This is a genomic window from uncultured Limosilactobacillus sp., assembly GCF_934202705.1.
Taxonomy (GTDB): domain Bacteria; phylum Bacillota; class Bacilli; order Lactobacillales; family Lactobacillaceae; genus Limosilactobacillus.
Genome location: NZ_CAKPYE010000001.1, coordinates 173,014 through 261,596 on the forward strand (window position 1 = coordinate 173,014; position 88,583 = coordinate 261,596).

General features: G+C 40.2%; 94 protein-coding genes, 2 tRNA genes, 1 riboswitch and 2 other annotated features (1 of these 99 running past the window's edge). Of the genes, 12 read left to right on the forward strand and 84 right to left on the reverse strand.

Annotation, left to right across the window (positions count from 1 at the left end; translation table 11 throughout):
• From rplT to Q0C76_RS00890, 13 genes are all read right to left on the reverse strand, one after another.
• Window positions 1-231: the 5' portion of a 50S ribosomal protein L20 gene (rplT, locus tag Q0C76_RS00830; protein WP_295728439.1), read on the reverse strand. It extends 123 nt beyond the left edge of the window; 231 of the gene's 354 nt are visible here — the first part of the coding sequence; it begins with the start codon at window positions 229-231; its stop codon lies beyond the left edge, outside the window.
• A gap of 53 nt (window positions 232-284) precedes the next feature.
• The gene (gene rpmI / locus Q0C76_RS00835) at window positions 285-482 is read right to left on the reverse strand and encodes a 50S ribosomal protein L35 (protein WP_006916343.1); all 198 of its coding nucleotides are present in this window, start codon (window positions 480-482) and stop codon (window positions 285-287) included.
• A gap of 20 nt (window positions 483-502) precedes the next feature.
• Window positions 503-1,015 (reverse strand): translation initiation factor IF-3, encoded by a 513-nt coding sequence (gene infC / locus Q0C76_RS00840; RefSeq protein ID WP_295728442.1) that lies wholly within the window; start codon window positions 1,013-1,015, stop codon window positions 503-505.
• Window positions 1,016-1,058: 43 nt separating this feature from the next.
• Window positions 1,059-1,193, reverse strand: a sequence feature (ribosomal protein L20 leader region).
• A gap of 56 nt (window positions 1,194-1,249) precedes the next feature.
• Window positions 1,250-2,164 carry a primosomal protein DnaI gene (gene dnaI / locus Q0C76_RS00845; RefSeq protein WP_295728445.1) on the reverse strand — a complete coding sequence of 305 codons (915 nt, stop codon included), beginning with the start codon at window positions 2,162-2,164 and terminating at the stop codon, window positions 1,250-1,252.
• On the reverse strand, window positions 2,164-3,546 hold the full coding sequence (locus Q0C76_RS00850; protein WP_295728448.1) for a DnaD domain protein: 1,383 nt from the start codon (window positions 3,544-3,546) through the stop codon (window positions 2,164-2,166). Before Q0C76_RS00850 ends, dnaI begins: the two co-directional genes overlap by 1 nt.
• On the reverse strand, window positions 3,543-4,016 hold the full coding sequence (gene nrdR, locus Q0C76_RS00855) for a transcriptional regulator NrdR (RefSeq protein WP_295728451.1): 474 nt from the start codon (window positions 4,014-4,016) through the stop codon (window positions 3,543-3,545). Before nrdR ends, Q0C76_RS00850 begins: the two co-directional genes overlap by 4 nt.
• A 54-nt stretch (window positions 4,017-4,070) precedes the next feature.
• Entirely contained in the window at window positions 4,071-4,667 is a 597-nt protein-coding gene (coaE, locus tag Q0C76_RS00860; protein WP_295728454.1) for a dephospho-CoA kinase, read from the reverse strand.
• Window positions 4,664-5,497 (reverse strand): bifunctional DNA-formamidopyrimidine glycosylase/DNA-(apurinic or apyrimidinic site) lyase, encoded by an 834-nt coding sequence (gene mutM / locus Q0C76_RS00865; RefSeq protein WP_295728458.1) that lies wholly within the window; start codon window positions 5,495-5,497, stop codon window positions 4,664-4,666. Before mutM ends, coaE begins: the two co-directional genes overlap by 4 nt.
• Window positions 5,498-5,603: 106 nt before the next feature.
• Complete coding sequence (gene polA, locus Q0C76_RS00870; protein WP_295728461.1) at window positions 5,604-8,267, reverse strand: DNA polymerase I; 2,664 nt, start codon at window positions 8,265-8,267, stop codon at window positions 5,604-5,606.
• A gap of 94 nt (window positions 8,268-8,361) precedes the next feature.
• Window positions 8,362-9,069: a Bax inhibitor-1/YccA family protein gene (locus Q0C76_RS00875; protein ID WP_295728464.1), complete on the reverse strand. Its 708-nt coding sequence runs from the start codon at window positions 9,067-9,069 to the stop codon at window positions 8,362-8,364.
• Window positions 9,070-9,160: 91 nt separating this feature from the next.
• Window positions 9,161-10,471 (reverse strand): UDP-N-acetylmuramate--L-alanine ligase, encoded by a 1,311-nt coding sequence (gene murC / locus Q0C76_RS00880; protein WP_295728467.1) that lies wholly within the window; start codon window positions 10,469-10,471, stop codon window positions 9,161-9,163.
• A 17-nt stretch (window positions 10,472-10,488) separates the two neighbouring features.
• The gene (gene ytpR / locus Q0C76_RS00885) at window positions 10,489-11,127 is read right to left on the reverse strand and encodes a YtpR family tRNA-binding protein (protein ID WP_295728469.1); all 639 of its coding nucleotides are present in this window, start codon (window positions 11,125-11,127) and stop codon (window positions 10,489-10,491) included.
• 130 nt (window positions 11,128-11,257) lie between these two features.
• Window positions 11,258-11,578 (reverse strand): thioredoxin family protein, encoded by a 321-nt coding sequence (locus tag Q0C76_RS00890; protein WP_295728682.1) that lies wholly within the window; start codon window positions 11,576-11,578, stop codon window positions 11,258-11,260.
• Between the two features lie 163 nt (window positions 11,579-11,741).
• On the opposite strand from Q0C76_RS00890, the gene Q0C76_RS00895 reads away from it, so the two are divergent.
• Entirely contained in the window at window positions 11,742-12,074 is a 333-nt protein-coding gene (locus Q0C76_RS00895) for a hypothetical protein (RefSeq protein ID WP_295728472.1), read from the forward strand.
• Between the two features lie 81 nt (window positions 12,075-12,155).
• Here the strand turns inward: Q0C76_RS00895 and Q0C76_RS00900 are convergent, their stop codons facing one another.
• The 4 genes from Q0C76_RS00900 to Q0C76_RS00915 all read right to left on the reverse strand — a co-directional run bounded on the left by Q0C76_RS00900 (window position 12,156) and on the right by Q0C76_RS00915 (window position 15,829).
• On the reverse strand, window positions 12,156-12,890 hold the full coding sequence (locus Q0C76_RS00900) for a transaldolase family protein (RefSeq protein ID WP_295728475.1): 735 nt from the start codon (window positions 12,888-12,890) through the stop codon (window positions 12,156-12,158).
• Window positions 12,891-13,244: 354 nt separating this feature from the next.
• Entirely contained in the window at window positions 13,245-13,889 is a 645-nt protein-coding gene (gene trmB / locus Q0C76_RS00905) for a tRNA (guanosine(46)-N7)-methyltransferase TrmB (protein ID WP_295728478.1), read from the reverse strand.
• A 10-nt stretch (window positions 13,890-13,899) separates the two neighbouring features.
• The gene (locus Q0C76_RS00910; RefSeq protein ID WP_295728481.1) at window positions 13,900-15,099 is read right to left on the reverse strand and encodes an ABC transporter permease; all 1,200 of its coding nucleotides are present in this window, start codon (window positions 15,097-15,099) and stop codon (window positions 13,900-13,902) included.
• Entirely contained in the window at window positions 15,092-15,829 is a 738-nt protein-coding gene (locus Q0C76_RS00915; protein ID WP_295728484.1) for an ABC transporter ATP-binding protein, read from the reverse strand. Before Q0C76_RS00915 ends, Q0C76_RS00910 begins: the two co-directional genes overlap by 8 nt.
• 123 nt (window positions 15,830-15,952) lie before the next feature.
• On the opposite strand from Q0C76_RS00915, the gene Q0C76_RS00920 reads away from it, so the two are divergent.
• Both Q0C76_RS00920 and Q0C76_RS00925 read left to right on the forward strand, forming a co-directional pair.
• Window positions 15,953-16,381 (forward strand): HIT family protein, encoded by a 429-nt coding sequence (locus tag Q0C76_RS00920; RefSeq protein ID WP_295728486.1) that lies wholly within the window; start codon window positions 15,953-15,955, stop codon window positions 16,379-16,381.
• A gap of 1 nt (window position 16,382) precedes the next feature.
• Window positions 16,383-16,589 carry a hypothetical protein gene (locus Q0C76_RS00925; protein WP_295728488.1) on the forward strand — a complete coding sequence of 69 codons (207 nt, stop codon included), beginning with the start codon at window positions 16,383-16,385 and terminating at the stop codon, window positions 16,587-16,589.
• Window positions 16,590-16,650: 61 nt separating this feature from the next.
• On the opposite strand, the gene Q0C76_RS00930 is transcribed toward Q0C76_RS00925, so the two are convergent.
• The 7 genes from Q0C76_RS00930 to Q0C76_RS00960 all read right to left on the reverse strand — a co-directional run bounded on the left by Q0C76_RS00930 (window position 16,651) and on the right by Q0C76_RS00960 (window position 23,805).
• Window positions 16,651-17,622, reverse strand: coding sequence for a peptidylprolyl isomerase (locus Q0C76_RS00930; protein WP_295728490.1), 972 nt, complete (start codon window positions 17,620-17,622; stop codon window positions 16,651-16,653).
• A gap of 97 nt (window positions 17,623-17,719) precedes the next feature.
• Window positions 17,720-18,676: a 3'-5' exoribonuclease YhaM family protein gene (locus Q0C76_RS00935; RefSeq protein WP_295728492.1), complete on the reverse strand. Its 957-nt coding sequence runs from the start codon at window positions 18,674-18,676 to the stop codon at window positions 17,720-17,722.
• Window positions 18,677-18,737: 61 nt separating this feature from the next.
• A complete protein-coding gene (locus Q0C76_RS00940; RefSeq protein WP_295728685.1) occupies window positions 18,738-19,091 on the reverse strand; it encodes a YlbF family regulator in 354 nt (117 codons plus the stop codon).
• Between the two features lie 52 nt (window positions 19,092-19,143).
• Window positions 19,144-21,195 (reverse strand): PBP1A family penicillin-binding protein, encoded by a 2,052-nt coding sequence (locus Q0C76_RS00945; RefSeq protein ID WP_295728687.1) that lies wholly within the window; start codon window positions 21,193-21,195, stop codon window positions 19,144-19,146.
• 194 nt (window positions 21,196-21,389) lie between these two features.
• Window positions 21,390-23,081, reverse strand: a complete 1,692-nt coding sequence (gene argS / locus Q0C76_RS00950; RefSeq protein WP_295728495.1) for an arginine--tRNA ligase — start codon at window positions 23,079-23,081, stop codon at window positions 21,390-21,392.
• Window positions 23,082-23,347: 266 nt separating this feature from the next.
• Window positions 23,348-23,418, reverse strand: a tRNA-Gly gene (locus tag Q0C76_RS00955).
• A 48-nt stretch (window positions 23,419-23,466) separates the two neighbouring features.
• The gene (locus Q0C76_RS00960) at window positions 23,467-23,805 is read right to left on the reverse strand and encodes a hypothetical protein (RefSeq protein WP_295728497.1); all 339 of its coding nucleotides are present in this window, start codon (window positions 23,803-23,805) and stop codon (window positions 23,467-23,469) included.
• A 132-nt stretch (window positions 23,806-23,937) separates the two neighbouring features.
• Between Q0C76_RS00960 and Q0C76_RS00965 the strand changes: the two genes are divergently transcribed.
• Both Q0C76_RS00965 and Q0C76_RS00970 read left to right on the forward strand, forming a co-directional pair.
• Window positions 23,938-24,270, forward strand: a complete 333-nt coding sequence (locus Q0C76_RS00965; RefSeq protein WP_295728500.1) for a hypothetical protein — start codon at window positions 23,938-23,940, stop codon at window positions 24,268-24,270.
• Window positions 24,271-24,297: 27 nt separating this feature from the next.
• A tRNA-Arg gene (locus tag Q0C76_RS00970) sits at window positions 24,298-24,370 on the forward strand.
• A 445-nt stretch (window positions 24,371-24,815) separates the two neighbouring features.
• On the opposite strand, the gene Q0C76_RS00975 is transcribed toward Q0C76_RS00970, so the two are convergent.
• The 3 genes from Q0C76_RS00975 to Q0C76_RS00985 form a co-directional block, all read right to left on the reverse strand.
• Window positions 24,816-25,502 (reverse strand): CPBP family intramembrane glutamic endopeptidase, encoded by a 687-nt coding sequence (locus tag Q0C76_RS00975; protein ID WP_295728502.1) that lies wholly within the window; start codon window positions 25,500-25,502, stop codon window positions 24,816-24,818.
• Window positions 25,503-25,567: 65 nt separating this feature from the next.
• Window positions 25,568-26,584, reverse strand: coding sequence for a ribose utilization transcriptional repressor RbsR (locus tag Q0C76_RS00980; protein ID WP_295728505.1), 1,017 nt, complete (start codon window positions 26,582-26,584; stop codon window positions 25,568-25,570).
• A 67-nt stretch (window positions 26,585-26,651) separates the two neighbouring features.
• Window positions 26,652-27,260, reverse strand: a complete 609-nt coding sequence (locus tag Q0C76_RS00985; protein WP_295728508.1) for a hypothetical protein — start codon at window positions 27,258-27,260, stop codon at window positions 26,652-26,654.
• Between the two features lie 182 nt (window positions 27,261-27,442).
• Between Q0C76_RS00985 and Q0C76_RS00990 the strand changes: the two genes are divergently transcribed.
• A complete protein-coding gene (locus Q0C76_RS00990; protein ID WP_295728511.1) occupies window positions 27,443-28,075 on the forward strand; it encodes a deoxynucleoside kinase in 633 nt (210 codons plus the stop codon).
• 39 nt (window positions 28,076-28,114) lie between these two features.
• Here Q0C76_RS00990 and Q0C76_RS00995 read toward each other — a convergent pair whose 3' ends face one another.
• The 4 genes from Q0C76_RS00995 to pepV all read right to left on the reverse strand — a co-directional run bounded on the left by Q0C76_RS00995 (window position 28,115) and on the right by pepV (window position 32,642).
• Window positions 28,115-29,098, reverse strand: a complete 984-nt coding sequence (locus Q0C76_RS00995; RefSeq protein WP_295728513.1) for a glycoside hydrolase family 73 protein — start codon at window positions 29,096-29,098, stop codon at window positions 28,115-28,117.
• A gap of 82 nt (window positions 29,099-29,180) precedes the next feature.
• On the reverse strand, window positions 29,181-30,563 hold the full coding sequence (locus Q0C76_RS01000; RefSeq protein ID WP_295728514.1) for a L,D-transpeptidase family protein: 1,383 nt from the start codon (window positions 30,561-30,563) through the stop codon (window positions 29,181-29,183).
• A gap of 168 nt (window positions 30,564-30,731) precedes the next feature.
• The gene (locus Q0C76_RS01005) at window positions 30,732-31,226 is read right to left on the reverse strand and encodes a universal stress protein (protein WP_295728516.1); all 495 of its coding nucleotides are present in this window, start codon (window positions 31,224-31,226) and stop codon (window positions 30,732-30,734) included.
• A 15-nt stretch (window positions 31,227-31,241) separates the two neighbouring features.
• Window positions 31,242-32,642, reverse strand: coding sequence for a dipeptidase PepV (gene pepV / locus Q0C76_RS01010; RefSeq protein ID WP_295728519.1), 1,401 nt, complete (start codon window positions 32,640-32,642; stop codon window positions 31,242-31,244).
• Between the two features lie 101 nt (window positions 32,643-32,743).
• Here pepV and Q0C76_RS01015 point away from each other — a divergent pair, with 101 nt between their 5' ends.
• On the forward strand, window positions 32,744-33,604 hold the full coding sequence (locus Q0C76_RS01015; RefSeq protein ID WP_295728522.1) for an NAD(P)H-hydrate dehydratase: 861 nt from the start codon (window positions 32,744-32,746) through the stop codon (window positions 33,602-33,604).
• A gap of 10 nt (window positions 33,605-33,614) precedes the next feature.
• Window positions 33,615-34,424 carry a Cof-type HAD-IIB family hydrolase gene (locus tag Q0C76_RS01020; protein ID WP_295728525.1) on the forward strand — a complete coding sequence of 270 codons (810 nt, stop codon included), beginning with the start codon at window positions 33,615-33,617 and terminating at the stop codon, window positions 34,422-34,424.
• Window positions 34,425-34,498: 74 nt separating this feature from the next.
• Here Q0C76_RS01020 and Q0C76_RS01025 read toward each other — a convergent pair whose 3' ends face one another.
• The 3 genes from Q0C76_RS01025 to leuS form a co-directional block, all read right to left on the reverse strand.
• Window positions 34,499-36,151 (reverse strand): polysaccharide biosynthesis protein, encoded by a 1,653-nt coding sequence (locus Q0C76_RS01025; protein ID WP_295728528.1) that lies wholly within the window; start codon window positions 36,149-36,151, stop codon window positions 34,499-34,501.
• 83 nt (window positions 36,152-36,234) lie between these two features.
• The gene (locus tag Q0C76_RS01030) at window positions 36,235-36,510 is read right to left on the reverse strand and encodes a type II toxin-antitoxin system HicB family antitoxin (protein WP_295728531.1); all 276 of its coding nucleotides are present in this window, start codon (window positions 36,508-36,510) and stop codon (window positions 36,235-36,237) included.
• A gap of 66 nt (window positions 36,511-36,576) precedes the next feature.
• Complete coding sequence (gene leuS, locus Q0C76_RS01035) at window positions 36,577-38,997, reverse strand: leucine--tRNA ligase (protein WP_295728533.1); 2,421 nt, start codon at window positions 38,995-38,997, stop codon at window positions 36,577-36,579.
• Between the two features lie 67 nt (window positions 38,998-39,064).
• Window positions 39,065-39,268, reverse strand: a binding site (T-box leader).
• A gap of 93 nt (window positions 39,269-39,361) precedes the next feature.
• On the opposite strand from leuS, the gene Q0C76_RS01040 reads away from it, so the two are divergent.
• Window positions 39,362-39,982, forward strand: a complete 621-nt coding sequence (locus tag Q0C76_RS01040; RefSeq protein WP_295728535.1) for a phosphatase PAP2 family protein — start codon at window positions 39,362-39,364, stop codon at window positions 39,980-39,982.
• 37 nt (window positions 39,983-40,019) lie between these two features.
• Here Q0C76_RS01040 and metK read toward each other — a convergent pair whose 3' ends face one another.
• Window positions 40,020-41,207 carry a methionine adenosyltransferase gene (metK, locus tag Q0C76_RS01045; protein ID WP_295728538.1) on the reverse strand — a complete coding sequence of 396 codons (1,188 nt, stop codon included), beginning with the start codon at window positions 41,205-41,207 and terminating at the stop codon, window positions 40,020-40,022.
• A riboswitch (SMK box riboswitch) is annotated at window positions 41,205-41,304 on the reverse strand. It overlaps the preceding gene by 3 nt.
• 95 nt (window positions 41,305-41,399) lie before the next feature.
• Here metK and Q0C76_RS01050 point away from each other — a divergent pair.
• The gene (locus Q0C76_RS01050; RefSeq protein ID WP_295728540.1) at window positions 41,400-42,125 is read left to right on the forward strand and encodes a hypothetical protein; all 726 of its coding nucleotides are present in this window, start codon (window positions 41,400-41,402) and stop codon (window positions 42,123-42,125) included.
• A 67-nt stretch (window positions 42,126-42,192) separates the two neighbouring features.
• Here Q0C76_RS01050 and Q0C76_RS01055 read toward each other — a convergent pair whose 3' ends face one another.
• Both Q0C76_RS01055 and Q0C76_RS01060 read right to left on the reverse strand, forming a co-directional pair.
• Window positions 42,193-42,726 carry a DNA-3-methyladenine glycosylase I gene (locus Q0C76_RS01055; RefSeq protein ID WP_295728689.1) on the reverse strand — a complete coding sequence of 178 codons (534 nt, stop codon included), beginning with the start codon at window positions 42,724-42,726 and terminating at the stop codon, window positions 42,193-42,195.
• A gap of 55 nt (window positions 42,727-42,781) precedes the next feature.
• Window positions 42,782-44,347, reverse strand: coding sequence for an MDR family MFS transporter (locus Q0C76_RS01060; RefSeq protein WP_367268458.1), 1,566 nt, complete (start codon window positions 44,345-44,347; stop codon window positions 42,782-42,784).
• Between Q0C76_RS01060 and Q0C76_RS01065 the strand changes: the two genes are divergently transcribed.
• On the forward strand, window positions 44,327-44,803 hold the full coding sequence (locus tag Q0C76_RS01065) for a Fur family transcriptional regulator (RefSeq protein ID WP_295728543.1): 477 nt from the start codon (window positions 44,327-44,329) through the stop codon (window positions 44,801-44,803). The genes Q0C76_RS01060 and Q0C76_RS01065 overlap by 21 nt on opposite strands.
• Window positions 44,800-44,970 carry a hypothetical protein gene (locus Q0C76_RS01070; RefSeq protein WP_295728546.1) on the forward strand — a complete coding sequence of 57 codons (171 nt, stop codon included), beginning with the start codon at window positions 44,800-44,802 and terminating at the stop codon, window positions 44,968-44,970. The genes Q0C76_RS01065 and Q0C76_RS01070 overlap by 4 nt, the downstream gene beginning before the upstream one ends.
• A gap of 68 nt (window positions 44,971-45,038) precedes the next feature.
• Here Q0C76_RS01070 and Q0C76_RS01075 read toward each other — a convergent pair whose 3' ends face one another.
• The 47 genes from Q0C76_RS01075 to Q0C76_RS01305 form a co-directional block, all read right to left on the reverse strand.
• Window positions 45,039-45,464, reverse strand: a complete 426-nt coding sequence (locus tag Q0C76_RS01075; protein WP_295728549.1) for an Hsp20/alpha crystallin family protein — start codon at window positions 45,462-45,464, stop codon at window positions 45,039-45,041.
• Between the two features lie 275 nt (window positions 45,465-45,739).
• Entirely contained in the window at window positions 45,740-46,378 is a 639-nt protein-coding gene (locus Q0C76_RS01080) for a LysM peptidoglycan-binding domain-containing protein (RefSeq protein ID WP_295728552.1), read from the reverse strand.
• A gap of 409 nt (window positions 46,379-46,787) precedes the next feature.
• On the reverse strand, window positions 46,788-48,113 hold the full coding sequence (locus tag Q0C76_RS01085) for a uracil-xanthine permease family protein (RefSeq protein ID WP_295728555.1): 1,326 nt from the start codon (window positions 48,111-48,113) through the stop codon (window positions 46,788-46,790).
• A gap of 127 nt (window positions 48,114-48,240) precedes the next feature.
• Complete coding sequence (gene sufB, locus Q0C76_RS01090; protein ID WP_295728558.1) at window positions 48,241-49,662, reverse strand: Fe-S cluster assembly protein SufB; 1,422 nt, start codon at window positions 49,660-49,662, stop codon at window positions 48,241-48,243.
• Window positions 49,659-50,813, reverse strand: a complete 1,155-nt coding sequence (locus Q0C76_RS01095; protein WP_295728561.1) for a SufD family Fe-S cluster assembly protein — start codon at window positions 50,811-50,813, stop codon at window positions 49,659-49,661. Before Q0C76_RS01095 ends, sufB begins: the two co-directional genes overlap by 4 nt.
• A complete protein-coding gene (sufC, locus tag Q0C76_RS01100; RefSeq protein ID WP_295728563.1) occupies window positions 50,810-51,577 on the reverse strand; it encodes a Fe-S cluster assembly ATPase SufC in 768 nt (255 codons plus the stop codon). The genes Q0C76_RS01095 and sufC overlap by 4 nt, the downstream gene beginning before the upstream one ends.
• Window positions 51,578-51,591: 14 nt before the next feature.
• Window positions 51,592-52,179: an anaerobic ribonucleoside-triphosphate reductase activating protein gene (gene nrdG, locus Q0C76_RS01105; RefSeq protein ID WP_295728565.1), complete on the reverse strand. Its 588-nt coding sequence runs from the start codon at window positions 52,177-52,179 to the stop codon at window positions 51,592-51,594.
• A 13-nt stretch (window positions 52,180-52,192) separates the two neighbouring features.
• The gene (gene nrdD, locus Q0C76_RS01110) at window positions 52,193-54,430 is read right to left on the reverse strand and encodes an anaerobic ribonucleoside-triphosphate reductase (RefSeq protein ID WP_295728567.1); all 2,238 of its coding nucleotides are present in this window, start codon (window positions 54,428-54,430) and stop codon (window positions 52,193-52,195) included.
• A gap of 376 nt (window positions 54,431-54,806) precedes the next feature.
• On the reverse strand, window positions 54,807-55,499 hold the full coding sequence (locus Q0C76_RS01115; RefSeq protein ID WP_295728570.1) for an amino acid ABC transporter permease: 693 nt from the start codon (window positions 55,497-55,499) through the stop codon (window positions 54,807-54,809).
• Window positions 55,500-55,534: 35 nt separating this feature from the next.
• Entirely contained in the window at window positions 55,535-56,359 is an 825-nt protein-coding gene (locus Q0C76_RS01120; RefSeq protein WP_295728572.1) for a transporter substrate-binding domain-containing protein, read from the reverse strand.
• A 374-nt stretch (window positions 56,360-56,733) separates the two neighbouring features.
• Window positions 56,734-59,547 carry a mucin-binding protein gene (locus Q0C76_RS01125; protein ID WP_295728575.1) on the reverse strand — a complete coding sequence of 938 codons (2,814 nt, stop codon included), beginning with the start codon at window positions 59,545-59,547 and terminating at the stop codon, window positions 56,734-56,736.
• 52 nt (window positions 59,548-59,599) lie between these two features.
• Window positions 59,600-61,258, reverse strand: coding sequence for a hypothetical protein (locus Q0C76_RS01130; RefSeq protein ID WP_295728578.1), 1,659 nt, complete (start codon window positions 61,256-61,258; stop codon window positions 59,600-59,602).
• Window positions 61,197-61,451, reverse strand: a complete 255-nt coding sequence (locus Q0C76_RS01135; protein ID WP_295728580.1) for a YSIRK-type signal peptide-containing protein — start codon at window positions 61,449-61,451, stop codon at window positions 61,197-61,199. Before Q0C76_RS01135 ends, Q0C76_RS01130 begins: the two co-directional genes overlap by 62 nt.
• Window positions 61,452-62,346: 895 nt before the next feature.
• Window positions 62,347-62,634: a HigA family addiction module antitoxin gene (locus Q0C76_RS01140; protein ID WP_295728583.1), complete on the reverse strand. Its 288-nt coding sequence runs from the start codon at window positions 62,632-62,634 to the stop codon at window positions 62,347-62,349.
• Window positions 62,635-62,650: 16 nt separating this feature from the next.
• Entirely contained in the window at window positions 62,651-62,935 is a 285-nt protein-coding gene (locus Q0C76_RS01145) for a type II toxin-antitoxin system RelE/ParE family toxin (protein WP_295728586.1), read from the reverse strand.
• Window positions 62,936-63,043: 108 nt separating this feature from the next.
• Window positions 63,044-64,294: a GH25 family lysozyme gene (locus Q0C76_RS01150; RefSeq protein ID WP_295728588.1), complete on the reverse strand. Its 1,251-nt coding sequence runs from the start codon at window positions 64,292-64,294 to the stop codon at window positions 63,044-63,046.
• A complete protein-coding gene (locus Q0C76_RS01155) occupies window positions 64,275-64,520 on the reverse strand; it encodes a hypothetical protein (RefSeq protein ID WP_295728590.1) in 246 nt (81 codons plus the stop codon). The genes Q0C76_RS01150 and Q0C76_RS01155 overlap by 20 nt, the downstream gene beginning before the upstream one ends.
• Window positions 64,521-64,564: 44 nt before the next feature.
• Window positions 64,565-64,864: a hypothetical protein gene (locus Q0C76_RS01160; RefSeq protein WP_295728592.1), complete on the reverse strand. Its 300-nt coding sequence runs from the start codon at window positions 64,862-64,864 to the stop codon at window positions 64,565-64,567.
• Window positions 64,865-65,312: 448 nt separating this feature from the next.
• On the reverse strand, window positions 65,313-65,975 hold the full coding sequence (locus Q0C76_RS01165) for a hypothetical protein (RefSeq protein WP_295728594.1): 663 nt from the start codon (window positions 65,973-65,975) through the stop codon (window positions 65,313-65,315).
• 261 nt (window positions 65,976-66,236) lie between these two features.
• On the reverse strand, window positions 66,237-66,380 hold the full coding sequence (locus tag Q0C76_RS01170; protein ID WP_295728597.1) for a hypothetical protein: 144 nt from the start codon (window positions 66,378-66,380) through the stop codon (window positions 66,237-66,239).
• Between the two features lie 2 nt (window positions 66,381-66,382).
• The gene (locus tag Q0C76_RS01175) at window positions 66,383-66,781 is read right to left on the reverse strand and encodes a hypothetical protein (RefSeq protein ID WP_295728599.1); all 399 of its coding nucleotides are present in this window, start codon (window positions 66,779-66,781) and stop codon (window positions 66,383-66,385) included.
• 18 nt (window positions 66,782-66,799) lie between these two features.
• Window positions 66,800-67,240, reverse strand: a complete 441-nt coding sequence (locus tag Q0C76_RS01180; RefSeq protein ID WP_295728602.1) for a hypothetical protein — start codon at window positions 67,238-67,240, stop codon at window positions 66,800-66,802.
• 47 nt (window positions 67,241-67,287) lie between these two features.
• Window positions 67,288-67,647 carry a hypothetical protein gene (locus Q0C76_RS01185; protein WP_295728605.1) on the reverse strand — a complete coding sequence of 120 codons (360 nt, stop codon included), beginning with the start codon at window positions 67,645-67,647 and terminating at the stop codon, window positions 67,288-67,290.
• A 170-nt stretch (window positions 67,648-67,817) separates the two neighbouring features.
• Window positions 67,818-68,168: a hypothetical protein gene (locus Q0C76_RS01190; protein WP_295728607.1), complete on the reverse strand. Its 351-nt coding sequence runs from the start codon at window positions 68,166-68,168 to the stop codon at window positions 67,818-67,820.
• A 96-nt stretch (window positions 68,169-68,264) separates the two neighbouring features.
• The gene (locus tag Q0C76_RS01195) at window positions 68,265-69,614 is read right to left on the reverse strand and encodes a hypothetical protein (protein ID WP_295728609.1); all 1,350 of its coding nucleotides are present in this window, start codon (window positions 69,612-69,614) and stop codon (window positions 68,265-68,267) included.
• Between the two features lie 14 nt (window positions 69,615-69,628).
• Window positions 69,629-70,060: a hypothetical protein gene (locus Q0C76_RS01200; protein ID WP_295728612.1), complete on the reverse strand. Its 432-nt coding sequence runs from the start codon at window positions 70,058-70,060 to the stop codon at window positions 69,629-69,631.
• Window positions 70,061-70,075: 15 nt separating this feature from the next.
• Window positions 70,076-70,966 (reverse strand): hypothetical protein, encoded by an 891-nt coding sequence (locus tag Q0C76_RS01205; RefSeq protein ID WP_295728615.1) that lies wholly within the window; start codon window positions 70,964-70,966, stop codon window positions 70,076-70,078.
• A complete protein-coding gene (locus Q0C76_RS01210; protein ID WP_295728618.1) occupies window positions 70,944-72,533 on the reverse strand; it encodes a phage tail protein in 1,590 nt (529 codons plus the stop codon). Before Q0C76_RS01210 ends, Q0C76_RS01205 begins: the two co-directional genes overlap by 23 nt.
• Before the next feature lie 11 nt (window positions 72,534-72,544).
• Entirely contained in the window at window positions 72,545-73,360 is an 816-nt protein-coding gene (locus Q0C76_RS01215; RefSeq protein WP_295728621.1) for a phage tail domain-containing protein, read from the reverse strand.
• Window positions 73,360-77,739, reverse strand: a complete 4,380-nt coding sequence (locus Q0C76_RS01220; protein WP_295728623.1) for a tape measure protein — start codon at window positions 77,737-77,739, stop codon at window positions 73,360-73,362. The genes Q0C76_RS01215 and Q0C76_RS01220 overlap by 1 nt, the downstream gene beginning before the upstream one ends.
• Window positions 77,740-77,760: 21 nt before the next feature.
• The gene (locus Q0C76_RS01225) at window positions 77,761-78,372 is read right to left on the reverse strand and encodes a Gp15 family bacteriophage protein (RefSeq protein WP_295728625.1); all 612 of its coding nucleotides are present in this window, start codon (window positions 78,370-78,372) and stop codon (window positions 77,761-77,763) included.
• Window positions 78,373-78,374: 2 nt separating this feature from the next.
• Window positions 78,375-78,836: a hypothetical protein gene (locus Q0C76_RS01230; protein ID WP_295728628.1), complete on the reverse strand. Its 462-nt coding sequence runs from the start codon at window positions 78,834-78,836 to the stop codon at window positions 78,375-78,377.
• A gap of 50 nt (window positions 78,837-78,886) precedes the next feature.
• On the reverse strand, window positions 78,887-79,411 hold the full coding sequence (locus tag Q0C76_RS01235) for a phage tail tube protein (protein WP_295728630.1): 525 nt from the start codon (window positions 79,409-79,411) through the stop codon (window positions 78,887-78,889).
• A gap of 5 nt (window positions 79,412-79,416) precedes the next feature.
• Window positions 79,417-79,821 carry a hypothetical protein gene (locus tag Q0C76_RS01240; protein ID WP_295728632.1) on the reverse strand — a complete coding sequence of 135 codons (405 nt, stop codon included), beginning with the start codon at window positions 79,819-79,821 and terminating at the stop codon, window positions 79,417-79,419.
• Window positions 79,821-80,180 (reverse strand): minor capsid protein, encoded by a 360-nt coding sequence (locus Q0C76_RS01245; protein WP_295728634.1) that lies wholly within the window; start codon window positions 80,178-80,180, stop codon window positions 79,821-79,823. Before Q0C76_RS01245 ends, Q0C76_RS01240 begins: the two co-directional genes overlap by 1 nt.
• Window positions 80,180-80,527: a putative minor capsid protein gene (locus tag Q0C76_RS01250; protein ID WP_295728637.1), complete on the reverse strand. Its 348-nt coding sequence runs from the start codon at window positions 80,525-80,527 to the stop codon at window positions 80,180-80,182. The genes Q0C76_RS01245 and Q0C76_RS01250 overlap by 1 nt, the downstream gene beginning before the upstream one ends.
• Window positions 80,496-80,924, reverse strand: a complete 429-nt coding sequence (locus tag Q0C76_RS01255) for a hypothetical protein (protein WP_295728639.1) — start codon at window positions 80,922-80,924, stop codon at window positions 80,496-80,498. The genes Q0C76_RS01250 and Q0C76_RS01255 overlap by 32 nt, the downstream gene beginning before the upstream one ends.
• A 169-nt stretch (window positions 80,925-81,093) precedes the next feature.
• Complete coding sequence (locus Q0C76_RS01260) at window positions 81,094-81,972, reverse strand: capsid protein (RefSeq protein ID WP_295728640.1); 879 nt, start codon at window positions 81,970-81,972, stop codon at window positions 81,094-81,096.
• Window positions 81,973-81,990: 18 nt separating this feature from the next.
• On the reverse strand, window positions 81,991-82,563 hold the full coding sequence (locus Q0C76_RS01265; protein ID WP_295728642.1) for a phage scaffolding protein: 573 nt from the start codon (window positions 82,561-82,563) through the stop codon (window positions 81,991-81,993).
• Window positions 82,564-82,700: 137 nt separating this feature from the next.
• Window positions 82,701-82,958, reverse strand: coding sequence for a hypothetical protein (locus Q0C76_RS01270; protein ID WP_295728645.1), 258 nt, complete (start codon window positions 82,956-82,958; stop codon window positions 82,701-82,703).
• A gap of 1 nt (window position 82,959) precedes the next feature.
• Window positions 82,960-83,244, reverse strand: a complete 285-nt coding sequence (locus Q0C76_RS01275) for a hypothetical protein (RefSeq protein ID WP_295728648.1) — start codon at window positions 83,242-83,244, stop codon at window positions 82,960-82,962.
• Window positions 83,245-83,246: 2 nt separating this feature from the next.
• Window positions 83,247-84,899: a phage minor capsid protein gene (locus Q0C76_RS01280; protein WP_295728651.1), complete on the reverse strand. Its 1,653-nt coding sequence runs from the start codon at window positions 84,897-84,899 to the stop codon at window positions 83,247-83,249.
• 2 nt (window positions 84,900-84,901) lie between these two features.
• Window positions 84,902-86,398: a phage portal protein gene (locus Q0C76_RS01285; protein ID WP_295728654.1), complete on the reverse strand. Its 1,497-nt coding sequence runs from the start codon at window positions 86,396-86,398 to the stop codon at window positions 84,902-84,904.
• 68 nt (window positions 86,399-86,466) lie between these two features.
• Window positions 86,467-87,771: a PBSX family phage terminase large subunit gene (locus Q0C76_RS01290; protein ID WP_295728657.1), complete on the reverse strand. Its 1,305-nt coding sequence runs from the start codon at window positions 87,769-87,771 to the stop codon at window positions 86,467-86,469.
• Window positions 87,758-88,264: a terminase small subunit gene (locus tag Q0C76_RS01295; protein WP_295728660.1), complete on the reverse strand. Its 507-nt coding sequence runs from the start codon at window positions 88,262-88,264 to the stop codon at window positions 87,758-87,760. The genes Q0C76_RS01290 and Q0C76_RS01295 overlap by 14 nt, the downstream gene beginning before the upstream one ends.
• Window positions 88,261-88,434 carry a hypothetical protein gene (locus Q0C76_RS01300; RefSeq protein WP_295728663.1) on the reverse strand — a complete coding sequence of 58 codons (174 nt, stop codon included), beginning with the start codon at window positions 88,432-88,434 and terminating at the stop codon, window positions 88,261-88,263. Before Q0C76_RS01300 ends, Q0C76_RS01295 begins: the two co-directional genes overlap by 4 nt.
• A complete protein-coding gene (locus Q0C76_RS01305) occupies window positions 88,434-88,556 on the reverse strand; it encodes a hypothetical protein (RefSeq protein ID WP_295728665.1) in 123 nt (40 codons plus the stop codon). The genes Q0C76_RS01300 and Q0C76_RS01305 overlap by 1 nt, the downstream gene beginning before the upstream one ends.
• Window positions 88,557-88,583 lie beyond the last annotated feature (27 nt).

An 88,583-nucleotide genomic window follows, 5' to 3' on the forward strand; every position in this document is an offset into this window, starting at 1 on the left:
CTTGCTGTAGCTAATATCGTTCATTCGTGCACCAGCATTGATCCGTGCAATCCATAATTCACGGAACTTACGCTTGTTAACCTTCCGGTCACGGAAAGCGTAAGTGTAACCCTTCATTACTTGATCCTTAGCAGTCTTGAAAAGACGATGTTTTGATCCAGTATAACCCTTAGCTAACTTCATAATGCGCTTACGACGAGCGCGTGTAACTGTTCCACCTTTAACTCGCATAGTGGTAACCTCCTAGTTTGATTTGTATTGTTAAATTTATTTAGCAGTATGCATTACTTCGAAGGAAGCATTTTCTTGAAACGCTTTACGTTAGTCTTGTCTAACATACTAAGGCCACGTAATTGGCGACGTTGCTTCTTGGTCTTACCGTGGAAACGGTGACTAGTAAATGAGTTACCACTCTTAAAACCGCCTTTAGCAGTCCGCTTAAAACGCTTTGCAGCAGCGCGATTAGTCTTCATCTTTGGCATAACTATTTCCTACCTTCTCTTTATTTTTTTGCCTTATCTGTAATTGGGGCAAGTGTTAAAAACATGCTCCGTCCTTCCATCTTTGGTCGTTGAACAACGGTGGCAATGTCTTTAGTCTCATCTGCCATCTTTTCAATCATGTCACGACCGATATCCTTATGCGTGATCGCCCGACCACGGAAACGTAACGAAACTCGAACCTTATCACCTTTAGCGATAAATTTGCGAACACGATTTAACTTTACATTAAAATCATTCGTATCAATCGTTGGGCTCAAACGAATTTCCTTAACTGCTTGAGTTTTTTGATTCTTACGAGCTTCACGTTCCTTCTTTTGCATCTCAAAACGATACTTTCCGTAATCCATAATTCGGGCAACCGCCGGACGTGCCTTTGGTGCAACAAGTACTAAGTCTAAATCAGCATCTTCAGCTAACTGTAAGGCTTCCCGCTTGGACTTAATCCCTAATTGATTACCATTTTGGTCAATCAAGCGAACTTCTCTGGCACGGATACCGTTATTGACATTCATTCCTTGAGCTATGGCAATACACCTCCAATTTTGATAACGAAAGAACAAGCAAAAAAAGCGGAATGCAATGCACCCCGCTTGAAAATACTAAACTACGCAATTAGTCTAGCTTCATTCAACTCGTCAGCCCGGCAACTCTGGTCACCAAGGCGAGAAGCGGGTGCTTCTGCTTTTCTTTCAACAAATAATAGGTTAATCAATTTCTGTAATTTTGTCAAGCATAAAAATCAAACTTTAGCCCTTTTGACGAAGGTTTGGCCCAATCATTTTTACTTCACGAGATAAGAAACGAATTCGTTCCATTATGCGCTGCGCTTTCAACGGTTCATTATTACCGTTACTATCTTGTGCTAAATGATCAGTCAATTCATCTAATGAAAAGTTAGAACTAAAAAAGGTCGGTAGCTCTTCCTGCATTCGATATTCTAAAATCACCCCTAAAACTTCGTCACGCAACCAGGGAGACAAAGCATCCGCTCCAATATCATCCAACATTAAAATTGGTGCTTGCTTTACTTCATCCCGATCTTGTTCAGTTGTATGGCGAGCAATTGAGCCTTTCATATTGACCGCAAAGGTTGGAAAATGAACTAACATGCTGTTAATTCCTTGATCAGCAAGTTCATTGGCAATTGCGCCTAATAAATATGTCTTGCCAACCCCAAAGCTACCAGAAAGGTACAATCCTGGTGTAAAGTCATGATTTTGAGTGTAATGATTAATAAATCTAACTGCCGCATTGAGCGCTGCTGTTCGACCCTCGTTACTAGTATAGTAATCATCCAGTGTTGCCCGTTCAATAAACTTTGGCATATATCGCTTACTAACGCGCCGCCGTTTTGCTTGAACTGCTTGTTGCTCTAATAATTCAGTAGTTGGGACATAGGTAACATCAATTTGTCCCGCGGATATCAATAATCGCGGAGTGTAACCCGGAGCAACGCTAGGGGTACCATTTTGAGCCAGATGTTTTTCATGAACGTATTCATACAACTTAGATCGTCCTCGTTGAATATCTTCACTCGTTAAACGATCTTGGTTATTGTGAAGAAACTGTTTAACATCTTCATCAGCAAACACTTCCGCAAAAATTTGATCTGTAGCATTCTGCTTGCCTTGGCTTTTTAAAAACTTCCTTAATGGTTCCACTAGTGTTCACCCCCATTTCCTTGATCTTGCTTATTACGATTCTTTCGTAATTCGGCCAATAGTCGCTTTGATTCAGCAAGCTGTTCTGGCGAAGCCGATTTAGCCTTGGGCTGATAATCCTTTTTCGCCCAATCAGGTAATTTTTCCTGAACATTTTTCTTACGCCCATTTCGAAAAAATGGGCGACCATTTTTTTGTCGTTGTAAACGTGCAGCCTTATGCTGCTTAATCTCGTTAAAGGCTTCCAATGAGTTTGTAACCCCAGACCGGCTCCAATTATTAGCAATCGCATCCGCCAAATTAGCTTTAACGGTTGCGAGTCCTTGCTCACCAATAATATACCATAGCAGGATATTAATCGCTCCATTTGATAAACCGCTCTGTTGAACTAACCTTTCCACAGTATAACGTTCTGATGAACTAACATAACCATTAGTTTGCTGCTTTAGCTGAGTGAGAAACTCCATTGGTGCTTGTGATTCACATAGCTGAATCAATGACTGAACCTGCTCAGACAGGCCCGCCATCGCGATTTTATCAACCTTTTGATTATTTATTGGTTGCTTTTGAACATGTCCCGCATTCCGTGCGCGCTTTTTAAATTCTTCCTCATTAAATTGATCATCAACTACATCAACGGAACGCTCAATTAATCTTGCGATAGCTAATTCATCGTAACCATATGTCAAATGTTCTACTAAGATTAATCTCCGATACTGGTTTACAATTTCTGGATCAATTCCCGCTCCAGATAATTGTTGCGCCACAAAGTGCAAATCAAAAGCATCTTGCGGAATTGAATTCGTCGGTACCCGTTGATTGGTTGCTTGCTTAATCTGGTTTTGCGTCTCTTGTAGAACTTCATCCGTTGACGATTGATCTCGATTCGGGTGAAAGACTTCAAAAAAAGAATGACTAACGTTTTCTAAATGATCAATATTTAAATATCTGGCCACAGCAGCCTTTCCCAAACGTTTAAATTGATCTGAGCCAACCATTTCCAACAACTGAACACTCAGCAAATCATCCTTCATAAATGCAGCGGGTGTTAAGGTTGGATGTAGCTCAAAAACAGCAACCACGCCTAATTCATCACTTCGTGAAAATGTTTTTATTAATCCAACCGCCTCTAACTGGGTCAACGCTTCATTGACAGAGCGAATGCCCGTATTTAACTGTGTTAATAAATGACTCACTGGCTGTCGTTCAGAAAGTAGCGGTTGCCCCTTTAATTGATACTTTAAAGCTGAAAAAAGCCCCAGCGCATTGGGACTCATCAATGGTAAATAATAATCCACAAAAGTTTGATCATTATTATTAATAAAATCAACAGCCGCACTTACTACATACCCAGTTTTGGGAGTTAACTGAAACTTTGTCATTTTTGATCACTTCGTTTGTCATTACCAATCATCGTTTTTAGTTCACTCATAAAAGCATCCACATCTTTAAATTGACGATAAACGCTCGCAAAACGAATGTAAGAAATTTCGTCCACGACTTTTAACTCACTCATCACGTATTTTCCAATCAACTGACTAGACACTTCAGTTTCTCCCAAACGACGCACTTGGCTTTCCACTTTATCTGCAATTTTGGTCAATTGTTCCATACTAACCGGGCGCTTTTCAGCAGAACGCACTAATCCGTTGAGAATTTTTTGACGATTAAACTCTTGCCGTGTCCCGTCTTTTTTAACAACTAACAGTGGCGTTTCTTCATACCGTTCAAAGGTTGTAAAACGAAAACCACAATTAGCGCACTCACGACGGCGACGAATGCAAGTACCATCTTCACTCGGTCGACTGTCAATCACCCGAGAGCCGTTTTTATGGCAGTGTGGACATATCACGCTGGTGCCCTCCTTAATCCAAGCTTACTAAACAGACTTTATTATACCACATTCCTAATTTTGAACGCTTTCTAGCCATTGCTGTACTTGACGTTTAGTTGTTTGGAGGGTTGAATTATTGTCGATGATTACATCCGCTCGCTTAATCTTCACAGCCATTGGTAATTGACTATTAATTCGTGACTTTGCCTCTGTGACTGTTAATTGATCCCTGTTCATCAACCGTTTTAACTGAACTTGATGAGAAACAGTCACTACTAATACTAGATCGCATAATGGATCATAGTGTTGCTCAAATAATAACGGTGCATCTAAGAACACTAAGGCCGCCCCTGCTGTTCTGTGTTTCGTCAGCTGTTTAATGATCTTCTGACGAATTAGTGGTTGTAGCAAGTCATTTAAAGTCTGCATCTGTTGATGATCATTAAAAACCAACTGGCCTAATTTATGTCGATCTAGTTTACCATCTAACGTTACAAATCCAGTACCAAACGTCGCGATAACCCTCTTGAGACCAATCGACCCCGGTTCGACTACCTGTCGAGCAATTTGGTCAGCATCCACAACAGGATACCCGAGTCGCCTTAAATAATTACTAACGGTCGACTTACCTGAAGCAATTCCCCCGGTTAATCCAATGATTTTTGTCATTTTTCAATCAGTTCTTGACAATGCGGGCAATAGGTAGTTCCCCGTTGAGCCACTTTAATCTTAATCATCTTGGTACCACATCGTGGGCAGGGTTCACCGCCATGATCATATGCTTTAAGGTAGTCTTGAAAACCACCGGCATCTCCAAAGGCGTTTTTGTACGTATGAACCGTAGTCCCCTTATGTTCGGTTGCCGTAGCAACTTCCTTAATAATATTTTCACGCAACACCTTCGCTTGCTGGTGAGTCAGCGTATTGGTAGCCTGTTCTGGATTAATCTTACTCATCCATAATACTTCGTCACAATAAATGTTGCCTAATCCTGCAACGTGGCTTTGATTAAGGAGAAACGGCTTGATTTTTCCACGACTTTTATGGAGAATCTTTTCAAAATAATCAAGTTTAAAGTCTTGTTCAGTTGGTTCTGGTCCAATGGTCCGCAATCCGCCATAATTCATTTCTTGGCCTGTCGGTACTAACCTCATTCTCCCAAATTTTCGCGTATCACGATAGCAAAGATCTGTCCCATTCTCGAAATGAAAAATTACATGAGTGTGCTTATCAACGGGTAGTCCAGTTTTTTGTTTAAAATAACTACCCTCCATTCGTAAATGGGAAATCATCGTCAGGTGATTGGAAAATCTAAATAGCAAATATTTGCCACGCCGATCTACCCGCTCAATCGTTTGACCAACTAGTGCTTCGCGAAATTCTTCAACATCGTTTTCAATCGTTTTACCATAGTTAATATCAATTCCAATAATTTGATGACCATCCGCCAGCTGATTGAGACCACGACGGACAGTTTCAACTTCAGGCATTTCTGGCATTCTTCGGCCTCCACATCTTTTTTAGAACCATTATAATCTATCAAATAAAATTTGCAAATTAAAACACCGGTCACCTTTTCCATCCAGCTAACCAGTGTTAACATCGTTATTTTAGATCATACCAAGTATCGCCAACTTTACTCTCAACTTTCAGTGGCACATCAAGTTTCACTGCTGAATCCATTACTTTAGGAACTAATTCTTTAAGTCGTGCAATTTCATTTTCAGGAGCTTCGAAAATCAATTCGTCATGGATTTGTAAAAGCATTCGGGCCTTCAAACCAGCTTTTTCTAACTGGTCATTCATATTAATCATGGCAATCTTAATGATATCAGCTGCGCTTCCCTGAATTGGTGTGTTCATCGCTGTCCGTTCTGCAAATGAGCGACGGCTAAAATTCTTCGAATTAATTTCCGGTAAATAACGTCGACGGTGAGTCAAAGTTTCAACGTATCCCTGTTTTTTCGCAAGTTTAACGATGTTTTCAATATAGTCCTTAACACCAGGAAATTCATTAAAGTAACTCTGAATAAACTCATGAGCTTGTTTACGGGTAACATGAATATTTTGCGATAAGCCGTAGTCACTAATCCCATAAACAATGCCAAAGTTAACTGCTTTAGCCTGCCGTCGCATATTTGGCGTGACTTTTTCGCCCGGTAACAAGTGGAAAATCCGCCGAGCTGTACTTTCGTGAATATCTTTACCATCAATAAAGTCTTGTTGAAGATTGTGATCACCCGTCACGTGTGCTAGGACCCGTAATTCAACTTGAGAATAGTCACTAGAGAAGATCTTCCATCCGGATTGACTGGGCTTAAATGCACGGCGAATTTTTCGCCCCTCAGCAAGACGGACCGGAATATTCTGTAGATTTGGATCCACTGAAGATAATCGTCCAGTTTGAGTTAACGTTTGCAGATAGCGCGTATGAATCTTTTGGTCAGACGAATGTATGACCTTTAGCAACCCAGTAATATAGGTTGACTGAATCTTCGCGATTTGCCGATAAATTAAGATATTATCAATAATTGGTGCGCGTCCCTGTAATTTCTCCAAAACTTCGACAGAAGTAGAATAGCCCGTTTTAGTTTTCTTGATCACCGGAAGTTTCATCTTTTCAAACAAAATCGTCCCTAACTGCTTGGTAGAATTAATATTAAACTCTTCACCAGCTTCTTCGTAAATCGCTTGTTCTAATTCCGCCAACCGCTCCTTAAGTTTGCTCCCCATTTCTTTTAAAGTAGTGGCATCAACATGAACACCAGCCATTTCCATTTTGGCTAAAACATGCGAAAGTGGTCGCTCAATGTCCGTGTATAGCGGCCATTGTTCATTTTCATGAAGTTGATCAGTTAACGGTTGCTTTAATTTTTCAATTGCTTGACCCTTTTGAGCTAAATGATTGAAGAAAACATTCGCATTATCCGGAAGGTGACGACTCTTCCCCTTCCCGTATACTTCTTCATCAGATTGAACATCATAGTAGTCGTGTTCATGAGCAAGTTGTCCAAGGTCGTTGCTATTATCATTAGTATTTAATAAGTATGATACAAGCAAAAAGTCGAACCCAACTGTTTGTAAATGGATCCCCAAACGATGGAGAGCAACATCATGGGCTTTTGCATTGAAAGTATCCTTCGTAATGCATGGGTCTTCTAGTAGCTTTTTAATTGCTGACGCCTGCAACAATTCAGCATTACGACTAACCCACCAGTGACCTGCTGTGCCAATCACGAACCCAGCAACTGGTGAAACATGATAATTTGAATCTGGTAATTCAAGTAAAAATACACAGTGCTTTTTAATCGACTTTAGTTCTGCCAGGTTATCAAGTGTCAATTCAGTGTAGTGAACTTTAGACGCCGCAGTTGTTAGCTGCGGATCAGGAGTAACCTTCATCTTAGCAAGAAAAGACTTAAAATTTAATTTTTCAAAGAGGGTAACCAGTGCTTCTTGCTGTGGTCCTTTATACTTTAAGTCATTTAAACTAATCGTTACGGGAGCATCGCGCCGAATTCTTGCTAAGTCTTGGCACTGACGAGCAATTGCTTCTTCATTAATCAAATTTTCCTTCCGTTTGCTCTTCTTCATCTGATCAATATTTTCGTAAATACCATCTAAAGAACCATACTGACGAATTAAATTAATGGCAGTTTTTTCGCCAATTTTAGTGACTCCTGGGTAATTATCGGAACTATCGCCCATTAATGCTTTCACATCAATAAATTGTGTCGGCGTCACTCCTAATTTTTCCTCCATATATTCTGGAGTAAAATGCTCAGTTTGAGTCACGCCCTTTTTGGTGACTGCCACCGTTGTTTGTTCCGTCGCCAATTGAGTTAAGTCCCGATCTCCAGAAACAATTAAAGTTCGATATCCAGCGTCGTCAGCTTGTTTCGCTAGTGTGCCAATGATGTCATCGGCCTCATAATTTTTTAGTTCATAACTATGTAAGCCAGATGCTTCTACGAGTTGTCGGACATACGGAAACTGTTCCGTCAATTCTTCTGGGGTCTTAGCGCGTCCTGCTTTATAATCGTGATATTTTTCAGTCCGAAAGGTTGTCTTACCAGCATCAAAGGCCACTAAGGCTGCATCGGGTTTAAACCTATCTAACACATGATCCAGCATCAGCTTAAATCCATAAATTGCTGCTGTATGAAGACCGTCCTGGTTCGTGAACCTGTCCATCTGAGTGTGCATCGCGTAAAAAGCCCGAAAAATGATACTGTTACCATCAATCAATAAAAGTTGCTTGTCTGCCATAATGAAACCTCGCTCTCTTTCTCATATCATTGTACCAATCTTTACGACAAAAGAAAAAGAGACCGAAATACTAGATTCCGGTCTCTAACCATTATTAGTCACGATCACTCATGCCAAAAATCTGTAATAGCGATAAGAATAGGTTAATAAAGTCAAGGTAAAGTTGCAAAGCTCCCAAGACTGCTAGTCCGCCAACAGATACTTGCGATCCATACTGCATATAAATATTCTTCATTTTTTGAGCATCCCATCCGGTTAAAACCACAAAAATAATTACCGCGATGTACGAAAAAATATAAGTAATGGCTGCACTCCGCAAGAACATGTTAATCAAACTAGCAATAATCAACGCTACTAACGCTGCTAGTGCATGACTTCCCGCACGACTTAAATCACGCTTGGTAACCGTTCCATAAATCGTCATTGTGATAAAAACAGCTGATGATGATAAGAAAGCAGCGGCAATATTAGCAGTTGTATAGGCCATTGAAATCAAAGCAAACTCAAAACCATAGATGACCGCAATCACCATTAACATTAAAAGACTACCAGCTGGATTCCGCGTGGCGCTAAAACTAATCCCCATTGACAGAGCAATCGGCAATAATAGAATCAGCCAAATCATTCCACTATGCTGAGCAACGAAGGCCATTGATGCTGCACGAAACGGAACGATTGTTAAATAAGCAACTAACGCGGATACTAAAACTGCACCAGACATTAGTCCGTACATTCGCGTTAAAAAACTATTTAATCCCGCGACGTTCACTTCACGACGCGGTTCTTGTGAAAAATTGTCCACGATAACTCCTCCTTATTTTTAAATAGTAGGTTAATAAAGAAATGGTAGCAAAGGCCACCATTCCAATCAAGAATCTTTAACATTTTCTAAGCTATTTCTTTAGCAAACGGGCATATTGATCTTCATACTTTTCAATATCGCCAGCCCCCATAAAGACCACCACATCGTTATGGTATGCTAACAACTTATCCATCGAATCTAAATCAATATCTTCGCTGCCTGGAACCAGTTGTTCCAGATCAGCACTAGAAACGTGGCCAGCATTTTCACGAATTGAGCCAAAAATTGGGGTCACATATGTCTTATCAGCTTTACCTAAAGCTTGACCAAATTGCTTCAAGTACGCTTGTAACCGCGAATAAGTATGAGGCTGGAAGACAACTACAAGTTCTTTATCTGGATATTTTTGTCGGGCAGCATCAATTGTCGCATTAATTTCTGATGGGTGGTGAGCGTAATCATCGATGACGGTCATATCACCAAACTTACTTTCACTAAAGCGGCGCTTCACACCGGTGAAATTAGATAGTTCATGTTGAATTGCTTCTAAATCTACATGTTCCATATAGGCAACCGCAATCACCGCTAAACTATTTAACACGCTGTGTTCACCATATAGGTGAATCGTAAACGTGCCCAACTTTTGATCATGATAATACGCATCATAAGTTGACCCTGCAGGAGTTCGTTGAATATTCTCCGCCCGAAAGTCATCTTGTGAGTTAGTTCCATAATAGTACACCGGCACATCTACTGACAGCTTCCGTAAATTAGGATCATCCCCCCAAGCAAAAATGGCTTTTTTGACTTGTTGGCCATACTGTTCAAACGAAGACCGCACATCGTCAATATCTTTAAAATAATCCGGATGATCAAAATCAATGTTTGTCATAATCGCATAGTCTGGATGATAAGCCAAAAAATGGTCACGATATTCATCCGCCTCAAAGACAAAGAAACGGGAATCAGGATCACCATGACCAACCCCATCGCCAATTAGAAAACTAGTTGGTTCAACATTGGAAAGAACATGTGATAGTAAACCAGTAGTACTAGTTTTGCCATGCGCTCCCGCAATGCCAATCGACGTATTACTTTCAATGACTTGTTCCACAGTTTCAGGATAAGTTTGAATCGTTAGCCCTAATTCTTTAGCATGAACAATTTCAGGATGGTCATCGCCAAATGCGTTTCCCTGCACAACGATCATACCAGGCCTCAAATTAGCTGGATCAAATTCATGAATTTTAATTCCCGCCTTTTCTAAGGGAGCTTGAGTAAAGGTTTCTTTTGCAATATCCGAACCTTCAACATGGTTTCCTAACTCATTCAAAACCCTGGCCAAGGCAGCCATCCCGGTTCCTTTGATTCCTACAAAATAATAGTTTTTCTGATTATTCATTTGACTGATCCTTCCTGTTAGGCAAATAATCGATTTCCACGATCAAAGTCAAAAGCCGCACCATTTTCAGCAAAATCATCATCTAAAATGAGACAGCCAGGCTTATTCGGAGCGTTTTTTAGGCCAAGTTCTCGTGGCGTGCAGATCATTCCATCACTTTCAACACCTAACAGCTTCCCTGGCCAGATCAACTTACCGTTTGGCATCATCGTTCCAACGGTCGCAGCAACTACCTTGATCCCTTCACGTAAATTGACGGAACCACAAACAATTTGCCGCTTTTCAGTCCCAAAATCCACCGTCGCAATGTGCAAATGATCAGACTTAGGATGGGCGACCATCTTTTCAACATAACCGACTTGGAAATGTGGTTGTTTAGGTAATTCAATTGGCGTTTCGAACCCCGCCGTTACTAATTGTGCATTAATCTTTGCAACTTGGTCAGCGTTTAAATCAAAATTGCCATTAACTGATTGCAATTCCGGTAATAAGTTGCTAGCGTCAAAAAGATTGTAGCCCAGCAAGTTTCCTGTATTTGAATCGGTAATTTCGACAATTCCGTTGTGTGACCGTTCTACTTGTTTACCACTGCCTGGTGCTACCATCAATACTAAAACATCGCCCATTTCATGGGGATTATAACTTGCAATTAGCATTTCTCTTAATCATCCCTCTAAGTTCTATCTTCTTGAAATAATTCACAGATTAGATTGTACCATAACCACTATGATCAGTAAGCATAAATTAGACAAAAACAGGGACTGGATCATCCTCAGTCCCTGTCCATTAATTAAGTCCCTTCAAAAAGTTTTCAACCTGTTCTTTAGTCTTACGATCTTTATTAACAAATCTGCCGACTTCTGTCCCATCTTGATAAACCACAAAACTTGGGATCCCCATGATTCCTAAGTCAGCTGCCAAATCAATATTTTCATCCCGATCAACCAACAAAAACGTATAATCAGTAAAGTCTTGCTCAATTACCGGCATCGCTGGTTTTATAAAGTTACAATCAGGGCACCAGTCAGCAGTAAAGAATAAGACATAGTTTCCACTAGCAATCCGTTGGTTCAATTCATCTTGGGTCATTTTTGGTAAACGTTCCATCATAATTATCTCCATTCTTCTTATTTTATGTAAGTAAATTTTAACATATTTAATCCTCTTAAAGCAACCTCATTCAGTGGTCATCACTTGATGCATCTCTTGCTGATTTTAGCTAAAATTGTTAAAATTATTGCAATTTATTATGAGTAAGAAAGTGAAGAACATGAATAATAGTAATAGCATCTATCGTCCCTTAGTTTTATCTGCAACATTGGGGATTTCTGGAGTGGCCGGTTTTATCTTTGGTAAATTATTGGGTAGAACCAAGGTTTCTCCGGAAGCCATTTTGCGAAATACCATTAACGATTTTAAAAGAGAAGGGACTGTTGAAGGCAGCTGGATTGACCATCAAATCCATCCCTACCAATGCTTCGCTTCTAAATCCTTTGTTTACTACGGTGGAATTCAGCGTTGCGAAGACGAACAGTTAATCGACTACCGTTTTATTGCGGATGCAAAGACTGGATCGATTTTAAAAATCAAACGAGCTAATTAATTTAAAACTATTAACGGGGCCTCATGATTATGAGGCCCCGTTTACGTTACTTTTTTTAAATTAAGGAATGTTAATTTCTACTTAGGCTAAAACAGCATCGTCAAGAATGCTAAACCCAAGGGTCTTAATATCTTTATCAAACCCATGCACAGTATCTAGAGCCACATCATCCGGAGTGAAGGAACGCCGCTCATTATACTTCTGCAAAATAACTGGCGGAACAGTAATAATATCAACCCCTAATTGTTCTGCCTGCGTAATATTATAGACCTCGCGCGTTGATGCCCACAGTGTTTCAACATTGTCAAAATCACTTACCATTTCTACTGAATTTTTAACAAACGGAATCGGATCAGCACCCGTGTCGGCCACCCGACCTACAAATAGTGAAACAAACGCTGGCGTCTTTGAACACAGAGCTGCAAGAGCAGCCTGAACTTGTAATTCAGTTGTAATCGCAGTGACATTAACTTTGATACCATTTGCTGACAAAGTATGAATTAAATCGGTATTGTAGTTACCTTTCAAGTTAATGATCGGAATCTTAACATATACCTGGTCACTTAAACTTGAAAGAATTTCCGCTTCACGTTTCATTGTATCGGCAGTTTGACCAAACACTTCAAATGAAACGCAGTAATCCGGGAGCTCAGAAACCACTTGTTTAGCAAATGACAGGTAGTTAGTTACCCCAGCCCGTTTCATCAATGATGGGTTAGTTGTAAATCCTGATAAATAATCATTTTTTGCCATTTGACGCATCGCATTAATTTCTGCACCATCAGAATAAATTTTAATTGAATCTTGATTTTGCATTTTAGTTTCCTTTCACAAATAAAAACTATACCAATTAATATTTTTTCAATCCACGGTGCTAATATTGCCATCTGTAGTAGCGAACGTCAAGAGATAAAATGTTCAAAAACACAATAATTAATTGCAATCCTTTAGCAAAGTTGATTTTGTGCAACCGGCTGTATATCAGCTATTGCTTATTAATGATTACTTGCTAAGCGGTTGACAACTTTGCGTAAAATTCTTTAAAAAACTTTTTAAAGATTTTTTAAATATAACTATACCAATTTTTATCAATCCATTTTTTTCACAAACAAAAAAAAGGATTTCACGATTCAATTTATGAATACGAAATCCTTTCGTTTGGTTACTTAATTAATCGTTAAAATGTGCTGTGACTTTATAAATTGGCTGGCCGAGCTCGCTAAACTTATGCTCATACTCCGTTTCGACATTATTAGCATTCTCATCGCTATGGTGTAAGTCAAGCCATACACCGTCAAATTTCAATCCATAATTATTTAAACTTTCGAGAGAAAACTCGAAAAAGCTCATATTGTCTGTTTTTAATTCCAAACCGCCACCCTTTTTAACAACCTGCTCATAGCTAGACAAAAATGTGTGGTAAGTTAGCCGACGTTTAGCATGACGTTTTTTGGGCCACGGATCAGAAAAGTTTAAAAACAGTTTATCAATTTGATGATCTGCAAAGAAATCCGTCAGTTCGGCCCCATCTGCGCAGATAAATTGTAAATTAGGCAGCGCTTCTGGTAATGCTTTTTTAAGCGCAATAGCAGCAATAGTTTTTTCGATTTCCAAACCAATGAAATTAATTTCTGGATGCTTCTTTGCCATGCCAATGATAAACTGACCTTTCCCCATCCCTACCTCTAATTGAATTGGTTGATTTTGTGGAAAACGATCTACCCAATGTCCCTTGACTTCACTAGGATTTAAAACCATCTTTTCTGGATGAGCTGCCAAGAGTGGCTCCGCCCACTTTTTATGTTTAACTCGCATTCTCAATTCCTCACTTTTTAATTTTTTTGAGCTGTGATTGAAGATACCTCGTCGATAGCAATGGTATTTCAACAGCCGCAATGATTGCATTAATGATTACCTGCAAGATGTTTCCTTGAACTCCAATGGAGGCAATTACCATCACGACTGCCACAAGAATCATAATTTTACGAATAATGTCCCTAAAATCACGGTCCTGTTCAACTTGTGAGATTGGATAAACGTAGATAAAAGCGTTATTCGCAAATTGATCATACAGCGGAATTAGTTGAACTGCCACTAAATAGAGCCCTAGTGCCATAATAATGCTATTTAACCAGAGAACGGGCACAAACAATAGAATCGCTGCCAACACTAATGTTAACCTGAGCGCTAAATTACCAATCTCAGTGTTCCGAACTAATCCACGACCATATAAAAAATGCCATACAGAATCTTCACGCAACCACCTCAAAAGCGGCCTCAAATAAGTTCGTTTCTTTATCTGTCCTTGAAGGGTTGGAACATCAGTGAACAGGTTGAAAAATCGATAAACAGTTGCCATCCGGTCTTGTTCAACTTTGACCACAACTCGCCAATTGGTCTCGTGGTACCTGAATACCAGCCAAGCTGTAATTGCCACATCAGCGATTCCGAGAACTAATCCCAGCATTGGATTAATTAACCACGTCCCTGACCAAATTAATAGGGGGATCAGCCACTGAAGATAACTCAATATTTTTAAACTACTAAATCGGGTAGTGACTTGTAAACGGGCAATGTTTAACCAACTTACCTTAATTAACATTGCAGTGATTAGTAATACTACAATCATTTTAGTTGTGATTCGCATTGTTACCATGGCAAGGGGTAATGCAATCAAAACCCCACAAAACGTAATTAATACGCCAAAAATACAGCTGTACCAAAATGCCTGCCAAAAATAGCTGGTCATTCGGGACGATTGCGGTAATAAGAAAACCGGATCTGCCCTTTTGACTAACGTCGCGAACCGCCCCAATTGAGTAATAATAACTAATCCAATTATTAATAGTATTTTAATCCAAAGATTATTTGCCGGAATGCTGGGTAATACTTGCGCATACCCATATGATAAGGCACCAAAAAGAAAGAATAATGCAATGACGAAATGATCATTAAACACTAACCGCCAGTATTTCAAAAGCATTAAAAAATGCTGTTGTCGACGTTCACGAAAGAGATTATCCATGCTGCTCACCCTTTGCAATATTTAAATAAATATCATTCAGTGATGCCTGCGGATCGTTAGTTGCTTGGCGCATTTCGTCCAAAGTTCCCCGAAATTTAACTTGTCCATTATTAAGCAAAACAAATCGATCACAATACCGCTCAGCAGTATCCAAAACATGGGTTGACATTAAAACTGCCACACCAGCCTGCTTACGTTCCTCAATTAGATCCAATAAATCTTTTACTGCTAATGGGTCTAAACCATAAAAAGGTTCATCAACAATTAATAACTGTGCATCTGTAATGAAGGCACAAACAATCATCACTTTTTGTTTCATACCCTTAGAAAAGTCGGCTGGGAACCAATCAAGCTTGTTATTGAGGCGAAAGGTCTTCAACAATTTAGTTGCTCGTTGCCATGCTTGATCATAATTTAGTTGATAAGCTTTGATCGTTAAATCGATATGTTCCCGTAATGTTAATTCATCATACAAAATCGGTGTTTCTGGAACATAAGCAATCAGTTGCTTATAGCCAACCGGATCATTAATAATGTTATGATTATCTAAAACAATTGATCCAGAAAACGGCCGCAGCAAACCAATCAAGTGATTAATCGTGGTTGATTTACCAGCCCCATTTAAGCCAATTAATCCTACTAATTCACCAGGGCGAACCGTAAAACTCACTTGATGGAGAACCGGGATTTGTGAATAACCCCCCACTAAATCAGTGACCTTTAATGTCATACACGTTTCCTTCTTTATCCTTTATTTATTGTTGATTATAGCATACCACCTTCAATGCTTTGACCGTTCAAGTCAGAAATGCGGTATACTAAAACTATTAAACAATGAAATGAGGGAATAGACATGACCGACTGTATTTTTTGTAAAATTATCAATGGTGAAATTCCAAGCTATACCGTTTATGAAGATGATGTTGTCAAAGCCTTCTTGGATATTTCGCAAGGCACTCCAGGTCATACCCTAGTGGTGCCAAAAGAACATATCCAGGACATTTTTGCATATGATGATGAAACGGCTAGTGCCGTCTTTAGCCGCCTGCCCAAAATTGCTCGAGCAATTAAAGCTTCTAATCCCAAAATTGTCGGAATGAATATTTTAAATAACAACGGCTCTGTAGCTTACCAATCTGTATTTCATTCTCACATCCATTTAATTCCACGTTATTCAGCTAATGATACCTTCAGCATTAACTTCACTGATAACTCGAATCAATATAATGACGCTAAATACGAAGCCATTCAAAAATCAATTGTTGAACAACTGGAGAAATAAAATGAAATTTGTATCCCAACAATGGCGTGCTGGGCGTCAACTAATCCAGAGTTATCAAAGACTTCACAATAATTTATCGAAGGCCCAATCAGCATTCAAAACAGCAACCAAAGCTATCCATGAACTTCAACGTAGTATTCATCGATATAATTTTAAAAGCCAACCAGCTTTGCAGAAAATTACTCACATTCTAAAAAAAGGCAATTAAAAAATGGTGTGATCTAGTAAAAGTCAGCAATTTGACTTTCGCATTGATCGCACCATTTTTTCTAATTTGAACTACTGCTTGAAGTATTAGCACCTGAATTAGAACTAGAAGAGCCAGTAGTTCCGGTTGTTGAATTATTGTTGGCACTCGGGTTTAAATACTGTGACAAAATATTTTGCAAATCTTTATCCTTAATGGAAACATTCCCTTTTTTCAGGACTTTGGAAATCACCTTTTCCATAAATGATTGATTATTCATATTTTCTTGAACTATTTGTGTTTTTAAATCCGCAATATGAGCACTCTTGGCTCCCTTCGCCGGGTGCTTAACCATGTAAATAACTTGGTAGCCATTATCAGTCTTAACCGGATCTGTCGTATATTCACCAGTCTTTAACTTAAAGGCCGCTTTCTTATAAGCTGAATCAACTGATGTGCTGGTATTATCAAATGCAGGAACAATCCCACCAGTACTCTTATTTGAAGTATCAGTAGACTTTGATTTTGCCAATTTCTTAAATTTCTTATATTTATTACCACTAGTACTATCTAATTGGCTAATGATATCCTTGGCTTCATCTTCAGAACCAACAAGAATTTCAGCAGTCTGAACTTTTGGCTCATACTTCTTCCACTGTTTATTGATCGCTTTGTTAGAGAAAGTTGAGTAATGGCGAACAGCTGCTTCTAAAAGTAACCGCGACTTAATTTGGTCTTTAAAGGTCTTTTCGGTTAAATTTTGCTGTTGTAAAACCGCACTAAATGATGAACCATATTGTGATTTATAAGAATTATATTCTTTATTGACATCGGTCTTAGAAACTTCCTTGCCATATTGTTTTTGAAGGACCTTGTCCAAGATCATTTGTTGAAGAACTGCCTTCCCTTGCGAAGTGTTTTTCATACTACTGTAATATTCATCTTGAGTGACTTTGCCACCACTAGTGGTTGCGACTGCTTTGTTACCACAAGCGGCCAATGGCATCATCACAGCGACACCAGCCAAAATTGCTAATAATTTTTTGGATTTCAAACTCTTTCACATCCCTTAAATAAATTAATCACCAATCTAATATACCATTATTTGGCGCTCGTTTTAAGCTTCCATATCATTGTTTATTAAAAATTCACTATTTCTTCGTATTTTCAGTTGGTTCATAAAAAGCACGATTATCCAGTGCAAACAGCCGCCCAGTAAATTCTCCAGGCTGCACTTTTCCCAAAGCAGCTCCCATCATCATAATAGAAGCATCTAATTCATCTAAGTGGTGAAGAATTTCTGCTTCCAATAGTTCTGGGCGCACTGGTGAACCGTATTCGAGCAAGCCATGGTGCGATAAAACCATATGACGAAGTAAAACGACCGTTTCACTTTCGTAATCAATCCCCAGATCTTGACAAGTGGCACAGATTTCCCCATCAATTAAGGAAATATGCCCCAATAATTTACCAGTGGTCGTGTATTGGGTACCAACCGCTCCTGAAAGTTCTACCGTCTTCCCCAAATCATGAAGAAGCGCTCCGGCATACAATAATGATTTATTGATTCCCGAATATAGGTTAGTCACGCTTTGTGCTAACCGTAAAATTGACAATGTATGGTACGACAACCCGCCCACATACGCATGGTGATTGGTTTTTGCAGCCGGTGATTGAAAAAATGCTTCACCATGCTTGACCATTAATTGATTAACAATTTTGCGCCAGGTTGGTTCCTGAATGGCCTTTACAAATGGTCTTAAATCAGCTTTAATCTGCTCCTCAGCTTCTGGTGCGCGTTCCACATATAACTCTGGCTGATTAGGTTCGTTGTCGCGCGCTAATCGAACTGACTCAATTTGGATTTGCGGCTGACCTTGATAACTGGTCCGCTGCCCGTTTAAATACACAACTACTCCTGGTTGAAATTCCTGAATTTGCTGATCCGTTACATCCCAGAGGTTACCCGTCAATTCACCGGATTGATCACCAAAGGTTAGCGCCAAATAATTAGCACCTTTTTTGGTCAGCCGTACTTGTGCATCCTTCACTAAGGCAAATAACGTTAAGTGATCCCCTTCTTGGAAGTCGTTGATTTGCTTTGCCACCTTTATTACCTCTCTTATATGAAAAAGACGGCCACCTGTTCAGTGCCCGTCCAATCGTGGATTAATCCATCGCCTTTTTGTATAATTCTTGAATTGGCGCAGTGATTGTTTGGTTCAGCTGTTGCATCATTGCATCCATTTGACGTTCTTTTTCCATCAGCTTCTTAACTACATCTTTTTTGCTAACTTCACTTGCTAAATTTTGAACGTTTTTAATTTCGTCATCAGTTAGCTTTTGCCCTTGCATTTGTTTTTGTTGGGCACTAGCTTGAACTTTTTGGAATTTTTTAAACAGATCAAATGCTTCTTGATCCGCCATCATGTCATTAAATGCGGCCTCTAAAGCTGTATATTCTTGTGTCTCCCGCATTTGTTTTGCTAATTCATTAGCGGTATCGTAAATGTTTACCATGATTGATCCTCCTAAAACTTTGTCTTTTTTATTGTATCATGCTTTCCATTTTTGTCTAAAACATTGAACGAATTCCATTCCAAACTTGGCTAGCACGATCACCCAACTCACTGGCACCACGTTTGAATTGGTCAACAAGCTGATCGGTCCAGCGTTCCCCTGATTTAGTTCCCGATTGTGCGCGCTCTTGTGCATCTTCAACCGTAAACTTCGTTTCGCTAGTATTTGGCAACAAACTTCCTAACTCAGCTTTAAACAATGAATTGATATCGGTACTTTCGACGTTTGAAAGGTACTGATTCTTTTTAGCGTTATCGTAACCCTCCCAAGTGGCAACCACAACGTCTGGAGTATAGCCAATAATCCATTGATCACGATCATTATTATCGTCTTTTCCGGTATCTGTGGTCCCAGTTTTGCCAGCTAGTGTATACCCGTTTGGTCGCGCAGTTTTACCAGTTCCATGCTTATAAACACCAATGAGCATACTTGTCATTTGATTAGCAACCTTTTTCGAGATCACCCGTTTCTTTTTTAGTCGATGGTCCCGTTTAATGACTTTTCCGGATGAATCTTCAATTTTAGTAATAAAGTGAGTTGTTGGTAACTGTCCCTCAGACGCATAGACAGCATAAGCACGAGCCATTTGAGCAGGAGAAACACCCTTTGTCATCCCACCAAGCGCTAATGCTAAATTACGATCACCTTTAACTACCGGAATGCCAAATTTTTGTGCCATCCGATAGCCTGTATTAACCCCAATTTTGTTTAATAACCATACTGCAGGGGCATTCAGACTTTCGTAAACCGCTTTGTACATTGGAACACTACCACTATATTGGTTATTGTAATTGCGTGGCGTGTAATGATTGCTACCGTATGACTGTTTTTTATCCGTTAAACTAGAGTCATAAAAATAGCCGTGTTCTAAAGCAGGAGTATAAACAGCAATCGGCTTCATTGTCGATCCTGGTTGACGAGACATTTGAGTAGCTCGATTATATCCACGGAAAACATGCTTGCCACGACCGCCAACAATTGCGGTTACCCCACCGGTTTTGGGATCCATTGCAATCGAAGCGGATTGAACTGTTGCACCGTTACTTGCTGGAAAATTATCGTCATCATCATACACGTTTTGCATCGCTTTTTGTTGTCCCTGATCCAAAGTGGTATAGATTTTATAGCCATTGTTCATAACTTCTTTTTCAGAAAGATGATAACGACTGATCGCTTCGTTAACCACTGCATCAAAGTAATATGGATATTTATAGGTATCTTCATAGTGGTACCCATTGCTAATCGTGAGCGGTGCTTGTTTATATGAATTAGCAGCCGTTTGGCTTAACTTTTTGTTTTCGACCATCAGCTGTAACACAACATTGCGTCGTTGTTTGGCAGCTTGCGGATGATCAACTGGATCATAAATCCCTGGAGATGTTAGCATCCCCGCTAAGGTTGCAGCTTGTGGTACCGTTAATTCACTGGCGTTCCGATCAAAATACCGCTTTGCAGCATCTTGAATTCCCCACACCCCATGACCAAAATAAGCATTATTCAAATACATGGTGAGGATTTCTTTTTTCGAATACTGATTTTCTACTTCAATTGCAATAAAAATCTCCTTAGCTTTCCGCGAAAACGTCTGTTGTTGGGTCAAAAAAGCATTTTTTACCAATTGTTGCGTCAATGTACTTCCCCCACCAGAAATATAATTACGGTGGAGAAGTTTATTTTTTAATAAAAGGAAACCAGCACGCCCTAGCCCGCGAAATGAGAAACCGTGTTCATGGTAAAATCCACGATCCTCAGTTGACAGCACCGCATCAGGGACATTCTTTGAGATCCGACCAAGTTTCACATAAGTTCCCTTTTGTGAATAAAGGCTTCCCGCTTGATCATTATGTCGATCATAAATAATCGTATTTTGCTGGAGGCGAGATGCTAGTTTGCTAACACCTGCCGTTTTAGCAACCAATGTTAAGTAAATACTCATTAACAAAAAAAGAGTTAAACAGACAATGATCAACCAACGCGTCAATTGATAACGATGCCAAAATTTTTTTAGCCACGCTACCAGTTTGTGCCAGTGATTCTTAAACCACATCTGAATTTGCTTGAGTAGTTTTTCTCGTTTTAGCGGTGTCATAAAATCCTCCAGTATTAACCAATCCAAACAATTTTATCACAAAGCTAAATAATGCCATCTTTTTTCAAAGAGCTTTAATAAAATTTAGTGATCTTAAAAAACGAGACTGGGCTTACGACCAATCTCGTTTCAAATTATTAATATCCAAATCCTTACATTTCATCTGGAGCCTTAACGCCAAGCAGTGCTAATGATGACTTCAAAACTTCACTGACAGCTTTAACAAGGGCCAGACGTGCTGTTTTCTCATCATCGTCCACAAGAATGCGCGTATGGGCATAGTATTGATTGAAGTCCTTTGCTAAAGCCAGCGCATATTTACCAATCAATGATGGATCATACTGCTTAGCAGCGCGTTCAATGACTTCACCATATTGACCAAGCCGAGTTAATATTCCCCATGCTTCATCACCAGATAATGACAATGAATCTGCGTTAGCAAAGACAGGCGAGCCAGCTTTCCGTAAGATACTTTCAGCCCGAGCGTGCGCATACTGAACATAAGGACCAGTTTCACCTTCAAATTTGACCACATCTGCAAGTTTAAAGTCGATGGAATTCGTCCGTTCGTTCTTCAGATCATGGAAGATCACGGCACCAACACCGACCTGACGAGCAACTTCATCCGCGTTTTGTAGGTTCGGATTCTTTTCTGCAATTTGTTGACGCGCCAGCTTAATGGAATCATTTAAGACATCTTCCAGTTGGATAATATTTCCTTTTCGTGTCGACATCTTTTTTCCATTTAAACTCATTAAGCCAAACGGAATGTAGTGAATTTGTTGAGACCAGGTAAAGCCCATTTCACTAAGCACCGCTTTTAGTTGATCAAAGTGATTTCGTTGTTCCGCCCCGACTACGTACAATGCTTGAGCAAACCCATACATGCGCTTTCTGAATAACGCCGCAGATAAATCACGAGTAATATAAAGCGACGACCCATCTGACTTTTTAATCAAAGCTGGATTCAGATGGTATTTTTCTAGATCAACAATTTTGGCCCCCTTACTTTCCTGAAGTAAGTGTTTGTCCTGCAAGAGTTGATCGATCTCTGCCATTTTATCATTATAAAATGCTTCACCATTATAAGAGTCAAAATCAATATCCAGGAGATGATAAATCTTCATGAATCGTTTCAACGACTCAGCACGGAACCATTTCCAGAGACGATAGGCTTCTGGATCACCATCTTCAAGTTTCTTAAACCATTCGCGTCCTAAATCATTATATTCAGGATGTTGATCCGCCTCAGTATTAATTTTAACGTAATACTTTTGAAGAGTATTAATGGGGTCTTTCTTAACCTCTTTTTCATTACCCCACATTTCATAAGCTGCCATCAACTTACCAAATTGGGTTCCCCAATCACCTAAGTGATTAATCCGGATTGGCTGGAAACCAACCTTCGCTAAAATATTGGCGATCGCGTTACCAATAACTGTGGATCGCAAATGTCCCATTCCCATCGGCTTCGCAATGTTTGGTGAAGAAAGATCAATCGCAACATTCGCTAATTTTCCCATATTTTGAGATCCGTAATTTTGTGGATCCGCTAAAATGGTCTTTAAAATATTTTCACCAACCGCCTGTTTATCTAAAAAGAAGTTAATATAAGGACCAGCGACAACCACTTTTTCAAAACCGGTTTGATCGATTTTTTGTACCAGTTCTTGGGCAATCATTTGAGGCGCTTTATGAAGATACTTAGCTAAAAAGAACGTCGGAAATGCATAATCACCATTGTTTGCATCTTTTGGTCGTTCAATTTTCTCCGCAATTTCTTCACTATTTAAATCCGGTAATGCTGGTTGTAAAGATTTAATAACTTGTGCTCGTTCGTTCATGATTTTCTCCCTTCAAAATAAAAATGTCCCTAATGAACTAGCTTTAGCTCATTAGAGACGAGACTTCCCGCGGTACCACTCTACTTGAATTGTTATTCCACTCTTTCAAGATATTTAAATGTTGATTTTTGCGCGCTTCAAAAGAGTCATTATTCAGCTTCCACCATCCTGAACTCGCTTGCTAATGACATTCTCCTTACTTTTCAAAAATCTTATCCACAGTAAGTAAATAAAAAAGCATCATCATTGTGACGGTGCCTGTGGTAAGCGGGTAACGAGAATCGAACTCGCGACTCAACCTTGGGAAGGTTGTGTTTTACCACTGAACTATACCCGCATAATCAAATCGGTAAAAAAGAACCTCTTTGATAATAACATATTTTTATTACTTGTCAGTATTTTTTTTGGCTTTTTTTGTTATTTTCCGCTTACGAGATGTTTTATTCGCCTTTGCAGCCTTTTCAGCAGCTTCTTTTTCTTCCTTAGCAGCCTCTTCACGATCCTCATCAGTCCGTGGAACAGCCTTTAAAATTTTCGCGGAAGTCTTACGAACAACTGCTCGTTTATTCAATTCATTAATACTTGTCTTATCTTCAGGGTCAAATTCCTCAATCGACATCATAATCGAATTGTCATAAACTTTTTCAACTGTTCCTGTAAAGCCATGTTCTAATTGGCCAAACTTCTCAGCTTCAACAACATCGCCAACTTTAAAGTACGTCATCCAATTCACCCCATCAGTCATAAAATCAGTAATATTAAGTATTTTACTCATTTTTAGGTTATTTTTCAAGCCATCTACTTTCAAATGAAAAAATGATAAAATATTGCTAAACAATTTTTGAAGGAAGTTACTATGAAATATACATATCTTTTTATTGGCTGTAGCATTTTACTATGTCTGAGTGTGGCCTTGGGAATGCACTCCACCATTGACAAACGAACCAGTAGCTGGTTAATTATTACAAGAATTATATTATTAGCAATGCTTGTCGGAAAAATCATTTTCTTTTTGGCAGCGCTGCCTAGTATTAGTTGGTGGTTATTAATTCAAATAATTTCTTTAGTTGTCCTATTTATCATGGTCGAAATGATTTTTCGACGTAAACTACTAACTTTTGGTGTCCCTTGGCTTGCCCTGATCTTAGAAATTACCGCATTACTTGTTGCAATCATTTGTATTTTTTAAAGAGCTGTTTATAATAGTAATTAATCGGCGCTCTTAGTGTAACTGGATAGCACATGAGATTTCGGTCCTCATTATCAGGGTTCGAGTCCCTGGGAGCGCATTTTTACAGAATTTTCTAAAATTCGGCAAAGCCGTTATTCCTGATTTAGCAAGGGATGACGGCTTTTTATAGTTTTGCAGAATTGTTTAAAATTCATCCCTGTGTGCACGAAATGTGAAATGAAGCCTTAAGATGTTAATACAAAAAAGCCGCCTCAGAGAGACGGCTTATCTTTGGGAAGGAATTATTATTAGTTCTTTGCGAGAAAGCTATTATCTAATACTTAACTCATCTATTTAATTCATCTTCCGCAAAGCAACTCTTGCTACCTAGTGCACGCTGGTAACCGACCCCTAAATGATATTACAGGTTACTCTTACGCTGCTTCTGACCTACTAATCATTCAGTCGCTAGATCCGTGTAGACTTCTTGTCGTGTCTACTTATTTCCTTCCTCACCAATAATATATCACCTTTTGTAAGCGATTTCAATATTTAATTGTCAACTATTTCATCGTCCCCAGTAGCGCGGATAATGCAATCAAATTATTCAAAGCATGTAGCCAAATTGTATTAGTAAGATTACCCGTTTTTCTGTAGATAAAGGCAAAAACCGACCCCAAATAGAAGTAGATCAAGTAGCTAATCAACGTAGTACTAGAATGCTCTAAGGTAAATAATATCCCAGATAGTAAAATTGGCAACCAGAAGGCATCATCATTAAAAAAGAAGTTCATCACTACACCACGAAAAATCAATTCCTCAGCGATTGGATTCAGTACAACTGCAGCAAAAGACATGATAATCAATACAACATGATTACTGCTTAAAAGGTGAGCAATAATTTGATTATTGGCAGTTTCTGTTTGATGGTAAATTAGGTAATTTAAAAGATTTAAAATCTGTTCTCCGCCAATTACCAGTAGCCATCCGCCGATGATCCATTTTAAATGTTGAATAAAAGTCTGTTGTTGTGGTTGCCAACGCCGGTACTTGAAATAAGTATGACATGACCAGTAAATAATTAAAGCAAAGATTAAAATATAAATGATCATCCAACCAGTCAATTGGATTGGAACTGTTGAGGTATGGCGGATAAATAATAAAATAACCGGTGGCACCTGGATTAGTAAAGCTAACCCAGCTACAATCAATACTCGCCAAATCCACTTTGGGCGCTTAGTTATTTTCATGTGTCACTCTCCAATATTTTTTACAATCTTAACACAAAAGTCCTTACCTGTCGGCAAGGACTTTTCTATTTTTGCGGTGCTGATGTACTTGATCGTTCAATTAATTTGACTGGAACATCAACCAATTGGCGGCCCATATTTAAATTATTAATCCGGTTCAAAATCAAGCGGGCACTGGTTTCACCAAGTTCCATAATTGGCTGTTGGATCGTGGTCAACTTTGGAGTAACGTATTCAGTCAGGTCAATGTTATCATATCCCAAAACTGAAAGGTCTTCTGGAATCTTTAATCCCCGCTCGTGAAGTCCCCGGTATAATCCAATGGCTAATTCATCATTAGCACAAAACACGGCCGTTGGCTGCTTAGCCAAAACTGCTGCGGTTTGTTCATAACCGCCTAATTTAGTTAATGATGCGTAAACAACATTTTTTTCTTCACTAAAAGAAATTCCATGTTGTAGTAATCCACTAATAAACCCATCTAACCGTTTTCGTAAATTCCGGGTTAATTGTTGCGGCAGCATCATGACAATTCGCTGATGGCCTAAGCCAGCCAGATAGTTTGCTGCAATGGTTCCTCCTTGATAATCATCCACCTGTAGTCGATCACCATCATCATTCGTTTGATTTCGATCAAATAACAGATATGGAATCCGGTTAGGTTTTAGGATGTTATCAATGGTATCACCTGTAACACTAGAACTAGCAATGATTAGTCCATCAACAGATCGTTCTACCAAAGTTCCCAGATAATACTTTTCCGTATCTTCATTATTACTAGCGCTAAATACTAATGGTAAGTAATGTGCATTTCGGCACACTGTTTGAATCCCACGGAAAAAGGTACTAAAGAATGGATTCCCAATATTTGGTACCAAAACACCAATTGTCTTTGAAGAATGGAGAATTAAATTTCGGGCATTAAAATCAGGAACATAATGCATTTCATCTTTTAACCTTAAAACCTGTTGGCGAGTTTTTTCGCTAAAACGAGCGCCTTTGCCATTAAGGATTTGTGATACAGTGGTTACCGATACCCCTGCCTTTTCTGCCACATCCTTAATTGTTACTTTATTCTTCATCAATCTACCTCTTCATTGTTAAGTGAAACGATTTACTAAAACAGTTTACTACTAAATGAAAGGGATTTCAATTATTTTCAAAATGGACATTAAAGACATTGTGCAGAATCTCTTTCGTTTGCGCACATTGGGTTCCTCGTACTCTCAAGTAATCAATCTTGGCCAATAAAATTTCGTATTCCCACAATGAAGAGAGGTCGTGTTCATTCAGGTAATGCAAAGTTAGTTTTATTTCAGACAAATTATTAATTAAACCTGAAAAGTCGTCTTCTCCCTTATAACGATCTGTCCCAATCACTACCGGCAATTGATGATGGTAAGAATCTTCCAGTAACGTCCGCAAAAGATTCGTATTTTGATAATTGTGGTGTCGCAAAAATTTTTGTAATCCCCAAATATCAAAATAATGATGGTCTTTGGCAACTTTGCATTTTAAAGAAACCGTCGTTAGATAATCAGTGTGTGCCTGTATATTGTGAATACTACTTAAGCGAATAGCAGTTAATCCATTAATTTTCCCATCCCAGTCAATTCCTAATAACAATACGAATAAAGGATCGAAAGCAATCACAAATCCGACATTAAACATGTCATCACTTACAAAATTATAAACTTCAACCAGATACCCCTGTTGATTAGCAATGACTAACTGTTCTTTAATCTCGTTTGGCGACATTATAATTCCTCCACAAAAAGATAAAATAATTTAATTTATATTATTACTTTAAAGTTATTTAGCATAGATCCCTCCCCAGGACCACAATTTAACGCTTGATAACCACGGAGACATAATAGGCAAGGTCGCATTTTTGTAGTAAGATAGTTAACATTGTAAAACTATTTAAAAGAGGAGCCATTATGGTGATTATTACAGCAGGCATGATTGGCGTTGGCAAAACTACCCTGACCGGAAAAATTGCTGACCATTTACACACACAAGCGTTTTTTGAACCCGTCGGTGAAAACCCAGTACTACCACTATACTACAAGAATCCTAAGCAATATGGCTTTTTACTACAAATTTACTTTTTGAATAAGCGGTTTTCAATGATCAAAAAGGCACTGAATGATGATAATAATGTTTTAGACCGTTCAATTTATGAGGATGCACTCTTTACTCGAGAGAATAATGCAGAAGGCAACATTTCTGATACTGAGTTGGACGTATACCTCAAACTACTCGATAACATGATGGCCGATTTAAAGCAACTTCCGAAACGGGCCCCTGATCTAATGGTTTATTCTGAGACAGATTTTGAAACAATCCTTTATCGGATTAAAAAACGTGGTCGTGATTACGAGCAGATCGATAACAAACCAGAACTAAAGGACTACTATTTCAAAATGTGGAATGCCTATAAGCAATGGTATCGCGATTATGATGCGAGTCCAAAAATGAAAATCGACTTGGAAAAATATAACCTCGAAGACCCCCACAACGTGGACATCGTTCTCCAAATGATTGATGAAAAGCTTGCGTCTCTTCGTTAAACTGTCTTTGAGCAGGACTGGGTAAATCCCCGGTCCTATTTATTTTACGTAACGTTTAATCAACTCCACCAAACTGACTGAGCTAACTCCTCCAATTATCGGCAACATTAGTCCCTTTCGTTTCGTAGATTGCTTTTTTGGTAATTCATTGCTTTGTTTGAGATGATAATGACTAGCCACTGGATGTTTCTTAGTTGATGCCTGATCTTTTTTTAGCGGCTGATCGTACTGCACTAAATGATAGGCTTCGATCAGTTGGTTTAACTTATGCTGATACTGAGGATCAGTCGCATAATTACCACTAAGATTCCGTGTTGCCATCTTGTAATCAGTGCAGCTTCGTTTGTGAACCCCTGAATACATTTCTTGGTCTAAAACATTGGCATAGTCTTCAAGCGATGCTTTTATTGACGGGTACTTGCGAAAAGTTCCTAATTCTTTCAGGTCTTGACCATTGTGATGCTCCAAAGTGGGCAAAGTTACACTTTGTCCTTGATACGTACCTTTAATTCCAAACAAATTATAATGAGTACCTGCTAAATCACTCCGTCCCCAGTTACTCTCTAAAATAGCTTGGGCCATCATTACCGACGCGAACAAATCATGATCAGCAGCAATTTGTTGCGCATCATGACCAATTAATTCAATAAATTCACGTTCACTTTTTGACAGTGGTCGTCGTGATGCTGGGGTCTCCTGGTTTGTTGCTGGATCACTAACCTTTTGATCAATTGTCCTGTTAGTATCCGTTTGGTTTGCTTGTTTGTAGTCCTTAACTGGTTCTGCGATATTCTGTGACGGCTGCGAATGTTTATTACTTAAATATTGGGTCAGCTGATTGAGAGTTTGTTCATCTAATTGTTTCGCTTCCTCCCTCGTTATTGGTGGCCGATCCCCATTAGCAATTGCATTCGCCAGCCGTTCACATTCATTTGGTGAGTATGTAACGCTAGCCATTACTGGCTGGGTAATCATTGATAGACCAGTCAAAATCCCGATCACTTGTCCAAAATATTTTTTCATATTTTTTACCTCCTGTACTATATAGACGGTAAAAATACAAAAAAAGATCAGGGAATTTAAAGTTTCCTGATCTTTTTGGTATTTAATAAACAATTACCGGTTCATGGACCACAATTGCATGATATGCAGGGCCTGCATCACTGGGGTGCATATTCACACATCCATTCGAGCCATCGCTTAAATAAGCCGATTTAGACCAATTAGAGCGCCATCCTGCATCATGGAAGCCCACTCCACCATCAGTAAACGCTGACCAATATGAAACTGGCTGAGTATACGACTTACCACTGTCACCAGTTCCACGAAGAACTGATGGACTTTGTTGGTACATTATGTACCAAACACCCTTCGGGGTTGCGTCGCCGCTACTCTGTTTTCCAGTAACCACGTCTGCACTAAAGACTTCTTTGCCATCTTTATAAAACCATGCATGTTGATCAGCAATTGAAACTTCAGCATACGTATTCCCTAGGCCATGATTCTTAGTAACACCATATCCTAGGCCGCCAGTGTAGTAACCTTTACCAAAGATATCGGTTTTCGCATTAACTGACTTTTTACCGTCAATCAAAGCTTTGCCTAAAGTTTTACCAGCTTTTGTTTCACTAATCTTCCAACCGTAGCTACCACCCTTGGCTGATTCAATAACTTTGCCAGAATGAGTTTTAAATTTAAAGGATTTACCAAGTGTTGCCTTTTCACGATTAATCTTCTTCACCGTCGGTTTCAGTGCCGCTGTATCAAAAGTGTACTTACCGTCTTCATAAGTGACCTTGGTTAAAATATCCTTACTCGTCAACTTGTAGGTTTTCTTTTCAACCTGGTAGTTAACGGACCGATGATTCAGTTTTTGTAGCTTATTCTTTTGCTTTTGAATTTCTCCACTGCTAGTTCCCAATGGTTGCGTATAAAGCTTTGGTAAACGAACAGCTGGATCATAAGCATTGCGATCAAAACGCTTCATTAGCCGCTTCACATCATACTGATTACCTTTTTGCGGTTTAGTGGTCGTAACTTGACCATTTTGCCAGACCACTTTAGCGTTCACTGGTGCTTGACGGCTTTCATTCAACACCTTGATTTTCTGTGAAACACGCTGTTTCATTTCTTTGACACTTGAAGCATCTGCGTTATGAGGAACAATTTTTAAATTGTGCTCTTTACTACTTGGAAACAGTGTAAATTGTTTCTTAATCGCAGTTTTAAACTTTCCTTGATCGGCCTTCGTAAAGCCAGCATCAGACTGACCTCCTTGATATATCAGTTGACCGTCCAAATAGACTCGGTTGGTTAGTTTAGTCTTTGCCACCTTATCATATGCTTGCTGCCGTGTTAGTCCACCAACATGAATCCCATTAATCTTTGTATTCTTATTAAAATGAGTACTTTGGTGCCAATACGAGCCCCCAATAATTATGACTAATGCCGCCACGATTCCAGAAGCAACCTTGCCTTTTGTATTCATCTAAAATATCTCCCAATATCTAATTTTTATTACAATTATGTAACAATAAACACCAATAATCATAACACTAAATACTTTTAATGAAAATCGAAAAATTGGATCAAATCACAAAAACCCATTAACTGTTAATCAATTCAGTTAATGGGCTTTAGTTAACTTTAGATGATTTTAGATTTCTGGATAAGTAACATCTTCAACCTTGACTGGTTCGTTGTTTTCATCCGTCTTGACCACAGTAACATCACACGGTGCATGCCGAATAACATATGCGGCAGTTGAACCAACAATAATCCGACCAATCACATTTAAACCTGTTGCACCAACTACGATCATGTCGACATCGTGCTTCTTTGGGTATTGATCAGTAATTGCAATTTTCGCATTTCCCACCATGACTGAAGAATCCACATCCGTCAAGCCTGCTTGCTTGGTCTCTTCAACTAATTTCTGCAAAGTCTTCTTCATTCGTTCAACCGCTGCATCGTACATATCACGGTCAATAATTCCATATCCTGCTGCGGTTGGGTAATGTTCACCATTGACAACACTCAACAGGTGTAAATGTGCATCATTCCGTTTTGACAAATCAATTGCTTTATGAAAAGCCATCATTGATTGCTTGGAACCGTCAATTCCAACTAAAATGTTTTTGTAATTTGCCATTATCTTCACTCCTTCTTAATCAGCTACTAAATCATGAATGGCCTGCATATAAATTGCCATCGACTTAATTAGGTCGTCAACTGGTTGATATTCATTTGCCTGATGCATTGTATTTGGTGTATCGGGCATTAAAGCACCAAATGCGACCCCATTCTTAATTAGTTGACCATAGGTCCGACCACCAATACATTCTGGTTTGGCATTTTGGTCCCCCGTCACATCAATATATGACTTCATTAATGTTTTAACCAATGGGTCTTCTGGATCAACAAAGTGTGGCGCATGGAATGAATCATAGTGAGCATCAATGGAGAATTCGGCAGCCACTGGTTTAACCTTCGCTAAAATGTCATCGGGCGTAATTCCCTTTGGGAAGCGGAAGTTCATATCAAGATGGCCGCCCTTTTGACCGTCAAAGTTCATAATCCCAGCATTCATCGTTAGATCACCCATTACTGGATCATTAAATGAACCTTCAAAGCCAGCCATCCGATCATCTAGATGCAAGTAGTCAGCAACATAGTCAACAAAGTGCCGTGCATTACCACCAAGATTCAACGTCTGTAAGAATTTTGCCAGATAGGTACCCGCGTTAACCCCTTTTTCTGGTTCCATGCCGTGGGCAGCTTTACCAATCATTTCAAGACGTAAGCCGTCTGCTTCCTTTTTGGCATCCCCGGTTACCGGATTATTCTTTACGAAATCATGATATTGTTCAATAACCGTATCAGGATTGGTAACTTCCAAAATTGCTTCCGCTTCACGGGGTACCATGTTAAACCGCAATCCGGACTTAAATGATTTTAGAACATCATTACCTTCGTTACCGCCAGCAATCTCTAACTGAATCGAGAACATGCCCTTTTCACCATTGTAGACTGGAAATTCAGCATCTGGTGAAAAGCCCAGATCAGGCATTGGTTCTGTTGCAAAGTACTTCGTCATCCCGGTCCAATCATTTTCTTCATCGGTCCCCGCAACAAACCGGACTTTCTTGTGGAACTTAATTCCCATGTCCTTTAAAGTTTTTAATGCATAGTAAGCTGCTAAGCCTGGTCCCTTATCATCTGAGGCGCCACGACCAATAAAGTTGCCATCCTTAATGATCGGATTAAATGGATCGCTGTCCCAGCCATTACCTGCTGGCATTACATCCAGGTGGGCTAAGATGGCGATTGTTTCATCACCTTCACCCCATTCGGCATAGCCAACCACATTATCAATATTTTTCGTCCGAAACCCATCCTTTTGAGTCATTTCAAGGAAGGTATGCAAAGCTTTGGTTGGTCCAGGACCCAGCGGTGCATCTTTAGTTGCTTGCGAATCATCACGAACACTTGGAATTTTAACCAACGTCGTCAAATCAGTTAAATAGTCGTCTTTTTGTGCGTTTGCTTTTGCCATCCAATCAGTCATGATCCTGCCTCCTATTATTCTTTCTACAATGATTATGATAACATAGGTTTGTAGTTGATTAAATCGTTTTCATTCACTAACTCGAGGAAGTGTCAATTTATATGCAAAAATTAGATAGTTCAATTTTAAGTGATGTGATTAAACCGCGCCCTCAAGAAAGTTTTAAGGGAACTTTCGGTAAAATTTTATTAATTGGCGGTAATCATCAATTTGGTGGTGCCATTATCATGGCCACTGCAGCGAGTGTCTATTGTGGTACTGGTCTCGTAACGGTCGCCACTGACCCGATCAACGCGTCACCGATTCATTCACAATTACCCGAAGCCATGGTTATCGACTTTCGTGATGCTCACGCGATCGCCAATTTGATTAGTCAGGTGAACACAGTTGTCATCGGTCCAGGGCTTGGTGAGGAGGCTGAAAGCAAAGCCATTCTCGAAAAGGTTTTCGCGCTCACTCGCGATGAACAAACGGTTGTCATTGACGGTTCAGCGATTACCTTGATGGCCCGTGACCAAATTTCCCAGCCGAAGGGGCACCTTATCTATACTCCTCACCAAATGGAGTGGCAGCGTTTGTCCGGAATTAAAATTGCCGACCAAACTAGCGACGCTAATCAAAAAGCCCGCGATGAACTCAAAGCCACGGTAATTCTTAAAAAACATCATACAGAGATTTATACTGCCCGTGAAATTTACCAACTGCCGATTGGTTCTGCTGCTCAGGCTATTGGTGGCATGGGCGACACCCTTGCCGGAATGGTTGGTGGCTTTACTGCCCAATTTAGAAATGACATTACCAAAGCTGCTTTAGCTGCTACCTATGCCCATAGTGCTATTGCTGATGAGCTTGCTGAACAGCAATACATTGTTTTACCGCACCAAATTAGTCAGGCATTGCCCACGTTTATGAAAAAAGTTTCATTAAGTGAATCCAACCGCACCATTGGTTTTCATAACTAAGGAGAAATTGATGAATCCACAATCTTATCAAGTCGTTGCCTTCGACATGGATGGTACTTTTCTCAACGACAATAAACAATATAACCATCCGCTTTTTAAACATATTTTACAAACCTTTCAAGCTCAAAAACGACATCTAGTGGTTGCCTCTGGAGACCCGCTTGAATGTCTCCGCCGCTTTTTCCCCGATGAACAGGATCAATTAACGATCATTGCGGAAAATGGCGCACAGATTTTTGCTAATGGTCAAGAGATATTAACGAAAACCCTTGATCCAGCGCTGGCTCATAAAGTAATCAACTATCTAGTTCATACTATGCAAATTGAGCCCGTCATTTCGGGACATTTGCAAGGCTATTTTCCTAAAAATGCTTCCCAATCAACGATTGATCATCTCGCTTTCTATTATCCAAACTACCAATTAGTAGATAATTTCAATCAATTACCCAATGATCAGTTCTTTCAAATCTCATTTTTAGTTGATGATGATCAAATTGAAGCCGCAGTTCAGGAATTGACAAGCCAATTCGGTAACCAACTGGTTATTACCCCAAGCGGGAATGGGTCAATGGATTTAACCATTCCTGGCATTAACAAGGGGTGGGCTCTTAAACAGCTCTTAGATCGTTGGCACCTATCTTCAAACGAACTCGCTGCGTTTGGCGACGGTGGTAATGATGTTTCAATGCTCAAACTAGCCGCGCGCAGTTTTGCCATGCCTAACGGCGGTCAAGCTGTCCACGCTGTCGCTACCACAGAAGCGGTTGCTGATAATAACCACGATGGTGTTTTGCAAACAATTCAACAATATCTCCTTTAAACAATGAAAATAAGGCTCCAGTAGCAGGATGAACATGATGTTCCCCTCCAACCGGAGCCTTATTAATATTAAAATTATTTAATATGTAAACGATCCCGTAAAGATTCCATCCTGGAACCTAGCAAATTATCCGCCAATCGATAACGCAGCGCAAGGTAGATAAAGACTACTACCCCCACCAAAACACCAGGGATTAGTGAGAAGAAAGCGGTATATCGACCATATGGACTAACCACTAAGTCAATTAAAAACATTACTGCTTTCACGCCAACAAACATTATTAGCGAAAAACCGAGAATTTGATTGGTTGATTTCGCCATATCATTAAAATGTAACCCAAATTCCATATTAAATGAATGCAGAATCAAGTAGTTGACGACCATCATTGCGAGACCAGTGGCTAATAATGGGCCAAGACCACGAACCAGCATCATGCATGGTAATTGAAGAACAAATTTCACGATGACCCCAATCCCTAGATAACTCATCATTCGCTTATTTTCTGAAATGCCTTGCATCATGGCTGCCGCAACCGAATACATCCCCATTGGAATCGACATGAAGGCCGCAAATTCTAATACAGTCACTCCGGCAGCATCATACCGATAAAAGACGGTATAAATTTGCTGGGCAACAGCGGCCATTCCCATGGAAGCAGGAATCATCACAAAATAAAATAATGTTAATGCATTTTCGATCTGTTTACGGATGCTTTCAGTATCATTTTGAGCACGAGCTTCTGAAAGCAGCGGAATCGCAGTGGCCGCCATCCCGGTCGCAAACGAAATTATAATCATGTACAACTTATTCGCGTTAAACGAAAAGAGTGCGTAGACCGCATTGATTTGATAATTGGTGTAGTGACCAAGCAACCGCATCAGTGGTGGAAAAGTATACTGATCAATTAACTGGAAAATAATAATTCCAGACTCAATCACAATAAATGGAATGGACTGGTAAATAATCTTAAAAATCAGTTCCATTGTCGAGACTTGTGTGTTTCGCTGGCCATTTCTGACTAACGCATTCATCTCATGAAGATGTTTCAAATATGATAACGCTAAGACCGCGATGGCGCCTAATGCACCAATAAAGGCCGCAAACGTGGATTGAGTGACCGCAAAAACCCAGTTACCACGTTGAATTTTCATGACTAAAAACGTTGCTGCTAAAATATAGGCCACGCGGAAGACTTGTTCCACAAACTGCGACATGGCAGACGGTGCCATCCAGTTATATCCTTGCAAGAAGCCTCGTGTAATGCTCATCGGCGGAATGACCAATACCGCCCAGGCTAATGACCGGATGACCGGGACCACGTTCGGATCACCAGCAGCTAGTGGCCCAGCAGCTAAAAACATCACAATTGAGCAGACAATCCCCATTGCAATTGAAACATACATTCCAGAATGATAAAGCCGGCGACTCACTCCATATTGATCCAGTCCGTTATAATGAGCCACCAATTTGGAAATAGCTGATGGAATTCCCGCCGTTGCTACGGTTAAGAACATGCTATAAATGTTATACCCCTTAGCAAACAATGCGTTCGCTTGGGTACTATAGGCGCCCATCCACGTTACCCATGGAATCACGTACAATGCACCAAGTAGTCGGGAAGTAATACTCCCCGCCGTCATCCAAGCTGATCCCGTCACCATCTTGGCTTGGGCATCTTGAGAATTCATTGCAGCTTGATGATCAGTTGTACTTTCTCCTGATCTCATATTTTCACCCGTTTCATTATTTTTTAAACAATCTTTATCATTCTAGCTTGATTTAGCAGGTTAAGCAATCAAATTATTAATTCTTAATATTCGTCTAAATCTGTTGTAATGGCTTGAACACGGACCCCATCAGTTTGAAATTGAGCAACAACCTCTTCCAAGTCTGTTGGCTTTGGAACTTCTTCATGGTGACTTTCTAAATCAATCACCGTTAAGGCCAGGCCGATTTCCGCACGCATTAGCGCGTTCCATTTATTCTCGTCTAAAACGTCAGCTGCTGGCAAATCCGGAAAATGAACCTTGGTTTTCCCTTCCACCTCACTGATCACGGCCGGATATGAAACAATATGATAATCCATCTGATCCTCCTATTTTGATCATGAAAAAGGCTCCTGAAACCCGCCGTCTCAAAAGCCCTTTACTAATTACTTTGCCACGATATTAACAATCTTATTCGGTACAACAATGACTTTCTTAATGTCCTTGCCTTCAATAAATTTTTGAACATTCTCATCCGCTAGTGCAGCCTTTTCTACGCTGTCCTTAGCAGTGTCCTTGGCCATCTTTAATTTTGCCCGAACTTTACCATTAACTTGAACAATCATCTCAACTTCGTCTTCAACGATCTTATTTGGATCATAGGTTGGCCACGGTTGATAAGTAATGGTGTCGCTTTCGTTAAACTGACTCCACAATTCTTCTGCCATGTGTGGCATGATTGGAGCAATCATCTTGATAAAACCTTTGATATATTCAACAGGCAAATCATCAACCTTGTATGCTTCATTTACAAAGACCATCAATTGTGAGATTGCAGTATTAAAGTGCATCCGTTCGTAATCTTCAGTTACTTTCTTGACGGTTTGGTTGTAGACTTTATCGAGTTTGCCATCATTAATCGTTGAAATACGGTCACGAAGGTGATTATTATCATCCATAATTAAACGCCAAACCCGATGAATCCACTTATTGGCTCCATGCAAGCCCTTTGGATCCCACGGAACGGATTCAGTTAACGGTCCCATAAACATTTCATAGAGACGAAGCGTGTCAGCACCGTATTGGTCAACGATTTCATCTGGATTGACCACGTTACCTTTAGACTTCGACATCTTTTCATGATTACTGCCGAGAATCATTCCTTGGTTGACTAATTTCATAAATGGTTCTGGAGTTGGCACTACTCCAAGGTCGTAAAGGAATTTGTGCCAGAACCGTGCGTAAAGCAAGTGCAGAACCGCATGTTCAGCGCCACCGACATAAAGATCAACCGGTGACCAATAATCCAATGCTTCCTTGGAAGCTAACGCTTGATCATTATGCGGATCCGTATAACGGAGCCAGTACCATGATGAACCAGCCCATTGTGGCATCGTGTTAGTTTCACGAAGCCCATGACGACCATTTTCATCATAAACATTGACCCAGTCATCAATCTTTGCCAACGGCGATTCACCAGTTCCGGACGGTTCAATATTGTCAGTATCGGGTAGCTCCAATGGTAATTCATCTTCTGGAACTAATGACGTAGTACCATCATCCCAGTGAATCACTGGAATCGGTTCTCCCCAGTATCGTTGACGGCTAAAGATCCAGTCACGCAGCTTATAGTTAACCTTCTTTTGACCAGCATGATGATCAGTTAGCCATTCAATCATCTTTTTCTTGGCTTCTTCAATGTTTAAACCATTTAAGAATTCGGAATTAATATGCTGACCATCGCCCGTGTAAGCAGCTTTTGCAAGGTTTCCCCCTTCAATCACTTCTTTAACTGGTAAGTTGAACTTGTGTGCAAATTCATAATCTCGGTCATCATGTGCCGGAACAGCCATCACCGCTCCCGTCCCATATGAAGCCAGTACATAATCAGAAATCCAGATTGGCAGTTTCTCGCCATTGACTGGATTAATTGCGTAAGCCCCAGTAAAGACCCCGGTTTTTTCTTTACTAAGGTCCGTCCGTTCTAGATCTGAACGCCGTGATGCTTCCGCTTGGTATTCTTTAACTGCTGCTTGTTGGTCCGCGGTAGTAATTTGATCTACTAATTGATGTTCTGGTGCCAAGACAACATAAGAAGCGCCAAATAAGGTGTCACAACGGGTCGTAAATACTTCAATCTTCTGATCAGCATGATTAGCCACATCAAAGAAAACTGCTGCTCCTTCCGAACGACCAATCCAGTTTCGTTGCATTTCCTTAACGCTTTCTGGCCAATCAACGAGGTCTAAGTCATCAATTAAACGGTCTGCGTAAGCCGTAATTTTCAAAACCCACTGCTTCATTGGCTTCCGATAGACTGGGTAACCGCCACGTTTAGTTTTCCCGTCTTCCACTTCTTCATTGGCCACGACAGTTCCACCCATGAAATCAGGCGCCCAATTAACCATGATTTCGTCTTCATAGGCTAAACCTTTTTTATATAGTTGTTCGAAGATCCATTGTGTCCACTTGTAATACTTTGGATCAGTGGTATTAACTTCACGATCCCAATCATATGAAAAACCAAGTGACTTAATTTGATCACGGAAGTGGTCAATATTCTTGTTAGTGAAGCCTTTAGGATTGTGCCCTGTCTTTAGAGCATATTGTTCTGCTGGCAAGCCAAATGCGTCGAACCCCATTGGGTGTAAGACATTAAATCCTTGCATTCGTTTCATCCGTGACATTACATCAGTCGCCGTGTAACCTTCTGGATGACCAACATGCAGTCCTTGACCGGATGGGTACGGGAACATATCAAGTGCGTAATATTTCTTTTTATTTTTGTCCATTGTGGACTTGAACGTTTCGTGTTGTTGCCAATAACGTTGCCATTTCTTTTCAATGGCAGAATGATCATATCCCATATTGTCGTACTCCTTTAATTGTATAGTTTCCTAATCACAAAAAAATCCCGCAGATACTTATTAGTATCTACAGGACGAACTTTTCCGCGGTACCACCCGTATTCTACACTTACGTAGCGCTTCAGTTCCTTAACGCGGAAAACGTCGCTGCTTACTAGATTCAGCATTGAACATTACTACGGTGAGTTCATTATTATTGACTCTACATTTCCACCACCATGCAGTCTCTGAAAATCTAATAATAACTACTAATCCGTTTGCGATTAGATATTGATATCGATAGTAGCAAATTCAACCAAATTTAGCAAGGCACTTAGCGAAATAGTTTGTTAGAATATTCTATGTTTGAAAGTGAGGCTTCTTAATGAAAAAAACGAAAATTTTATTTATTAGCAGTGTCATCATCTTTAGCTGCTTACTAATAATGATGTTGTTTGCTCCAGCACCGATCCTAGCAATTGATAATCAGCTTCGTCAAGTGATCAATAGTCACCATTCGACCAGTTTGAATATCTTCTTTATTAATTTTACTCAACTATTTAATGCCAAAGAAACCATCATTTGGATTTTGATTACCATCATTTTAAGTTTCATCATGTCTGGACGGCGATTTGCTTGGCAAGTGTTGCTGACAACTGGTTCAGGTATCCTTCTCAATCGTCTGGTTAAAGAACTTGTTCAACGTCCACGACCATCTGTGGATATCTTAATGCACTATAGCGGTTATAGTTTTCCGAGCGGTCATTCCAGCGCAGCCGCTCTTGTCCTTGGCTGCTTAATCTTACTGACATGTCGAGTTACTCGAAGAATCTGGATTAAATTTACCATTACTGCTATCTTAATTTTGTTAATCTTAGCCATCGGGTTTTCACGAATTTACGTCGGCGCTCATTACCCAAGTGATGTCTTGGCAGGCTGGTGTCTAGGGACAAGCATTGTTACTGGGTTTCAATTACTATTTCAAAGAATCCCTTGTGATAATTAAAAAACTCCAGCGATAACCAACATCGCTGGAGTTTCTATTAACCTAAAATCTTCTTTAATTCGTCAACCTTATCAAGGTGTTCCCATGGTAAATCAACGTCAGTCCGACCAAAGTGACCATAAGCTGCTGTCTGCTTGTAAATTGGTCGCTTCAAATCGAGCATTTTAATAATTCCTGCCGGGCGTAAATCAAACACTTTACGAACGGCTGCGATCAATTCTTCTTCAGACTTTGTCCCAGTCCCAAAGGTATCAATCGCAATCGAAACCGGTTTAGCAACCCCAATTGCGTAAGCAACTTGGATTTCAGCCTTTTTGGCGTAGCCGGCGGCCACTAAATTTTTCGCAATATAACGAGCAGCATACGAAGCGGAACGGTCAACCTTAGTGGCATCCTTTCCGGAGAACGCTCCACCACCATGGTGAGCAGCACCACCGTACGTATCCACAATAATCTTCCGTCCGGTCAAGCCAGCATCACCTTGCGGTCCGCCAATTACAAACCGGCCAGTTGGATTTATAAAGTACTTGGTCTGGTCATCCAAGAGATCAGCTGGAATGACCGCTTTAATTACCTGTTCCTTCACATCTTGCCGAATTTGATCTAGCGAAACGTCTGGATCATGTTGGGTACTGAGAACAACAGTGTCAACTCGTAATGGTTGATCATTCTCGTCGTATTCAACCGTAACTTCAGCTTTCGCATCTGGACGCAAGTATTTAATCGTTCCTTCTTTACGCAGCTTTGCAATTCGTTGCATTAACTTATGACTCAGCATTAAGGTTAATGGCATGTACTCTGGTGTTTCATCAGTTGCATAGCCAAACATTAATCCTTGATCACCAGCCCCAATTTTATCAAGGGGATCACCTTCCCCTTCACGGGTTTCTAGCGAATCATCCACCCCTTGTGCGATGTCAGGTGATTGTTCATCAATCGCGGTAATCACGGCACAATTGTCGGCATCAAAGCCATATTGGCCATCAGTATAACCAATTTCTTTAATCGTTTGCCGAACCACCTTTTGAATATTAACGTACGCGGTAGTTGAAACTTCACCAAACACAAGTACTAACCCGGTTGTCACAGATGTTTCAACCGCTACTCGTGCGTCCGGATCTTGCTCAAGCATTGCGTCTAAAATTGAATCACTAATTTGGTCGGCAATTTTATCCGGATGTCCTTCTGAAACGGATTCAGATGTAAATAAATGGCGTTCTCCCATTGTTTTAATTCCCCCATAAACTTCAAAGTGTCTTTTGCGGTTACAAGGCAGCGAAGACGGATGTCTCCTCCCATCGGGAATTTGCTTCATAACGAGAACCATCTTAGCATATTTTCTGCATCGCATTCAATCAAAAGATTGGAAACTCTGTTATACTTATTACTATTATGAGCGAAAAGAAGGACATTTGATATGTGGAGTTTAATTAAACGACAATTTCACGAAATTAACTGGAAGGACCTGCTACCCACCACTTTCATCTTATTAATTAGCTGGTCGGACGCACCATTTACATATGCCATCGGCGTTCAAGGATCGCACTTTACGACTAATATGGGCATGCTGTTAATGTACGAGGTGTGTATTGGTTTGGTGGTGCCAATGTTGATTTATCATCGGTTTGGCTCCACTTTATCAATCATCCCCCTCGCTGCGAGTGTTTTTTTCGCCCTCGCTGGTTTTAGTAACAACTTACTTTTATTAGCACTCTTATTACTATTACCTTTATTCCTGTTAATTATTCAAATGCCTTCCATGGACTTTCAAAACACTTTTGGGTTGGTTACATTCGGCTTGTTACTAATGTTCACCGTTTCTGTAGCGTGTGCTTATGCTAGTCTCCATTTTATTTCATGGGAAATTATCCGTTACTTATTACCAGTAATGGCTAGCACCTGGTTTTATTTAGCCCCCTTCTTTTTGCAGCAACTCAAGCAATATAAATTAAAAGTAACGATTCTAGCGATTGTTTTATTAATTTTCACTTTAAGTCGTCCATTACATTTATCGATCTATCTGGCCATTATCATTATTGTTGCTAGTTGGTTTGTGATGATTGCCAAAGCACAAGAACATCAATCGCTAATCCTCTATTGTTTAACCCAGATGGTTGTCATTGTCCTCACTTATTGGTCATAAAAATCGATCCTAAAAGCCAAACTGGAGAGCTCCCGTTACGGAAAGCTCTCCAGTTTTTTTATTTGTTTCAAAGTCGACAATTAACAACTCCAACTGCACACATTAGCGAAAATACTGTCGTTGGACCAACAAATTGAAAACCAGCCCGTTTAAGCTGTTGAGAGATTACCGTTGATAATGGCGTAAAACTCGGTAACTTTTCATCAGGTTGGACTTTCATGCGAATGGGCTGACCATTCACGAATGACCACAAAAAATGTTCCAATGTCTTACCAGTTTGGTGGAGCTGATTTAATACTTGAGCATTATTAATTGTTGCTAAGATTTTTCGCCGATTGCGAATAATTTGTGGATCCGCCATCAGTTGCTCAACTTTCTCTTCGTTAAACTGCGCAATCTGAGCTACATCAAACTCTGCAAAGGCCTTTATAAACCCATTTCGTCGTTGCCAAATCGTGGACCAGCTTAGTCCAGCTTGAAAAATTTCCAAAGAAAGCATCATAAACAATTCTTGCTCGTTATGAACCGGAATCCCCCAATGTTGATCATAATAATCACGCATTAATTGTGTCTTCGCCCACTTTGGATAACTATTTGTCATCATTCACCACTCCTCTTAATAGTCTGCTTACTATTAAGATACGCATTCTTTTGTGTTAATTTGTTTTTTTCTTAGTGTCGCGAAGGATTAAGGCTAAGATGAGACCAATCACTTCAATTACAATCATGGTGATAAAAACAACATGGTAGCCGTGAAGTGACGCTGTTATTTGGCTAGCGCCAGTAGCTAAGCGATTTGCTGTTGCGGTGGTTAAAATCATCGTTGCCACTGCCACTCCAACGGAGCCAAGAATTTGCCGAATCGTCGTAATCACGGCTGTTCCGTGTGACACCAACTCATTTGGTAACGAATTCGCGCCCAAAGTAACTGCCGGCATCATAACAAAGGCATTGCCACCTTCAATCACCATTGCACATAAAATCATCCCGAATAAGTTTTGTACATCCGCCATTGCTAACGTTAAGAACCACCCCGCAACGATCATCAGCATTCCAACAATCATTGTTGGCTTAAAACCAATCATATCGGCTAATTTTCCAGTAAAAGGATTCAGGAGGCTTAGAAAGACCGCACCAGGAACCAGTGACATTCCGGATACAAAGGGACTGACGTGCAATACTCCCTGGTAATATAACGGGAAGATAATGGTAACCACGATCAATGCAACGTAAGAGATTCCCGTTAAGAGGATCGCCATATCATAATTAAAGGTCTTCATAACCCGCAATTCCAATAATGGTGTGGTTAACCTGAACTGACGAACACAAAAGAGAATGACAGCCACTGCACTAAGGATAAGAACAACCCAGTTAATCGTCCAGTCAACATGTTTTTTACCAATTTGGTTAACTACGTACATAATCCCAATCAGACCGATGGAAAGAACGACTGATAACCAATCAAGCGTGGTTTCATGACGTTCCATAACATTTCGAATCAAACCACTACCAGCCATAATCATGACAGCCGTGATAATAATCATAAAGAGAATAAATAAGCTCTTCCAATCAAAAAATTTAAGAACGATTCCAGAAATAATCGGCCCACATGCCAGTGCAGAACCCATGACTAAGCCAGCGATGCCCATCGTTGTTCCGCGTTCATCTTTGGGGGTAATTTCAAGTAAAACAGTCTGGTACGATGGAAAAAGCACCCCAACCGCAAATGCTTCCATTACTCGACCAATCATCATGAACCAAAAACCATGAACACCCCATGATGACGGTGTAAAGACAATCATCAACGAGCCAACATCAAATAGTGCCAAGGCACCAATGAACATTTGACGAAAACTCAGATTGTTTAGCATCCATGGACTAATCGGCATGCTAACGCACATCACTAACATAAATCCTGTGGTCAACCATTGAACTGTATCGGCAGAAATTCCAAAATTCTGCATTAAAGTCGGATAGGCGGTTGACAGTGACGATTGACTAATGGACATGGTAAACGTGCCAAGTAATAAGGTTAGAATAAACCAAAATCTACTGTAAGATTTGCCTTTTTGATCAATACTCTCTTGCATTCTTTTCTCTCCCTGTTTAGAATGATTATTAAATAAACTATTAGTATTATAGTTAGTGCCAAGTAATTTGTAAATGGCACCAATAATTTGTAAATGAATGGAGTGATTCGGATGGCAGAAGCTGAATTTGATCGTGCATTAGCCCGTTTAAAAGAAAACCGGGTTCGGTTAACCCCGCAACGAAAAACAATTCTAAACTACTTAATCACCCACCATACTCATCCCACAGTTGAAATGATTCTTGACGACTTGCAAAAGCACGATGATAGTATTAGTCTGGCAACTGTTTACAACACGGTTAAACTATTAGTTAAATATAACTTAGTAATTGAATTAAAAAATGGTGATGGTTCAACGCACTACGATTACTTTGGTCACCCACATTACCATGTTGTGTGTGACAATTGTGGTAAGATTACTGATGTGATGGATGATGAATTCTTCGCAATCGCTAAAGAATTAGGTCAAGTCACCAGAAAAAACACCCACTACCTCGTTACCAGAAGTGATGTCGAGGTTCACGGAATTTGTCCAGATTGTCAATATAAATTAGGTTTAGATCGAAATAAAGAGGAGTTTAATCAATGATTAGTAACGAACAACGTGCCCACGAAGTTGCACTTGCCTTGTTAAGCAAGAAAGACTTTAATAGTCCAATTGATGCTTATCATGAATACATTAATGTCTTACTGCCCATTTTGAAGGAATTCGATAAAGATTTTCCAGATGGGATTGCTGAACATCCTGGACGTTAAACCATTAAACAAAGAAATCCCCGTGTGGTTCATTTACCACACGGGGATTTCTCTTTATTACCTATGAACTATTCGATGTCAATATGGGTACCGTTTTGATTTTCCAGCGTCAGCTTTGGTAATTCAAGCGCTAGTACACCATCATTATATTTAGCACTGACCTTCTCAAGATCAACATCTGGCAACCGGTATGAACGGCTCATTTGACCATAACGACGTTCACTCTGAACAATGTCACCATTCTTATTAGTATGGTCGTCAAACGTGTCCCGATGTCCGCTAACGGTTAAAATACCATCTGCATAGTTAACATGAATATCCTTCTTATCAAACCCAGGCATATCAATTTTTACTTGGTATCCATCATTAGTTTCCGAAATGTCACTCTTCATATAATCAGAGTTATTAGTTGGGAAAAATCCATCATCAAAGAAGTTCCGCATGTTCATTAAGTTGTCAAACAAACCATCACGACGTTGTAAATCATTAGCCATAATAATGCTTCCTTTCTTGATTCTTTTTTATTTCTTATTTCTCTTTACACCTATTATGCTAATCGATCGTCTTCAGGAATACAAGAGTTTTTAGCACTCTTTAGTAGAGAGTGCTAAAAATATTTAACCAACTTTGACCAATACCGTCAAATCAACGATTATCGCATTTTCAAACTTGATGAAAAATTGATGTAATTTTTCATATATGTTAATTTTTTCATATATGAACAAAAAAAGAACGGGATCGATCCCGTTCAAGCCAATTAAATTTTATTTTAGTACCAACCGTGTGATTGCCAGAATGCTTGTGCACCACTCCAGGAACCATAACGACTAGCTACGTATTGGTCAGCTACTCGTTCTTGGTTTGCAGCAGAGTAGTCACCATTTAAGTAAGATGCTGATAATTGGTACTTACCAACGTATTGACCATTCCGTGCGCCATAGTTACCACCAGATTCACGAGCAGCAATCCATGCTTTAGCTGCTGCATCATTACCGGAAACATTGGAGGAGTAGTTAGCTGAACCAGTGTTAGCACTTTGAGTGCTGCTGTTTTGAGCTTGGGTATTGTTATTTTGACTTTGTGCAGCAGTGTTGTTAGTTGAGGCATTAGCTGATGGCAATGTAGCTGCTTGCTTAGCAGTAGCTTGGCTAACTTCACCGTCATCCTTAATTAATAACTTTTGACCAACATAGATTAAGTTCTTGTTAGCAATGTTATTGTTGCTTGCTAAAGTGTCAACAAAAGTTAAGTCGTGTCCTAACTTGTAGGAAATGCCAGAAAGCGTGTCCCCTGCTTGGACAGTATAAACTGAATCAGCATTGGCAGTAGTAGCAGTAGCAACAGTCCCTAATGCAAGGGCACCAGTAACAGTAGCAGCAACTTTGATAGCTTTCTTATTGAACTTCATATAAATTAAAACATCCTTTTCTTTTAAATTCTGTAGTTACAAATCAATAACTTATCAACGGTTTATATAATACATGCTACTAGTTACGGAGCAATTACTAGCAATTATCAAAGCCGGGAAAATCTGTAAAATTTTGTAATAAAATATCTATCTGCCTCATTATTGTCTTGTCAAAAGGGTTTCTAAAAGGCTTTAAATCAGCCTTTAAGCCGATTCAACTTTTTTCTAATGAGCAATCTTGAATTTTGTAATAAAGTCAAGAAAAAATTTTGAATTTTTTGATCTTTTATTTGACTTGCCTATTTTTGTAATCAATTTGGCGAATTATTACTAACTTTTGTAACAATGTAACAAGTAAAAACGTCCTTAACTGAACCAGTTAAGGACGTTTTTTTCATTTCAGTTCCTATTAATTACGCCGTGGCATTAATAAGTTTAAAACGATGGCCGTCAATGCTGCCACCGCAATTGGCGATCCCAGCAGGTATTGCAGCATTTGTGGTGCCGCCTTCGTAATGTGTGCCGGTAAAAGAATAATGGCTAGCGTCAACACAATTGGTAATCCAATAATGTACAGGTCAGCATCCGATGTCTTAATCCCACGAATGACATTTAATCCGTTCAACATAATCGTAACGGTAATCAAGGCAAAGACCCCACCGATGACCGGATCAGGAATAGCCGTCAAAAATGCGGATAGTTTCGAGAAGAAACCTAGCAGAATAAACCAGCCACCAGCAGCCACAAACACCTTTCGTGAAGCAACTCCAGTAATGGAAACTACACCAGCATTAGTCGAATATCCAGTTACCGGCGTAGTACCACACAACCCTGCAAAAAGGCAGCTCAGTCCTTCTCCGACAATTCCCCGGTTCCATTGCCGATTGGTGATCTGGTGATTGGTAACGGCACCCATAGCAAACCACGTCCCTGTCGTTTCAGTAGTAATAATGGCGTATAAAATCAGGAACGTCAAAATCGAGGTCCAACTAAAATGAATTCCCCAATGAAAAACCGTTCGTTGGGGCAAACTAAACCATGGCGCATTCACGACCGATTGCCAATTAAACCGTCCCATTGATGCACTCAGCAGCGTGCCGCAGAGTAACGCAATCACAATGGATCCCGTTCGGAAAATCTTTTGTACTCGTGGGAAACGGATACTAATGCCCACACACACCAGCATTGCCAACGCGGTCACCGTGGCCAGCTCGATATTTTGGTAAACATTACCCTTCGCTTCGAAAATATTACTATTGAGTGCACTAGGAATTAATGATAGTCCCACACATGTGATGATCGTACCACCAACCACTGCTGGTACCAAGCGATTGATAATCTTTTGAAAAACCCCACTCAGTCCTAAGAGAACTAAAATAATGGCTCCCACAACCAGTGAACCGATCAATGTTGCCATTCCGTTGCCCTTCAGACCGCCACTAGCTAACACGATCCCCGCCGCTGCAGACAATGGCACAAATGACGGTCCTTGTGACATTGGCATTCTCATAAAAATCGAAGTTTGCAAAATGGTCCCAACACCGGCCGCCAAGAAAGTCGATTGCAGCAAACCGGATGTATCGGCCGCTCCCATTGCCAACATTCCAGCAAGAATAATCGGCGGAACGTAGACATCCATGGCCATCACATGTTGTAATCCAAGTAACGTCGCCTCACCATTGGGAATGGGGTCTTCCGGTCCGATTACGAGATTCCGTTGTACTTGTTCATCCATAATTAACTTTCTCCCTTAAACAAATTTCAAGAAAGAGTTTATCACGAACCTACAACAGTGTAAATTGCTTATTGTTCGGAAAACGCCCGAACCTCAACAGAGACCGGGCGTTATTTTTTTGAAATTTTTAGCCAACTGACCCTTCCATTTGAAAATCAATTAACCGATTTAGTTCAACTGCATATTCCATTGGCAATTGTTTGGTAAATGGTTCAATGAAACCCATGACAATCATCTTAGTTGCTGCTTCTTCAGAAAGTCCCCGACTCATTAGATAATAAAGTTCTTCTTCTGACACTTTAGAGACCTTCGCTTCATGTTCCATCGCCACATCACCAACTGCGACCTGATTTAGTGGAATGGTATCACTTGAAGAGTCATCATCCATGATGATCGTGTCACACTCGACATGTGAACTGGATCCATGAGCATTTTCATCCATCTTCACTTCACCACGATAATCACAAACCCCACCGGCACGACAAAGCGATTTGGAAACAATGGTTGAGCTGGTGTCCGGAGCCTGATGAATCATCCGTGCTCCAGTGTCCTGATCCACTACCTGACCATTAGCAAAAGCAATTGATAACATCGTCCCCTTAGCGCCCCGTCCACGAAGATAAACGCTCGGGTACTTCATGGTAACCTTAGAACCAAGGTTGCCATCAACCCACTCCATCACGGCATTTTCATCCGCCACTGCGCGCTTTGTTTCCAATGAGTACACATTGGGTGACCAGTTTTGAATGGTTGTGTAACGGCAAAAGCCACGGGGCTTTACAAAAACCTCGACCACTGCTGCATGGAGACTGTCTTCAGAATAAACTGGCGCAGTACACCCCTCAACATAGTTTACACTTGCGTCTTCATCAACGACAATCAGGGTTCGTTCAAACTGACCCGTATTTTCAGCATTGATCCGAAAAAAGCTCTGCAGTGGTTCATCAGCATGGACACCCTTTGGCACATAAATGAAGGTTCCGCCTGACCAAACCGCGGTGTTCAGAGCAGCAAAAATATTATCATCCGGGTGAACTAATTGCGAAAAATACTTTTTGACAATTTCCGGATACTTTTGGACTGCAGTATCAGTATCCATAAATAAAATGCCATGACTAGCTAAGTCTCGTTTTAAATTCGCATACACAACTTCAGATTCATACTGGGCAGTCGCTCCAGCAAGATACTGGCGTTCCGCTTCTGGAACCCCCATTTTCTCAAAGGTCGTCTTCATTTCTTCCGGCACATCAGACCACGAGCGGGCGACATGATCCGTGGGTCGTTGAAAATATCTTAATTGATTTAAATCCAATTTTGATAAATCTGGTCCAAACTCTGGAAGCTTCATTTTTAAGTACTGATGATAGGCATTTAACCGAATTTTCAGCATCCACTCCGGTTCATGTTTACGACGGGAAATTTCTCGCACTGTTTCTTCAGTCAGCCCAACACCGGTGGAAAAAATTGGCTTCACATCATCATGAAAGCCAAACTCATAATGTTCTTGAGAAAAATGTTGAATGGCCTTCTTATCGTCCTCTTGACTCATGCCTGAACCCCCAATCGTTCCATTAATTCATTGATGGTCTGGTTACGCAATTGTTGATCAGGAAACTTTTCAATCACTGGCAATAAGAAACCCTTCGTTAATAAAATTTCGGCTTCCATTAATGTTAAGCCCCGCGACTGCAAATAATAGAGTTGATCAGGATTGACTTGACCAATGCTCGCCGCATGCCCAGCGTTAACATCATTGTCTTCAATTAATAAGACTGGGTCAGCTTCACCATGACTGGTGGATGTCAGTGTTAATAAACGACTTTCTTGATTGGAAACTGATTGATGCGAACCTTTATAAATCTTACCAACCGCATGGAAATTAAGAATGGCTTGGTCTTTGACCACCCCATTTTGGAGAATTTCACCATCCGTATGAAGCCCATGATTATCTATTCGGGTATGAATTTCCTGGATTTGATCATGCGTTCCAATACCAACCATTTTAAAGTTCGCCTGGCTTCCATCACCATCAAGATTACTGTGGAAATCTCCATACAAATGGTGGCGATCAAAAAGTGCACAATACATGTTTAAAACACTATCACCAGCCTGATAAGCGCGAACGCTTTCCCAATTTTGGTCAGCCTGAAAAGTGTTGGATTGGTAATAATTGACGTTAGTACTATCACCTAATAATAATTCAGTTCCGAGATAACTCGGCTGTTGATTCGTAGCGACTTGATTTTCGACAATTGTTACTTGAGAATTAGCCCCCACAATAATTAAATTGTGATAATTACATTCTGGTGCTGGATCGTGAAGTTGGATTGGCTTGTCCACAATCGTATTGTTAGGGATATAAATAAATCGACCACCATTTAAAAACGCTAAGTGCAATGCATTCAGCTGGTCAGTCTGCCAGTTAATTGCCTTCTCCATTAGATTTTCTTGCAATAATTCAGGATATTGCTGTGCAGCCTGAAAAATGGGCAAGTCCACGTAATCAAGTTGATTCGTGGTTTCCTGCTCATTTGGCGTTTTCAGGTTTGGCCTTGCCAGCCACCCCTGTAAAATTTTCTGCTGCCAATTAGTTTGCGGTAAATTTGCGGCCATCATAATTGCTAGCTGACGTTTTTTTTGCAGCCACGCTGGTTGACCCAAAGTCGCCGCTCGAACTCGGCTAACTAATTCTGAATTCATTCGTGAACGCCATCCTTACTTAGTTGTTCAAACTTCGCATAACCACCCTTTTCCAGTTCGTCTGCTAATTTTGGGCCACCACTTTGAACAATGCGACCATCCACCATCACGTGAACCCGATCCGGTTGAACATATTCTAGCAGCCGCTCATAGTGAGTAATTAAAAGCGCACTAAATTTTGGCGTCCGCATATGATTAATTCCATTAGCCACTATACGTAGCGCATCAATATCAAGCCCTGAATCGATTTCATCTAGAATTGCCAATTTAGGCTTGAGCATCATCATTTGCAAAACTTCATTGCGCTTTTTTTCACCACCAGAGAAGCCGACATTTAGATAACGATCGGTAATATCATCAGGCATCTGTAATAATTGCTTTGCTGCATCCAGTTGCTTCAGAAATTGTAAAACCGGTACCGATTTGCCATCTGGCTGCCTTGCATTCATGGCTTGACGAATAAAGTCAATATTTTTTACCCCTGGAATTTCAGCCGGGTACTGCATTCCTAAAAAAAGTCCTAATTGTGCCCGTTCAGTCACAGATTTACTGAGTACATCTTCGCCATCAAAAGTAACCGTCCCATCAGTTACTTGGTAAGCTGGATAGCCCATAATCGTCGAGACGAGGGTGGATTTTCCATTACCATTTGGTCCCATAATCGCGTGTACTTCGCCAGTTGGAATCGTTAAGTCAACCCCTTTTAGGATCTCTTCGCCGGTTTCCTTCACAATTGCATGTAAGTTTTTTACTACTAACGTCATTTTTTCACCCTTATCTAGTGAACCAGTTTATCCCAAATAATAACCTGATTAGCTTTTAAAGATTTTTGCACATCAATAATTCGCTGGTTAGCACTACCACGGAACTGTAAGGTCAGGTCCTTCTGGTCCTCGAGAAAACGGCCATCAACCAAAATATCAATGTTCCTTAGCATTTCTAGTTTATCATAGGATTCCTGCTGTAATTCTTCCCAAGTATATCCAGACCACGACCAGATATCTTTGGTATGTCCATATTCTTTGCGGAGTCGCTTGATTAATTTTAAACAAACCTGAGTATTTAGAAACGGTTCACCACCAAGAAGAGTTAATCCTTGAACATAATCATGACCCAGGTCTTCCATAATTTGGTCTTCAAGTTCTTGGGTATATGGTTGACCGTAATGAAAGTTCTGCGCAGCTTTGTTATAACAACCTGGGCAGTTAAACAGGCAGCCGCTCACATAAATGCTACACCGAACCCCTTCACCATCAACAAAGTTGAATGGCTTATAGTCCGCAACGTATTGAAGAGAATGGTCGGCTGCGAGCCATTCCTTGGGGCGCGGATTTTTGGGCAGCCGATGTTGATGTCGTTCACCCATTAGTACTCACTCCTTAGATTTGATCACCATTAATTTTGGCACGGTGTTCCTTGGTATCCATTTGACGTTGAGTTTCAAATTGCGCCGCCGACTTAATCATCCGTGGGTCCATATGCTTGACTCGATGAATGATTTCTTCATGTCGACCATGAACCATGGGCCGTTGTTGTGGATTGCCCAGATAACCACAGGTCCGTTTAACAACGTCACATGTTGCTGGATCATGGTTTCCGCATTGTGGGCACTTGAAGCCACGCGCGGTGGCCTTAAATTCACCCTTAAAACCACATTTAAAGCATTGGTCGATTGAGGTATTGGTACCCAAATAACCAACATGATCATACGCCCAATCCCAAACGGCCTCTAATGCCTTCGGATTCTGACGGAGGTTGGGATATTCACAATAGTGAATGAAACCACCCGCCGCATATTTAGGAAAGGCTTCTTCAAATTCTAGTTTTTCAAATGGGGTCGGATGTTTCCGGACATCATAGTGGAAACTATTGGTGTAGTATTCTTTATCAGTCACATCTTCAACCCGGCCAAACTTCTTTAAGTCGTCTTGGCAGAAAGTATCCGTCAAAGACTCAGCTGGGGTTGAATAAAGACTGAAATGATAACCTTCTTCAGCTTCCCACTTGGCACAAAGATCATGCATCTGTTTAACAATTGATACCGCAAAGTCGTGAGCTTCTTGATTATGTTCCCACTTTGGACCGTAGAAAGTTGTGCAGACTTCATATAAACCAATATAGCCTAGCGAAACTGTTGCCCGACTGTTCTTAAACACTTCATCAACACTATCCGTCTTCTTCAATCGCTTACCAAAGGCACCATACATATAAAGCAGTGGCGCATTCTCTGGTTTAGCTTGCTTCGTCCGTTGAATCCGATAGTCAAGGGCAATCTTACAAATCCGCATCTTCTCTTCAAAAATTTGCCAAAAGAGCTTCTTATCACCATGCGCTTCTAAAGCAATCCGTGGCAAATTCACAGTTACAACGCCAAGGTTCATCCGACCAGAGTTAACCTCTTTGCCCGTTTCTGGATCATGCCAACCTTGCAGAAAAGAACGACAACCCATTGGTGTCTTAAATGTGCCAGTAATTTCTTTGATCTTGTCATACATTAACAGGTCAGGGTACATTCGCTTAGTGGAACATTCCAGTGCTAACTGTTTAATATCATAATTTGGATCACTTGGGTTCAAATTTAAACCACGCTTTAATGTAAAGATTAGCTTCGGAAAAATTGCGGTCCGATGTTCCTTGCCTAACCCTTTAATTCGAATCTTTAAAATCGATTTTTGAATTTCTCGTGCAATCCACGAAGTCCCTAAACCAAAATTAATCGTTGTAAATGGCGTTTGCCCTTGAGACGAGTACAGAGTATTAATTTCATATTCGAGCGCTTGCATTGCGTCGTAAATATCTTTTTTCGTCTTGGTTTTAGCATATTCTGCTCGCTTATCTGGCGCTACCCATTGTTCAGCATCCGCTAAATGTTTCTCATAGTTAATCTTAGCGTATGGTTCGAGCAATTGATCAATCCGATTAGCAGAACACCCACCATATTGCAAGGAAGCAACATTCGCAATAATTTGCGACATTTGAGCGGTCGCTGTCTGAATTGAGCGTGGCGAAGAAACCCATGCATTACCGATCTTAAAACCGTTTTTAAACATTTCGTCAAAATCAATTAAACAACAATTAGTTTCTGGCGTCACTGGTGAATAATCAAGGTCATGCCAGTGAATATCACCACGGAGATGAGCCTTGGCAACAATTTGCGGTAACATCCGTAAACCTAATGCTCGACTAACCATTCCGGCCTCTAAATCCCGCTGAGTATTAAAGACTTTGGAGTCCTTATTGGCATTTTCATGAACCACCCGCGCATTCCGATCAGATAATTGATCAAGTTTATGCATTGGATTAGTCGCATTGGCAAAGGCTTGGTCATCTTGTTTACGATAATTAATGAAGGCCATTGCATACTCATTGTGACCAGCAGCACGAAAACCATCAATCATTGCTTGAGCAATTTCAATCGTCATGATCCGGTCTTTCCCGGCCAGTGTTTTTGCTAATTCATTATAGACTTTGCTTTGGGTTGTCCAATCAGCATGGAGTTCTTGCATAATTAAGTCTAATTTATAAGAATAAAATGGTGTAATCGTCCCATCACGCTTAACGACTTTAACATCCTTGAGTGCGGTTAAAGGATGGTTAACTGTTGTTTTGATTTTCATAATCATATCCCCTTTTTCGTAACATCATCTATCTTAATTCAAAAAAGATTGAACACAATATCTAGAAACTATTGACTTTAAAAGCACAATATGTAGTGGGAATTTGAGCAACCGCCTGTATTTAGTGATGCGAGAAGCCAATATGATCACTCGCTTAATTCACTCCATAACCCGTAGTAGTAGGTATTAACTAACCTGGGTTAATTTTGAATAACGTGAATAATTCGTTAATTTGTTAATCACTTGATACATGAAAAATAAAAGTGAAAAGATTGTGTTGCATGAAAAATACATCATGTTACCAAAAAAGCCAACCATCGAAAAACCGCGCCATAATAACAATGGCGCGGTTTTAAGTAAAGGATGAAATCGTTAATTAATTACTAACGGTATATTTTTGACTCATTCGTTTCTCTAACCAGTTGAGTAATAAAGCGAGCGCTTGAGTAATAACGAAGTAAATCACTGCAGCAACGATTAGCGGTGGAATAAAGTTGTAAAGTGTACCACCAACACCAAGGGCTTCCGCGGTAACTTCTTGAACCCCAATATAGAACAAGACTGAGGATTCCTTAATCAAGGTAATAAATTCGTTCCCCATTGCTGGTAGAGTGTTCCGCAATGCTTGTGGCAACACAATCTCAAACAATGTGTCACGCCGGCTTAATCCAAGTGATAGACCTGCTTCAGTTTGCCCATCCGGAATGGAGATAATTCCAGAACGGAAAATCTCAGAAGTATAGGCACCTGAATTCAAACCCAGTGCTAATGCCCCGGGAATGATCCGATCTAATCCTGAACCTAAAATTTGAACCTGTGGGATGGGTAAAGTCTTTGACAAAATATAATAAACCAGTAAAACCTGAATCATTGACGGCGTTCCTCGAACGATGGAAACATAGATACCAGCAATCCAATTTAACACCTTAAGATTCGACATCCGCATTAAGACAAGTAGCAAACCAATTAAAAAACCGATTACCACCCCAATGATCGAAATAATTAGTGTTAATTCCGATCCTTGTAAAAACATTGGCCAATACTTGCCAAGAAAATTAAAATCCAACATTTAACATCATCCTCTACTCTCTATTATTGATTTGGTTATTTACCACTCTGCTCTTGAAGATCTTGTGCCTTTTGGAACATTTGATCCAGTTGACCGTTCTTTTGCATCTTGGTGATTTCAGCATTAACCTTCTTCTTTAGCTTTGGTTCATTCTTCGGTAATGCAATACAAATGTCTCGTTGTGACTTTGGTACTGGCATCTTTAATGTTGAAATTGCATAGTCATTCGGGTACTTCTTGACATATTCTTCAGCCACCTTTTGAGCTAAAACAACCCCATTTAACTTACCACTCTTCAATTCGGTTGTCAGACTGGTAACTAAACCTTCACTCACAATGTGGGCCTTGGTTTGGCTCTTCCCAACACTTTCTTGGATGGATCCTTGCTGAGCACCAAACGATGCACCCTTGGTACTATCCTTAGTAGTGTACTTATTCGCATCACTCTTCTTTACCAGCAGGACTTCTGATTCAGTATAGTATGGTTTGGAAAAGTCAACCGCCTTCCGCCGTTGCTTGGTTGCCGTCATTCCAGCCATTACCATTTGGACCTTATTATTTTGTAACTCACCAATTAAGGAGGAGAACTGCATATTTTGAACCTTCAGCTTGACTCCCATATCCTTAGCAATCTGGTTAGCAACCATAATGTCAAAGCCATTATAGGTTTTCTTCCCATTTTTAACGACTGGGAATTCAAATGGCGCAAAGTCAGCTGATGTCCCCATCGTCAAAGTTTTTTCACTTTTAATCTTATTATAAGCAGTGTTTTGTTTAGCACCACATCCAGCTAATCCGCCGACAACCATTAAGGCTACCGCACTGACTGCCAGGATTTTTTTACTGATTTTAAACTTCATCATTAATCCTCCTGATTTCGTAACTCTATGAATAATAATTGCATAACATTTGAATACAACCAGTATAATACATGATATATTCATATAATGCAACTATAAATGTAAAAAAATTCGATTTATCTTTTTATTTCGCCAGCAAATTGTATATATTCAATTAAATTGCATAATTACTACTAAACAATGCAGAGATGATTATTTCTATCAACATTATTCTTTAAATGGAAAAGAAGATCACTAACTTCAACTGAATGACTTAATAGTGAAACAAAAATCCCCCAGGGTTCAGTAAATCTGAACGCTGAGAGATTATTGTAGTTCTTAAAAGAAACTATCTGTCAACATAAAAGACTTCAGCAACTATCTCATGCTTGGTTTTAGTCCTGGTGTCGTTTTCGCTTAGCCAAACCGAATAATACTAACAGGGATGTCAAACCAAGTCCAACTAATGTACCACTTTGACTCTCGCCAGTCTGCGGTAGTTGAGCAACATTCGAGGTCTTATTTAGCATATTACCAGACATTCCCTGTCCGCTGGTCTTCATTTGACCACCATTATCCTGGTTAGTCTTCATGTCATAAGTAGTTAGCTTAGGGTCAGCAGTATACGTTACCGTAATATTAAGATCGTCAGAATCAGGCGTTACTGGTTGGTCAGAAACAGCTGTTACAGTTGTGTGGTATCCCGGAACCGTTGGTGATTTCACTTCAGCAAAATTACCATTTGCTGGTGTCCACGGCTTCCAAACAATCTCATGGGTAACCAGGTCTTCGATGCCAGTCCGCTTAAATTCAATTGGTGTTGCTTGGTAGTCATCAGTAACCGGAGAACCATCTGCATACTGATAGTGAATCGTTTCATGAACGACCTTCGTATCAGTTACTGCTTTAGTTCCGTGTTCAAGATGAACAACGAATGATTGGTCAACATGGTCATCATTATCAAAGTTTGGGAAAATAACTTGACTGTACTGCTTACCAGTTAAGTCTTGGGGGGGTGGTTGGGCAGTGGTATTAACCACCTTGACAAACTCGTAGCCTTTGTCTTTCAGCTGCTTAACGAGCGTATCACCCTGGTCAAACTTAATCTGACCATTAGTTACCCCATTAGCATGATCAACAACTCCTGGAATAACCCGCTTAGCAGTATCATCGTAGAAGGTTAGCTGAGCAGCTTGCTGGTCAGGTGTGTAGGTCACTTCTTCATTTATATCTTTAGTATCATGGTGAACCTTAACCTTCTCAACGGTTAACTTATCCGGAGTGTAACCCATCACTGACGGGGACGGCTGTTGATTCAAAGTTCCTTCATCTGTCGTCTTTCCGGTGGCAGTCCAATGAATGCCCTCACTTGGCTGGTCGTACGTCTTGGTAATATTACCATGGTTATCGACATCAACGACCTTTCCCGTGACTTTATCCACATGACCCGTGCCAGTAAACTTCGTTGACTGTGTTACCGGGTTGGTTGAAATTTCCGTTGAGTGAGTTGAACCATCACTGAACTTGTAAGTAATGGTCCGCTTGACGGTCTTGCTTGTCACAATGTTCCCCTTTGTCGGGTCTTGCGGATCAACCGGCGCCGGGTGCTGATTATCTATTGGTTTAACCCCATGTCTCAAGTGCACAACAAAGGTTTGGGTCGTGCTATCGTCGTTATCGTATTTGCCAAACTGGTAATGTGTAAACGCAGTTGAATCTAATGCACTCGTCTCGTTGCCCTTACTAATGCCGACATAGTCATAACGATCAGTTAAATTATTCAACGTGGTTGGGTCAAAGCTAATCGTCGTGTTGATGTTACCCTTGGCTTTTGTTGGTTCAACCCCACTAATAAATTTATGGGTAGTATCATCGTAATACCGTAACTGTGCAGTCGCATGGTTAGAAAGTTCAAACTGAACAATGTCACCATCAAAGTAGTATTTAACCACCTGACCAAATGCTGCCGTCCCATTTTTAGCATCTGTCTGCCAAGACTTAACGCCATTAATGATCTTTGGTGTTGGATTTAAGTGGTATCCTGCTGGGATTAATGCTTGATCATCAGTACTCAATGTAAAATCAGTTGATTTCATCGTATCTTGATTATCTTTGTACTGGTGAGTTAAATCATCTAAAGGAATATACTGGTCATGACCTTGGTCATCCTCATAGTGAAGCCGAGCCTTAACCGTTGATTGACCATCAACCTTAACTGATGATGCACCAGCTGTCTTTACTGCCACCCCCATTGGGAGCTGTTCATCACTCCATATCTGACTAGCTAGGTAAGCAATCTTCCCGGCATCACTCGTGACCGTTGGATCTTCACCCTGCAGTACCAGCCTAATTGCACCATTATTCTTTGATAGTTCATTAATCTTGACAGCAACTGACTTAATTTGTGACCAATCGCGTACCTGGTCGCTCGTAACATATGAACTTAAATCAGTTTTTTCATTAGAAGACTTTCCAGGCTGTGTCGAATAAAGAATTTCATAACTATCTGCCGGCACAGTTTCCCCGGTAATGGAATTAACGACTGTTGCACCGTTCTGCTTCAAATTAAAGTTAAAGGAAGTATCAGTATTGTCCTTTGGCAGATTAGCGACGACAACAATGTTATGAATGGTACTATCATGCTCAGGGTTATATATTACTCCTGTAGCAAGTGTCATTTGAGTAGTGCCCTTGTCATTTGAATGACCATTCAAGACTAAGCTACTATCCGTATTTCCCTGCGCGTTCTCCACAATACCTAAGCCGCTTGCTGATTGAACTGCAACGGTAAATTTGCCAACTTGAAAAGTATGGTTAGCCACGGCGTTCTTTAGCATTGCCATTTGATCAGTTGTAGCTAACGGATTAGTGTTTGTATTCTTCACTTGCAGATTATCAGCACTAACGAAGACATACCCGTCGGACGACATATTCGGCAAGTCGTTTCGTAAAGTGTACCAGTTAATATAATTAGTAATGGCGGCGTAGCCAGGAATAGTTAAACCAGCACCATCATACTCAATCACAGTACGTCCGTTAGACTGGTATGAACGCACTTTAAAAGGAATAGCCTTATCTTGATTATTTGAACCCTTTAGGATATAGCGGTCCTTAAAGTCATTCAAATCAAAATTGATCGTTGTTGGTAAGACATAGTAAATGTGAGGATTAACAAGGTCCGCATTATCTAAACCTTGCGGAATTTGCACCTGAAATTCTCCTGCGCTTGTCGTCCCAGCTTCATACTGATCTTGCTCAGCGTCAAGGTGAAAGACCCAGGGGGGTCGAAACTCGTTGAACGACTGTTTGCGTATTGGACCAGCCTACCGGTGATGTTTCAGTAAATTCTGGCTTAGCAGGATCTGATGCTAGATTAATTGAAGCAGTCAATTTATCACCAACTTGCATTGGTTGACCGTTCTGCTTGTTTTGAGCAACCTTTCCCGAAACGTAAAGCCAAGCTGACTTACCACTACTTAATCCATCGATCCATTCAACCTTCGCAAGGTTTTTATTGGCATTAATTTTAAAATTATAATTATTGCCAATAATGACTTCTGAACTGCCATCTTGGTAGGTCACTTTAATCCTATCCATCAGGGTAAATTTGTGACCACGATATTCCACTGACCAACTAGGATTACCACTAAAGGTCAGGTTATCCACTGAATAACCATCAGAAAATGTTGCCGTATAGTGAATCCTGTTAAAGTTATATGCTGATGGGTTATCAACCCGGATTTGGTTGATATAGTGTTCGTTCTCATATGAACCCGTTCCAATATCTACTGGTGAAGTTAACGGTACTGTATCTTTATATAAATAATCGGCATCAGTTTGTGTCGGATAGGCATTAGTAACTTGCCCTTTAAAAATATTGCCACTAGGTAGTTTTGTCTCGTTACCAAGAATCGTGTCTTCCCAGACTGGAACCGGCACTTGAAGCTGCTTGCCGCCATTCAAAACCCAAACCGCTGTGGATGGTTGAGCCTTCAATGTTTTATCCTCACTTGGCGAGTCCATCACAAACTTTCCAGTAATGATTAATTGATGAAAGTTCCCAATCTGCAATCCAGTGAAAACAACAGGTGATCCCGCTGAAGCCTGAGAGATACTGTCAACCTTATCATAGCCATCATCTTTATTAGTATTTGAAAAATGTTCCAGGGTCGCTGCAGTATTAATTTTAAAATTAGCGGGAACGTTCAACGTTAGGTTCACTTTGCCATAATGATAAACTGCATCACTGAATGGGGCAGTGATATCAGTTGAATAGGAATAATCCTGGTTAACCAAAATTTGCTTTTGATCCTCTGGTGTAGGATTTGTCCGCTTAAAAGCGGAAAAAGAGATCGTAGGGTTAACATCTTCGTAAATTGAATAAGTACCTATCTTTTCACCATTTTTAGTCACGGTGAGCATTTTGGTTATTCGCCCATTTTCAATAACTTTGCTATTGGTCTTCACGGCAATCGTGATCCCTTGAGACATTCCACCAGTCGTCGCGTTGCTCGTAAAGGTGTCAGTAATGGTATAAGACCCGTCTGCATTATGGACCAGCCGCGACGTTCCTTCCCCGGCAGGCAGCGGCGCCACACTAACCCCATTATTTTGGTATAAGTCACCTTGCGGGATAGTTAAGGTATACACATCACCATTTTTAAAGTTTGAAACTTTCCAAGTTAAACTGACCGTTGGTTGGCTGAGAGAGAGCGTATCGTGATCCGCCTGTAGTGACCAATCTTGATTTGTCTCATCACTGTCTGCTTTTGGCGTTACTGGTACTAATTGTTTATTATTAGCAGCTTGCTGATTTACTTTCTCTGCAGAAGAATTATCCTCTTGTAACGTTTCTTGATTATGCTTCAACACAACAGATTTGGCTGCCGGCTGTTGAAGGGGGCGTCTGCTGCCCCTCAACCTGCTCGACCTCGTTATGGTTATTCTCTGTTGACGTGACCGCTGCTTTAGCAACAACATCATTACTACTAAAATAAAGAGTAGTCCCCAATAAAACTGAAGCCACACCAAAAGAAAGTTTTCGTAAACCATAATGTGGATGGCGCTGAGCTATCCGCTGTTGACGATCATATTGATTATTTCTTGAAACCATGATATTCCTCCCAATTAAACAACATTGAAACATTGTATTAAATTCCTAATGACCATTATACTGCAATCGATTGTAATAGTGCATTTTTATTATTATGAGATATTAAATATCTTTAATATATTCAGCATTTTAAAGATCGCTTTTAGTGCAGTTAAAACCATCGTCATGGTTAAAATGGGTGTAAAAAGACACCGAAGTCTCATCAACTTCAGTGGTAGAAATAGTTAGTATTAATTTTTTCACAAGATTATTGATTCATTTGAACTTTTTAACAATTCATTCCCATATGTAATTTTAATTATCCATAGATTATTGAAATCATTGCTTTCTTCGTCAACCTACCACCTTATTAGAGTAAAAAACGGAAAAAGCGTCGACCGACGCCAGCACAAAAAAATAGCAATATTATTGCATCATCCGAAGAATCAACTCAATCGCCTTTTTAATTATCTTTTTTACGTGCTTGCTGGGCACTATCAAAACTATTAGCTGGAGTGCAAATAGGAGTCAGTTGGTTACTTACTCTGATCCGGCGGGGTACCTGTAAAGGTACTCCTTTTTTATTTTTATCATAATACCCCAAAAAAACATCGCCAAATGAAGTACATCTATCAGTACTGAATATCATAGAACCAAAATTATATAATAGACAAAAAAGCACCGTAACCCCCTACCTCTAAACAAGGGTCACGATGATTTTTTAGTTAAGATCTATTATTTATAAAAACCTATTAAAATGCCTCCGGTGGGGGTAAATTGCTTTTACTATGTTATATAACGTTTGTTTCTTCCTATTATACAGCGAATATCTGTATTAACTTTTATTGTCTTGTTTGAAGTTGATGTACAAATTGATGTACAAAAATAATTAACACCTTGCTTATAAGTAAAAGAATTAAACGAACAACTTAATCTTATCGTATTCAGACTTATTTTTCTGAATAGTGTTCCGCATATCAATGTCATTTTGTAAATTCAAAAAGTAACGATCTGAGACACCAAAAAGAATTCCTAATCGAACTGAAGTATCAACGGTAATCTTGCGGCGATCATGTAGAATATCTTGAATCCGTGAAGTTGGAACATTAATTAACTGTGCTAACTTGTATGCCGACAGATTTAATGGTTCCATAAATTCTTCATGGAGGATTTCACCAATTGTTGGCGTTGGAATATTGTTCATGATTCATTTCCCCTTTCTAATGGTAATCAACAATTTCAACATCATAGAATTCATTCTGACCATGTAGAGTAAAACAAATTCGATATTGAGCATTAATTTTAATACTATATTGTCCCTCACGATCACCAACTAATTGTTCTAAATGATTAGCTGGCGGTACTCGCAAATCATTAATGTTTTCTGCATTATCAATCATCATTAATTTTCTTAACGCAACCCTTTGAATAGTTTGAGGTAACTTTTTAGAAAACTTTTGGTGATATACTTTTTCCGTTTCTTTATCTGCAAAGTCTTTAATCATTCTTCCTTGTTTCCTTTTCTTTGTAAAATCATTGTACACGTTAAACGGGTATATAGCAATACAAAAAATAGTCCTAGCAGTCAATAAAGACCACTAGGACAAAATTGTTTATTTGAATGTACCGTAAGGTTCATGCGTCCAAGCATTCCGCACGGCAATGTAACCATAACCGTGTGAACGCGGTTGGCGAACATAGATGAACCCATCGTGCTTTGACCAAGCATCGTACTTGATTGTGGTACCTGGTCCAACATAGGCAATTGACGAAGAACTTGGTTTAGCTCCCCATCGTAAGTGCAACCATGTTGTAGACGTGAAGGTTCCACTTTCATGATGCCAAGTGTCGCCCATGTTATCAGTCCAGTTGGATTGGTTCGGTTGAGCAATTGGCTTCTGTACCTTATTCGATACTTGACTACCTGAGCCGTGATCAGCAACCCGTAATACTTGGTTCGGGTGGATAACGGTGTTAATGGTGGTACCATTCAACTTCGCTAGAGCGTTCATATCCATCCCGAACTTGTGGGCAATGCTCCACCAAGAATCGCCACGTTTAACGGTGTAGTTATGAGTATCTTGGTGCAATTGCTTACCAGTGTTAGTGGCTGGCGTATTGGTCTTTGGCTTTTGTGGATTACCTGCCTTGTAACCATTATCCGTAATTCCCGTTAAATCAACATCGCCATCTAATCCGCCTGCATTATATGTCGAGGTAAATTGGAAAATTCCAATGTTTTCAAATGACGGGAAAAAGTTGTAATTCGGGTGCTTGGTGACATTGTAGTCAGGATATTCAGCTAACGCCAATGGATATTTACTGGCAATCTTGTGTAGGTCAAGATGGTTGACCAAGAAGCTCTTGTAACCATACAACACTGCTGTATACCCTGAGTCCTGAACCCGTTTCAAAGCATACAATACTGAATCAGTGTCTGGGTTACCACTTTCTACGTCCAACATCACAATACTACCTTTGGGTGTTTGCACCTTTCGTAGATAATAATTGAGCATTTGGTCAGCTTGCCACCGACCGCTAAATTGAGCATAGATATATGTGTGGGCTCGCTTGCCTTGTGCAATAGTAGTCGCTACTTGCGTTGGATAAGTATATTGTTCAATGAATGAACCATTGTAATATCCCCCAACTTGACTAATGGAAAACTTATCATCATTCAAGCCCCATGCGCCATAATTACCTTGGTACTTCGACCAGTCGACCCCTTGGTCACCCTTAGCAGCATAAGCTGTAGGAATTGTCGTTGTGGTGATTCCCCCAACTGAAAAGGTTGTTGAAATTCCACAAAATAAAAATGCGGTTGCAATTACAACCGTCAGCCATCTATTTAGTTTGTGCTTCATTTGTCGTATCACCTACCTTTGCATTAGTTGGTGTCTCCACTTCGCCGTTGCCTTCAACAAAACCGCAAAGCCCTAGAATAGTTAGAACCGTGTTAATGATACCGACTAACTGGTCCCAGTGACCATAGGAAATCCCGCAAGCCATCATGACCTGTTGAACTAATACGATTAACAAGGTAATGAATGACGCAATCACAGTCTTATTTAGAGTTCCATCAGCGTTCAAAAACTTCTTTAAGAACGCCTACATTAATTTAGAATTGTTGTTGTTCACCGTTTTGAACCTCCTTTATCGAACACTTCATGTTCTAGTGACTTAATCTTTTGATTACGAACCTTAGCTTCGCCGACGTGTTCCTCAAACCGGTCTTCTAATCGTTCAATCCTTCTACTGTGTTCCTTGGTTAGATCATTAATGTTATGGATAACCTCTGTTAAACGGTCGATACTGTTTTTCAAGGGCATCAACACATATTTCATCACTAAGGCTAGTCCCGCACCAACTCCACCACCAATGGCAATCAATGACGCCCACTCATCAAGAAATAATCCAAAAAATTGATGGTGCATTTTCCTACCTCCTCTTAAAATTGTGTATAATAAAAGCGCCTGCTCGCATCCAAGCGATTAGGCGCTAAACTGTCTTCGCTAACTAGTCAAACCAGTTTTTGAAGAACCATTTAATTAATTTTTTAACGTGTTTATTAGGCACGATCAGCAAAACTATGCACAAATGGTGCATTGGAGTCACCTCCAAACACACACTTACATTGAAAGGAGCTACCTTTCAGTGTGCTTTTGTATTGTAACATGAATTTTCTATGTTATAATATATGTATCAGCAAGATTATGCCGGTGTGCAAAATAGTACTAAGGTAGCTCCTTAGGCTGAACCGGTTGGGGCGCTTAATAGGCGCTCTTTTTTATTTGGTGAATACCATTTGGTATCTGCCTTTTTTATGTTCAAAGTCAAGTTACATCAGTATTTAGCTACTGTTTTGGCTTGGCCTTTTTTGGTTTATTTATCATTATTTTTATCTCTAAGTGGGGAATTCATGAACTCTTGCCCGGCTTTTATCAAATCTCCCGCTTTCTCCACCAAATAATTACGAAGTTCCTCAGCATACTTCTTATTATTGTCCTTAACATAGTATAATTTGTCGTAAATAATACTTAAAGTTGGTGCTTTAGTAATATTAGGCAAAAACTTATTTACAAGTAGTTCATCAATTAGCCGATATATTTTTTGCTGATGATTCATAACCCAAAATGTATCATTTTGCTTTAATTCATCTACCATTTGATCTAATTCTGTAATTACTGTATAACCCCTTTGAATCTCCATTTGTTTTTGAGTTTTTATTGTTTCTTTTAATTTATCTATGTCCATTGTTTCGTCTGCTTTATTTACTTTCACTTCATCTTTTAACTCATTTATCTGACTTTCTAATTCTTTAATTTTTTTTGAGTTATCTGAAACAACTTCTTCTAACTTTGACAAATGGTGTTTTCCTTCAATTTTATCAAGAGTATCTTTCTTCATTTTTTCGATTTGCTTATTCGATAATCGCCACTGAAAAACCACAAATACAGCTAACAAAATAGAAACAATAGCAATAAATGTTTCCATGTTATGATTTATTTGTTCAATTAGTATTTCTAATGCTTGTTCTTTAGTCATAATATCTTCTCCTAATGTATTGAAAAATCATTAGAAATTATACTAATTATATAGTTTTATAACAATCCCATAACATTCATAACTAAAATTATTAAAACCAATATTAAGCCAACTAATGTGATATGCCAAAATTCCATAATTTCTACTCCTAAATCACCCGCCCATAATAAAAAGCCCGCTAACCAGCGAGCTTCTTTTTATGTATTGTTATCTTTCTTCGGCGAGGATGTTAACTTCTCCGGGGTTTTCCCCCTTTCTTAACTAAGCGGCAGGGACGTAGTCCTTACCAGTAATGTCCTTATAACCAGCTGGTGTAAGCACTGAATCTCCTAGTTTAATGTAGAAGTCAATATCAAACCCCGCCATTCCATACATTAATTTACAAAATGAATACATTGCACCCATGATTAATTACCTCCTTGAGTTGTAGCGTTTTCTTTAGCGATTAATGGAGCAACTAGCTGCCCCAGTGCTTGGGTTGCTTCGTTGCTCTTTTGTAACTGCGCTTCTAATGCTTGGTTCTTAGCAACTAGGTTCCCGACTTGCTGACCTAAGGCAAGCAATGCTGGGTCAGCTTGTGGCTGACTATTTGGCATTGGCATCATCGTTTGATGTGCCTTCACGTAAGCAGCGTCTTCTTCATCGGTTAGTTGTCGCCAACCATTGCCTTCACGCTTGACCGTTGATTTTTCAATCTTATCGGGACCAGTCGTGGTTTCGTTACTCTTGAGTACGTAGTTATCGGCTACGACGTCAGTGGTGGTTAAATAGCCATCACTGTCAAAACGATAAATCGTTTTTGCCATTGTGTTTCCCCTTTCTAATTACCACTTGTTATTGTGCTGAACATGGAAATTAATCCAGATATCTAAGTCTTTAGTGACGTTGCCGTTGAAGATCACCGTAATGGAGTTATTCTCTTCAATCTGGAAGCTAATGTCGCCCCAGTTGTACCATTGGCCGCTTCGGTAATCACCCACTACGCAGTAGTAAGGAAATTTAATTTTAAAGCGATCGGTGTTGGCTGGCACATGTAAATAACCTGATCCATAGATATCTGAATAATCCTGATGTTTAACCTGCCAAACTCGTAACGCGCTATTACCCGGATTAGTTACCCCGTTAGTTAATAGGTAGTTAGTGTTCGGCTGGTCAACCGTTGTTTCACCTCGCAAAGTGGTTGTTACTTCATAAAGTTCTTTAAACATTTGATTTACTGGGCCATCCCAGTTTGGTTGTTGATGCTTGATTTCTTGCCGTGCCATCGAAATTGCTCCCTTCTCTATTCAGCGAGCAGTTTCGAACCTGCCCGCTAATCAATGTGTAGATAGGTAGCGTGCATGTTATAAATTCCGGAGGTTGCCCATTCGGCATCCTTACTGTAATCGGTGCGTCCGATATACAGTTTATTTTTCCCGTTGTTATTCGGTTGGGTTCCCGTTAACCCATACATATTGGCCCCGTTGCCATTAATACCTAGAATATAAAAGTTAGTAAAATCAATTGATTCGGGTACCGAGAACCAGTCTAAGGTCATCCCTGTCTTGGGTGAACTCAAACTAGAAACAATATTCAAATCAACTAACTTCGCGCCAGGTAACTGCACGTAACGGTAACCAGACATATTACTGTTATCTTGAAACCCATTATAAAAAACAATGCCGCTACGCATAAATTCAGTCGGTCGGAGGCCGTCAATTACCCCCCCACCGAATTTAGCAATTCGATGGCTTGATTAACTTTTTTATCCCAGTTTGGTTCCTGGTGTGCCACTAAAGGTAATTGTTCCATTGTGGTTACTCCTTTCTTAAATACGAAACGGGCAACCGTAATGGTTACCCGTTAATTAGTGATATAGACGAAGCGTCCCCAAGTGCTACTATCGGCAGTTAATCCGTTGGTGTCACCACTGGTAACACTGACGGTGTTGCCGACTAAGTTCAGATAGTGGGCACCTTGAGCCACTTCCATTCCGCCATCGTGCATGGCGATGGTGTCCGGAATTTTTAAAACATCTTTTCCTTGCCAAGCATTAGCCGACACTCCGGTAAAGTCGACTGCCAACTCGACAATCTTAAACCCGCCACCGAGTTGCGTAATCCGATACCACGTAGCTTGTTTATTTTTCGCCCCGTTTAACCAGACTAACCCGGCAGTTTGTTTATCTGAAGGCTGGAGGTTTACCCCCCCCAATCAGAATTGAGCGCATCAAGAAACGCATTGAACTTCTTGTCCCAGTTGGGTTCTTGATGGGCCATCTTATATTGTTCGTAATTCATCGTAATCCTCCTATAATGTCACTGTTAAATCCTTGTACTCCGTAATGAAGTCCTTATCCACCGTAAAGCCGGTCGCTTTGGCGCCCTTCATGGCCACCGTCAAGGTGTAGATATTGAAACCAATGTAGACATTTGGTCCATCACATTCCACACTCGACGGCGTTTCCATGTTGACGTCCGGCATCCGGTAACGAATCGCCGCCGGCGAAATATACAGTTCAATTTGATTACCGTTGAAGATCGGTTGAATCTTAATTTCGTTGACTTCGGAACCACCAGCCATATCAACATCGATTTGGGCAACCCCTGCCCCGTACTTAGAAATGTACAAGTGCGTGTCCGGCATATAATCCGTAAAACCTGTGGCGTCCGTCACGGCATCAAACGTGACCGTCCCGAGATGGATTGGGTCCATATCCTGGACAATCCCAAAATCCCGTTCGGCAATATAGCCGGTGCCGAGTTCAATTGTCCGCTTATTATCAGCCGTTTCGTTGTCGCGTTTAACTCTAATTCGCCAGAAACCACCCCGCGCGTCATCACGGTTGTCCCAACCTTGCGTAATCGCTAAATCACCTGGAAGTGGCTGAACCGCATCTTTCATCTTTTGAACGGTTTCATATTGGAAAACACGATCATGAAATTGCGCATCTTTCAGTGTTTCTTGAATCTGCTTAGCAATCGTATTTAATGCCTGGTAGCGAACCATCAATCCATCTTTTGGATCATCAATGGTGGCAATAGCATCTTTAATTGCCTGTTTACACTTATCACGTAATTCTGATAATTCCTGAACAATTTTTGCAGTGATGTCATTAATGGACTGCTTTTTAGTATCACTAAGTGATTGTACCTCTTGTTCAAGTTCCTCTTCTTTTTGTTGCAGCTTTTGTACTGACTCAACCATGTCTTGCCAGTAGCCTTTGCTGTCTTCACCAATATGCATTAAGGCTACATCACCAATAACGTACATCTTAACGTTAACGGTGGAAATAACCTGTTGGTTGTCTCCTTCACCCTTAATAACCTTAAAATAAAATTGGTCCCAGTAGCCATCCTTCTTAAAGGTGTAGCGGTCAAAATACATCGTAAACCGACCTTGTTGAAGGTTGTCCTGCTTAGCTACCTTTTGCGGATAAGCGTAGTGCATATGAGTCTGCGCATTCGGGTCCGAACCACCATATGCAATTTTGCAACCACGCATATCAAACGGTAGACCGTCCCACAAAAAGCGCAATCTAATTGGTTCGTCTACATCCCCAACGTGACCCTTAAATTGACTCGTAATATCAACTTCTTCATTTTGCCAACGGAACAAGTCAAGATCAATGTAAGGGGTATTTAATGCATTGTTTGCCACTCTATCACTCCTTTCTAATCACTTGCGTTATCATCCCTAAATTTGTTAAGTAAGTCTAAATTTCGTTCAAGCTCCTTGAATAACGCATTGTAGTTCTTGGCATCATTAGTCAGCGGAACATCTAGTGCTTGAACAGATAGCCGATAAGGAATTGCTTTACCAGTTTCATCGTCATATTCCTGATAACTAGAATCATTCATCATCCGTTCTACATCAATTAAAAATGAACGAATAACTTTCATCTGATCTTGAATTTTAATTCGTCGCTCTCGTCCAAAATAGTTAGGGAGGGTTAAATCAATCTTTAATGACAACGAATTATATAATCCAATATCCCCATTCATCCATTCCATATAGCCATTAATTGCTTTTTCAAACTCTGCTAGGTTTCCCAACCACACTGACTTAAACGTATGAGGCTTACCATCCCACATTCGTATAGACATCTTTTGGTACCTCCTCTACCAGTTTGTGGCAGCTTCCCACTTGAACCAATTACTGTTATAGCCATTTCGGGCATAGTTTAACGGTCGCAGATTATCCAACTGTTCAACGACTTGTCGGGCAAACCTTGTGCCGTTATAACTAACTGCTTTTGTTGTCAGTAACCCTAAGTCACCAGTCTGCGCTGAACTATGGGACTGCGAGCGATCAATGCCTAGTGTAGTTAACGATTTCAGTTCATAAGAAAAGCCGTCCTCATAATCAGACGGCTTTTTGGTTGTATGTAAATCGCTAGTATCAATGTTAGCATCGCTCTGCGCCATCGTATAGGCTTGGTAAGCCATGTCACTTGCGTCGGAAATTTGGGAGTTCAGATTTTGTTGAACGCTACTAATTTCTTCCGTGTAGTAGTCTTTAGAAACATAATCATCGAACTTCTTAGTGTTAGCGTCTGCTGTTGATTGTGCCTTGTTAGCATTACTTAATGCACTTTCAGCAGTCGCCTTTACTTTATCAACCTCAACCTTGCTTGCTAAATTACTAGTGTTCGGTAATTCACTCTTTAAAGCAACGTCCGGCTTGTTAGTGATCTCGTTCCAGCTAACAGTTGTTGAAATGTTTAACTTAGCCAACCGTTGATCTAACTCAGCTTTCGTCACTAAGGTTGGTTTACCTTGAATCTGATCCCAGCTTAATGACATGACTGATTTGATTTTATCAACTAAAAGTGGCCAAAGCATATCAACATCTCGTGCACGGAATACACGACCTTTTATTGTGTTGGTCACATAGAAATGTTCACCATTGTCTGGAGAATATCCTAGTCCCACAATTCCGAGTTCTGAATCGGTTCCCCGATCTAAAATGATCATCCTTCTTACATCATCATTGTTTGAAGTATTCGTCAAGACGTTGAACCTCCTCTCCGGTCATTGTTGCAATCGTGTAGCTGATATTATTAGTATTCTCATTTGATTGTTTCAACGCTTCAATCTGTTTTCTAATATCATTAGCCTGATTCTGTCGAGAATCATACAGAGCGCTATCAAAGATTTTGTTACCGAAGGTAATTGAATCACCGTTCGATGGGTCAGCATTATCTAAGTATTTCGTATAACTTTGAATCCGCACATTTACATCAGTTCCCATTCGATCACGTAACCAACCGTTATCACCAACTTTAACTTCGTTAGTCATATCCCCAACATTTTCTTTGAAACTAATCCAATCGACCGTATATTGTACATCTGGATAATCGTGAAGCTGAGTCTTCATAGCTTCCTTCAATGTGTTTTCGTCAGTGATTGTATCGCTACTAAAGTCATCTGCCCAAATCTTACCAATACCTGGTTTATCAGCCCAAGGACTTAGATAATCCACTTCGCAAGTATATTGTTCCGGTTGATCAGCAGTATTACCGTTGTCATCATCAGAAGTACCTCCACTAGCATGAGCTGACAACGCTGGTACTCGGACACCAAACGATGGCGGCCAATTATCAATAGGACGGTACACTGTCCCATCATTATCATTATCAGCACCGATTCGATAACCATTACCAACAGCAATTGAAACATGCCACGAACCACCATGCGGCCCCCAAAAGAGTAAATCGCCGGGTTGATATGGCGGACCAACAGTTTGTCCCATACTTTCTAAAGCTACCGTGTTCGGGCGTGAATTGGGCCACGGAATTCCATATTGCTGTAACAACCAATCGATCATTCCAGAACAGTCCCAGCCACTCGGAGTAGTACCGCCCCAATGATAAGGCGCTTTACCAACATACGGTTTCAACAGAGCCTCAATATCTCCACCACTACTGCTACTATTATTATCCTGTTCAATCGGCTTACCGGTTCCATGAATAGCAGTTCTAAAATCAGAGTAATCTTCATTCCATGCAATATGGGAAGTATTCACACGATCTACAAATAGAAACGCATCATCTTTACCAATCCTTTTAGCAACATGAAGTGTGTAGTTATCAAACCACCATTCGCAGCCAAATGCTTCTGCTATGGAAGACAAGACATCATCCGCATGACTACCGCCAATTGTGTCATCCCCAAAATCATGATTGTCAAATTGACTATCAACTTGATAATGAAAAGGCGTGTCCTTGGTAATGAAATCAAGACACGCCTGAATTGACTGGGAACCAGTCATTGTATCTTTAAGATAATAGTCATTTAAATCATGGCCCACTTGGGTTGCAGTAATTGCATATTGGCGAAAACGACTATTAGGTGTTGGGTTTGAAGTCGTTAGGCGAAACATCTGTCCATTCTCTAATGTAAATAAAGTGCGTGGACCTAATAAGTTTTCCGCAACCTGATTATTACCAAGAGCATTAAAGTTAAAAGCTACGGTAGAAAAACTATTCAGAGTTTCAGTTAATGCTACTCCATAGGCGGTAATCACTGTTTCGTCGTTATTGTAATTTTTCATTGCAATTTTATAGAAATCAGTCATCTTATCGCCTCCTAGAAGTAAAATCGAGTGTCAAACTTTATTTCAAAATCATTGGCCCCATCAATATGCAATTTATTCTCACCGGTTACAAAGTCAAGGTACCCATGGTCGCTATCTTTGTAAGATGGCGTCCCATTAAAACTAGGAATTAATCCATTGATCACAACCGTATCATTAGGACTAACTCCCCTACTAATTTTCATAGATTTTGACGTCGTTTGGTTAGTGATTGTAAATCCACTCGGTGCATTTCCTTTAAATGTAATCTTCACCGGTCGCTCGTCAGCATTCAATGGAATAATACCTAAGTTCCAAAAACTAAAGTCATTAGTCGTGTAGGTGTACTTCAATTCTTCATCAGGAATACCTTCACCAAACCCCCATTGTCCCTTATTAAAGTCGATGGGATCTTGGGTAGTAGCAACCGTTTCAGCATAGCCGCTTGGCACATCAAGGTTAATTGCCACATCCGTTGCTCGCCAGAAATTACCGTTTTGTGTAGGCGTTACAGCCTCGGCACGACATTTCCAACGTAAATATGGAATTATATTATTCCAAACATAGAAATCTTCATCACTCTGAAAAATTCGCCGCAATTGATAAATCTGCAAATTATAGTCTGCTAGATCACGTGCTGTTACATCAAGCGTCAACTGAATTGTCAATTGCTGCTCTTGAACATCCGTTAGTAGCGCACCATATTTACCAATTTGTTGATACGACAAATTGTAGTTGTTCATGGGAATATCAAACTTCTTAACATGGAATCCTAACTTATCCAGATCATAGGTAGTTCCATTGAGACGTTTAACAATAATTGTTGACACTAGAAACCACCTCCTACTGGTAATGCACGTCCAACAGGGATTGCTCCACCGTTTCCATGGATAATCCGCTCTTGTGCCATATTCGATTTGATATGTGGGTACAGAACACGGCCAACCGTTGTCCCGTCCATTTCCATTGTCACGTTTAAGTTAGTTTCCCCACTAGTTGTATTAACTATTGATGAGTTACTGCTAATTTTGTTTTGAGTTGGATTGGCAAATGCCGGCATTAAACCGTTTATCCCATTTTTAGCGGAATTGATGATCCGTTGTAAATTGCCTGCTAAACCATTTGGATTAATATTAGATCGTGCTTCAATCGCTTCAGCAATATGTTGCTCGGCAGTTGCTCGCCGCGGATTAATGGCTAATTCTGGTTCTCCTGGTACTTCACCGAAAATATTTGGCTTATCAGTCCAGCCACCATTGGCGAAACGACGGCCACCAGTAGGGCCCCATCCACCAGTGTGCAAATCAGACCGCCACGTTGAGTCATTAAACATCGCAAGTAACTGGTCGTACGGGCTCCAGATATTGGTGTGCCCAGGCATTGCATAGCTTCTGAACGTGGGATCAATAAATTGTAGGATCCCTTTAGATGGAGTCCCTGCTTTAGCATTACTATCCCAGTTATTAATAGCGTGGGCTTGGCCGCGCGACTCGTGCATGATAACATTCATGATCTTTTGAATATCACCAGCAGAAACGTCGACTTTCATCTTATGCGCAGCTCGTCGAATCAACGAAGCACTAACTGGACCGTTTCCACCAACTTCATCCAGCTTTTCTTCTTGCTTTTTAAGTAAGTCTTTAAACCATTGTTCAGCGTAATGTGGGATTTTGTTACGAGCACCATCTTCAGCAATATCATGCCAAATTACTTTTGCATTATCCGTACCCTTGGTATAGATCTTAACCAAAGTTCCCAACGGATCTTTCATAGCGTCTTCAATTGCGTCTAGTTTATCGTCGATCATGTCCTCAAGGTTACCGATCTTAGAACTAGCATAATTGAGTGCTTTACCAAACCAATCACCAAACCCGCCTTCATACCGTGGAATTCCCAGCAATTTAGCAGTTTGTTTGGCAGGCATGACCGCATCACCCGGTTGCAGATGAGTAATAACATTTCGTCCTTCTGGAACTTCAATTTGCCCAGTATTACGGAAAATGGCTTCTCTGTAAAGTGGTCCTTCCTGATCATTTACCATTGCCAACATGTTTTCACCTTGCCGACCAGCCGTACCACCAGCAAGTTTCTTCATGTGTGGAATTTTAACTTTGGCGCCAAAGAAACCAGCGACTTTTTCAAGGCCGTCTGCACCTGTGTTCCAGAAACCACCAATGGCATTAATACCATCAGTAACAACACCTTTAATGGTGTTCCAGACACCCTTGACCTTATCAGCAATAGCATCCCAAATACCATCCCAAATTTTCTTAATACCATTCATTGCATCGTCAATGGCATCTTTCATATCGTCAAATTTATCTCTAATGAATTTCCAAATACCACCAAGTGTCTTGCTAATAGTACGCTCAATACCATCCCAAACTTTAGAGGTAAGCCGTGACACAGTATTCCATACCCGACTAATAGTTTTGGCAATTGAATTAAAAATCCTAGAAATTGGCTTAGCCATTCTTTGAACTGCCTTGGTTACAAGGCGGGTAAGTGTATTCCACACTTTAGAAGTTGTTCGACTAATGGTTTTCCAAGCAGATTGAATTAACTTACCAGTTACCTTCAAAGACCTTTGAATTGGCTTCTTAATTGCATCGAAAGCTTTCGTTACAATCTTAGTTAAGCCTTTCCACGCTTTAGAGGTTAGCTTAGTAATTGACTTCCACGAACGGCTAATTAATTTGGATACGGTTTTAAGGACATTACCAATTGGCTTTGAAATTTTCTGCCAAGTCTTAATGATGGCTGCCGTTAACAATACCCATGGAGCTAGGACGACTACACCAATTCCTTTAGCAATATTGGCTAATGTTCTTTTAAGTGAATTAAACACATTCACAATTGGTTTAGTAATTTTGGACCAAACTTTGCTAATTGGTTTCGTAATTCTACCAAATCCTTCACTAAGGGAACTACCAATATCACTCACTTTTGTAGAAATCGTCTTTTTTAGATTAGACAGTGCTTTTGTAGCCTGTGACTTCCATTTGTTGAAGTTCTTACCAACAGCACCACCGCCTTTAGCACCGAATATACCACCAACAGTAGAACCAATTAAACTACCAACTCCTGCTCCAACCGCAGTTCCGGCACCCGGCACGATAGAACCAATTGCCCCACCAATCCAAGCACCTGCGGCACCGCCGGCAGCAGTACCACCACCAGCACCTACAGCTCGTCCAATTTTTTCGTTACGGTTCCGCTTATTGATACCGATTAATTCTGTACCCGCAGCAACTAGCGATCCAACGACCGGGATTCGAGAAGCAGTTCGGCGGATAATGCCACTTTCTGCTGCGCGAACGGCTGTGTTGGCTCCAACTCTTGTTGCAGCACCTTCACCGGCCTCGGCTACTGCTTGCCGACCAGCCGAAATGCCAAATAGATGATCAAATCCACGTCCAGCTAGGCGACCAGTCTTAGTAGCTTTAGACGCTTCTAAACCACCGGCGCTAATTTCTTCTGCGCTAGTGGCTAATGACTCACCACGAGCACCAGCACCAATTCCTTTCATCACTCCACCAATACCACGAAGCCCAGCAATCGTCTTTAAAATACCGTAAAAAGCAATCAGGGCATCAACCGTATCGTAAATTTTCTTCGCAATAAAGATTGCAAGAAAGATTTCCGTAAAGGCTTTTATTACCCCTTTATGCGCCAAGATGGCCTTCAAAATGCTATCGAAGTCTTCGAGTGCACCGTGCGCACCTTTACTTTTGTCACTAGTTAAGCCAAATGCTGACGCTATACCATGGAGGATTCCAGCAAAAGTGTCCCACACGGTTTGCCCGATAATACCAATAATTTGGCCTAAATTGCCTAGCACATCAACAATCGTATCTTTATGCTTGCCGATATAATCTAAAACAGCCATAACACCTTCTAGGATTTTACCGAGGGCTTGACTTAAAAGACCAGCATATTTTTCAATCATCTTGTCAGATAAAATGTCACGCAAATCTTCTGAGAGCTTTTTGCTACCCTTGAAGCCTTGTTGAGTGACTTCTCCCCAGAGCACTTGCCAACGTGACTTAATATACATTGACATACCAGTAAAGGAGGTCATTGCTTCTTCAGTTGAATTTTTGTACTTCTTTCCGAGATAATCAAGTGCTTCTTCAAACTCTTTTGCAGTTAACTTACCCTTAGATGACATTTCATAAAGCTGCGACATAGATTTACCAGTCGCCTTTTGTAAAGCTTCACCAAACATTGGGAACCGGTTAATCATGACTGACATATCTTCAGCATTAGCTTTACCACCAGCAACAATTTTAGCGAATTGCTCACCAGATTCTGCTAATTCTTCGTTACTCATGTGTAGAGTGGAACCTAACCGAACAAAGTCATTCGTCCAGTCCTTAGTTTCTTTGACACTAGAGTGAACGTGGTAGAAAGATTGCGCCATTTTGTCAATGGTGTCTGAAGCATAGATGGAATGTTGTGAAATATCATTAATATAACTAATGAGTTCTTTACCATCTTTAGGTGCTTCGGTTGTTAAGGCTTCCCAAACCGTTTTCATACGGTCTTGTTGAATGTTATATTCCATTCCGGCCTTAGCAGCACCAATTAACCCATTTTTGACAGCGTTAATTCCATTTACTGCAAGTCCACCAACAAAAGTCCCGGCAATAATATCGTGCAACCGGCTAAATGATCCGCCTGTAGTTTTAGCTTCTTCTCGAACCTGTCTTAATGGAATCGAAGCTTTATCGTTGAGCTTAACTTGAGTTGTAATCTTAGCAGGAATTTTGCGCAGCAGTTCTTCATAATTAACCGCTTCACCTTTCCTAACTTGAGCAACTAACTCGGTTAAATAACGTTTAGGAATGTGACGGAGTAACTTACTGAAGTTAGTAATACCTTGTTCACGCGCTTCAGCAATTAATTTAGTTTTAACGTCTTTAGGGATTTTAACGTAAAGGGAACCAATTCGTTTAACTTTTTCGGTAGCTTCATCGGTATCCGCACCGATCTTAGTTTTAATCGGTTTTTTTAATTCTTCGTCCATCTTTTGATGGGCGTTTTCTGCGTCTTTGACGGCTTTATTGGTATTTTCCTTAATATTCTTTTCGGCCTGATCTCCTGCGCCCTCACCGATGTTTTTTAACAAATCATCGACTTCTTTAGCATTAGACTTAGCCTGATCGCTATTAAGGACAACGTCAATATTAACCGTACCGTCTGCCACGTCAATTCCCCCTTTCCGTTATTACTGTGCCCAATTTTTGAGAATTTCACCGAAATTGGCAAATTGTTCTTCTTTAGCAGCCTGTGACTTATTCACATCCAGCTCATAGAATTGTTGAGCTTGGATAACCTTTGAAAGTTGTTCACCTTCCAGGTCTTTTGTGTCTTTCGTTCGAATCTCAATAATTCGCTGAAAGTATGTCTGTGGGCCTAAGCCTTGAAACAACGCTTTGAACTCATCCCAGTGAAGTTTCCCCTGTTCTTGAATCAAATTCATGCCGTATTGATCATAGAAACTAGCAAAAATTGCTTCAGCATCCTGTTGAAATGAATACAACTGACGTGGATCACGAGCAACAGGTTGGTTGCTACTGTTATCTTCATCATCATTTCCATAAGGTTTCATTGAAATATACTTAGAAATTTGCTCGAATGCGTTCACTGCAAAATCAGCGTTCTTAACTGGTTGGTTAAAAAACATTTCAAATGCAGTAGCAACTTTTTCAGCATCTTCTAAGCGTTCATCGTCAAGCATTTCATAAAAACGCAGGACGGTATCAAATGCCAAATCAATGTGATAAATCTTTCCAGCGTATTCAAATTCATTTCCCAGTGATTCACTCAGCGAAAGCATTGTTACTCACGCTTCTTGCTATTTTTGGTGTAATGATCACGAACTGCTTTCTTTTTACGGTCGAAATTAGCCTCTTGATCTCCGTTAATCTTATCGTTTAACTTGATCAGTTCTTCAGCTACACGACTAAGCATGTATGTTGACTCACCATAATATTTATAAAGTCGCTTTCCTTCGCCTTTACCAAGAATCGTGTCTAATGATTCTTCAAGGCTAACCAGTGCTTTATCCAATGACTCATGCAGAAACTTTTGTCGTTCAGTGACATTCATCTTGTCGACAAATTCATCCTTGCGCTTTTCAAGTTGGTCTAACAAACTAACTTCCGCAATTTGTAAATCAGCAATCTTCTGGTACATTGCATCGTTAAATACAAGGTGATACTTCTTTTCTCCAGCAACTACTTCCCGATCTAACTTTACGTTTCCGAATTCTTTATCAAGATTTAAATTGATCACAGTCATTTACATTTCCTCCAATCGTCTCACGTTACTCGTCTCTGTTTTTGAATTAATTAGTTAGCTGAGGCTGGTACGAACTTAGGCTTGCCGTTAAATACGCAAACAACACTGAAAGTCTGCTTAGCCCCTGGTTGACCACCAGCAGGTACGATGTTAGTTAAAGTAACAACGCCATAAACTTGGGAACCATCAGCAAAAGTAACTCGTAACAGAGTTTTAAGCTTATCTCCGATTTCAAGCATCTTAGATGCAATGTAATCTTGTGCGGCATCACCGTAAACACGGTGACCGGCAATGGTGAATTGGTAACGCTTAGACGTAACGTCTGATGTACCAAAACCTTCACCGTCATAATATTCATCATTAGCAGTTGTATCGTTTTCGGCAGGCGTTAAGTTGTTAATACCTGCTGCTAAACGTGCCCACTTTGCAGAATCGGCTTTGGTAATATCAGTTTCATCATCAACAGCAATTTCAATTTTGTTTTGCCAGTTTAGTAAAAACTTACCAATTTTCGTTGGTGCTTCTTGTGGAGTTAAGCCACCGGCACCAGTTGTGATTGTGTTATCGTCAGCCATTTAAATCATCCTTCTTTCGTAAAAGTATCGACTGTAACTTTGAAATCAAATACATATGTTACTTCGCCAGTCGTATCCGCCATGATTGGGTGCGGAAACGAAGCAACACCTAATTCACTGTAAACAAAAGAGCCGTCATGACTGACGACTCGAAAGTCATTATCACATAAGTAATCAGCAATCATCGCCAGGGCTTGGTTAATCACAAGTTCCTCATCACCACGCATAATTACTTCCATCGCATACTGCTCAGTTTTATTACCAGCGTAATCACGATCAATCACCGTTGAACCCGGTAATACCTGTAACCGTAAATCAGGATTATGTTTACCATCAAGATAACCTAATCGGCAAGTAACTGGTAACTTCAACGTATTAATTGCGTCCTTCATTCGTTCTTTTAAGTCCATTACTTACCCTCCAGTAGTTTATCTTTAACCTTATTTGCCCATTCATCACCATATAATGACTTCGCCTTTAAATCCCAACGTTTAGTTGCGTTTGGATGTTCAGAGACGGTGTAATTCCTAATGGGATACTTACCACCAGCCATTCCATAAAATTGGGCTTTAGCATAAGGAATGTTGTACACGATATTGCCTTTACCATCCAGATGTGCTGAACCCGCTAGATTACCTTGCTTAAAGGGCACAAACTGGTCCATATCTGACATTGCCTGATTGGCAAGCGTATATCGTGCGCGTTGCAATGATTGACCACTTAAAATATCGCTAAGCTGCGAACCAGTAACGGTTACGTGAACGCTCATTACAACACCTCCAATTCATATGAGTAAACGTCATTACTATAAGGTTCTCGATTATCCACGATGTTTGTAATCGTATAATCGTTACCCTCAAACGTTAAATGATAACCTACCCAATTTTTATCAATTTTCGGCATTGGTGTCGTGACACCCGCAAACAAAAATACAACTGCATTGGCCGTAATAGTACGGCTATTACTTGTACCAGAATAGATTGTTTGCGGTTGTACTAAAACATGATCAAAGGTAACGTCCTCAGTTTGAACATGACCATAATCATCTTCTTTCCCATTAGCTACCTTGATCTTAATGGATTGATTACACATCTTTTTCGGAATGCGTGGCAACATACCAATCACTCCCTCTTCCTCGATACAGCAAGCCATAGTGAGCTAGTAACTGATAAGCTTCTTTGCATACACCGTTAACCATACTGTCTTGTGATACATGGTTTGTCGGTTGTAAAGACAGCCGACCGACAGAAATCGAATTGAAGTCATCGCCATTTTCATACGATGAGTTAATACCTGTGGCATTTATAAAATCAATCTGCTCACAAATAGCGGTTTTATATGCGTCCACCTTTTTCTTATCAGGATCATCGCTAATACTATGATCTTGGTAAAAGTAATCCGTAGCACTATCGACCGCTCGTTGTGCCTGACGCTCAATAGTGTCAAAGCCTTCTACCTTAACTGCTGCATATCCCAAATCGTTATATTCAGCAAACGTTAAGTGTATTTCCATCACTACTCACCACCATTAATTGTCTTTAATAAATCAGCTTTGCTCATGGCTGAAGTATAGGTTATCCCATGCTTATCCATGTATGCCTTAATCTGATCAACGGTTTGGCTATCAGTTGGCTTTACTGATCCATTTGGGTCAAACTCCCCGCTTGGTTTAACCTGCGGGGTTACGCTTTTGGGGATGCGGGTGAAGCAGCAACATAGATTGACTTCTCAGCATTATCAAATACTAGAATGTCGTAATATGAAAGCCCCTTAATTGTTGTCCGGTAACCAGAACGGTCTGTGGAAGCATCAAGCACGTCTACAGTGTCGTACTTAACGATAGGAGCAACTGCGTAGAGAGGAACTGCCATAAAGTTCACGTTATCAGTAATAGTCAAGCCTTGTAACCGTGCCTTAGGTACAGTTAGAATTGGCACACCACCATCAAGTTGACCAACACGCCGATCAATACCGTTAATTTGTTGAGTATTGGTAGAGAAGTTTTTAGTTACCCCATCCGCATTCTTCAATGCACGATAGAAATTAGACGAAGCAAAGATAACATAACCACCCGGAATTTCGTTATCAGTCATGTATTGTTCCAAATCATCATAGGCGTCCAGAGCATTCTTGCTATCGATGTTATCAGTGACCATCTTTCCACCATTCTTAGCCGTGTCATACAACTTTTGTGCAGCAAACTTGTCACGATGTGGAACCGTAATTAAGCGTTGATGTTCACGAACAACGTTAGCAACTTGGTAGGCACCATTTTCGTCCATGTCAAGTTGATCAAGGTCGTAACCGATCCAATCTTCTTGTTTCAGTTCAAATGATTCCTTTTCAACGTTTACATTGTGACGAGTGTTATCACCATTACGATGATAAGTTTCTGCCTCAACAAATCCAGACATCTTGTTTACACGTACAGTGTGAACACCAGTGAAGTCCGCAGCAGTAATTGATTTTGCCCCACCAGTTAATGGTTGCCAAATCTTAGAATCCGCAGCGAATTCTTCATCAATCGTATTTAAATCCTTTTGATCTAATGCAACTGTCATTATTTATTCCTTCTTTCTTTATTCATGAGACTGTGCAAAGCGTTGAGCGATATGAGAAGCAATGTTATCTGTCCCAGTATTAGTGTTGTCATTATTGCTGAAATTACCACCAATGTTGATACGGCTCTTTGATTCTGCTGTATCAAACAGGTAACCATCAGACTTCTTAACAGCATCAATCTGATCAGTTAATCCATCTAGCGTCCCATCTTTCTTCACGCTAACTTTATCGGTGTCGATTAAAGAAATAACAGCTTTAACATTCTTAGCCTTAGCATCACGCAAAGCACCTTCAATTTTGAAACTCTTTTCCTTTGCGGCGAGCTCATTTTGGTACTTCGTTGCATTGGCTTTGTTATCGTCTTGCAACTGTTTAATTTGAGCTTCTAGTTCTTCGTTCTTACCCGCATTCTTCCGTAAATCGTCAAGTTGCCCGTCACGATCAGAAACTTGTTGTTGCAAGCTATCACGTTCGCTAGTCAAACTATCGAGTTGTTCTTTCAACGGGTTAACTTCCTTACCATAAGCAGTCATTACCGATGCAATTTGATCATCGTTCAAGCCCATTTCTTTTAAATCTTCACGCTTCATTGCGATCTCTCCTTTACGTTGGTTGTTGACGGAGTTACGAACTCCGAGAATTGATTGCATAACAAAAGAGCAGTTTTACGACATACTCAGGTCGAATCATTTCTACTAAAAAAGCACCAGCTACTTGCTAGTGCATATCATTTACTATCAGCATAATCCCAAGCAGCTTCAAGACGTAAACCATCCCTACTTAATTCAGAATTATCCGGTGTCAACGCCTCCATGAGTTCGTCACCGCAGGCATCGAAGTAAATATCGTATTCATCCATATCGGCTAGTGGAATTTGATATTCCCCATGAATCAGTTTGGCTTTTTTGCTTAGTAATTTATAAAAGTTTGGAAACTTTTCTTTTATAAATAAGTAGTCTGACTTCTTAAAATTTAGTGGCCTCATGTTAGTTCTCTATTTCTCCAATCGGTTTACCTTCTCGGTCTGCGTAGTCCCAAGCTGCTTCTAATCGTAAACCATCCTTATTCAGATCACCTTCATCGTTAAGAGCAGCGCCTAATTCTAAACATAGATTATCAAGAAGATAATCATATGCTTCCTGATCTTTTGTATTAATCCACATTTCATCACCGTGTCGAGAAGCATTTGGAACTAGCAAACTATAATATTGGGGAAATTTATGAGAAATAAAATCATAATCCTTAATTTTAAACTTCAAAGGTCTACTCATTTTTATTTCTCCTTTCTTGGTACTAGCGTTACTATATTCCCTTTAGTATTTACAATGACACGTGCTTGATTAGTAATATACGTTTCGGTGTTACGCTGCTTACTACTAAGATGCCGTTGCGATTGTAACGCTTGTTTTAGTTGTTCAATTGAGACACCAATTCGTAGCTTGCCATGTTGATCCTTACGAACCCCAAAGATACGATCAAACGTGTGATCGGAATACGACTTAATTACTTGACCAGTTGAAGTTGTCATACCAATAACTTCTTTATCTAATCGCTTCTTAGTCCGAATGTAATCGGTGTACTTAACAACGGGTTCCACTGTATGTTGCTTCCGAGCTTGGACATAAGCATGCATCGCTTGTCCGGTACTCTTATTATACAGCAAACGTTGATATTCTTGAGGTGTTTTTGGAAAGCCATGTGAACCATACGTCTTTTTCAATCTAACCAGTTCTTTGGCGCGATGCTGATTAATGTAGTTAGTTTGTTCCTCGTGTGGGCCAAGTGCTTTTTCTCGCGAATAATCACGAGTTAAAATTACTTTCTTATGCTCATGATTAGTGTGTTTGATAAACTCACGTAAGTTCTTCTGCCTTGCATGTAACAAGGTTTTTGTTTTATTGATCATATCAACATCGCCAATCTCTTCAGCAGCTTTCAAGCGATGTTTAGCATCACAAATTGCTCGTTCTCTTGCTCGTTGCTTTTGAACTAATTTACCATTGGCAATTGCTTCTTCTGGATCATATTGATGTTGATGATTAACACTTACTCCCGGAACATACGGAAACAATCGATGGCGGCAATTAACCCCCTGAGTACCTGCTGGTTCGCCATAGCCATGATTATAAATGCTATCGTACTTATCATTGTATGCAGGGTCTTCTGGTGGAACAAGGTTAACAACATGACCTTGGATATAAGCACATGCCGGCCGACTATTAGGGTGACTACTCATTAATGCTAGTGACATCCCAAACTCTTTCATTCGCTTTAAGCGCACTGAATTATATGTCTGGTTAACAGTAGTCCTTATCACGGATCTTGTATATCCTTCCAAGCTCCAATTGTGTCCCGCTTTATCAACTAGTTTAGTGGGCAAGCCACGATCCACCGCTCGATATACTGCTGATTCTACAGCGTCCTGATGAGTAAGTAATCCTGACACGGTTGCCGCAGTTGATTCACTGAGTATTCGTCTGTAAACCTTCGTTACTGATGAAGCACCATAATTACGAGTTACTAACGCTTCGTTTACATTGTTCTGTAAATCAGTCCACGTTTGATCAACAATCCCGTTAAGCAGCATTGAAATGTCCGAACTCACTGGAGTTGGTGCATCAGATACACCCTGAATCTCATCATCGACTTCGTTCTGTACTTGTAAGCCATTGAATTTAACCATGTCTTCAACCGCTGCTTTTGATAATCCATCTGCATTAGCCATCAGCTGCATTGTCTGACGGTTTAGCTTTCCAATCTTCTGCAATTGTTTAGCTTGCCATAGAACAACATCGGCTTGATCAATATGCTTGTAGTCACCTTCTTGAAGAGTATCAATAATCACTTTAAAAATTTGGTCTTGCAACGCTGAATAGGTATCCATAATTTGCTGACTATTTTTTTCAAAGCGCTCCCGTGCTCCCATAATTAATCAGCTCCTACTTCATCGTCTCCAGTTGGATCTTCTATTTCTTCAGGACTATTAAAGCTACTCTCAGGTTGTTCACTCTGGACTTCATTCATCCATTGCTCGGCTTCCTGTTCGCTCAAACCAAAGTTACGAATTAAGTATTCTTTCTTCGGCATTACACCAGCAGATACTAAAGCTAACTCATCGCTCCGTTGCTTATCTTTATCAATAAATACGCCATCATCAAAGTGAACTGATAATTTCAAATCATCCTCAGCATTAAAACGACAACGAGCTTGATGATCAGTAAAAAACTCCGGTGTACTTGCCACTTCTAATATTGCGGTAACCAAGTGATTAAGGAATAACTCAACTTGTGTCAAATAACTAGAACGGGTTTGATAGGTCGTTGAGTTCTCACTAACCACTTCAGTCGCTGTCTTAACACCTTGACCATCAAAAGAGAATGTTCCAGCACTAAAACCGGTCTGTTCTTCAAATTCACGCAGGAAGTAGTCAATTGATGCCTTATATTGATCAGCACGAATATCACTAGTTAGGTCGGTAATTTTCATATCATCGGTGCCATAGAACTGTTCATAAACATCCATATCTGGGTCAAACATCCGTGGATGAGTTTCGGCAGTGTCATTATTACCAAATGATGTACCAGGACGTAACATTTCAGCAGGTACAGCAATTCTCCGTTTTCCCATTCTGATTTCATGGACAAACGCATCATGAGTATGATTAATGGCATCAATGATGTTCTTTGAATTATCGACAATTCCCATCCCTAACGGACTATCAAGATCTTGGTTGTTTGCTCCTGGTGTTTTGAAGTACGCAAACAATGGTTTCTTGATAATGCCATTGAACTCAACCTGTTCCTGCAGGTTTGGGTACAGGGTTGCTAATGGTACTTGTTCCCCAACCACGTTGCGTTCGGTTGAACGATACAATTCATTCGTAATGATGTATTTATTAGGTCCATCCCATTGATGAAACTCTAGCAACGTATAATAGACAGTCTGCTTATTCTCAATTCGGGTTGAACGCGATGCAAACACACACTCACTAATATTGTCGGTGTTGGTGTGTAATGGGTAGAACTGGTCAGCATTTGCCCATGCGATCCGAATATTGTTCTGATCATCAACATAAGGACGTGCCGCTAAACCGCCAAGTGCTACCGCTGTTTCAAGGTGTTGTTCAAATTGCAGGTTGAAATGATTATCATCAATAACCTGTTTCATAAATTTATCTAGTTCATTATCATCAACTGACACTTCACATTGTTCGTTAAAGATAATTGATGCTAACCGTTTCGATGCTAACTTGGTAACATTCAATGTATTCATCGACCGTTGACGTCGTTCTCCATAACTGTTCCGGAACCAGATATTCGGTAGATCATCACGGTAGTACGCCTTAGCCATTTGAATCCGTTCATATTCGTCTGGATCAATCGCTACACGATCATCATCTGTGATTTTATTAAGACTTTTCACCATACCCAGCTTGGCACCTCCTTTCCTAAAAATATTACGTAGTGTTGAGAAGAAACTCATGTCTTCACCTCCTACCACTTCAAACCTAAGAAGCGTTCATTGTCACGGACAAAATATTGAAACATATCACAAGTGTGGTCATCTTCCTTGATAACTTTGGGATCATCACTCTGTAACGTGTTCTCGTCCCATTGATACTTACGATGTTCAGCAATAAAGATGTCGTTCTCTGAACGCTTCAGGTAATAAAAACGACCCTGTGCTAGTAAATCTTGCACACGGTCAATCATGTCTACTTTTTTCAATTTGTTTACTTTATGCCAATGGATACCAAAATCATTGTAGAACTGGTTATCTAAGGCCCCTTCAGCAGAGTCAATTGTCATGTTTGTAGGCTGTTTCCCTAACCAATCGGATACTTTATCAACGAACTGTTTCAAATCCTTAGATAACTCGCTAGGCGGTTTCTTATGCGCCTTACCTTGTGGACTGTAGTAATAGGTATTTAGCAAAATCACATTGCCCTTTTTGGTCACTCCATAAGCACCACACGTTGTGGCAGATACTTCATGCCCAGTATCAACAGAATAGAAAACGTTGGTAATAACATCACCATCTGGTAATTGCTCCAGTGGTTTGAAGTTATCCATGTTGTAGATGTTAGTACCTAAGCCGACGACTTCGCCAAGGTATAGCCAGCGATAGTAATCAGGGTCGTTCTTCTTGTAGCGGTTGATTAATGCTAACTGCTGATCAGTAGTAAAACCCCATTTATCATCAAGGTAAGTTGAAGTATCAACAAAGCAATCATCATCCTGTTCCTGTTGCTCAATCCACTCATTGATCCAGTCATAGGGATTTTTAGGTGGGTTATAACTATAAAAAACAGTAACGTGATCAATAAATGAAGGCTTCTGTCGAATAAATGTAGGGTTAGCCTGATCAAAAATATCTTGGCTTTTAAAGTTAGCTGCTTCTTCATACCAAACCGCAATCACGTTATCAACAATATTGGACTTTAACTTCATGGGGTCATCGCCACCATAGAAATAAAACGTTGAACCCGTTCGTTTATGAACAATTCGTAATGGTGATTTGTAGTAGTTGTATTCGTCATTCAGATTCAGCATTGTTAACGCCCACATGATCTGGTTATAAACCGAGTCATGTAAGTAACTAGCGTTTTCACGTACTGCAATCGCATTAACTCGTTTATTAAGCTGCGTCCAATGTTTCATCATCGTAACTAACTTCATGCTGATTACTGACGACTTGAAACTACCACGTCCGCCTTTAGCGATAATGTACGGCTTATTAGTTCGCCACAACGGGTAGAAATGAGGATTAATCATTCGACTTAACTTAATGGTCGTCATCACTCATCCCTCCAATATCGTCAACCAATGTGGTACTTTCGTTGCTATCATTATCACCAGTAAGTTCATTACGTTTCCATTCGGCAGTATCAGCCTCTGCCTGTAGTTTCTTTAATTGTGCTGCTACCAACGGATCATTCAGTGGATACCGCTTCATCAATTCCTTAGCAGCCGTTAGTCGGTCTTTGAAACTTGGCTTTTTCTCAACGGTGACAACATCATCGCCTGTCGGTAAGGCAACTTCTTCAGTCTCTTCTTCACGTAACACCCGAGTATAAAACTGAAGCACCTCTTTAGCGTCTGCAATCTTATGCGATTCGATTTCAGCCATTTTAGCGTCAACATAGGATTTTATTCCCACATTTTCCAACATTTTGGAAGAACTGGACTTAGCGTACTTATCTGAATATCCAGCTTTAATGGCAGATTGCATAGCATTACCACTTTTGATATATTCATCCGCAAATAATCTTTGCTTTGCAGTTAGCTTCATGTCATCTCACCACACCTCCGTTTTTTATGTAAACTAATAGCCGACACGTTCTTGGAATATGCCGACTGCTTATCTTTCTTATGTAATTTTTCGTATGTATGTTCCGCCTTAATCAACGCTTGGTGTTCTTGCCAGCTATTGACTAAGCCGTATTGTTTCGTGCTACGCATTAATTCAACCCCACAACAAAAGCCCGCAACCACCAGTCGTGATCACGAGCTTCAATTTGATTTCGTTTTCTATAAATGTAATCAGCCCACCATAGGGCAATGAGTTTACTCCGTGTGTCCATCGTGAGCCTCCTACTATATATCTACTA

Bases quoted from the DNA above. Each gene is read 5' to 3' on its own strand.
- rpmI (WP_006916343.1), bottom strand. From the start codon at position 482: ATGCCAAAGATGAAGACTAATCGCGCTGCTGCAAAGCGTTTTAAGCGG.
- infC (WP_295728442.1), bottom strand. From the start codon at position 1,015: ATGAATGTCAATAACGGTATCCGTGCCAGAGAAGTTCGCTTGATTGAC.
- Q0C76_RS00850 (WP_295728448.1), bottom strand. From the start codon at position 3,546: ATGACAAAGTTTCAGTTAACTCCCAAAACTGGGTATGTAGTAAGTGCG.
- coaE (WP_295728454.1), bottom strand. From the start codon at position 4,667: ATGACAAAAATCATTGGATTAACCGGGGGAATTGCTTCAGGTAAGTCG.
- mutM (WP_295728458.1), bottom strand. From the start codon at position 5,497: ATGCCAGAAATGCCTGAAGTTGAAACTGTCCGTCGTGGTCTCAATCAG.
- polA (WP_295728461.1), bottom strand. From the start codon at position 8,267: ATGGCAGACAAGCAACTTTTATTGATTGATGGTAACAGTATCATTTTT.
- murC (WP_295728467.1), bottom strand. From the start codon at position 10,471: ATGAATAATCAGAAAAACTATTATTTTGTAGGAATCAAAGGAACCGGG.
- ytpR (WP_295728469.1), bottom strand. From the start codon at position 11,127: ATGCTAATTGCAAGTTATAATCCCCATGAAATGGGCGATGTTTTAGTA.
- Q0C76_RS00890 (WP_295728682.1), bottom strand. From the start codon at position 11,578: ATGGAACGTTTACCAAAAATGACCCAAGATGAATTGAACCAACGGATT.
- Q0C76_RS00895 (WP_295728472.1), top strand. From the start codon at position 11,742: ATGAATAATAGTAATAGCATCTATCGTCCCTTAGTTTTATCTGCAACA.
- Q0C76_RS00900 (WP_295728475.1), bottom strand. From the start codon at position 12,890: ATGCAAAATCAAGATTCAATTAAAATTTATTCTGATGGTGCAGAAATT.
- trmB (WP_295728478.1), bottom strand. From the start codon at position 13,889: ATGCGAGTTAAACATAAAAAGTGGGCGGAGCCACTCTTGGCAGCTCAT.
- Q0C76_RS00910 (WP_295728481.1), bottom strand. From the start codon at position 15,099: ATGGATAATCTCTTTCGTGAACGTCGACAACAGCATTTTTTAATGCTT.
- Q0C76_RS00915 (WP_295728484.1), bottom strand. From the start codon at position 15,829: ATGACATTAAAGGTCACTGATTTAGTGGGGGGTTATTCACAAATCCCG.
- Q0C76_RS00920 (WP_295728486.1), top strand. From the start codon at position 15,953: ATGACCGACTGTATTTTTTGTAAAATTATCAATGGTGAAATTCCAAGC.
- Q0C76_RS00925 (WP_295728488.1), top strand. From the start codon at position 16,383: ATGAAATTTGTATCCCAACAATGGCGTGCTGGGCGTCAACTAATCCAG.
- Q0C76_RS00945 (WP_295728687.1), bottom strand. From the start codon at position 21,195: ATGTGGTTTAAGAATCACTGGCACAAACTGGTAGCGTGGCTAAAAAAA.
- argS (WP_295728495.1), bottom strand. From the start codon at position 23,081: ATGAACGAACGAGCACAAGTTATTAAATCTTTACAACCAGCATTACCG.
- Q0C76_RS00960 (WP_295728497.1), bottom strand. From the start codon at position 23,805: ATGACGTACTTTAAAGTTGGCGATGTTGTTGAAGCTGAGAAGTTTGGC.
- Q0C76_RS00965 (WP_295728500.1), top strand. From the start codon at position 23,938: ATGAAATATACATATCTTTTTATTGGCTGTAGCATTTTACTATGTCTG.
- Q0C76_RS00975 (WP_295728502.1), bottom strand. From the start codon at position 25,502: ATGAAAATAACTAAGCGCCCAAAGTGGATTTGGCGAGTATTGATTGTA.
- Q0C76_RS00980 (WP_295728505.1), bottom strand. From the start codon at position 26,584: ATGAAGAATAAAGTAACAATTAAGGATGTGGCAGAAAAGGCAGGGGTA.
- Q0C76_RS00985 (WP_295728508.1), bottom strand. From the start codon at position 27,260: ATGTCGCCAAACGAGATTAAAGAACAGTTAGTCATTGCTAATCAACAG.
- Q0C76_RS00990 (WP_295728511.1), top strand. From the start codon at position 27,443: ATGGTGATTATTACAGCAGGCATGATTGGCGTTGGCAAAACTACCCTG.
- Q0C76_RS00995 (WP_295728513.1), bottom strand. From the start codon at position 29,098: ATGAAAAAATATTTTGGACAAGTGATCGGGATTTTGACTGGTCTATCA.
- Q0C76_RS01000 (WP_295728514.1), bottom strand. From the start codon at position 30,563: ATGAATACAAAAGGCAAGGTTGCTTCTGGAATCGTGGCGGCATTAGTC.
- Q0C76_RS01005 (WP_295728516.1), bottom strand. From the start codon at position 31,226: ATGGCAAATTACAAAAACATTTTAGTTGGAATTGACGGTTCCAAGCAA.
- pepV (WP_295728519.1), bottom strand. From the start codon at position 32,642: ATGACTGATTGGATGGCAAAAGCAAACGCACAAAAAGACGACTATTTA.
- Q0C76_RS01015 (WP_295728522.1), top strand. From the start codon at position 32,744: ATGCAAAAATTAGATAGTTCAATTTTAAGTGATGTGATTAAACCGCGC.
- Q0C76_RS01020 (WP_295728525.1), top strand. From the start codon at position 33,615: ATGAATCCACAATCTTATCAAGTCGTTGCCTTCGACATGGATGGTACT.
- Q0C76_RS01025 (WP_295728528.1), bottom strand. From the start codon at position 36,151: ATGAGATCAGGAGAAAGTACAACTGATCATCAAGCTGCAATGAATTCT.
- Q0C76_RS01030 (WP_295728531.1), bottom strand. From the start codon at position 36,510: ATGGATTATCATATTGTTTCATATCCGGCCGTGATCAGTGAGGTGGAA.
- leuS (WP_295728533.1), bottom strand. From the start codon at position 38,997: ATGGGATATGATCATTCTGCCATTGAAAAGAAATGGCAACGTTATTGG.
- Q0C76_RS01040 (WP_295728535.1), top strand. From the start codon at position 39,362: ATGAAAAAAACGAAAATTTTATTTATTAGCAGTGTCATCATCTTTAGC.
- metK (WP_295728538.1), bottom strand. From the start codon at position 41,207: ATGGGAGAACGCCATTTATTTACATCTGAATCCGTTTCAGAAGGACAT.
- Q0C76_RS01050 (WP_295728540.1), top strand. From the start codon at position 41,400: ATGTGGAGTTTAATTAAACGACAATTTCACGAAATTAACTGGAAGGAC.
- Q0C76_RS01055 (WP_295728689.1), bottom strand. From the start codon at position 42,726: ATGACAAATAGTTATCCAAAGTGGGCGAAGACACAATTAATGCGTGAT.
- Q0C76_RS01065 (WP_295728543.1), top strand. From the start codon at position 44,327: ATGGCAGAAGCTGAATTTGATCGTGCATTAGCCCGTTTAAAAGAAAAC.
- Q0C76_RS01070 (WP_295728546.1), top strand. From the start codon at position 44,800: ATGATTAGTAACGAACAACGTGCCCACGAAGTTGCACTTGCCTTGTTA.
- Q0C76_RS01075 (WP_295728549.1), bottom strand. From the start codon at position 45,464: ATGGCTAATGATTTACAACGTCGTGATGGTTTGTTTGACAACTTAATG.
- Q0C76_RS01080 (WP_295728552.1), bottom strand. From the start codon at position 46,378: ATGAAGTTCAATAAGAAAGCTATCAAAGTTGCTGCTACTGTTACTGGT.
- Q0C76_RS01085 (WP_295728555.1), bottom strand. From the start codon at position 48,113: ATGGATGAACAAGTACAACGGAATCTCGTAATCGGACCGGAAGACCCC.
- sufB (WP_295728558.1), bottom strand. From the start codon at position 49,662: ATGAGTCAAGAGGACGATAAGAAGGCCATTCAACATTTTTCTCAAGAA.
- Q0C76_RS01095 (WP_295728561.1), bottom strand. From the start codon at position 50,813: ATGAATTCAGAATTAGTTAGCCGAGTTCGAGCGGCGACTTTGGGTCAA.
- sufC (WP_295728563.1), bottom strand. From the start codon at position 51,577: ATGACGTTAGTAGTAAAAAACTTACATGCAATTGTGAAGGAAACCGGC.
- nrdG (WP_295728565.1), bottom strand. From the start codon at position 52,179: ATGGGTGAACGACATCAACATCGGCTGCCCAAAAATCCGCGCCCCAAG.
- nrdD (WP_295728567.1), bottom strand. From the start codon at position 54,430: ATGAAAATCAAAACAACAGTTAACCATCCTTTAACCGCACTCAAGGAT.
- Q0C76_RS01115 (WP_295728570.1), bottom strand. From the start codon at position 55,499: ATGTTGGATTTTAATTTTCTTGGCAAGTATTGGCCAATGTTTTTACAA.
- Q0C76_RS01120 (WP_295728572.1), bottom strand. From the start codon at position 56,359: ATGAAGTTTAAAATCAGTAAAAAAATCCTGGCAGTCAGTGCGGTAGCC.
- Q0C76_RS01135 (WP_295728580.1), bottom strand. From the start codon at position 61,451: ATGGTTTCAAGAAATAATCAATATGATCGTCAACAGCGGATAGCTCAG.
- Q0C76_RS01140 (WP_295728583.1), bottom strand. From the start codon at position 62,634: ATGAACAATATTCCAACGCCAACAATTGGTGAAATCCTCCATGAAGAA.
- Q0C76_RS01145 (WP_295728586.1), bottom strand. From the start codon at position 62,935: ATGATTAAAGACTTTGCAGATAAAGAAACGGAAAAAGTATATCACCAA.
- Q0C76_RS01150 (WP_295728588.1), bottom strand. From the start codon at position 64,294: ATGAAGCACAAACTAAATAGATGGCTGACGGTTGTAATTGCAACCGCA.
- Q0C76_RS01160 (WP_295728592.1), bottom strand. From the start codon at position 64,864: ATGCACCATCAATTTTTTGGATTATTTCTTGATGAGTGGGCGTCATTG.
- Q0C76_RS01165 (WP_295728594.1), bottom strand. From the start codon at position 65,975: ATGACTAAAGAACAAGCATTAGAAATACTAATTGAACAAATAAATCAT.
- Q0C76_RS01170 (WP_295728597.1), bottom strand. From the start codon at position 66,380: ATGGGTGCAATGTATTCATTTTGTAAATTAATGTATGGAATGGCGGGG.
- Q0C76_RS01175 (WP_295728599.1), bottom strand. From the start codon at position 66,781: ATGGCAAAAACGATTTATCGTTTTGACAGTGATGGCTATTTAACCACC.
- Q0C76_RS01180 (WP_295728602.1), bottom strand. From the start codon at position 67,240: ATGGCACGGCAAGAAATCAAGCATCAACAACCAAACTGGGATGGCCCA.
- Q0C76_RS01185 (WP_295728605.1), bottom strand. From the start codon at position 67,647: ATGCGTAGCGGCATTGTTTTTTATAATGGGTTTCAAGATAACAGTAAT.
- Q0C76_RS01200 (WP_295728612.1), bottom strand. From the start codon at position 70,060: ATGTCTATACGAATGTGGGATGGTAAGCCTCATACGTTTAAGTCAGTG.
- Q0C76_RS01210 (WP_295728618.1), bottom strand. From the start codon at position 72,533: ATGACTGATTTCTATAAAATTGCAATGAAAAATTACAATAACGACGAA.
- Q0C76_RS01225 (WP_295728625.1), bottom strand. From the start codon at position 78,372: ATGCTTTCGCTGAGTGAATCACTGGGAAATGAATTTGAATACGCTGGA.
- Q0C76_RS01230 (WP_295728628.1), bottom strand. From the start codon at position 78,836: ATGACTGTGATCAATTTAAATCTTGATAAAGAATTCGGAAACGTAAAG.
- Q0C76_RS01235 (WP_295728630.1), bottom strand. From the start codon at position 79,411: ATGGCTGACGATAACACAATCACAACTGGTGCCGGTGGCTTAACTCCA.
- Q0C76_RS01240 (WP_295728632.1), bottom strand. From the start codon at position 79,821: ATGGACTTAAAAGAACGAATGAAGGACGCAATTAATACGTTGAAGTTA.
- Q0C76_RS01245 (WP_295728634.1), bottom strand. From the start codon at position 80,180: ATGAGCGTTCACGTAACCGTTACTGGTTCGCAGCTTAGCGATATTTTA.
- Q0C76_RS01250 (WP_295728637.1), bottom strand. From the start codon at position 80,527: ATGTTGCCACGCATTCCGAAAAAGATGTGTAATCAATCCATTAAGATC.
- Q0C76_RS01255 (WP_295728639.1), bottom strand. From the start codon at position 80,924: ATGGAAATACACTTAACGTTTGCTGAATATAACGATTTGGGATATGCA.
- Q0C76_RS01260 (WP_295728640.1), bottom strand. From the start codon at position 81,972: ATGACAGTTGCATTAGATCAAAAGGATTTAAATACGATTGATGAAGAA.
- Q0C76_RS01265 (WP_295728642.1), bottom strand. From the start codon at position 82,563: ATGAAGCGTGAAGATTTAAAAGAAATGGGCTTGAACGATGATCAAATT.
- Q0C76_RS01270 (WP_295728645.1), bottom strand. From the start codon at position 82,958: ATGAGGCCACTAAATTTTAAGAAGTCAGACTACTTATTTATAAAAGAA.
- Q0C76_RS01275 (WP_295728648.1), bottom strand. From the start codon at position 83,244: ATGAGTAGACCTTTGAAGTTTAAAATTAAGGATTATGATTTTATTTCT.
- Q0C76_RS01280 (WP_295728651.1), bottom strand. From the start codon at position 84,899: ATGGGAGCACGGGAGCGCTTTGAAAAAAATAGTCAGCAAATTATGGAT.
- Q0C76_RS01285 (WP_295728654.1), bottom strand. From the start codon at position 86,398: ATGGTGAAAAGTCTTAATAAAATCACAGATGATGATCGTGTAGCGATT.
- Q0C76_RS01290 (WP_295728657.1), bottom strand. From the start codon at position 87,771: ATGACGACCATTAAGTTAAGTCGAATGATTAATCCTCATTTCTACCCG.
- Q0C76_RS01295 (WP_295728660.1), bottom strand. From the start codon at position 88,264: ATGAAGCTAACTGCAAAGCAAAGATTATTTGCGGATGAATATATCAAA.
- Q0C76_RS01300 (WP_295728663.1), bottom strand. From the start codon at position 88,434: ATGCGTAGCACGAAACAATACGGCTTAGTCAATAGCTGGCAAGAACAC.
- Q0C76_RS01305 (WP_295728665.1), bottom strand. From the start codon at position 88,556: ATGGACACACGGAGTAAACTCATTGCCCTATGGTGGGCTGATTACATT.